General features: G+C 68.9%; 95 protein-coding genes, 3 tRNA genes and 14 pseudogenes (1 of these 112 cut by a window edge). 47 read left to right on the forward strand and 65 right to left on the reverse strand.

What is annotated here, in order from left to right; all coding sequences use genetic code 11:
- Positions 1-22 precede the first annotated feature (22 nt).
- On the forward strand, positions 23-1,537 hold the full coding sequence (gene putP, locus ACRRRO_RS21125; RefSeq protein WP_424797299.1) for a sodium/proline symporter PutP: 1,515 nt from the start codon (positions 23-25) through the stop codon (positions 1,535-1,537).
- Positions 1,538-1,610: 73 nt separating this feature from the next.
- On the opposite strand, the gene ndk is transcribed toward putP, so the two are convergent.
- The 5 genes and pseudogenes from ndk to dhaK all read right to left on the reverse strand — a co-directional run bounded on the left by ndk (position 1,611) and on the right by dhaK (position 4,992).
- On the reverse strand, positions 1,611-2,048 hold the full coding sequence (gene ndk / locus ACRRRO_RS21130; protein ID WP_424797300.1) for a nucleoside-diphosphate kinase: 438 nt from the start codon (positions 2,046-2,048) through the stop codon (positions 1,611-1,613).
- Between the two features lie 38 nt (positions 2,049-2,086).
- Positions 2,087-2,538, reverse strand: a pseudogene (locus tag ACRRRO_RS21135) (DUF4233 domain-containing protein).
- 74 nt (positions 2,539-2,612) lie between these two features.
- A complete protein-coding gene (gene dhaM, locus ACRRRO_RS21140; RefSeq protein WP_424788423.1) occupies positions 2,613-3,338 on the reverse strand; it encodes a dihydroxyacetone kinase phosphoryl donor subunit DhaM in 726 nt (241 codons plus the stop codon).
- Complete coding sequence (gene dhaL / locus ACRRRO_RS21145; protein WP_424797302.1) at positions 3,331-3,987, reverse strand: dihydroxyacetone kinase subunit DhaL; 657 nt, start codon at positions 3,985-3,987, stop codon at positions 3,331-3,333. Before dhaL ends, dhaM begins: the two co-directional genes overlap by 8 nt.
- Positions 3,987-4,992, reverse strand: a pseudogene (dhaK, locus tag ACRRRO_RS21150) (dihydroxyacetone kinase subunit DhaK). Before dhaK ends, dhaL begins: the two are co-directional and overlap by 1 nt.
- Positions 4,993-5,153: 161 nt before the next feature.
- Here dhaK and ACRRRO_RS21155 point away from each other — a divergent pair.
- Positions 5,154-6,392 (forward strand): DUF418 domain-containing protein, encoded by a 1,239-nt coding sequence (locus tag ACRRRO_RS21155; protein WP_424797304.1) that lies wholly within the window; start codon positions 5,154-5,156, stop codon positions 6,390-6,392.
- A gap of 12 nt (positions 6,393-6,404) precedes the next feature.
- On the opposite strand, the gene ACRRRO_RS21160 is transcribed toward ACRRRO_RS21155, so the two are convergent.
- The gene (locus tag ACRRRO_RS21160; RefSeq protein WP_424797305.1) at positions 6,405-8,084 is read right to left on the reverse strand and encodes a gamma-glutamyltransferase; all 1,680 of its coding nucleotides are present in this window, start codon (positions 8,082-8,084) and stop codon (positions 6,405-6,407) included.
- A 137-nt stretch (positions 8,085-8,221) separates the two neighbouring features.
- Between ACRRRO_RS21160 and ACRRRO_RS21165 the strand changes: the two genes are divergently transcribed.
- The 3 genes and pseudogenes from ACRRRO_RS21165 to pflA all read left to right on the forward strand — a co-directional run bounded on the left by ACRRRO_RS21165 (position 8,222) and on the right by pflA (position 12,586).
- Complete coding sequence (locus ACRRRO_RS21165) at positions 8,222-9,334, forward strand: DUF418 domain-containing protein (RefSeq protein ID WP_424797306.1); 1,113 nt, start codon at positions 8,222-8,224, stop codon at positions 9,332-9,334.
- 105 nt (positions 9,335-9,439) lie between these two features.
- Positions 9,440-11,702: pseudogene (gene pflB / locus ACRRRO_RS21170) on the forward strand (formate C-acetyltransferase).
- A gap of 8 nt (positions 11,703-11,710) precedes the next feature.
- Entirely contained in the window at positions 11,711-12,586 is an 876-nt protein-coding gene (gene pflA, locus ACRRRO_RS21175; protein WP_424797308.1) for a pyruvate formate-lyase-activating protein, read from the forward strand.
- Between the two features lie 21 nt (positions 12,587-12,607).
- Here the strand turns inward: pflA and ACRRRO_RS21180 are convergent, their stop codons facing one another.
- From ACRRRO_RS21180 to ACRRRO_RS21210, 7 genes are all read right to left on the reverse strand, one after another.
- Positions 12,608-14,032 (reverse strand): bifunctional folylpolyglutamate synthase/dihydrofolate synthase, encoded by a 1,425-nt coding sequence (locus ACRRRO_RS21180; protein WP_424797309.1) that lies wholly within the window; start codon positions 14,030-14,032, stop codon positions 12,608-12,610.
- Positions 14,029-17,364, reverse strand: coding sequence for an isoleucine--tRNA ligase (ileS, locus tag ACRRRO_RS21185; RefSeq protein ID WP_424797310.1), 3,336 nt, complete (start codon positions 17,362-17,364; stop codon positions 14,029-14,031). Before ileS ends, ACRRRO_RS21180 begins: the two co-directional genes overlap by 4 nt.
- A gap of 381 nt (positions 17,365-17,745) precedes the next feature.
- Positions 17,746-18,297: a hypothetical protein gene (locus ACRRRO_RS21190; RefSeq protein WP_434080809.1), complete on the reverse strand. Its 552-nt coding sequence runs from the start codon at positions 18,295-18,297 to the stop codon at positions 17,746-17,748.
- A gap of 2 nt (positions 18,298-18,299) precedes the next feature.
- A complete protein-coding gene (locus ACRRRO_RS21195; protein WP_434080810.1) occupies positions 18,300-18,653 on the reverse strand; it encodes a hypothetical protein in 354 nt (117 codons plus the stop codon).
- 19 nt (positions 18,654-18,672) lie between these two features.
- Positions 18,673-20,460: an FAD-dependent oxidoreductase gene (locus ACRRRO_RS21200; protein ID WP_434080811.1), complete on the reverse strand. Its 1,788-nt coding sequence runs from the start codon at positions 20,458-20,460 to the stop codon at positions 18,673-18,675.
- Between the two features lie 219 nt (positions 20,461-20,679).
- Complete coding sequence (locus ACRRRO_RS21205) at positions 20,680-21,261, reverse strand: type I restriction-modification enzyme R subunit C-terminal domain-containing protein (protein WP_434080812.1); 582 nt, start codon at positions 21,259-21,261, stop codon at positions 20,680-20,682.
- Complete coding sequence (locus ACRRRO_RS21210; RefSeq protein ID WP_434080813.1) at positions 21,168-24,050, reverse strand: DEAD/DEAH box helicase family protein; 2,883 nt, start codon at positions 24,048-24,050, stop codon at positions 21,168-21,170. The genes ACRRRO_RS21205 and ACRRRO_RS21210 overlap by 94 nt, the downstream gene beginning before the upstream one ends.
- A gap of 220 nt (positions 24,051-24,270) precedes the next feature.
- Here ACRRRO_RS21210 and ACRRRO_RS21215 point away from each other — a divergent pair, with 220 nt between their 5' ends.
- The gene (locus tag ACRRRO_RS21215; RefSeq protein WP_424797314.1) at positions 24,271-24,528 is read left to right on the forward strand and encodes a type II toxin-antitoxin system Phd/YefM family antitoxin; all 258 of its coding nucleotides are present in this window, start codon (positions 24,271-24,273) and stop codon (positions 24,526-24,528) included.
- Between the two features lie 2 nt (positions 24,529-24,530).
- A complete protein-coding gene (locus ACRRRO_RS21220; RefSeq protein ID WP_424797315.1) occupies positions 24,531-24,791 on the forward strand; it encodes a Txe/YoeB family addiction module toxin in 261 nt (86 codons plus the stop codon).
- A 30-nt stretch (positions 24,792-24,821) separates the two neighbouring features.
- Here the strand turns inward: ACRRRO_RS21220 and ACRRRO_RS21225 are convergent, their stop codons facing one another.
- Genes ACRRRO_RS21225 through ACRRRO_RS21240 form a run of 4 tightly spaced genes read right to left on the reverse strand, consistent with a single transcriptional unit; the run spans position 24,822 to position 28,355 of the window.
- The gene (locus ACRRRO_RS21225; protein WP_424797316.1) at positions 24,822-25,739 is read right to left on the reverse strand and encodes a restriction endonuclease; all 918 of its coding nucleotides are present in this window, start codon (positions 25,737-25,739) and stop codon (positions 24,822-24,824) included.
- On the reverse strand, positions 25,740-26,888 hold the full coding sequence (locus ACRRRO_RS21230; RefSeq protein ID WP_424797317.1) for a restriction endonuclease subunit S: 1,149 nt from the start codon (positions 26,886-26,888) through the stop codon (positions 25,740-25,742).
- On the reverse strand, positions 26,885-27,766 hold the full coding sequence (locus tag ACRRRO_RS21235; protein WP_434080814.1) for an HsdM family class I SAM-dependent methyltransferase: 882 nt from the start codon (positions 27,764-27,766) through the stop codon (positions 26,885-26,887). The genes ACRRRO_RS21230 and ACRRRO_RS21235 overlap by 4 nt, the downstream gene beginning before the upstream one ends.
- A gap of 40 nt (positions 27,767-27,806) precedes the next feature.
- Positions 27,807-28,355, reverse strand: a complete 549-nt coding sequence (locus ACRRRO_RS21240; RefSeq protein ID WP_434080815.1) for a type I restriction-modification system subunit M N-terminal domain-containing protein — start codon at positions 28,353-28,355, stop codon at positions 27,807-27,809.
- 231 nt (positions 28,356-28,586) lie between these two features.
- Between ACRRRO_RS21240 and ACRRRO_RS21245 the strand changes: the two genes are divergently transcribed.
- From ACRRRO_RS21245 to ACRRRO_RS21265, 5 genes are all read left to right on the forward strand, one after another.
- Positions 28,587-28,964, forward strand: a complete 378-nt coding sequence (locus ACRRRO_RS21245; RefSeq protein WP_424797319.1) for a YciI family protein — start codon at positions 28,587-28,589, stop codon at positions 28,962-28,964.
- Between the two features lie 5 nt (positions 28,965-28,969).
- Positions 28,970-29,356 carry a YciI family protein gene (locus ACRRRO_RS21250; protein WP_424797320.1) on the forward strand — a complete coding sequence of 129 codons (387 nt, stop codon included), beginning with the start codon at positions 28,970-28,972 and terminating at the stop codon, positions 29,354-29,356.
- Positions 29,357-29,399: 43 nt separating this feature from the next.
- Positions 29,400-30,617 carry an RNA polymerase sigma factor gene (locus ACRRRO_RS21255; protein WP_424797343.1) on the forward strand — a complete coding sequence of 406 codons (1,218 nt, stop codon included), beginning with the start codon at positions 29,400-29,402 and terminating at the stop codon, positions 30,615-30,617.
- Positions 30,618-30,712: 95 nt separating this feature from the next.
- Positions 30,713-31,063 (forward strand): ArsR/SmtB family transcription factor, encoded by a 351-nt coding sequence (locus ACRRRO_RS21260; protein WP_424797321.1) that lies wholly within the window; start codon positions 30,713-30,715, stop codon positions 31,061-31,063.
- 2 nt (positions 31,064-31,065) lie between these two features.
- Entirely contained in the window at positions 31,066-31,719 is a 654-nt protein-coding gene (locus ACRRRO_RS21265) for an SRPBCC family protein (RefSeq protein ID WP_424797322.1), read from the forward strand.
- A gap of 94 nt (positions 31,720-31,813) precedes the next feature.
- On the opposite strand, the gene ACRRRO_RS21270 is transcribed toward ACRRRO_RS21265, so the two are convergent.
- Positions 31,814-32,917, reverse strand: coding sequence for an NYN domain-containing protein (locus tag ACRRRO_RS21270; RefSeq protein ID WP_424797323.1), 1,104 nt, complete (start codon positions 32,915-32,917; stop codon positions 31,814-31,816).
- Between the two features lie 58 nt (positions 32,918-32,975).
- Positions 32,976-36,389, reverse strand: a complete 3,414-nt coding sequence (locus ACRRRO_RS21275; RefSeq protein ID WP_424797324.1) for an efflux RND transporter permease subunit — start codon at positions 36,387-36,389, stop codon at positions 32,976-32,978.
- A 239-nt stretch (positions 36,390-36,628) separates the two neighbouring features.
- Between ACRRRO_RS21275 and ACRRRO_RS21280 the strand changes: the two genes are divergently transcribed.
- The gene (locus ACRRRO_RS21280; RefSeq protein ID WP_424797325.1) at positions 36,629-37,453 is read left to right on the forward strand and encodes a hypothetical protein; all 825 of its coding nucleotides are present in this window, start codon (positions 36,629-36,631) and stop codon (positions 37,451-37,453) included.
- A 30-nt stretch (positions 37,454-37,483) separates the two neighbouring features.
- Entirely contained in the window at positions 37,484-38,296 is an 813-nt protein-coding gene (locus ACRRRO_RS21285; protein ID WP_424797326.1) for a hypothetical protein, read from the forward strand.
- A gap of 63 nt (positions 38,297-38,359) precedes the next feature.
- Here the strand turns inward: ACRRRO_RS21285 and ACRRRO_RS21290 are convergent.
- Positions 38,360-39,108, reverse strand: a pseudogene (locus ACRRRO_RS21290) (SDR family oxidoreductase).
- A gap of 150 nt (positions 39,109-39,258) precedes the next feature.
- Here ACRRRO_RS21290 and ACRRRO_RS21295 point away from each other — a divergent pair.
- The 6 genes from ACRRRO_RS21295 to ACRRRO_RS21320 are packed head-to-tail and all read left to right on the forward strand — an operon-like array spanning position 39,259 to position 44,331.
- Positions 39,259-40,269 carry a putative F420-0 ABC transporter substrate-binding protein gene (locus ACRRRO_RS21295; protein ID WP_424797328.1) on the forward strand — a complete coding sequence of 337 codons (1,011 nt, stop codon included), beginning with the start codon at positions 39,259-39,261 and terminating at the stop codon, positions 40,267-40,269.
- On the forward strand, positions 40,266-41,366 hold the full coding sequence (locus ACRRRO_RS21300) for a putative F420-0 ABC transporter permease subunit (RefSeq protein WP_424797329.1): 1,101 nt from the start codon (positions 40,266-40,268) through the stop codon (positions 41,364-41,366). The genes ACRRRO_RS21295 and ACRRRO_RS21300 overlap by 4 nt, the downstream gene beginning before the upstream one ends.
- Positions 41,363-42,157, forward strand: coding sequence for an ABC transporter ATP-binding protein (locus ACRRRO_RS21305; RefSeq protein ID WP_424797330.1), 795 nt, complete (start codon positions 41,363-41,365; stop codon positions 42,155-42,157). Before ACRRRO_RS21300 ends, ACRRRO_RS21305 begins: the two co-directional genes overlap by 4 nt.
- A gap of 9 nt (positions 42,158-42,166) precedes the next feature.
- Complete coding sequence (locus ACRRRO_RS21310; RefSeq protein ID WP_434080816.1) at positions 42,167-43,090, forward strand: phospholipase D-like domain-containing protein; 924 nt, start codon at positions 42,167-42,169, stop codon at positions 43,088-43,090.
- Positions 42,976-43,449, forward strand: coding sequence for a phospholipase D-like domain-containing protein (locus ACRRRO_RS21315; RefSeq protein WP_434081614.1), 474 nt, complete (start codon positions 42,976-42,978; stop codon positions 43,447-43,449). The genes ACRRRO_RS21310 and ACRRRO_RS21315 overlap by 115 nt, the downstream gene beginning before the upstream one ends.
- 18 nt (positions 43,450-43,467) lie before the next feature.
- Entirely contained in the window at positions 43,468-44,331 is an 864-nt protein-coding gene (locus tag ACRRRO_RS21320) for a PHP domain-containing protein (protein WP_424797331.1), read from the forward strand.
- 100 nt (positions 44,332-44,431) lie between these two features.
- Here the strand turns inward: ACRRRO_RS21320 and cofE are convergent, their stop codons facing one another.
- Together cofE and ACRRRO_RS21330 are read right to left on the reverse strand one after the other, a co-directional pair.
- A complete protein-coding gene (cofE, locus tag ACRRRO_RS21325) occupies positions 44,432-45,163 on the reverse strand; it encodes a coenzyme F420-0:L-glutamate ligase (protein ID WP_424797332.1) in 732 nt (243 codons plus the stop codon).
- Complete coding sequence (locus tag ACRRRO_RS21330; protein WP_424797333.1) at positions 45,163-46,167, reverse strand: TIGR03557 family F420-dependent LLM class oxidoreductase; 1,005 nt, start codon at positions 46,165-46,167, stop codon at positions 45,163-45,165. The genes cofE and ACRRRO_RS21330 overlap by 1 nt, the downstream gene beginning before the upstream one ends.
- Positions 46,168-46,336: 169 nt before the next feature.
- Here ACRRRO_RS21330 and lipB point away from each other — a divergent pair, with 169 nt between their 5' ends.
- Positions 46,337-47,008 (forward strand): lipoyl(octanoyl) transferase LipB, encoded by a 672-nt coding sequence (lipB, locus tag ACRRRO_RS21335; protein ID WP_424797334.1) that lies wholly within the window; start codon positions 46,337-46,339, stop codon positions 47,006-47,008.
- Complete coding sequence (gene lipA / locus ACRRRO_RS21340; protein ID WP_424797335.1) at positions 47,005-47,988, forward strand: lipoyl synthase; 984 nt, start codon at positions 47,005-47,007, stop codon at positions 47,986-47,988. Before lipB ends, lipA begins: the two co-directional genes overlap by 4 nt.
- Before the next feature lie 28 nt (positions 47,989-48,016).
- On the opposite strand, the gene ACRRRO_RS21345 is transcribed toward lipA, so the two are convergent.
- Positions 48,017-49,240, reverse strand: coding sequence for a 6-phospho-beta-glucosidase (locus ACRRRO_RS21345; protein ID WP_434080817.1), 1,224 nt, complete (start codon positions 49,238-49,240; stop codon positions 48,017-48,019).
- 147 nt (positions 49,241-49,387) lie between these two features.
- Here ACRRRO_RS21345 and ACRRRO_RS21350 point away from each other — a divergent pair, with 147 nt between their 5' ends.
- The 3 genes and pseudogenes from ACRRRO_RS21350 (at position 49,388) to ACRRRO_RS21360 (ending at position 54,288) form a co-directional block, all read left to right on the forward strand.
- The gene (locus ACRRRO_RS21350; protein ID WP_424797337.1) at positions 49,388-50,608 is read left to right on the forward strand and encodes a carbohydrate kinase family protein; all 1,221 of its coding nucleotides are present in this window, start codon (positions 49,388-49,390) and stop codon (positions 50,606-50,608) included.
- Between the two features lie 72 nt (positions 50,609-50,680).
- A pseudogene (valS, locus tag ACRRRO_RS21355) lies at positions 50,681-53,340 on the forward strand (valine--tRNA ligase).
- A gap of 87 nt (positions 53,341-53,427) precedes the next feature.
- Entirely contained in the window at positions 53,428-54,288 is an 861-nt protein-coding gene (locus tag ACRRRO_RS21360) for an SRPBCC domain-containing protein (RefSeq protein WP_424797339.1), read from the forward strand.
- Positions 54,289-54,298: 10 nt separating this feature from the next.
- On the opposite strand, the pseudogene ACRRRO_RS21365 reads toward ACRRRO_RS21360, so the two are convergent.
- Together ACRRRO_RS21365 and ACRRRO_RS21370 are read right to left on the reverse strand one after the other, a co-directional pair.
- Positions 54,299-55,209: pseudogene (locus ACRRRO_RS21365) on the reverse strand (IS5 family transposase).
- Positions 55,210-55,300: 91 nt separating this feature from the next.
- Positions 55,301-55,687, reverse strand: a complete 387-nt coding sequence (locus tag ACRRRO_RS21370) for a MerR family transcriptional regulator (RefSeq protein ID WP_424797677.1) — start codon at positions 55,685-55,687, stop codon at positions 55,301-55,303.
- Positions 55,688-55,806: 119 nt separating this feature from the next.
- Between ACRRRO_RS21370 and ACRRRO_RS21375 the strand changes: the two genes are divergently transcribed.
- The gene (locus ACRRRO_RS21375; RefSeq protein WP_424797678.1) at positions 55,807-56,736 is read left to right on the forward strand and encodes an alpha/beta fold hydrolase; all 930 of its coding nucleotides are present in this window, start codon (positions 55,807-55,809) and stop codon (positions 56,734-56,736) included.
- A gap of 135 nt (positions 56,737-56,871) precedes the next feature.
- On the opposite strand, the pseudogene ACRRRO_RS21380 reads toward ACRRRO_RS21375, so the two are convergent.
- The 3 genes and pseudogenes from ACRRRO_RS21380 to ACRRRO_RS21390 form a co-directional block, all read right to left on the reverse strand.
- Positions 56,872-57,417: pseudogene (locus ACRRRO_RS21380) on the reverse strand (DsbA family oxidoreductase); the annotation flags it as partial.
- A gap of 51 nt (positions 57,418-57,468) precedes the next feature.
- Positions 57,469-58,495 (reverse strand): annotated as a pseudogene (gene fgd, locus ACRRRO_RS21385) (glucose-6-phosphate dehydrogenase (coenzyme-F420)).
- 48 nt (positions 58,496-58,543) lie between these two features.
- Entirely contained in the window at positions 58,544-58,858 is a 315-nt protein-coding gene (locus ACRRRO_RS21390) for a chorismate mutase (RefSeq protein ID WP_424788465.1), read from the reverse strand.
- Between the two features lie 72 nt (positions 58,859-58,930).
- Here ACRRRO_RS21390 and ACRRRO_RS21395 point away from each other — a divergent pair.
- Positions 58,931-60,000 (forward strand): annotated as a pseudogene (locus ACRRRO_RS21395) (C45 family autoproteolytic acyltransferase/hydolase).
- Here ACRRRO_RS21395 and ACRRRO_RS21400 read toward each other — a convergent pair.
- The 7 genes from ACRRRO_RS21400 to ACRRRO_RS21430 form a co-directional block, all read right to left on the reverse strand.
- Entirely contained in the window at positions 59,990-61,213 is a 1,224-nt protein-coding gene (locus tag ACRRRO_RS21400) for a Vms1/Ankzf1 family peptidyl-tRNA hydrolase (RefSeq protein ID WP_424797681.1), read from the reverse strand. The pseudogene ACRRRO_RS21395 and the gene ACRRRO_RS21400 sit on opposite strands and share 11 nt — an antisense overlap.
- 88 nt (positions 61,214-61,301) lie before the next feature.
- The gene (locus ACRRRO_RS21405; protein WP_424797682.1) at positions 61,302-61,646 is read right to left on the reverse strand and encodes a UBP-type zinc finger domain-containing protein; all 345 of its coding nucleotides are present in this window, start codon (positions 61,644-61,646) and stop codon (positions 61,302-61,304) included.
- 63 nt (positions 61,647-61,709) lie between these two features.
- On the reverse strand, positions 61,710-62,984 hold the full coding sequence (clpX, locus tag ACRRRO_RS21410; protein ID WP_424791839.1) for an ATP-dependent Clp protease ATP-binding subunit ClpX: 1,275 nt from the start codon (positions 62,982-62,984) through the stop codon (positions 61,710-61,712).
- A 332-nt stretch (positions 62,985-63,316) separates the two neighbouring features.
- On the reverse strand, positions 63,317-63,994 hold the full coding sequence (locus ACRRRO_RS21415) for an ATP-dependent Clp protease proteolytic subunit (protein WP_424788469.1): 678 nt from the start codon (positions 63,992-63,994) through the stop codon (positions 63,317-63,319).
- Positions 63,995-64,024: 30 nt separating this feature from the next.
- On the reverse strand, positions 64,025-64,615 hold the full coding sequence (locus ACRRRO_RS21420) for an ATP-dependent Clp protease proteolytic subunit (RefSeq protein ID WP_424797771.1): 591 nt from the start codon (positions 64,613-64,615) through the stop codon (positions 64,025-64,027).
- A gap of 130 nt (positions 64,616-64,745) precedes the next feature.
- Positions 64,746-65,798, reverse strand: coding sequence for a trigger factor (tig, locus tag ACRRRO_RS21425; RefSeq protein WP_434080818.1), 1,053 nt, complete (start codon positions 65,796-65,798; stop codon positions 64,746-64,748).
- Complete coding sequence (locus tag ACRRRO_RS21430; RefSeq protein ID WP_434080819.1) at positions 65,782-66,198, reverse strand: trigger factor; 417 nt, start codon at positions 66,196-66,198, stop codon at positions 65,782-65,784. Before ACRRRO_RS21430 ends, tig begins: the two co-directional genes overlap by 17 nt.
- A 284-nt stretch (positions 66,199-66,482) precedes the next feature.
- Between ACRRRO_RS21430 and ACRRRO_RS21435 the strand changes: the two genes are divergently transcribed.
- Together ACRRRO_RS21435 and ACRRRO_RS21440 are read left to right on the forward strand one after the other, a co-directional pair.
- Positions 66,483-67,679 (forward strand): MFS transporter, encoded by a 1,197-nt coding sequence (locus ACRRRO_RS21435; protein WP_424797684.1) that lies wholly within the window; start codon positions 66,483-66,485, stop codon positions 67,677-67,679.
- A gap of 207 nt (positions 67,680-67,886) precedes the next feature.
- Complete coding sequence (locus ACRRRO_RS21440; RefSeq protein ID WP_424797685.1) at positions 67,887-69,431, forward strand: SulP family inorganic anion transporter; 1,545 nt, start codon at positions 67,887-67,889, stop codon at positions 69,429-69,431.
- A gap of 2 nt (positions 69,432-69,433) precedes the next feature.
- Here the strand turns inward: ACRRRO_RS21440 and ACRRRO_RS21445 are convergent, their stop codons facing one another.
- Together ACRRRO_RS21445 and ACRRRO_RS21450 are read right to left on the reverse strand one after the other, a co-directional pair.
- Positions 69,434-69,724, reverse strand: coding sequence for a DUF1905 domain-containing protein (locus ACRRRO_RS21445; RefSeq protein WP_424797686.1), 291 nt, complete (start codon positions 69,722-69,724; stop codon positions 69,434-69,436).
- A 56-nt stretch (positions 69,725-69,780) separates the two neighbouring features.
- A complete protein-coding gene (locus ACRRRO_RS21450; RefSeq protein WP_424797687.1) occupies positions 69,781-70,428 on the reverse strand; it encodes a maleylpyruvate isomerase family mycothiol-dependent enzyme in 648 nt (215 codons plus the stop codon).
- Positions 70,429-70,567: 139 nt separating this feature from the next.
- On the opposite strand from ACRRRO_RS21450, the gene ACRRRO_RS21455 reads away from it, so the two are divergent.
- Positions 70,568-71,275, forward strand: coding sequence for a winged helix-turn-helix transcriptional regulator (locus tag ACRRRO_RS21455; protein ID WP_424797688.1), 708 nt, complete (start codon positions 70,568-70,570; stop codon positions 71,273-71,275).
- Positions 71,276-71,287: 12 nt separating this feature from the next.
- Here the strand turns inward: ACRRRO_RS21455 and ACRRRO_RS21460 are convergent.
- Positions 71,288-71,364, reverse strand: a tRNA-Pro gene (locus ACRRRO_RS21460).
- A gap of 112 nt (positions 71,365-71,476) precedes the next feature.
- Here ACRRRO_RS21460 and ACRRRO_RS21465 point away from each other — a divergent pair.
- A tRNA-Gly gene (locus ACRRRO_RS21465) sits at positions 71,477-71,550 on the forward strand.
- A gap of 204 nt (positions 71,551-71,754) precedes the next feature.
- On the opposite strand, the gene rpmF is transcribed toward ACRRRO_RS21465, so the two are convergent.
- The 4 genes from rpmF to ACRRRO_RS21485 form a co-directional block, all read right to left on the reverse strand.
- Positions 71,755-71,925 carry a 50S ribosomal protein L32 gene (gene rpmF / locus ACRRRO_RS21470; RefSeq protein WP_434080820.1) on the reverse strand — a complete coding sequence of 57 codons (171 nt, stop codon included), beginning with the start codon at positions 71,923-71,925 and terminating at the stop codon, positions 71,755-71,757.
- A 91-nt stretch (positions 71,926-72,016) separates the two neighbouring features.
- Positions 72,017-72,271 carry a type B 50S ribosomal protein L31 gene (locus ACRRRO_RS21475; protein ID WP_424788478.1) on the reverse strand — a complete coding sequence of 85 codons (255 nt, stop codon included), beginning with the start codon at positions 72,269-72,271 and terminating at the stop codon, positions 72,017-72,019.
- Positions 72,272-72,541: 270 nt separating this feature from the next.
- On the reverse strand, positions 72,542-73,564 hold the full coding sequence (locus ACRRRO_RS21480; RefSeq protein ID WP_424797689.1) for a DUF1648 domain-containing protein: 1,023 nt from the start codon (positions 73,562-73,564) through the stop codon (positions 72,542-72,544).
- Positions 73,554-73,910, reverse strand: a complete 357-nt coding sequence (locus ACRRRO_RS21485) for a GntR family transcriptional regulator (protein WP_424797772.1) — start codon at positions 73,908-73,910, stop codon at positions 73,554-73,556. Before ACRRRO_RS21485 ends, ACRRRO_RS21480 begins: the two co-directional genes overlap by 11 nt.
- Before the next feature lie 249 nt (positions 73,911-74,159).
- On the opposite strand from ACRRRO_RS21485, the gene cysK reads away from it, so the two are divergent.
- Positions 74,160-75,095, forward strand: a complete 936-nt coding sequence (gene cysK, locus ACRRRO_RS21490; protein ID WP_424788481.1) for a cysteine synthase A — start codon at positions 74,160-74,162, stop codon at positions 75,093-75,095.
- Positions 75,096-75,124: 29 nt separating this feature from the next.
- Entirely contained in the window at positions 75,125-75,727 is a 603-nt protein-coding gene (gene cysE, locus ACRRRO_RS21495) for a serine O-acetyltransferase (protein ID WP_424797773.1), read from the forward strand.
- A gap of 1 nt (position 75,728) precedes the next feature.
- On the opposite strand, the gene ACRRRO_RS21500 is transcribed toward cysE, so the two are convergent.
- Positions 75,729-76,070, reverse strand: a complete 342-nt coding sequence (locus ACRRRO_RS21500) for an MGMT family protein (RefSeq protein ID WP_424797690.1) — start codon at positions 76,068-76,070, stop codon at positions 75,729-75,731.
- 20 nt (positions 76,071-76,090) lie between these two features.
- Between ACRRRO_RS21500 and ACRRRO_RS21505 the strand changes: the two genes are divergently transcribed.
- Entirely contained in the window at positions 76,091-76,372 is a 282-nt protein-coding gene (locus ACRRRO_RS21505; protein WP_434080821.1) for a hypothetical protein, read from the forward strand.
- Positions 76,372-76,797, forward strand: a complete 426-nt coding sequence (locus ACRRRO_RS21510) for a hypothetical protein (RefSeq protein ID WP_434080822.1) — start codon at positions 76,372-76,374, stop codon at positions 76,795-76,797. Before ACRRRO_RS21505 ends, ACRRRO_RS21510 begins: the two co-directional genes overlap by 1 nt.
- Here ACRRRO_RS21510 and ACRRRO_RS21515 read toward each other — a convergent pair.
- The 3 genes from ACRRRO_RS21515 to ACRRRO_RS21525 all read right to left on the reverse strand — a co-directional run bounded on the left by ACRRRO_RS21515 (position 76,779) and on the right by ACRRRO_RS21525 (position 79,358).
- Positions 76,779-77,228, reverse strand: coding sequence for a ribose-5-phosphate isomerase (locus ACRRRO_RS21515; protein WP_424797692.1), 450 nt, complete (start codon positions 77,226-77,228; stop codon positions 76,779-76,781). The two genes, ACRRRO_RS21510 and ACRRRO_RS21515, sit on opposite strands and share 19 nt — an antisense overlap.
- Positions 77,229-77,295: 67 nt before the next feature.
- Complete coding sequence (locus ACRRRO_RS21520; RefSeq protein ID WP_424797693.1) at positions 77,296-77,802, reverse strand: rhodanese-like domain-containing protein; 507 nt, start codon at positions 77,800-77,802, stop codon at positions 77,296-77,298.
- 290 nt (positions 77,803-78,092) lie between these two features.
- Complete coding sequence (locus tag ACRRRO_RS21525; protein ID WP_434080823.1) at positions 78,093-79,358, reverse strand: mycothiol-dependent nitroreductase Rv2466c family protein; 1,266 nt, start codon at positions 79,356-79,358, stop codon at positions 78,093-78,095.
- A 114-nt stretch (positions 79,359-79,472) separates the two neighbouring features.
- On the opposite strand from ACRRRO_RS21525, the gene pepN reads away from it, so the two are divergent.
- Positions 79,473-82,049: an aminopeptidase N gene (pepN, locus tag ACRRRO_RS21530; protein ID WP_434080824.1), complete on the forward strand. Its 2,577-nt coding sequence runs from the start codon at positions 79,473-79,475 to the stop codon at positions 82,047-82,049.
- Between the two features lie 24 nt (positions 82,050-82,073).
- On the opposite strand, the gene ACRRRO_RS21535 is transcribed toward pepN, so the two are convergent.
- The 4 genes and pseudogenes from ACRRRO_RS21535 to ACRRRO_RS21550 all read right to left on the reverse strand — a co-directional run.
- On the reverse strand, positions 82,074-82,577 hold the full coding sequence (locus tag ACRRRO_RS21535) for a PTS sugar transporter subunit IIA (protein WP_434081615.1): 504 nt from the start codon (positions 82,575-82,577) through the stop codon (positions 82,074-82,076).
- The gene (gene malQ / locus ACRRRO_RS21540; RefSeq protein WP_434080825.1) at positions 82,577-84,739 is read right to left on the reverse strand and encodes a 4-alpha-glucanotransferase; all 2,163 of its coding nucleotides are present in this window, start codon (positions 84,737-84,739) and stop codon (positions 82,577-82,579) included. The genes ACRRRO_RS21535 and malQ overlap by 1 nt, the downstream gene beginning before the upstream one ends.
- A 108-nt stretch (positions 84,740-84,847) precedes the next feature.
- On the reverse strand, positions 84,848-85,753 hold the full coding sequence (locus tag ACRRRO_RS21545; protein ID WP_424797699.1) for an acyltransferase domain-containing protein: 906 nt from the start codon (positions 85,751-85,753) through the stop codon (positions 84,848-84,850).
- A 34-nt stretch (positions 85,754-85,787) separates the two neighbouring features.
- A pseudogene (locus ACRRRO_RS21550) lies at positions 85,788-86,063 on the reverse strand (glucose PTS transporter subunit EIIB); the annotation flags it as partial.
- Between the two features lie 256 nt (positions 86,064-86,319).
- Here ACRRRO_RS21550 and ptsP point away from each other — a divergent pair.
- From ptsP to ACRRRO_RS21565, 3 genes are all read left to right on the forward strand, one after another.
- A complete protein-coding gene (gene ptsP / locus ACRRRO_RS21555; RefSeq protein ID WP_434080826.1) occupies positions 86,320-87,852 on the forward strand; it encodes a phosphoenolpyruvate--protein phosphotransferase in 1,533 nt (510 codons plus the stop codon).
- A gap of 87 nt (positions 87,853-87,939) precedes the next feature.
- Positions 87,940-88,356 (forward strand): globin, encoded by a 417-nt coding sequence (locus ACRRRO_RS21560; protein WP_424788529.1) that lies wholly within the window; start codon positions 87,940-87,942, stop codon positions 88,354-88,356.
- On the forward strand, positions 88,356-89,249 hold the full coding sequence (locus ACRRRO_RS21565) for an acyl-CoA thioesterase (RefSeq protein ID WP_424797701.1): 894 nt from the start codon (positions 88,356-88,358) through the stop codon (positions 89,247-89,249). The genes ACRRRO_RS21560 and ACRRRO_RS21565 overlap by 1 nt, the downstream gene beginning before the upstream one ends.
- A gap of 23 nt (positions 89,250-89,272) precedes the next feature.
- On the opposite strand, the gene ACRRRO_RS21570 is transcribed toward ACRRRO_RS21565, so the two are convergent.
- From ACRRRO_RS21570 to ACRRRO_RS21600, 7 genes and pseudogenes are all read right to left on the reverse strand, one after another.
- Entirely contained in the window at positions 89,273-90,751 is a 1,479-nt protein-coding gene (locus ACRRRO_RS21570) for a glycoside hydrolase family 3 N-terminal domain-containing protein (protein WP_424797702.1), read from the reverse strand.
- A gap of 167 nt (positions 90,752-90,918) precedes the next feature.
- On the reverse strand, positions 90,919-91,440 hold the full coding sequence (locus tag ACRRRO_RS21575; RefSeq protein ID WP_424797703.1) for an acyl-CoA thioesterase: 522 nt from the start codon (positions 91,438-91,440) through the stop codon (positions 90,919-90,921).
- A gap of 18 nt (positions 91,441-91,458) precedes the next feature.
- Positions 91,459-93,140, reverse strand: a pseudogene (gene ettA / locus ACRRRO_RS21580) (energy-dependent translational throttle protein EttA).
- Between the two features lie 159 nt (positions 93,141-93,299).
- A complete protein-coding gene (locus ACRRRO_RS21585; protein ID WP_424797705.1) occupies positions 93,300-93,881 on the reverse strand; it encodes a single-stranded DNA-binding protein in 582 nt (193 codons plus the stop codon).
- Positions 93,882-94,186: 305 nt separating this feature from the next.
- Positions 94,187-95,641, reverse strand: a complete 1,455-nt coding sequence (locus ACRRRO_RS21590) for a GTPase (protein WP_434080827.1) — start codon at positions 95,639-95,641, stop codon at positions 94,187-94,189.
- Positions 95,638-96,804, reverse strand: a complete 1,167-nt coding sequence (locus ACRRRO_RS21595) for a hypothetical protein (protein WP_434080828.1) — start codon at positions 96,802-96,804, stop codon at positions 95,638-95,640. Before ACRRRO_RS21595 ends, ACRRRO_RS21590 begins: the two co-directional genes overlap by 4 nt.
- Entirely contained in the window at positions 96,768-97,274 is a 507-nt protein-coding gene (locus ACRRRO_RS21600; protein ID WP_434080829.1) for a dynamin family protein, read from the reverse strand. Before ACRRRO_RS21600 ends, ACRRRO_RS21595 begins: the two co-directional genes overlap by 37 nt.
- Positions 97,275-97,438: 164 nt before the next feature.
- Here ACRRRO_RS21600 and ACRRRO_RS21605 point away from each other — a divergent pair.
- Positions 97,439-98,225: pseudogene (locus ACRRRO_RS21605) on the forward strand (P1 family peptidase); the annotation flags it as partial.
- A gap of 94 nt (positions 98,226-98,319) precedes the next feature.
- Complete coding sequence (locus tag ACRRRO_RS21610) at positions 98,320-98,439, forward strand: P1 family peptidase (protein WP_434081616.1); 120 nt, start codon at positions 98,320-98,322, stop codon at positions 98,437-98,439.
- Positions 98,440-98,487: 48 nt separating this feature from the next.
- Here ACRRRO_RS21610 and ACRRRO_RS21615 read toward each other — a convergent pair.
- From ACRRRO_RS21615 to ACRRRO_RS21630, 4 genes and pseudogenes are all read right to left on the reverse strand, one after another.
- A pseudogene (locus ACRRRO_RS21615) lies at positions 98,488-99,773 on the reverse strand (ABC transporter ATP-binding protein).
- 40 nt (positions 99,774-99,813) lie between these two features.
- Entirely contained in the window at positions 99,814-100,653 is an 840-nt protein-coding gene (locus ACRRRO_RS21620) for a carbohydrate ABC transporter permease (RefSeq protein ID WP_424797710.1), read from the reverse strand.
- A 5-nt stretch (positions 100,654-100,658) separates the two neighbouring features.
- Entirely contained in the window at positions 100,659-101,621 is a 963-nt protein-coding gene (locus ACRRRO_RS21625; protein ID WP_424797711.1) for a carbohydrate ABC transporter permease, read from the reverse strand.
- On the reverse strand, positions 101,618-102,832 hold the full coding sequence (locus ACRRRO_RS21630) for an extracellular solute-binding protein (RefSeq protein ID WP_424797774.1): 1,215 nt from the start codon (positions 102,830-102,832) through the stop codon (positions 101,618-101,620). The genes ACRRRO_RS21625 and ACRRRO_RS21630 overlap by 4 nt, the downstream gene beginning before the upstream one ends.
- A gap of 178 nt (positions 102,833-103,010) precedes the next feature.
- On the opposite strand from ACRRRO_RS21630, the gene ACRRRO_RS21635 reads away from it, so the two are divergent.
- Positions 103,011-103,083, forward strand: a tRNA-Arg gene (locus ACRRRO_RS21635).
- A 520-nt stretch (positions 103,084-103,603) separates the two neighbouring features.
- On the opposite strand, the gene ACRRRO_RS21640 is transcribed toward ACRRRO_RS21635, so the two are convergent.
- Positions 103,604-104,584 carry an LLM class flavin-dependent oxidoreductase gene (locus ACRRRO_RS21640; RefSeq protein ID WP_424797712.1) on the reverse strand — a complete coding sequence of 327 codons (981 nt, stop codon included), beginning with the start codon at positions 104,582-104,584 and terminating at the stop codon, positions 103,604-103,606.
- A gap of 111 nt (positions 104,585-104,695) precedes the next feature.
- On the reverse strand, positions 104,696-106,159 hold the full coding sequence (locus tag ACRRRO_RS21645; RefSeq protein ID WP_424797713.1) for a helix-turn-helix domain-containing protein: 1,464 nt from the start codon (positions 106,157-106,159) through the stop codon (positions 104,696-104,698).
- Positions 106,160-106,297: 138 nt separating this feature from the next.
- Here ACRRRO_RS21645 and aceA point away from each other — a divergent pair.
- Both aceA and aceB read left to right on the forward strand, forming a co-directional pair.
- A pseudogene (aceA, locus tag ACRRRO_RS21650) lies at positions 106,298-107,632 on the forward strand (isocitrate lyase).
- Positions 107,632-109,299, forward strand: coding sequence for a malate synthase A (aceB, locus tag ACRRRO_RS21655; protein WP_424797714.1), 1,668 nt, complete (start codon positions 107,632-107,634; stop codon positions 109,297-109,299). Before aceA ends, aceB begins: the two are co-directional and overlap by 1 nt.
- 113 nt (positions 109,300-109,412) lie before the next feature.
- On the opposite strand, the gene ACRRRO_RS21660 is transcribed toward aceB, so the two are convergent.
- The gene (locus tag ACRRRO_RS21660) at positions 109,413-109,967 is read right to left on the reverse strand and encodes a DUF1697 domain-containing protein (RefSeq protein ID WP_424797715.1); all 555 of its coding nucleotides are present in this window, start codon (positions 109,965-109,967) and stop codon (positions 109,413-109,415) included.
- A gap of 103 nt (positions 109,968-110,070) precedes the next feature.
- On the opposite strand from ACRRRO_RS21660, the gene ACRRRO_RS21665 reads away from it, so the two are divergent.
- The 3 genes from ACRRRO_RS21665 (at position 110,071) to ACRRRO_RS21675 (ending at position 112,940) form a co-directional block, all read left to right on the forward strand.
- Positions 110,071-110,292, forward strand: coding sequence for a helix-turn-helix domain-containing protein (locus ACRRRO_RS21665; RefSeq protein WP_424797716.1), 222 nt, complete (start codon positions 110,071-110,073; stop codon positions 110,290-110,292).
- A gap of 132 nt (positions 110,293-110,424) precedes the next feature.
- Complete coding sequence (locus ACRRRO_RS21670; RefSeq protein ID WP_424797717.1) at positions 110,425-111,627, forward strand: sulfurtransferase; 1,203 nt, start codon at positions 110,425-110,427, stop codon at positions 111,625-111,627.
- Complete coding sequence (locus ACRRRO_RS21675) at positions 111,624-112,940, forward strand: YeeE/YedE family protein (RefSeq protein WP_424797718.1); 1,317 nt, start codon at positions 111,624-111,626, stop codon at positions 112,938-112,940. The genes ACRRRO_RS21670 and ACRRRO_RS21675 overlap by 4 nt, the downstream gene beginning before the upstream one ends.
- A gap of 6 nt (positions 112,941-112,946) precedes the next feature.
- Here the strand turns inward: ACRRRO_RS21675 and ACRRRO_RS21680 are convergent, their stop codons facing one another.
- On the reverse strand, positions 112,947-113,318 hold the 3' end of the coding sequence (locus ACRRRO_RS21680) for an SDR family NAD(P)-dependent oxidoreductase (RefSeq protein ID WP_424797719.1). The gene runs 414 nt beyond the window's last position; only the last 372 of its 786 coding nucleotides appear in the window; the start codon falls outside the window, past its right edge; its stop codon occupies positions 112,947-112,949.

A 113,318-nucleotide genomic window follows, 5' to 3' on the forward strand; every position in this document is an offset into this window, starting at 1 on the left:
CAATTGGCAAAGGGGCCACGAAGTGTCTGATCAAACATTCCAAATCATCGCCCTGCTCCTCTACTTCGCAGCAATGATCGGGATCGGCGTCTACGCCTTCCGGCAGACGGCCGATCACGAGGATTACATGATCGCCGGGCGCAAGTTGAGTCCGACGACGGCAGCGCTGAGCGCCGGTGCCTCCGATATGTCGGGCTGGCTCATGATGGGCCTGCCCGGCGCAATTTACGTTGCCGGGCTGATCGAGTCCTGGATTGCGATCGGTTTGACCATCGGCGCCTATCTGAACTGGAAGTTCGTGGCCCCCCGGCTGCGTTCCTATACCGAAGTGGCGAAGAACTCGATCACTATTCCGAGTTTTTTCGAGAACAGGCTGCATGACACATCCCGCGCGCTGAGGATCGCCTCGGGTGTCATTGTGCTCATCTTCTTCACCTTCTACGTGTCTTCCATGATGGTGGCGGGTGGCGAATTCTTCATCGTCTCCTTCGACACCTCCTACATGACCGGGATGCTGATCGTTGCCGCGGTGACCCTCGCCTACACCCTCATCGGCGGCTTCCTCGCCGCCTCCCTGACCGATGTGGTGCAGGGCACCCTGATGATGCTGGCTCTGTTGATCGTCCCGGTGCTCACCATCTTCGCCGTCGGTGGCTTCGGGAACACCCTGGACGCCATCCGCGCGGCCGAGCCGGGCGCCCTGTCCTTCACCGCCGGGCAGGCCGTCACCGGTGGGGCGACGGTTGCCATCATCTCAGCACTGGCGTGGGGACTGGGGTACTTCGGTCAGCCGCACATCATCGTGCGGTTCATGGCGATGCGCGAGGCCGCCTCCGCCGGTTCCGCGCGCCGGATCGGGATCGGCTGGATGGTGATCTCCCTGTTCGGTGCGACCGTCACGGCGTTGGCCGGCATCGCCTACTTCCAGGTCAGTGACCTCACGTTGGACAACGCCGAGCACGTGGTGCTGGCCCTGTCGCAGATCCTGATGCACCCCTTCCTGGTCGGCCTCGTGTTCGCCGCGGTGCTCGCGGCGATCATGTCCACGGTGTCCTCCCAGTTGATCGTCAGTTCCTCGGCGTTCGTCGAGGACCTCTACCGGGTGTTCAAGAAGGACTCCTCCCCCAGGCACCTGATGATCCTGGGACGGGTAGTCGTGTTCGCGGTGGCCATCATCGCGATCATCCTGGCGATCGATCCCGGTGACACCATCCTGGGCCTGGTCGCCTTCGCCTGGGCCGGGTTCGGTGCCTCCTTCGGACCGGCCATCCTGCTGTCGCTGTTCTGGCGCAAGTTGACCAACTGGGGCGCGCTGGCCGGGATGGTGACCGGTGCGGTGACGGTATTCCTGTGGAGTTCCTTCGGACCGGAGATCTTCGGCGCTTCCCTGTACGAGATCGTGCCCGGGTTCCTCCTCAACGTCCTGGTCTCCGTTGTGGTCAGCAAGTTGACCTACAAGGCCAACCCCAACCTGGAGCAAGAGTTCGACCAGGCCGTGGAGTTGGCCAAGCGCAAGATGAAGGCGCCCACCGCCTGATGCTTCACAGATCACCATGAGGCGGGCCGCCTGCCCCGATACGGGTAGGCGGCCCGGTGGACTGGCGGTTGGTTCAGGCGCTGGCGCCGTCAGGGAACCACAGGGCGATCTCCCGAGCCGCCGACTCCGGTGAGTCCGAGCCGTGCACCAGGTTCTGCTGCACGTTCAGGCCCCAGTCCCGGGCCAGGTCACCGCGGATCGAGCCGGGTGCGGCGGCCGTGGGATCGGTCGCCCCGCACAGGGCGCGGAACCCCTCGATCACGCGCTGGCCCTCGACTACCGCGGCCAACAGCGGGCCCGAACTCATGAAGTCCATCAGCGGGCCGTAGAAGGGCTTACCCTCGTGCTCGGCGTAGTGTTCGGCGAGCAGGCGCACGTCGGCGGTGCGCAACTCCGCGGCGGCCAGGGTGTATCCCTTGGCCTCGATCCGCCGGAGGATCTCACCCACCAGGCCACGCCGCACGCCGTCGGGCTTGATGATGACCAGGGTGCGCTCGGTGTTCAGGCTCATGGATGCACACACTACTGGCCAGGGCGCAGTGTGCCGACTCAGCCGGCGTCGGTTCCCCCGGCGGGTTGGTCCTGCGCCGGTGCGGCGCCGGCCCGCTCGGCTTCGTCGCGCTCGGCGCGCTCGACGTCGATCCGCCGGCCCAGCTGCAGCGCCACCACCCATATCACGGCGAAGATGATGCCGACCACGACCATCATCGGGATGATCAGACCGGAGGCGATCAACAGTCCCTGCATCACCGACCCCAGGATGCGTCCGATGCGGTGCGCGCCAGTCCGGCGAGCACCAGGCAGGCCAGCGCGCTCACCCCGCCCACGCTCCAGACCAGCACCGGCTCGCCCAGGTCCAGGCCGATACCCACCAGGGTGGCGAACAGCACCACGAACGCCTCCAGGGTGAGCACGGTTGTGCAGAAGATCGCCCGGGCGGACCGTCTGGGTCGCTCGCCCGGTGCGGTCTGGCCGGCCTGGGTGGCGCCGGAACTGTTCATCCCCCCAAGATACTGCCGGTGCCGGCATGCCCACGCCTGCCCGCGAGCGCCACGAGAGTTCTGCGGCCGGTGCCTCACTCCTCCCCGAAGCCGGCCTCCACGTCTGCTGTGATGGTCTCCACCGCCTGCTCGGCCTGTGCGCCACTGGCGACCAGGTCGATTCTGGCCCCCCCGGTCAGGCCCAAGCCCATCAACGCGAGCACGCTGGTGGCGTCGACGCCGTTGATACTGACCCGGGCATCGAACTCAGCGACCTGTCGGGCCAGCATCGCCGCCGGGCGCGCGTGCAGACCGAGGCGATTGCGCACCGTCAGGGTGCGCTCGATCGTCACCCCGGTGTCGTCCTCGCCGACGGCTGCCTCGTCATCTGCTGCGTTCCCGGGTGCGGACCCGGGCCCCTGCACCTCCGGTGGGCCGAATGTGTCGATGGCGTCGTGGGCTGCCGCACGCACCTGTTCCCCGTCGGCGCCGGACTGGGCCGAGACCGCCGCTGCGACTGCGCCCTCCACGAACGGGGCGTGGGCGATGAGTACGCGCTCGTCCGCGAGCATCTCCTGCACCGACTCCGCCGTCAGCAGCGCCGAGCCGAGGTCGGCCAGCAGCACGACGTACCCGGCGCCATCGGCGAGCGCGCGCCGGACACTGGACTCCACCAGGTCGTAACTGGTGCCGATACCCTCCTCGCTGGTGCCTCCTGCCGCCAGGATGGTCACATCCGGCGCCATCTGCGCGGCGACCTGGGCACAACCACGGGCCAGTTGCCCCGAATGCGAGACCAACACCAGTGCGGTCTCAACCATCGGTGGCCTCCGTTGCTCCGGCCAGGCTCGCCGGTACGGCCGCGGCCAGCATCAGGGCGCTGGATTGGGCCCCGGGATCCCGGTGCCCCCTAGCCCGCTCGCCGAGGTAACTGGCCCGGCCCTTGCGCGCGACCCAGGGCTCGGTATCCCTGGCCCCCTGCGCAGCGGCAGCGGCGGCCGCGTCGAGGACCTGGGTCACGTCTGCACCCTCCTCGGCCACCGCGCGGGCGGCATTCGCGGCCGGCAACCAGGCGTCCACCATGGTCTTGTCGCCCGGTTCGGCCTTTCCGCGGTCAATGATTCCCTGTACGGCGGCGGCGAGCACCCGGGCCAGCCCGGTGGCGTCCAGGTTTCCGGCCCCGGCGGCCTTGGCAGCACGCAGGAATGCGGTCCCGTACAGCGGGCCGGCCGCCCCGCCCACCGCGGACATCAACCCCGAGGCCACCAGGCGAAACACCTCCCCGGGAGTGTCGGTGGTGGTCTGCGCCAACGTGGCCGTCACCGCACTCAGTCCCCGGTCCAGGTTCTGCCCGTGGTCACCGTCCCCGATCGCCCGGTCCAACTCGTTCAGCGCCACCCGGTGGTTCGCCACGTCCTCGGCGCAGGCGCGGATCCAGGCCCTGGCCCAGGTCACATCCAACGTGCTCATCAGGCACCCCACCGTAGGGCCGGAGTGATGACCGGCGCGTCGAAGAGGCCGGTCAGTTCCTCGTCCAGGCGCAGCACCGTGACCGAGGCGCCCTGCATCTCCAGGGAGGTCACGTAGTTGCCGACCAGGGACCGGTGCACCGTGATCCCGGCTGCCTCCAGCCGTTCCCGGGCGTGCCCGTAGACGATGTAGAGCTCACTCAGGGGCGTCCCGCCCATCCCGTTCACGAGCAGCAACACCTGCTCCCCGGCCTGGAGGTCCATGTCGGCCAGCACCGCGTCCAGCAGCAGGTCGGTCACCTCATCGGCACCGGCCATCGGGACGCTCGCGCCCCGGTTCACCGTGGATGCCGATCCCGATCTCGATCTCACCACCGCCCAGGTCGAAGGAGGGCCGGCCCGCGTGCGGGACCGTGCACGCGCTCAGCGCCACCCCCATCGTGCGCACGTTCCCCACGACCCGCTCAGCGATCGCGACCACCGATGCCAGGTTCTCACCGCGCTCGGCGGCGGCGCCGGCGATCTTCTCCACCAGCACCGTACCGGCGACCCCGCGACGCCCGGCGGTGTACAGCGAGTCCTGCACCGCCACGTCGTCATCGACAGTGACCGAGGCCACCTCGAGTCCCTCCATCTCGGCCAGTTCGGCCGCGGTCTCGAAGTTCAGCACGTCCCCGGTGTAGTTCTTCACGATGTGCAGAACCCCGGCGCCGCCGTCGGCGGCCCTGGTGGCAGCCAGGACGGGGTCCGGGGTGGGTGAGGTGAACATGGCCCCGGGCACGGCGGCGTCGAGCATGCCTACCCCCACGAAACCCCCGTGCAACGGTTCGTGACCGGAACCACCTCCGCTGACCAGCCCGACCTTGCCGGTCACGGCACCACCGCGCCGGTGGATGAAGAGCGCGTCCTGCCCACCACCAGCGCTGACCAGGTCGGCATGAGCGCGCACGAACCCGGTGACACTCTCGGCGACGATGTCGTCGGCGTGATTGATCAGCTTCTTCATCAGGGCTCCTTGGATGCGCCGTGGAGTGTTACGTCCCACTGTGGACCGGATGGACCGGCTTGGCCAGATCGCACCCCTATCCTCCCAGCCGAACCGCCCACGCGTGCATTGGTGACAGGCGTCAGATGTGCTGATCCGGGCCGTCTGCCACGATCTCGTGCATGAGCCGTACACCGCGAACCAGTATCCCCGCGCCACGGGGCCCGGTCAGTTCCGGCGAACGTGCCCTGGCCCCGGACCTGGCCCGGGGGGCGATGCTGCTGCTGATCGCCCTGGCGAACGTCCCCTGGTTCCTGTACGGGTCCACCCAAGGCACCACCACGATGCACCCGGTGGAGGGGTCCGGCCTGGACCGGGCCGTGCAAGCGGTGATGATCGTGGCCGTGGACGGGCGCATCTACCCGCTGTTCGCGTTCCTGTTCGGCTACGGCATCGTCCAGCTCTACCGCCGGCAGCGCGAAGCCGGAGCCGATGACGGCGCGGCGCGGCGACTGTTGCGGCGACGGCACCTGTGGATGATCGCCTTCGGCTTCCTCCACGCCGCCCTGCTGTGGGTCGGTGATGTGGTCAGCGCCTACGGCCTGGCCGGGCTGGTGCTGGTGGCGCTGTTCTTCCGCCGCAGGGACAGGACCCTGATCGTCTGGGCTGCTGTGATCACCGGGCTGCTGGCGCTGACGGCGGTGGTGTCGCTGATCAGTCTGCCGTTCGTGCCCACCGACATGGCTGCCGAGGAGACCTTCGGCGCGGAGTTCTACGGGATGGGGGTGGCCGTCAGCGCGGAGTCGAACTACGTGACATCGGTACTGATGCGAGCCGCCGGCTGGCCGGTGACGTTGCTGACCCAGGCGTTCGTCAACGTGGTGGTGCCGGTGATGATCCTGCTGGCCCTCTGGGCCGCTCGGCGGGGGATCCTGGAGAACCCCGGGGCGCACCTGCCCTTGTTGCGCCGTACCGCGGTGATCGGCCTGGGGGTGGCCTTCGGTGGTGGCATTCCGCACGCGCTGTATCACGTGGGCGCGCTGCAGGTAGGTGATCACGTCTCGTGGATCTTCGGCAGCGTGGAGATGCTCACCAACGTCTTCGGTGGCCTGGGTTACGTGGCTCTGTTCACCCTGATCGCCTACCGGATCCAGAATCGCCCGGTGGCCTCGAGCCTGCCGGTGGTGGCGGTGGCCGCGGTGGGCAAGCGGTCCCTGTCCAGCTATCTGGGCCAGTCGGTGCTGCTGGCTCCGGTACTGACGGCCTGGGGCCTGGGTCTGGGCGCCACGATCGGTTCGGCTGCGGCGGCGGGCCTGGCCATCGCGACCTGGGCCGTACTGGCTGCGCTGGCCTACCTGTGGGAGCGGCGGCAGTACCGCGGACCGGCCGAGACCCTCCTGCGTCGGCTGGTCTACCGATGAGCGGTGGGCCGGTCAAGGCGCTCCGATAACCACGGCCGCCTCCCGTCGCTCGTCGACCGGTCCGGTGACCTCCCCGGTGTCATAGTCGACCTCCAGAGCCTGCAGGGAACCGAAGTAGGCCCACTCCGGCGGGACCACCTCGTAGGACCCGCTCACCCCCTGGGCGAACCCGGCGGAGGGTTCGGCCTCGAGCAGCAACTGACCGTCCTCGTAGGAGAACCGCGGGGCCTCGGTGGCCTCCGTCAGGGTCTGGTCATGCACCGCCCAGCGGCTGATCACCTGGGCCAGGACCTGCGGGATCCGTTCGGCGCCGGGAGTGCCGATTCCCAGGACCGCTCTGCCCTCGGCGTCGACGACGACGGCGGGCAGGGACCAACTCACGGAGCGTCTGCCCGCTTCGGGCTGGTTGGCCGCGGTGGTGCCGATGGCGTCGAACCGGGTGAGTTGGTTGTTCAGGAAGTACCCGCCGACGTGCTGCTGGGAGCCCCAGAAACTCGTGATCGTGTTCGTCATGGAGATCAGCAGCCCGTCGGGGTCCACGGCGGTCAGGTGGGTGGTGTTGCCGGCGGTTCCCGGATCGGGAGGCCCGAAGGTGGGCGGCTGAACGGTGCCACCGGCCAGTCCGGCGTTGGCCTGGGCGTTGGTGAGTTCGTCCACCGGCACGTCCACGAACGCCGGATCGCCCAGCACCGTGGTGGTGGTCTCGTAGCCGGACTCCCAGCCCCGGCCGATCAGTTCGATGAACGCAGCCGACCCCGGTTCGGTGCCGTCCAGCCCCCCGGCCTCGGCGATCTGCAGCATCTGGATCAGCGACACCCCGGGCAGCGGAGGCGCCGGACCGAGCACCTCGTACCCGGCGAACTCCCCGCGCACCGGTGAGGAGGTCATCACCTCATAGTCGGCGAGCGACTGTGCGTCCAGGCCGTCGACGACGCTGAGATCCTGCGCCAGGGAGCCGGTGTAGTAGGCATCCGGGCCCTCCTGGGCGATGGTTGACATGGTGGTAGCCAGGTCGGCCTGCACCAACAGGTCGCCCTGGTCGAGAGGCTGCCCGCCGGGGGCGTAGTGCTCCAGGCCGCTGATCGCCTCCGGCCCGTAGTCCGAGCGCATCCGCAACGCCAGGAACGGGCTGACCTCGAAACCGTCCCGGGCGAGGTCGATGGCCGGAGCCAGTACCTGGTCCCACTCCAGCTCGCCGTACTCCTCGTGCAGATGACCTAGGCCCGCCACGAATCCCGGAACTCCGGCTCCACCGGCGCCGATCGTCCCCGAGTTCGGGACGACCTCGCGATAGTCGTAGGCCTGCGCCTCCCCCTCGGCGGGCACCACGATGGCCGAACCGCCGCCACCGATCCCGGAAGCGAACGGTTCCACCACCGACACCGCGAAGGCAGCCGCCACGATCGCATCGGCGGCGTTGCCGCCGGCATCGAAGATCTCCTCCCCCGCGGCCGCTGCCAGTGGGTGAGCGGCACTGATGCCGTACTGGGCCAATGGACTCTCCGGCTCCGGCTCCGGCTCCGGCTCGGGCTCCTGCGTGGGCTCGGACGGTTCGTCGGTCGGCTCGTCGGTGTCGGTGGGGGCGGGCTGCTCCGTGGTCGGGGTCGGTTGGACGTCGTCTTCCGGCGCCGCCGAACAGCCGGCCAGCAGCAGGGCCGCGGCCGCCACGGTGATGGTGAGTTGTCGGGACATGGCCAGGTCCTTCCCGTCGATCGGCTGCCACCGTACCCGCCCGGTCACGTCCTCGCGTGTCGGGCCGGGTCAGCAGCCCCTGCGGCAACGGCGTGCCTGAACGGGCAGCGCCAGGGGGCCACGGCTACATTGAATCGGTGGACTCGGCACCGGATTCGCACCTGGGGAAGCCCGGCGGGAGCGCGCACTCTCCCACCGCGGAATCCTCCGGGCGCCGGGTCGAGGGCCTGGATGCCGCCCGTGCGTTGGCGATTCTGGGCATGCTCGCGGTGAACGTGGGCCCGCTGGACGGTTCCGGGATCACGGGCAAGTTGCTGGTGCTCCCGCACGGACGGGCCTCATTGCTGTTCGTGCTGCTGGCCGGAATCGGCTACACCCTGCTCACCCGCCGGGCCCGCCAGGGTGGTCCGGTGCCGTGGCAGCAGGTGCTGTGGCGGGCGGTTCTGCTGGGCTTGATCGGACTCAGCACCCAACTGCTCGACCACGAGATCGACGTCATCCTGACCACCTACGCTGCGCTGTTCGTCGTGGCACTGTTGTTCGTGCGCGCTCCCAGTTGGCTCCTTCTGGCAGGCACCGGTGGCGTCACGTTGGCGGGGCCGGTGTTGTGGCTCGTGATGCAGTCCGGTGGCGCCGAGTTCGACCGGGAGCCGGCCACTGTGCTGGATCCGCCCCTTCAGATCCTCGTGTCCACGGTGGCCTCCGGGCCTTACCCGATGCTGACGTGGCTGGCCCCGTTCCTGTTCGGGATGTGGCTGGGGCGCCTGCGCCTGGGTGATCGAGACGTGCAGTTGCGCCTGCTCACCCTCGGCGGCGTGGTGGCCGTGGCCGCCGAGGTGCTCACGCGGGTGCTGGAGGCGGCCGTGGGCCCTGCGGGTGAGGCCCTGGGCGCCGAACGGCTAATCTCCGGGGGTGCCCACTCGCAGATGCCGCTGTGGCTGGTGGCCGGCACGGCAGCAGGAGTGTTCGTGCTGGGGTTGGCGCTCCTGGTGCAACCCGCCTTGGGTGGGGCGTCGTGGCCGCTGGTGGCCACCGGGCAGATGGCCCTCACCGTGTACGTGGCGCACATGGTGCTCCTGGCGGTGTTCGTACGCCCCGGCCCGCACACCCTGATCGGTGGTGCGCTGACGACGGTGGCGCTCGCCCTGGTCCTGGTCGTTGCGGCCACGCTGTGGCGCCACTTCGTGGGCCGTGGCCCCCTGGAGGCACTACTGCGCTGGGGACCGCGCAGATCACACACGGCCCCCTGAACCACCCCGTGCGCCCGCCCCCTCCTGGGCGGGCCGTTGGTCCCAGGGATGCGGCCATCGCTCGCCGTAGCCTGGCCGTGCGGCACTCAACCTGGGATGTGAACTATGACCACGACCACGGTCCGGTCCGGACTCCAACCCGCGTGGCGCGGGTTCTACGAGGGGCCATGGACGCACACGATCAACGTGCGCGACTTCCTCACCCGCAACCACCGGCCCTACCACGGCGATCCCGGGTTCCTGACCGGCTCCACCGACAAGACCCGCAGGCTGTGGGCCACCCTGGAACGGGACTACCTGTCGGTGGAGCGCAGCCGGCGGGTCTACGACGTGGACACCAGCACCCCGGCGGACATCGACGCCTTCGGCCCCGGCTACATCAGCGGCGACGACGACGTCGTCGTCGGGTTGCAGACCGATGTGCCCCTGAAGCGGGCGATGATGCCGGCCGGCGGCTGGCGGATGGTGCAGACCGCGATCGAGGAAGCGGGCGGTGAGGTCGATGAACGGATCAAGGAGATCTTCACCCGGTACCGCAGGACCCACAACGACGCCGTGTTCGACATGTACACCCCGCGCGTCCGGTCGGCACGCTCGGTGCACCTGATCACGGGGTTGCCGGACTCCTACGGGCGGGGCCGGATCATCGGTGACTACCGGCGGGTGGCGCTGTACGGCATCGATGCGTTGATCGCGCACAAGCAGCAGGCGCTGGCCGATCAGGCCGGGCAGGGATTCTCCGAGGAGTGGGCACGGTCCCGCGAGGAGCACGCCGAGCAGATCAGGGCACTGCGCAAACTCATCACGCTGGGCCACCAGTACGGGTTCGACCTGACCCGGCCGGCCGCCGATGCCCGGGAGGCGGTGCAGTGGACGTACCTGGCCTACCTGGGGGCGATCAAGTCCCAGGACGGTGCCGCGATGAGTTTCGGTCGGCTCTCCGGGTTCTTCGACATCTACATCGAACGTGACCTCGCCGAAGGGGGTGCTGACCGAGACCGAGGCACAGGAACTCATCGATGCGCTGGTGATCAAGTTACGGATCGTGCGCTTCCTGCGCACCGAGGCCTACGATCAGGTCTTCTCCGGGGACCCCTACTGGGCCACCTGGACCGACGGTGGCTTCGGTGAGGATGGGCGAACAACGGTCACCCGGACCTCGTTCCGGCTGCTGCAGACGCTGCGCAACCTGGGCCCGGCACCGGAGCCGAACATCACGGTGCTGTGGGACGAGGAACTGCCCGGACCGTACCAGGAGTTCGCCGCGGCGATCAGCGTGGAGACATCCTCCCTGCAGTACATCTGCGATGACCACGTGCGAGAGCATTTCGGTGACGACGCGGCGATCGCGTGCTGTGTCTCGGCGATGCGCATCGGCAAGCAGATGCAATTCTTCGGCGCCCGGATGAACATCGCCAAGACGTTGCTGTACGCCCTCAACGGCGGCCGGGACGAAGTGTCCGGTCAGCCGGTGGTGCCCGGATTCGAGCCGACCCGGGGGTCGGCGCCGCTGGACTTCGAGCAGGTGTGGGACGCGTTCGAGGCCATGCTCGGCTGGGTCGCCGAGACGTATGTGGAAGCGTTGAACATCATTCACTACAGCCACGACAAGTACGCCTATGAGGCGATCGAGATGGCACTGCACGACACCGAGGTGGTGCGGACCCTGGGCTGCGGGATCGCCGGACTGTCGATCGTGGCGGACAGCCTCGCAGCGATCAAGTACGCCAGCGTCACCCCGGTCCGCGATGAGTCCGGGCTGATCGTGGACTACCGGACCGAGGGTGAGTTCCCCCGGTACGGCAACGACGACGACCGCGCCGACGATCTCGCCCGGTTGGTGGTCACGACGGTGATGAACAAGATCCGTGCTCTGCCCCGGTACCGCGATGCGGTGCCCACGCAGTCGGTGCTGACGATCACCTCCAACGTCGTCTACGGCAAGGCCACCGGCTCGTTCCCGTGCGGGCACCGAGCGGGCACCCCGTTCTCCCCCGGCGCCAACCCGGGCAACGGCCGGGACACCCACGGAATGGTCGCCTCGATGCTGTCGGTGGCGAAACTGCCCTACGCCGATGCGCTGGATGGAATCTCGCTGACCAACACCATCACTCCCGCCGGACTCGGGCACACGAAGGCCGAGCAGGTCGCGAACCTGGTCGGGATTCTGGACGCCGGCTTCGGCTCAGGGTTGTTCCACGCGAACGTCAACGTGCTGAACAAGGCCACCCTCCAGGACGCGATGGACAACCCCCAGGACTATCCCAACCTGACCGTGCGGGTTTCGGGCTACGCGGTGAACTTCGTCAAACTCACCCGTGAGCAGCAGATGGATGTGCTGTCCCGGACCTTCCACACATCCTCGTGAGGTGAACGATGACGCCCGCGCTGGTCCCGCAGACTCCCGCCCCGGTGGGCCCGCCGTACCCGGACGCCCCGCGCGAGCGGCTGGCCGGCGCCGGTCTGAACGGACTTCCGACCAGAGACCTGACGGGCGGTGACCTGGAGGCCGGCATGCGCTCCGGCGAGTTGGGTACGGTGCATTCCTGGGAGTTGTCCACCGCGGTGGACGGGCCGGGTACCCGGCTGGTCGTCTTCCTGTCCGGTTGCCCACTGCGTTGCCTGTACTGCCACAATCCGGACATGCTGCGGATGCGCGAGGAACAAGCGGTCCGGGCCGACGACGTGCTGGCGCTGGTGCGCCGGTACCGCGCCGTGTTCGCCGCGACCGGCGGCGGACTCACCCTCTCCGGTGGGGAGGTGCTGATGCAGCCGGCCTTCGCCGCCCGGATCCTGGCGGGGGCGCGGCAGATGGGCGTGCACACCGCTATCGACACCTCGGGGTTCCTCGGTTCTGTGTGCGGCGAGGAGATGCTGGGCGATATCGACCTGGTGCTGCTGGATGTGAAGTCCGGCAACGAGCAGACCTACAGACGGGTCACCGGAGGATCACTGGCGCCCACGCTGCGGTTCGGTGCCCGGCTGGACGCTGCCGGGGTACAGATGTGGGTGCGGTTCGTGCTGGTCCCGGGCCTGACCGACGACGCGCAGAACGTTGATCAGGTTGCGGCTCAGGTCGCGCCGTGGTCGTCCGTGGCCCGGGTGGAGGTGCTGCCGTTCCACCAGATGGGCAGGGACAAGTGGGTCTCGCTGGGCCTGCCGTATGAATTGGCCGATACCTGCCCGCCGTCCCCGGAACTGATCGAGCGAGTGCGCGGGCAGTTCCGGGCACGCGGGCTCAGGACGTACTGATCACACGACCGGCGCGGCCTCTCACCCGTGGCCGAGAATCGCGCGCGCGTCCGCGGCCAGCATCACCGATCCGGTCACCAGCACACCGGTGCCGGAAGCAATCTGGTCCACCTGGCCCTGCTCGGCCAGGTCCGCGGCGAGGGCGATCGCATCCCCCACGAACGGGGCCACGTGCACCTGATCGGGGTCGAAGATGTCGCGGGCGATCTCGGCCAGGTCCTCGGCATCCATCGACCGCATCGAGGTGGACTGGGTGATCACCACCTCATCGAGCGCCGGTTCCAGTTCGACCAGGATCCCGTCCACGTCCTTGTCCGCCATGATGCCCACCACCCCGACCAGGCGGGTGAAGGAGAAGGCCTCCTGCAGGGCCTCGACCAGCGCCTTCGCCCCGGCCGGGTTGTGTGCGGCGTCGAGCAGCACCGCCGGGCTTGATCGAGCCAGTTCCAGCCGTCCCGGTGACGTCACCGCGGCGAAGGCTGCCTCGACCAGGCTGCCGTCCAGCGCCCCGCCGCCGAAGAAGGATTCCACCGCAGCCAGCGCCAGCAGCGCGTTCTGTGCCTGGTGTGCGCCGTGCAGCGGCAGGAAGATCTCGGTGTACAGGGCCCCGGCGCTGCTCAGGTCGAGCAACTGGCCACCCACCGCCACAGCCCGGTTGGCGATCCCCAGGTCGAAACCCTGGGCCAACACCCGGGCCCGGCGCCGGACGGCGGTGCGGGCGATGATCGAGGCGACCTCCTCGGTCTGCTCGGCGCTGATCACCACCACTTCGGGGTCGCGCTCCTTGATGATGCCGGCCTTGACCTCGGCGATCTCCTCCAAGGTCTCCCCCAGCCAGCGCTGGTGGTCCCGGGCGATCGGGGTGAAGACCGCCACCTCGGCGTCGGCAACGTTGGTGGAGTCCCAGAGGCCGCCCAGACCCACCTCCACCACCGCAACCTCAACCGGGGCGTCGGCGAAGGCGGCATAGCCCATCGAGGTGAGGACTTCGAAGAAACTCAGCCGGGACTCCCCCCGCTCGGCGAGTTGTGCATCGACCATCTGCACATACGGCTCCACGTCCTCCCACACGGCCACGAACGCCTCCACCGAGATCGGCTCGCCGTCGATGCTGATCCGCTCGCGCACCGTGTGCAGGTGCGGGGAGGTGAACCGTCCGGTACGCAGACCTGCTTCCCGCAGGAGCTGCTCGATCATCCGAGCGGTGGAGGTCTTGCCGTTGGTGCCGGTCACCTGGATCACCCGGAAGGCATCCTGCGGGCGTCCGAGCAGGTCGGTGAGCATCTGGACCCGCTCGATGGTGGGCTCGATGTCGTGCTCGGGCCTGCGTTGGACGATCTGTTGATAGATCTCCTCGGCGCGGGCGGCGAGTGCGGGATCCACCGGTGCGGCATCTTCTCCGGTCCCGGGTCGATCCGGGCCGGGAACTGCTGGCGATCGGCTCATGCGCCCCACTCCTCATCCCGGGCCAGGTCCACCCCGAGGTCCGCGCCGTTGCCGGAGTGGACCTGCACCGAGGTGGCCAGCGTCTCGGCGGCGATGAAGTCGGCGTGAGCCTGCACCGCTGCCGACCATTGCGCGGGCGGGGTCAGCGTCAGCGTGATCCGGTCGGCCACGTGTAGCCCCGCACTCTTGCGGGCGTCCTGGACCTGGCGCACCACGTCCCGGGCGTAACCCTCGGCACGCAACTGATCGTCCAGTGCCAGTTCCAGCACCGCGAATCCGCCGCCGGGCAGTATCGCCACCGCTTGCCGGCCGTCGGCGTCCTCGGCTACCTGGGTGACCAACTCGTACTCGTCGTCGTGCAGTTCGATACCGCCGGCCACGACGGTGCCGTCCTGCTCGGCCCAGTCCCCGGCACGGGCGCCCTTGATCGCCGTCTGCACGTCCTTGCCCAGGCGCGGTCCGGCTACCCGGGCGTTCACACTCAACCGGGTCGTCACCCCGAACCGGTGTGCCGCCTCATCTCCGGCAAGCAGCAGTTCGACCTCCTTGACGTTGAGCTCCTCGGCGATCAAGCCGCTGAAGGGCTGGACAGCCTCGGGCTCCTGCACCGCGATGTAGACCCGCCGCAGGGGCTGGCGGACACGTAGTTGGTGGGCCTTGCGCATGCCGTGGGCGGCCGAGACCGCAGTCCTGGCCTGGTCCATCGCCGCGACCAGGTCCGCATTGGGAACCAGGCCGTCCTCCACCACGGCACCGCCGACCGATCCGGTGATGCCGCTACCGTCGCGCACCGGCCAGTCGGTCAGGTGCACCGACCGCGCACCGGTCAGGCCGCGCCAGATCTCCTCGGTCACCAGCGGGGCCAGCGGTGCCATCAGCCGGCACAGCACCTCCAGTGCGGTCCACAGGGTGTCGTAGGCGTCGGCGTCCTCGGCCCAGAACCGGTCGCGTTGGGTGCGCACGTACCAGTTCGTCAGCACATCGAGGTGGTCGCGGATCGACTCCGCCGCCCCGGCGATGTCGTAGACGTCCAGCGCCTTGGTGACCTCCAGCGCCAGGTCGTGGGTGCGGGCCAGCAGGTACTGGTCCATCTCCCCCAGTTGCGCCACCCGCTCGGTGGTGACGGGCTTGGCCTGGTATCCCGCGCCGTCATTGGTGGTGTTGGCGTACAGGCTGAAGAAGTACCAGGTGCTCCACAACGGCAGCAGGATGGTGCGCACCGCGTCACGGATGCCGTCCTCGGTGACCACCAGGTTGCCGCCGCGCAGGATCGGGGAGGCCATCAGGAACCAGCGCATCGCATCGGAGCCGTTGCGATCGAAGACCTCGCGAACGTCCGGGTAGTTGCGCAGCGACTTGGACATCTTCTGCCCGTCGTTGCCCAGCACGATGCCGTGGCTGACGCACGCGGAGAACGCCGGCCGGTCGAACAGCGCGGTTGCCAGGATGTGCAGGGTGTAGAACCAACCGCGGGTCTGGCCGATGTACTCCACGATGAAGTCGGCCGGGAAGTGGCGGGCGAACCATTCGGCGTTCTCGAACGGGTAGTGCACCTGGGCGAAGCTCATCGACCCGGAGTCGAACCACACATCGAGCACGTCCTCGATCCGGCGCATGGTGGAGGAGCCCGTGGGGTCGTCCGGGTTGGGCCGGGTGAGTTCGTCGACGAACGGACGGTGCAGGTCCACCTCGCCTTCGGCATTGCGGGGCAGGCGCCCGAAGTCGCGCTCGATCTCCTCGAACGAGCCGTACACGTCGGTGCGGGGGTAGTCGGGGTTGTCGCTGCGCCACACCGGGATCGGGCTGCCCCAGAACCGGTTACGCGAGATCGACCAGTCCCGTGCGTTGGAGAGCCACTTGCCGAACTGGCCGTCCTTGACGTGCTCGGGCACCCAGGTGATCTGCTGGTTCAGTTCGACCATCCGGTCCTTGAACTTCGTCACCTCCACGAACCAGGACGAGACGCCCATGTAGATCAGCGGCTGACGGCAGCGCCAGCAGTGTGGGTAGGAGTGGTCGTAGGTCTCCCGGCGCAGCAGCACCGTACCGGGGGTGACCGACCCGGCGTCACCGTGCCCGGTGGTGGCGGCCTTGAGGTGCTCGATGATGGGCAGGTTGGCGTCGAATACGAGCATCCCGGCGTACTCGTCCACCGGGGGCGTGAAGGCACCGTCGGTGCCCACCGGGCGCACCGGTTCGATGCCCTCGCGGTCGGTGGTCTGCTTGTCCTCCTCACCGAAGGCGCCGGCGTTGTGCACCAGCCCGGTGCCGTCGGTGGTGGTGACGTAGTCATCGGCCACGATGCGGTGGGCCCCCTCGTGGCCCTGGAAGTAGGTGAACGGCGGGGTGTAGGACCGCCCGACCAGGTCGGCGCCCTTGAGCCGGTCCACGATCCGCGAGCGGGCCAGGTCGGCGTCGCCGCCGGCCAGCTCCCGGGCGTAGGCCTCCAGGCGCTCCTCGGCCAGGATGTAGCGCTCGGTGCGCGAGTCATCGCCCGGGTGCGGGGCTTCGACGACGATGTAGTCGATGTCCTCCCCGACGACGACCAACAGGTTGGAAGGCATCGTCCAGGGGGTGGTGGTCCAGACCAGCGCGAGTTCGCCGGTCTCCAGGCGGTAGCCGACGGTGACCGAGGGGTCCTGGCGGGACTGGTAGACGTCCTCGTCCATGCGCAACTCGTGGTTGGACAGCGGTGTCTGGTCGTTCCAGCAGTAGGGCAGCACCCGGAAGCCCTCGTACACCAGGCCCTTGTCCCAGAGTTGCTTGAACGCCCACAGCACCGACTCCATGTAGTCGGGGTTGAGCGTCTTGTAGTCATTGTCGAAGTCCACCCACCGGGCCTGGCGGGTCACATAGTCGCGCCACTCGTCGGTGTACTTCAGCACCGAGGCCCTCGAGGCGGCGTTGAACGCCTCGAGCCCCATGTCCAGGATCTCGTCCTTGGTCTTGATCCCGAGCTGGTCCATCGCCTCCAGTTCGGCGGGCAGGCCGTGGGTGTCCCATCCGAAGCGCCGCTCCACCCGCTTGCCCCGCATGGTCTGGTACCGGGGCACCACGTCCTTGACGTAGCCGGTGAGCAGGTGGCCGTAGTGGGGCAGGCCGTTCGCGAACGGCGGGCCGTCGTAGAAGACGTACTCGTTGGCGCCGTCGGTGCCTGCCTCGCGCTGGTCGATCGAGGCGGTGAAGGTGTCGTCGTCCTCCCAGTAGGCCAGCACCTGTCGTTCCAGGGCGGGCAGGTCCGGGGAGGCGGGCACACCAGAGGTATCGCTGTGCCGGGGGTAGTGGTTGGCCTGGTGCTGGTTGGCCTGGTGCTCGCCTGCCTGCTGCGCCATCGGGGTCCTTCTCCTCGTCGCCTTCGTGCGAGGACGATGCCACCCGGATTCGGGAAGCCCCGCGGTACCACCTCGATTGCCGCCGGCCCGCGCCTGCGACCACTCGTTCCCGGCTGTGACGGGCCGTCCCGTCCGGGTCTAATGAGGCTCCGCACCCGCGGGGCCCGTTCTTCCGGATGGCTCACCGGTGATAGCCGGGTCAATGCCAGGTTTCAGTCTAACGTGGCTGCAGCCCTGGCACCTAACGGCTTGGCGTGGCTCGTATCACCGGCAGCGGCCCGCAGCGGTCCATCCTGATCAGGATCTGCTCATTGTGCGCCCGGTCCTGATGAACCAGCTCGTGCCGACATCGATTACGTCGTGGTATCCGCGTCGCCAACGTCAGATTCTGCCGTGCTTGGGCCGCTGGTGCACCGGCCGGTTCGGTCGACCCGCTCGTGCCGTACCGGACAGGGCGAGCAGCCAGATCCCGGTGACTCCCAGCACCGCCAGCACCAGGATGATTCCGGCAGCGGGCAGGCCGGTCCAGCGCAGGTCATCGCCGTGCCGGATCAGGGCAATCAACTGGAGGGCCACGAAACTGACCGCAGTCGCCCCCACCGCCCCCACCGTGTTACGCCGGCCCCGTAGCCGGGTGTAGGCGGCCGTCGAGCCCAGGCCCACCAGCCACGCCCCCACGGCACGCCCGGTGAGGGCAGTCAGGTCCCAGGGCCACCACGCCGCGGCCCACAGTGGGGCCACGAGGAGCGCCGCGCCAACGGTGAGCATGATCAGCGCCAGCACCTCCAGCAGGTGCCGCACCGGGGCCGGCAACGCCGGGCGCGGGCCGGCACCGTCGGGCGTGCTGTTGGTGGCCGGCGGGACGCCACCGCCAGGCGCGCTGTTGGTGGGGAGCCGGCCCGCCCGGGCCTGCAGGACGCCGATGAGGACCATTGCTATCGGCACCACCACACGTAGATAGCCAGCCAAGCCCAGGTGACCACCCGGGCACCGAGCGGATGGGCCGGGCCCAGGTGGAAGCGGTCCAGGTGCACCAGCGTGACCACCAGCGTCAGGGTGGTGAAGAGGAACACCGGCCACACCGACAACCGCGCCCGCTGCCAGGTCACCGATCTTGCCCCGCCGACCTCCAGCACGGCACTGGACCAGTAGGCCGCGCCCAGGAACACCGCCGTCATTGGCGGGTCAATGGTCCAGGCGAACCAGGAGTCGGTCCGTTCCGGGAAGAGGAACAACTGCAGCCCGGCCAGGAACACCAGGAAGGCAGCCACGTACAGCAACACTCGCATCGCGGGGAGGACGGGGGATTCAGTGCGCGGGGACATCGGCGGGCTGTGGGATGGGATGGCTCGCCAGATAGGTGTGCAGGTGAGCGACCACAGCCGCACCGTCCCCCACGGCGGTCGCGACGCGCTTGATGGACCCGGACCGCACATCGCCTACCGCGTACACCCCGGGCATGGTCGTCTCCAATGACGACGGCGCGGGCCCGGGTGAGGGTGATGGCGCGGGTGAGGGTGATGGCTCTGGTGCCGGTGCTGCCGAGCGTTGCGGTGTGAGGCTTCCGGTGAGCACGAACCCTGCGCCATCGCGGGCCACGTCCGGCGGCAGCCAGGAGGTGCGTGGCGTTGATCCGATGAGCACGAACAACCCCACGGCTTCGATCTCTTGCTCGGAGGGCTCAGGGAGCCCCGCAGCAGGCTCCGCGCGCGCGACGGTGAGTGCCGCCAGGCAGCCGTCCACCACCCGGGCACCGACCACCTCGCTGCGATAGCGGATGGTCACGTTCGGCGTCGCGGTGAGTTGGTCGATGAGGTAATGGGACATGCTGGCGGCCAGGCTCGGGCCGCGGACCAGCAGGTCCACCTGCCGGGCGTACCGGGCAAGGTGCAAGGCCGCTTGCCCCGCGGAGTTCCCGCCGCCGACCACCACGACCCGCTCGCCGGTCATGGGGGGTGCTTCGGCGACCGCCGCGCCGTAGAACACTCCCCTACCGACCAGTGCCTCCAGTTCGGGCACCGGCAGGAGGCGATAGTCCACGCCAGTGGCCACGATCACGCTGCGGGCCCGGATGTGGGTGCCGTCCGAGAGCCTGACCGAGTGCACGTGTTCCTCCGTTTTCAGGCCGGTGACCTGGCGCATGAACAGGTATTCAGTGCCGAAACTCCAGGCCTGTTTGAAGGAGCGGTAGGCCAGGTGCGCACCGCTCACCCCGCTGGAGAAGCCCGGATAGTTGCGGATGAGTGAACTGGTTCCGGCTTGGCCGCCGACGGCTTGTTGTTCCACGACCAAGGTGCTCAGCCCTTCGGATGAGGCGTAGACCGCGGCGGCCAGCCCGGAAGGTCCGGCACCGACGATGGCCACGTCGAACACCTTGTTCACCGGGGGCGCGCCGGTCAGGCCGAAGGCGTCGGCGATCTGCAGGTCGCTGGGGTTGGTCAGCACCGTGGGCGGGGAGGTGAACTGCAGCACCACGATCGGCAACTCCGCACCCTGCAGGTTCAGGCCTGCCACTAACCGCTCGGTGGCAGCGGACTCCACCGCATAGAAGCCCACCGGGATGTGGTTGCGCCCGAACATATCCCGCAGTGTGTGGGTGCGCCGATCTTGTTGCCTGCCGATCAGCCGGACCGCCTCGAAACCGACTCCGTGGGCCAGGTACCAGTCGTCCAGGGCGTCGGTGATCGCGCCATGGAACTCCTCATCGCGCGGGCGCTCGGGGCGCACGACAACCAGGTCCGCGTGCCCCTGGCCCACGGCCTGGAACACCGTGGCGGCACTGGCGAAGTCGCCCCAGATCACCACCACCACGCGTTTGGCCGCTGGATGGGTGGCGTAGGTGCGCCCGAGGAAGCCCAGGCCCTGGCGGTCCGCCGGACCGTAGCAGCCGGCGATGAGTACCACTCCCCGACCCAAGCGTGCCAACTCCTGCAACACCGTTTCGGCGTGGTCGTAGTGGTCGCACACCACCACCTCGTAATCCACCCCGTAGCGACGGTGGAACTCCTCAGCCAGGATCGTACGCGTGACCGGATCGGTTGTGACGACCAGCATGACCGGCACCTGCGCACCATCGGTCTGGGCCGAATCCTCCATGGTCGCCACCTCCGGGTGGGTGCCTGGCCCCGAGAGGACTGACGCTACTCCTGGCACCAGGGCGCGACAAGAGCCACAATGCCGATCGCCGCGCCAAACCTGCACGCATAGAAGGACCCGAGACGACGTGACCAGGAGCGAGTTGATACCCGAGTACAGGATCGCCCGCCTCGAACGCTTCCGCGGAAGCGCCGCTGGCAGCGGAGGCTGTGAAGACGGCTACGCGACACTCTCCGGGATGGCTCTCGCTTTGATGTCGCGAAGGGTCGCCACGATGGCATCGACCTGGGAGTCGGTGAATAGTAGGTCCGCGCGGCCGTGGTCGGTGTAGGGCGACTCGAACAGCCGGCCTGGTTCCATCATCCCGTTGGCGGTGAGTTCCTCGACCACCAACTCCACGAAGCGCACTTGGTTGACGGTGAACGTGGCGGCGTCCAGGTAGTCGGCGAATGCCTCGGTGGCGGCCTGCCGGTCCAGGCCCACCAGGGAGCGGATGAAGAGCCCCAGGCCGCCGGTCTGCTCGGCGGCAGCGGCAATGTCCTGCGGCTCACCGGTTCCGCTGGCCAGCAGCATCTGTTCCAACGCAGCCAGATCCTCCGGAGTCAGTTGCCGGTTCCTGCGCAAGCGCTGCAATGCCACATGATCCTGGTGCCGGACCAGGTATGCGGCCGCCTTCTGCCGGAAGCGGTCCAGGTCGGTGCCCGGGGTCACCATCGCCAACTCGATCGCGCTGGCCTCGCCGAGTTCGTCGACGAAGTCGGTGTAGACGGGATTGCGCCGCGCCGAGTCGGCAAGGCGCACCAGGGAGCGCATCCGCTTCCGGACCGACTCCAGCATCGGCAGGGTGACGTCCACCACCAGCCATCGGATGCCACGGCCTCCAGCAACGTCGCTTGCTCGGCGACCATCGGAATCGTGGTCTTGCCCAGGAGGGCGCCGGCGATCGCCTGAATGGTCTTTCGCAACCGATCGGCCGTAGCGGTATCGCCTTCGAGGTCGGCCAGTTGACGACGCAGGATCAGCAGGTCGAATCGCTTGGCGTGCTCGTCCTCATCGCGCACCGATGAGGGAAGACCGGCGAGTTCGAGAACGTCCTCGGCATCCGCGCTGCTGAGCGATACCCATGACGAGGGTTCTGAGAAACGTTCGACGGCGCGGCGGTGCGGCCGCACCAGGACGTTGCCCGGGTGCATGCCCGCCACGGTCTGCTGCAACGCAGCCGTGATACTTCTCCGCAAGTCCGGTTCGACCCGAACGTGCTGCAGCCCACGAGCCAGGGCAACCCGGGCTTCAAACAAGTGCTGGGTGAGGGATTTCTGTATCGACCCTTCGCTGCCTGGCAGGTCCTGGTTGAAGTACTCCAGGTTGCCGCAGAAGTCGAAGACGAGGAAGTCGGTCTTGTCTGCGCCGGGGCCGAACAGGTCGGGGCGCAGGCGGGTGCCCCGGCCGATCATCTGCCAGTACTTCGACTTGGACCACACAGTCTTGAAGAAGACGAGGTTGACCACCTCGGGGATGTCGATGCCGGTGTCGAGCATGTCCACGCTGATCGCGATGTGCGGGGCCTTGGTGGGTGTGGCGAAGTCCTCGATCAGTTGCTGGGCGTACGGGCTGGCGTGGGTGATCGTGCGGGCGAAGTGTCCGGCGTACCCGGGCCAATTGATGTCGAAACGTTCTGCGATGAACTCCGCGTGGCGCTGGTTCTTGGCGAAGATGATGGTCTTGCCGATCCGGTCGCCACCGGCGACCTTGTACCCACGCGTCATGAGCGTCTCGAGCACCTTGTCCACGGTGTCGGTGTTGAACAGGAACCGGTTGAGTTCCTCGGCGCCCACCTCATCGGGCGCCTCGCCCTCGCCCCAGTCCAGAACGTCCCACTGGTCCTTCTCATCTTCGCTGAGTTCGTCGTAGCGGATGCCCCGGCGTAGGAATTTCGTACCCACGGACACGCCCTTGGGCGGCACCAGATATCCGTCGGCTACCGCGTCCTCCAGGCTGTAGGCGTCGGTGGGGACGCCTTCCTCAAGGTCGAAGAGACGGTACGTGTTGTAATCAACCTCATCCTTCGGAGTGGCGGTCAAACCCACCAGTATCGCGTCGAAGTAGTCGAAGATCACGCCGTACTTGGCATAGACCGACCGGTGCGCCTCATCGATGATGACCAGGTCGAAGTGTCCGGGCCCGAACCGCTGCGCCTGGGTAGCGTCATCGTCGGCTTCGTTGATGAGGTTCATGATGGTCGGGTAGGTCGACACGTATACCCTGCCCTCGCCGTCTCGTTCGGTGACCAGGTTGACCGTTGTGGCGGCGGGCAAGTGCTCCTTGAACGCCCCGACCGCCTGGCGCACCAGGGCGTTACGGTCAGCCAGGAACAGGACCCGCTTGACCCAACCGGCTTTCATAAGTTGGTCCACCAGGGCGATGACGGTGCGGGTTTTCCCGGATCCGGTGGCCATCACCAGCAGGGCTCGGCGTTCCCTGCTATCGAGCACCTCACCGATGGCCTTGATCGCCCGCACCTGGTAGGGCCTCCCGGCGATGTCGGTGTCCACCGTGGCTGTGGCCAGGGGCATGCGGGTGTGACGGCGCTGGACCATCAGTTCCAGTTCGTCGCGGGTGCAGAAACCCTGCACCTTCCGGGGCGGATAGCCGGCGGCGTCGTCCCAGAGCCAATGCTCGTACCCGTTGGTGTAGAAGATCACCGGTCGGCGGCCGAACTGGGCTTCCAGCCGGTCGGCGTAAAGTTCGGCCTGCTGTCGGCCGACCTGGACGCTGCTGCCGGCGCGTTTGGCCTCCACCACTGCCAGCGGTAGGCCGTCGGAGCCCCACAGCACGTAGTCGATGTAGCCGCGGCCTCCGCCGGGCATCCCGGCCACCGGGTACTCCCGGTCATGGTCCTGGTCCAGGAGCCACCCGGCTGCGCGTAAGTCGACATCGATATAGGCCTCGCGGGTCTGGGCCTCGCTGTAGTCGCGGGTGTCTTCGATACCGGCAGCCGCTTTGGCGTCCTGAGCCGAAGCGATCTGTGCCTGGAGTTGGGCGATCCGTTCCTCGTGGGCGGCCAGGAGTTCGTCCCGTTGGGCGAGTTCCCGGGCGTGTGCTTCGTCCTGCTCTTGGAACTTCTTGGCCAGGCGCACCAGTTCGTCACGTGAGAGCGGCGCCGCCTTGGCTGCCAGTGTCGGGTCGAACGGAGTTCGTACCGGGACGGCCGCGGGGTCGGCGGAGTGGTGGAAGGCCGCCCACACCACCACATGGTGCAGTTCGCGTAGCGCGGCGAGCCCGTGGTCGGAAGCCAAAGACCTTGCCTCGTGCACGGCGGTATTGCCGAGCCGGCGGATGAGGTTGAGTTTCTGGTTGATGCTGTTGCCGGTGCGGGTCTTGAACCTGCTGTCGTTGATCCGAGCGGCCAGGTCGTCCCGGTACGGCTCGGTCAGATTGAGAACCTCGTAGAGGTAAGCGACCAGGTGCTCGATCGCGCGCCGGCTATAGAAACACGCCGCGCGCGGGTCGGAACTCAGGTAGGACTCGGCCTTGACGCAGTCGGGGTGAACTGTGGGCAACGCAGCCTTGACGAAGGCGAAGTTGCTCACGACGCTCCTTTCCCCCGAGCGTTGCATGTGGACTCGGCGTACCCGCTGATCGCAAGCCATGCGGGCCGAGGCAACGCATGGTCAAGACAACGACGGGAACACAACTGTTTGAGTCAACTCTAGTTTGTTGACGCCGTGCGGGAGTGCGGATTCGTCGCGACGGGGTTTGATCCACCTCCGGCCAGGGCGTACAATTTCCTGTACAGGAGTTGGAGGTCCGATGCGCACGATGAGTTACAGCGAGTCCCGCCGTCGCTATGCCGAGGTTCTGGACTCGGTCGTGCAGGACCGTGAGGAGATCGTGATCACCAGGGCAGGCCACGAGCCCGTCGTCATCATGTCCCTGGACGACTTCGAGTCACTGCGCGAGACTGCATACCTGATGCGCTCCCCCGCTAATGCTCGACGACTGCTCGATGCGATGGAACGGCTCGAGGTGGGCGAAGGTGAATCGCACGACCTCATCGATGCCGACTGATCATGCGGCTGGTCTGGGACCATCACGCCTGGGAAGACTATCTCTGGTGGCAGGCACAGGACCGAAGGATCCTCAAACGCATCAACAATCTCATTGAGGACGTCGTCCGTAACGGTAACCAGGGCATCGGCAAGCCCGAGCCGCTCAAGCATGACTTCGCTGGGTACTGGTCCCGGCGCATCACCGAGGAGCATCGGTTGGTCTACAAGGTGACCGAGACCGAGGTGCGCATCGCCGCGTGCCGGTACCACTACGGCCGCTAGCGCCGGGGCAAACCGATCCGACGTCGGCGGCTACTCGAAGAAGTCCTCGTCGATCTCGACGATCTGGACCGTGCGCTTGGCTTGCACGCCAACGCCGTAGTGGATCATGAGCGAGGCCAGGCGTTCGCCGTCGACCAGCACGACGCGTGTGGCGACCGACTCAGCATATTCGCGGGCGCCGCGGCTGAAGCGGGCAGTGGTGATGAAGACACCCTGGCTGGCCTGGTTGCCGTGTAGCGCACCGACGAAACCCTGGATCTCGGGACGGCCGATCGGGGTGTCCAGGGCGTAACGCTTGGCCTGCACGTACACCCGGCTTAACCCCAGGGCGTCCTGGTCGATAATGCCGTCGATGCCGCCGTCGCCGGAGAGTTGTGTGCGGGTGGCTTTGCCGCCTGCTCCCCCGTAACCCATCGCTATGAGCAAGTCGAGCACGGCGTCTTCGAAGAATGACGGGGCCTGAGCGTGCAGACGGCTGAGGAGGTCGGCTGCGACGGTGGCGTGGATTCGGGCGATGCCTTCCTCGACCTGTTCCTCCGGGTCCAAAGTGCTCTCAGTGGTGGGTTCGGCGACTGATTTGCTTTCGCGACCGGACGGTGCTTTGGGTATCCACCATTCGTCACCTTCGCGTGCCATGGACCGCAGAACGGCCTCGCTTATGCCTTCGGGGTAATCCGCCAGCAGTTTCCGGCCGACGTCGGTAATGAGGTATTGCCCGCGCGCTGGGCGCTCCAACGCACCGACTCGGTTGAGGTAGGACGCAGCCCAGCCGATGCGGTTCTCCACCTTGGGCTGACCGGAAGGGAGCAACTCGGCTCGCTGATCCTCGGGGATCTGTTCAGCCGCCATCACCGCCTCGCGCAGTTCTCGAAGCCGCAGCGTACGACCGTCGATCAGTGCCCGCAGCACCGGCGCCATGAACTCATCCCACGTTGGCATCGTTGCCATTTATAGCCCTCCTGAGAATGCTCGGGACTGGAGTGACGCGAAGAGTTCGTCTTCGGCGGCCAGGACCCGCTCCACAGCGCTGCGTTCGGCACGGATCTGGGAGACCCTTCGCGCGAACTCAGCCTGGGCTGACCGCGAAACCTCAGGAATGGGGATCGACTCCAGGACCGCGGTCTCCAATCTTTTCGTGCCGTGAGCCGCAGTCGCAGTACGTGCCAGGATCCACTGCGTCCGTGCGCGAAGTGCACTCGCCAGGAAATCAACCTGGATGTCGTCACGCGGCAAGACCGCCTTAAGGTCCTGATTGATCGTCGCGGGAACGCGAATAACGGAGATTGGAACCGAGTGGGCGAGAATCATCCCGCGAACAACAACAGCGATGGTCTCGGCAGGCAATAGGCGCAGGCTCGTCACTTCAGGGACGCTTGCCGCGATGTGGTCCTGCGAATCCCAGAGTTCGTTCGCTTTCAGATCCTTTGCACTAAACCATGGGAGTTCGCCGGCCCAGAGTTCCGGCTTCTTCTTCGATGGCGTCCCGCCGCTGTAGAACCGGCAGAGGTCGCCTAGGGGGACAGTATCAGCGGTCGCGCCGAACATGGCGTGGAAGATGGACTGGGTGAGGTCGTCGAGGTGGGCGAGGGACTGGCGGCGCTTGGTGCGCAGCGCGTCGGCCTGGTCGAGAATCGCGGCGATGCGGCGCTGCTCCTCAATGGGAGGATGCGGGATCTCGATCTGCGTTGCCGTCCTCTTCGACAGTTCCTTGAACGTCGCGCCATTGCCAAGTGACTGCAAGTACTCCGTCTTGGAGTTGAGCCAGTGGTAGAGGAATTTCGCCTCGAGACCAGGTCTCGGAACGAGGCTCTTGAACCCTTGATTCGTTGCCATCGGCACGGTGTTGATCGCAACATGTCCGATTGGTGCACGAGAACTGAGTAGCACCGACCCAACTGGCAGGACATTGGTACTGCAACTGCGAACGCCCTCCTCAGTGAGTGTCCGAGGAGTCGCCGATATGTAAGGACCTTCGAGTTTGCTCAGGTCGGCGGGGGTCACCCATGCGATGTCACCGTCCCAGAAATCGGCCACACCCGACTTCGGCGTCGCTCCTGAAACGATCTCCGCGACATCGCCCAGACGGACTGTCTTCACGCCAACATCGCCTTCAACTCAGCGCGGCCCTGGGCAATCTCATCTTCGATCTGCTCGATATCGGCGATGATCTCCAGCGGGTCGCGGTGCTCGACGTCGTCGTAGACGATCTCCTTGTAGCGGTTGATCGACAGGTCGTAGCCCTGCTCGGCGATCTCCGCCTTGGGGACCGAGAACGAACTGTCGGTGCGCGCTCGGTCGCGTTCCGTCGTCGCCCGCTGTTGCCACCGGGTGAGCACATCGGGCAGGTCGTTGGCTTCGATCGGGTTGCGCTTGTCGTCCAGGGAGAAACCATCGGCAGTCACGTCGTAGAACCACACGTCATCGGTGCCGCCGGAGTCGGTCTTGGTGAAGCACAGGATCGCGGTGGACACCCCGGCGTAGGGCTTGAAAACACCGGAGGGCAGTTTCACCACCGCGTCCAGCTTCTGCTCCTCCACGAGTGTCCGGCGCAGATCCTTGTGCGCGTTCGACGACCCGAACAGCACGCCGTCGGGCACGATCACCGCCGCGCGGCCGCCGGGCTTGAGTAGCCGCAGGAACAGGGCGAGAAACAGCAACTCGGTCTTCTTGGTCTTCACCACCCGCAGGAGGTCCTTCGACGTCGACTCGTAGTCCAGCGACCCGGCGAACGGCGGATTTGCCAGGACCAGGGAGTACTGCTGGGCGTCAGCGGCGGCGCCCTCGGACAGGGAGTCGCGGTAGCGGATGTCCGGCGATTCGATGCCGTGCAGGAGCATGTTCATGCTGCCAATCCGAAGCATCGTGGAGTCGAAGTCGTAACCGTGGAACATGCTGCGGTGGAAGTGTTCGCGCTGCTTGGCGTTGGTCAGCGCGCTCGGGTGATGTTCGCGGATGTGTTCCGAAGCGCTGACCAAGAAGCCGGCGGTGCCGCAGGCGGGGTCGCAGATCTCATCCTCAGGGGGTCGGCGCCATCATCGCGACCATCAGGTTGATGATGTGCCGCGGCGTGCGGAACTGGCCGTTGGTGCCGGCGCTGGCGATCTTGGAGAGCAAATACTCGTACAGGTCCCCGTTGGTGTCCCGGTCCTCCATCGGGATGTCACCGAGCATGTCCACCACGCGGCTGAGCAGCGCCGGGGTGGGGATGGTGAACCGGGCGTCCTTCATGTGCACTGAGTAGGTGGAGTCATCGCCGCCGACCTGCTGGCCCAGGCCGCGCAAGTACGGGAACACCTCATCGGAGACCAGTGCGTGCATCTCAACCGGGTCGCGGTTGGCGAACCTGCTCCAGCGCAGGTGGTGCTGGTCGGGCAAGAACACCGGGTCCTCGATCTCACCGGTGATGCGGGCCTTCTTTTCCGCGATGGTCTGCAGGTCATCCAGCCGGCGCAGGAACAGCAGGTAGGTGATCTGCTCGATCACCTCCAACGGGTTGGAGATGCCGCCGGACCAGAAGGCGTCCCAGACGCGATCGACCTTGCTCTTCAGTTCACCTGTGATCACACGCTCCACTGTAGTTCGCAGGTCAGACAGCGGGGCGCGGGTCAGCCTGCCAACTCTGTACACCTGGGGGGTGATCTCCGACCCTCAGGCACCGGCACGAACGGCACCGAGGTGAGCACCTCCGGGAAACTGTCGTATCGGAACAGCCCCGTTCGTGGAAGGTATGTGGGACGCCACCGGTGGCCCGTGCAACAAACCGATGTCCTTCGGACTACTCGAGAGGAGAGGATCATGCCCGAGTACCTGATCGCGTTCAACGACGAGTGGGTGCCCGACCACACGCCACAAGAGGTGCAGCAGAAGGCCGAGGCCAGCATGGTGGTGGTCGAGGAGATGAGGAATGAAGGAGTCTTCGTCTTCGGGAACGGGGGGATCGATGCCTCCTCCGTTGTCTGCAGCGTCGAAGCCAGGGAGGGAGAGCCTGTCTTCACTGACGGACCCTACGTGGAGACCAAGGAGCATCTCGGCGGCTTCTGCGTCGTGCGGGTGCCCGATGACGCCGCTGCGCGGTACTGGGCCGGCCGCCTCGCGGTCGCGCTCGACTGGCCCCAGGAAGTGCACCGCTTCCCGGGTCGACCACCACAGGCCGCCGACCTCGATAGGGACTGATCACCATGCCCAGGTATCTCCTGTCCGTCTACGGACCCGCCGAACCCACCGACTACGGCCCCTACCCCTCCAAGGAGGCGATGCTGGCGTCCTTCGCCGACACCGGCGCCTTCAATGACAAGCTCCAGCGCGAAGGCTACTTCGTCTTCGCCGACGGTCTGGAGCCCGCCACGACCGCCACGACCGTGGACGGTCAGGGCGAGAGCCCGGTGATCCTGGACGGGCCCTATCTGGAGACCAAGGAGTGCATCGGCGGCTTCTGGGTGATCGAGGCCCCCGATCTGGACGTGGCCCTGAAACTCGCCGCCGAGGCGTCGAAGGCATGCCGCGGCAAGGTGGAGGTGCGCCCCTTCCAGACCGCGGAGTCCGTGCAGAGGCTGCTGCACTCGTAAGGCTCCTGCTGCAATAGTGAGCAAGGTGCGCCTCGAGGAAGCGATGACCCGCATCCACAAACAGGAGTGGGCGCGGGTCGTCGCCAGCCTTGCGCGCCGGTTCGGTGACCTCGATATCGCGGAGGACGCCGCTGCCGAGGCGTTCGTCACGGCGGTGCAGCGGTGGCCGCGCGACGGGGTGCCCGCTCATCCCGGCGGGTGGCTCACCACGACCGCGAACCGCAAGGCGATCGATCGGATCCGGCGCGAGTCCCTGCGCGAGACCAAGCACCAGGCGGCCCGGATGCTGCACGATGACACACCCGCCGAGCCGACCGGTCCGATCGAGGACGACCGGCTCCGACTGATCTTCACCTGCTGCCACCCGGCGCTGGCGATGGAAGCCCGGGTTGCCCTGACCCTGCGCCTGCTCGGCGGGTTGACCGTCGCCGAGATCGCCCGGGCATTCCTGGTGCAGGAGACCACGATGGCCCAACGAATCACCCGCGCGAAGAGAAAGATCAAGGCCGCTCACATCCCTTACCGGGTGCCCTCCTCCGAGGACATCCGCGAGCGGCTCGCCGGGGTGCTCACGGTGGTCTACCTGATCTTCAACGAGGGCTATCTCGCCGGCGAGGGTGTTGAGCCGCTCCGCACCGATCTCATCGATGAGGCGATCGTGCTGGGCCGGCTGCTGCTCGACCTCCTACCCGAGGACGGCGAAGTGGCCGGCCTCCTTGCCCTGATGCTCCTCATCGACGCTCGCCGGCCCGCGCGTGTCTCGCGCACCGGAGAGTTGGTGACGCTCGAGGAGCAGGACCGCAGCGCGTGGGACCGGTCTCTCCTCGACGAGGGCCACGCACTGGTCCGCGGCCGACTCGCAGCGGTGGCCGGCGGCGATGAGCAACCCGGGCGCTACCAACTGCTGGCGGCGATCAACGCTGTGCACACCTACCACCTCTCGGCGCGGGACACCGACTGGTCCCAGATCCTCACCCTCTACGACCGTCTGGTGCTGACGGATCCCTCCCCGATCGTGCGGCTGAACCGGGCGGTCGCAGTCGCCGAGGTGGACGGCCCCGATGTCGCACTGGCCGAGATCGACCGGTTGGCCGGACCTCTTGACGGTTACCACGCGTTGCATGCCGCACGCGCCGATCTGCTACGTCGGCTCGGCCGCGGTGGCGATGCGCTCGGTGCCTATGACCGGGCCATCGAACTGACCGGAAATCCCGCCGAGCGGACCTACCTCACCCGCCGGCGCGACCAACTCGCGACCTGAGGCGAACCCCTCGGCCGGCACGGCGAGGGCGAAGCCCGCACCTCCAGCTCAATTCACCATTGCCTTATATAAGTCAGGACTGATAGTGTCGTTCCATGCACGCGCTCGACGTCCTCGGTGACCCGGTTCGACGCCGCTTGCTGGAGTTGCTCGCCGACGGTGAGCAACCAGCCGGTGAACTCGCCACCCGGATCGGTGCGGAGTTCGGCATCAGCCAACCGGCGGTGTCCCAGCACCTGCGGGTGCTGCGCACGCAGGGCTTCACCACGGTGCGCCCCGACGGCTCCCGGCGGCTGTACGCCGTCGACCCCGAGCCGTTGCGTCAGGCCGATGACTGGCTCGCACCGTTCCGCGCGTTCTGGGCGCCCCGCCTGGCTGCCCTCGAGACCGAGATCGCGCGCGGCAAGCGCGAGCGACGCCACCACCCCAGTAACGAGAAGGAGTGACCATGACCGAGAACGTCACCACCATCAGCGCCGGACAGGCCGACCAGGTCACGCGTGGCCTGGCCGTGACCGAACACGGCGACACCGCGACGGTCGTCGCCACGATCAGCCAGGCCTACGCCACCACCGTCGAGGACCTCTGGAACGCCTGCACCTCCGCCGAACGGCTCCCCCGGTGGTTCGGGCCCGTCTCCGGCGACCTCGAACTCGGCGGTCGATACCGGATCGAAGGAAACGCCGATGGCACGATCGAGGCGTGCGAGCCTCCGTCGCGTGTCAAGGCCACCTGGGAGTTCGCCGGGAACATCTCCTGGGTCACCCTCCGCATCACCGAGGACGACGACGGCGCCCGCCTCACCCTTGAGCACGAGACGACCGAGGACTTCCCGAGCGACTTCTGGACCACCTACGGGCCGGGCGCGACCGGGGTGGGCTGGGACCTGGCCTTCCTGGGACTGGCCCTGCACATCGCCACCGGGGCCTCGAAGCCGCCGGAGGGCTCGGAGTGGGAGCGCAGCGACGCAGCGCGCGAGTTCATCGCGGATAGCAGCCGCCGCTGGGCCGAGGCCTCGATCGCCGCGGGCACGCCCGAGGACGCCGCCCGCGCCGCCGAACGGAGGACGACCGCCTTCTACACCGGCCAGGAGGTCGAGTAGCGTCGCGCGGACTCGGGCGATCGCACCGCCGGTGCCGACAAGGCCGGCGGGTCAGAAGGCCGGCGGGTCAGGCCGCACCGGTGGTGCGTGATGCTCAGGGCGCCGGCGTGAGGAGGTAGTCCTCCGCGTCCGCGTCCCAGCGCAGGTCCACGAAGCCGCCGGCATTGGCGGCGCGCACGAACTGCAGGAAGTTGCGGTACCCGAGGGTCTTCTCGGAGAAGCCGGGGCGCTGCTTGCGCATTCGGTCCTTGAATCCGGACAACGGCACCGCCTCACCGGCACCACCGACCAGGTCGGCGACCGCGGCGAACGCCAGTTCACGTTCGCCGCGCTCGGGCAGGGACACCTCCGGGTCCCCGGCCGCGGGGCCGGAACTGATCTCCACCACCCCGCGCTCGGCCAGGTGGCGCAGGCACTCTCCGAAGGAACGGAACCCGTAGTCGGACTCGCTGAAGGTGGGATCCTTGCGCAGCAGGGTGCGTTTGAGCACCGAGGCGGTCACCGCCCCGGAGGACGAACTCAGGTCCGCCAGGGTCTGGGCCACCAGCACCGCCAATGACGGCGAGCGCTCCTCCGCGTTCGCCTGCTCGGTACCGGTGGCATCGTCGTCGGCCTGCTCGGTCGGGTCCGGGCGCTCGGGCTGCTCCGGCTGCTCGGCCGCGGCCTCCGGGGGCTTGGGCGCCCCGGGGCGGCGACGCCGCCCGGAGCGTTCGGAACCGCTGGGTAGGTCCACGCCCTCCAGGCGGTCGTAGAAGAGGAACTCATCGCAGGCCGAGGGCAGGAGCTTCGAGGTGGAGTTGGCCACCCCGATCCCGATCACCTGCTTGTTCATCTCGCGCAGTTTGTGCACCAGCGGGGAGAAGTCGCTGTCGCCGGTGCAGAGCACGAAGGTGGAGATGTAGTCGCGCTCGAAGGCCATCTCCACCGCGTCGACCACCATCTTGATGTCCGCGGCGTTCTTGCGTGAGGCCCCCTGGTGCTGGGGCATCTCGATCAGTTCCACGTGTTCGCTGGCCAGGTCGTGCCGGTCGGAGGCGAAGAACGACCAGTCCGCATACGCCCGTCGCACCACCACGCGCCCGCGAGCGGCGAGGGCATCGGCGATCGAGCGGAACTGGAACGTGGTGCCCAGATCACGCACCCCCAGCGCGAGGTTCTCGTAGTCCAGGAACACGGCCAGACGCTCATCAGATTCCATGCCGCCACCCTAGCCCTGGGGTCTGTGCGGCGCTGACCGCGACAGCGCCGCGCACTCCTCAGCGTTTGCGGGCCCGTCGCCAGCGGCGCCGGGGCTTGGACTTCTTGGCCGTGGCACCGCGCTGCTCGGTATCGGGCGCCGGGGCCTCCTGCACGGCCGACGGCGTCGCCGCCCCCGCCGTAGCACCGGCACCATGTCGCACCTGGGGCGGCTCGTCGAAGGCGTCCACGTCGGTGAACTCCACGCCACGCCGCTGCTTCCGTGCCTCGACGAGCCGGTAGAGCACCGGCACCAGCACCAGGGTGAGGATCGTGGAGGTGAACAACCCACCGATCACCACCAGCGCCAGGGGCCGGGAGATGAAGGCTCCCCCACCGGTGATTCCCAGCGCCATCGGGACCAGGGCACCCATCGTGGCGAAGGCCGTCATAAGGATCGGGCGCAGTCGGTGCCGGGCGCCGTCCTCGATCGCCTCGGCCAGTCCCATCCCGGCTCGGCGGTACTGGTTGATCAGGTCGATCAGCACGATGGCGTTGGTGACCACCACACCCACCAGCATCAGAGCACCCACCAAGCCGGCCACGCCCAGCGGGGTGCCGGTGATCAGCAGCAGCCCGATCGAGCCCGTGGCCGCGAACGGCACCGAGATCATCAGGATCAGCGGCTGCACCAGCGACCGGAAGGTGCCCACCATCACCAAGTAGACGATGGCCAGGGACAGCAGCAGGGCCACGCCCAGGTTGGCGAAGGCCTCGTCCTGGTCGGCCATCACGCCCCCGACCTGAACGCTCGCGCCGTCAGGCAGGTCGAGGTCGTCCAGGGCTTCCTGGAGTGCCGCACCCTGGGCGCCCAGGTCGGTGGCGGTGGAGGACGCGGTGATCGTGGCGGACTGGATACCTCCACTACGGGTGACCGAGGTGGGCAGGTCGACTTCCTCGACCTCGGCGATATCTGCCAGCAACACCGGGTCGGGTTCACCGACCTGCGCCGGATCGGGCTGGTCGAGGTCGGTCGGGTCGGGCCCTTCGGGAAGTTCGCCGGGGGCCATGCCCTCGGGTGCGTCCGTCGGTGCATCGCCGGGCATCTGCCCCGGGACATCCCCTGGTGCCGGGGAACCGGCGGGTTCGGCGGGCACCGTACCCACCGGCAGTTCTTCCAACTCGGTCATCGACAGCGGAGCCTCGCCGATCTGCATGACCACGTCGATCTCACCGGTGTCGGTGACGATCTGGCCCAGCGGGATGCCGTTCAGGGCGGCCGCCACCGACTGCCCCACCTGAGCCTCGCTCAGGCCCACCTCGGCGGCCGCTTCGCGGTCCACGCTCACCGTCACCGTCGCCAGGTCCTCGGCCAGGTTGCTGGCCACGTCGGTGGTGTCGGGCACCTCGGCGACGGCGTCGCGCACCTGCTGTGCGGCATCGGCCAGATCCTCGGAATCGGCGGCGGTGACCACCACTTCCACGCCACCTGCCAGTGCCGCCTGTCCCGGGCTCACGGTCAGTTCCCCCGCATCGGAGCCCAGGTCCGCCAACTCCTCGCGCAGCCGCCGTTCCACCTGCGCCGCATCGGCTTCCAGGTCCAGGCTCACCATGAACGTCGCGTCCTGGCCCGCGCCGACGAACGCCATCACGCCCTCGGCCTCACCGCCGGTCACCTGATAGGTCTGGACCTCCTCGATGTCCTCCAGGATCGCCTCGACCTGGGCAGCCGCCTCATCGCGGGCCCGCAGCGAGGTGCCGCTGGGCAGCGTCTGGGCGATGCTGACGGTGTTGTCCCCGGAATCCCCGATGAACTCGGTCTCCAACTGGGGCACCAGCGCGACGGTCCCGCCGAGCAGGCCGGCGGCGATCAGCAGAGTGATCACCGGGTGGGCCAGGGCCGGGCGCAACGTCGCCAGATAACCGCGCTGCAGCGGGCCCCGGCGCTCCTGGGCCTGCTCGTCCACCCTCACGTGCCCGCGCTGCCCGGTACCGGCCGTGGGTTCGGCTGCGGACGGGGCACCCTTGGCAACCGGTAGGAACCACCACGCGAGCACCGGCACGATCGTCAACGCGACCAACAGCGAGACGAGCAACGCGGCGGCAGCGGTGAAGGCGAACGGGCGGAAGAGTTCGCCCACCAACCCCCCGACCAGACCGATCGGCACGAACACCGCTGCGGTGGCCACGGTGGCCGAGGTGATCGCACCGCCCACCTCCCGCACGCCCGTCAGCACCGCCTGGTGCTTGGGACCGCCGTAGGACAGGTGCCGTTCGATGTTCTCGATCACCACGATGGAGTCATCGACCACCCGGCCGATGGAGACCGTCAACGCCGCCAGGGTGAGCAGATTCAGGGTGTACCCCACCACGTTCACGCCGATGATCGTGATCAGCAGGGACAGCGGGATGGACACCGCCGTCACCCCGGTGGGCCGCCAGGCGCGCATGAAGATGAGGATGACGATCACGGCGAAGATCAGACCGAGCATGCCCTCGACCGCCAGATCCTCCACGGACTGGGTGATGAACGGGGCTTGGTCGATGATGACCGAGATCTCCGCGCCCTCGCCCAGGAACTGCTCCAACTCCGGCAGCAGGTCGGCGACCTGGTCGGAGATCTCTACCGTGTTCCCCTCCGGGGTGGCCGTGACCGCCAGTCCGAAGGAGGTCTGGCCGTTGGTGCGGGCGAAGGAGGTGGCCTCCTCCTGTTCCACCGACACCTCGGCCACCTCATCCAGGCGCAGCACCTCGCCCTCGGCATTGCGTAGGGGTAGGGCGGCCACGTCGTCGACACCCTCGAGTGCCTCACCCACCTGAACGTTGAGCGCGCGCGGATCATCGCGCAGGGTGCCCGCCGGGATCACCATGCCGTGGGAGTCCAGGGTGCTGACGATCACGTCCGGGGACAGTCCGGCCATAGCCAGAGCGCCCGCGTCCACATCGATGGTGACCACCTCATCGACCGCACCGCTCAGGGCCACATCCCGCACGCCGTCGAGCGCCTCCAGTTCCGGCACCACCACGTCACGCAGCGTCTGCACCGTCTGCTCCGGATCCTCGGGCGCGGTCACCGCCAGTTGCACCACCGGCAGATCGTCGAAACTACCCACCATCACCTGCGGGTCGGCCGCCTCGGGCAAAGACATCCGGGACAACGCCATCTGCATCTGCTGCTGTGCCGTACCGGCCTCGGTGCCGTACGCCAGTTCCAGCAACACCGTGGACACGTTCGCGTTCGACGTCGCCGTGGTGGACTCCAGGCCCTCCACAGCCGTGGCCGCCTGGCTGATCGGCACGCTGACCTGGTCATCGACCACATCCGGGGAGGCTCCCGGGTACGGGGTGATCACCACCACGATGGGCAACTCGAAATCCGGGATGAGTTCTTGTTTCAACGTCGCCGCCGACCAGAGGCCCCCGAGGACGGCGATGATCGCGGCCAGGGCCACCAGGGCGCGGTTGCGAAGGCTGAAGCGAGCGAAAGCGATCACGGCGTGGTGTCTCCGGTGCAGGTACGGGCGCAGAGGTGCGGCCTCGCGCGGGAGGAGGGACTCGGGCGGGCCGCGCCTGGTGGCGTTGCCGTAGCCACCTCAGATTACCTGCGTACCCGGTCGGCCGGCATCGGCGCCAGCGCGCCTGGAACAACGGTGTACCTCGCCGTGAAACACTCGGGACACTCACAACACAGACCATGTGCACCGGCGTTAACCCATCAGCAGGGAGGCTGACGATGCTCCGCACCCGCGTCTGCGCCGCCGTCCTGGCCGCGGGCCTGGCCCTGGGGCTGGGTGCGTGCACCGACGATGAATCCGAACCGGACGGCGAGACCGGAGCGGACCAATCCCCCACCGCCGACGACGGGGACAGGGCCGACGGTGACGTCGAGGACAGCGAGGACGGCGCGACCGAGGACGGCGAGGACGGCGAGCCGGAGGCTGACGAGGGCGGCTCCGGCGGCGACAGCGACGACCTGCCCGGTGAGGTCATCGAGATCTTCCCCTGGGAGGGCGATGAACTCGCCGTGGTCGTGGTCGATCATGACGACGTCCTGAACGTGCGCGAACTCCCCGACCCGGGCGCCACCGTGGTCACCGAACTTGATCCGCTCACCCGGTCCGTGGTGGCTACCGGGCACAACCGCAGCGTGGACGACTGGGGTATCTGGGCCCAGGTCCAGGCCGAGGGCGTGACCGGGTGGGCGAACGTGACGTTCCTGGGCTACCTGGGCCGGACCGCCGACGCCGATGAGGACTTCGCCGATGTGGACCCGGCCGACTCCGTCGAGGACCTGGCCCTGGCCGTGGGCGCCCGGGCCGCCGAACTCAACGGTGCCGCCGAGATCGACAACGCCCGGATCGCCGTCTCCGACATCTCCGGCCCGGTCAACTCCCCCGACGTCACCGTTGATGTGACCGGCATCCCGGACGACGCCCAGAAGGGTGAACGACTCCTGATGCGCGCCGGGACGACCGCATCGGGGACGATCCAGGTCGAGTTCATCGAACGCACCATCATCTGCACGCGCGGGGTCTCCGAGGATGGCCTTTGCCTCTGACCCGCAGGACCACGAGCCCAGGAGGCTGACATGCTCCGCACCCGTATCACCACCACCGCTGCCGCGGCTCTGGCCGCCGCACTCCTCCTGAGTGCCTGCACCGGCGACGGCGAGGAACCACCGCCGCAGGAGACCGCCACCGAGGCCGAACAGGACGAGACCGGACCAGACCCGGACGAGACCGACCCGGACGAGACCGAACCGGGCGAGGACGAGCAGACCGATGAGGTGGAGAACGGCGGCGGCCCGGGGACCGAGCCCGCCGACCAGGCAGATCTCCCGGGCCAGGCGGTGGACTTGTACACCGAGGGCGAAACCGTCGACGTGGTCGGGGTGGCGCACGACGACGTGCTGTACGTGCGCGAGTTGCCCGACCCGACCTCCCCGGAGGTGACCGCCCTGGCCCCGCTGACCTCCGACGTCGTCCTGACCGGGCGCGCCCGGCAGTTGGACGACATGGCGGTCTGGCTGGAACTGGACGTCGAGGACCGGGTGGGCTGGGCGAACCTGCGCTATCTGGCCTACCTGGGCATGGTGACCGACGAGACCTCGCAGATCAGCGACCCCGGGCCCCAGGACTCGATGGCGGACCTGGCCGCCGCCGTGGTCGAGGACCTGCAGGAGGACGGCGCTCCCGACTTGGACATGACGGTGGCCGAGGACGTCCAGGAAGGGGACCTGACCACCATCGTGGTCGACGTCCAGGGCTACGCCGACGACTCCATCAACGGCCACCGGCTGCACATCTTCGCCAGCGACGAAGGTGGTGACGGCTACCGGCTGGTCAGCGTGGAAGCCACCCAGATCTGTACGCGGGGGGCCACCGAGCAGGGCTGCCTGTAAACGGAGTTGCCCGGGGGCTGCTCGGGGCTGCCGGTCAGCCGCGGCCGGCGGCCAGGGGCCCGCTCAGCGACGGGCGACCACGGTGTTGGAGGCCTGGGCGACCGGGCGGATCGTCAGCGAGTCGATGTTGACGTGTCGGGGCCGGCTCAGGGTCCAGGCGATCGCCTCGGCGACATCGTCGGCCACCAGCGGCTGGTCCACTCCGGCGTAGACCTGTTCGGCCGCCGCGACGTCCCCGAGCCGGCGCAGTGCGAACTCCTCGGTCTTGACCATCCCGGGGGCGATCTCGATCACCCGGATCGGCTCGCCGACGAGTTCCAGGCGCAAGTTGTTGGCGATCACGCGTTCGGCGTGCTTGGCCGCGACGTACCCCGCGCCACCGGGGTAGGTGTCGTGGGCGGCGGTGGAGGTGACGACGACGACGTCCCCGCCTTCGCCTTCTCGTAGCGCCGGCAGCAGGGCCTTGGTGGTGCGCAAGGTGGTCAGCACGTTGATCCGGTACATCTCCTCCCACACTGGTCCACGTCAGCGTGTTCCACCGGGTCGGCGCCACGAGCCCCACCGGCATTGTTCACCAGGGCGTCCAGACCCCCGCCCGCGGTGACGGCCGCAGCCAACTGCGCCACGCCGTCGTCACTGGACAGGTCCGCCACCACATACTCGGCGCCGGACTCCTCGGCCACCGCGGCCAGTCGCTCGGCCCGCCGTGCCACCGCGATCACCTGGGCACCTTGGCTGCTGAGCAGCCTGACTGTTGCCGCCCCGATGCCGCTGGAGGCTCCCGTCACCACAATGCGCTTACCGCTGTTCATGCCACCATCCTGCCAGCCTGTCCCGGACCTGCGTAGGATGGTCGGTGGACACCGGGTCCTCTCTGCCCCGGCCAACCCCGGACCGACTCTGTCCGGACGTCCGGGCCCGGCTCTGGCCCACCAGATCACCGATCCATCCGGAGAGCCCCCGTGAACCCTCGTGTCCGTCACGCTGTGCCGCTGACCCTTGCCGCGCTCGTCCTGGTCGGATGCAGCACCGCCTCACCCACCGGACCGCAGTCCGTCCCGGAGGCGGCCGACGACGACGCGGCCGGTCATTACCCGGTCACGGTGGACAACTGTGGCACCGAGGTGAGCTTCTCCCACTCCCCGGAGCGGATCGTGACCATCAAGTCCACCACCTTCGAACTGGTGCTGGCTCTGGGGATGGGTGAGGCCGTGGTCGGGCACGCCTTCCTGGATGGTCCGGTACCCCCCGAACTGACCGGCGCGGCAGCGCAGGTGCCCGAACTGGCCGAACGGGACCCCTCCACCGAGGTGGTCCTGGCCGCCGACCCGGACCTGATCTTCGCCGGCTGGGAGTCCACGTTCACCGATGAGGGCCTGGGGTCGCGGGAGTCCCTGCACGAATTGGGCATCGCCACCTACGTCTCCCCACCGGCCTGCCAGGGGGAGGACTACATGCCCGACCCGCTGACCTTCGCCGAGATCGCAGACCAGATCCACCAGGCCGGGGAGATCTTCGGCGTGCCAGAAGCCGCCGCCCGGCTCGTCACCGAGCAGCAGGCCCGCCTCGAGGAGGTGACGGCGTCCGAGGCCGGGCTCAGCGCCCTGTGGTACTCCTCCGGCTCCGACACCCCGTTCGTGGGGGCGGGTATCGGCGCACCACAGTTGCTGATGGAGACCGTGGGGCTGCAGAACATCGCCGGCGGAATCGAGGACAGTTGGGCGTCGATGTCCTGGGAGGCGGTGGCCGATGCCGAACCGGACGTGATCGTGCTGGTGGACTCGGACTGGAACACCGCCGAGCACAAGATCTCCGTGCTGGAGTCGGTGCCGGCCATGGCCGCGCTGCCCGCGGTGAGCGAGGGGCGGTACCTGATCCTGGACTTCCCCACCACCGAGGCGGGGATCCGGTCCGCGGACGCCGCCGTCGACCTCGGTGAGCAGTTGGCGCAGGTAGAGGCCGGGTTGTCGTGACCGCCACCGTCACCCCACGCCGGGGCCTGCAGGCCCCCACCGGGCCCGCGCTGCCACAGCGGCCGCGACTGGCTCCCTGGTTGGTGCTGGGCGTGGTCGGGCTGATCGTCTCTGGCGTGGTGGCGATGGGGATCGGGCCGGCGGGAGTCAGCGCCGCGGAGATCCTCGGTTCCGGCTGGCACCACCTCAGCGGGGTGCTACCGGGGATGGAGCAGGCCGCGAACCCGCTGAGCCCGGCCCGGGATGCGATCGTGTGGCAGGGCCGGGCGCCCAGGGTGCTGACCGCCATGGCGGTGGGAGCCGGGCTGGCGCTGTGCGGAGTCGTGATGCAGGGCCTGACGCGCAACCCGCTGGCCGATCCCTACCTGCTCGGGGTCTCCTCCGGAGCGGCGCTGGGTGCGGTGGCGGTGCTGCTGCTCGGGGTGGGACTGTGGTTGCCGGTCGCGGCGTTCGCCGGTGCTCTGCTGGCCCTGGCGGCCACGCTCGCGCTCGCCGGAGTCGGGGGGGCCCTCACACCGGCGCGCACCATCCTGGCCGGGATCGCGGTGGCGCAGGCCTGCTCCGCGCTGGTCTCCTTCGCGATCTTCGCCACCACCCGCGGGGACTCCTACCGGGAGATCCTGGGCTGGCTGCTGGGGTCGCTGGCACGGGCCGGCTGGGCCTCGGTGCTGATCGCCGGGGTCTGTCTGGCCGTGATCGGGGTGGTGCTGATCGGGGCGGGCCGGTCCCTGGACGCCTTCGCCTTCGGGGACACCTCCGCGGCGTCCCTCGGCGTGAACGTGCGGGGGATGCGCTGGATGCTGCTGACCATGAGCGCGCTCCTGACCGGGGCGATGGTGGCCGTCAGCGGCGCGATCGGGTTCGTCGGGCTGGTGATCCCGCACATCATCCGGCTTTCCCTGACCCGCCGCCACCGTTGGTTGCTGCCGCTGTCGGCCTGCGCCGGGGCGCTGTTCCTGCTCTGGGCCGACACCGCGGCCAGGGTGGTGTTCGCACCGATGGAGGTGCCGGTCGGGGTGTTCACAGCCGGGATCGGGGCGCCGGTGTTCGCGTGGTTGCTGATGCGCAACCGCAAGGCCACGGCAGGTGGCACATGACGGTCCCGGTGCTGACCGCCCGCGGGCTGACGTACCGCGTGGCACCGCACGTCACGTTGCTGGACGGGGTGGATGTGAGCGTGCGCGCCGGAGGGATCACCGGCGTACTCGGTCCCAACGGGGCGGGGAAGTCCACCTTGCTGCGCCTGGTCGTGGGGGCGCTGTCACCGGAGGCCGGCCGGTTGCGCCTGCACGGAACGGACGTGGCCACGATGAGCCGGCGCGAGCGGGCCCGCACGGTGGCGTTCGTGGCCCAGGACTCCCCCACCGAGGTGTCCATGGACGTCCTCGACGTGGTGTTGCTGGGCCGCACCCCCCACCTGGGGGCATTCGCAGCGGACTCCCCGGCCGACGTGGAACTGGCCATGGACGCCCTGGAGCGCACCGGCGCGGCCCATCTGGCCCAGCGGGACATCGCCACCCTCTCCGGTGGCGAGCGCCAGCGGGTTCACCTGGCCCGGGCGCTGGCGCAGGAACCTCAGGTGCTGGTGCTGGACGAGCCGACCAATCACCTGGACGTGGCGGCGCAGTTGCAGGTGCTGGACCTGATCCACGCCGTGGCCGCCGCCGGCACCGGGGTGCTGGTGGCGATGCACGATCTGGACCAGGCCGCCCGGACCTGCGATGACCTGCTGGTACTCCAGGACGGCCGCACCGCCGGCTCCGGAACGGCCGCGGAGGTCCTGACCGCCGACCTGATCGGCGCGGTCTGGGGAGTGGGGGTGGAGTGGGTGTCGACATCCGGTGGGCGCGCGCTAATCCTGTCCCGTCTCGGGGTGCCGATCACCTAGATTGGACCTATGACGAATCGGGGGCCGCGGCTGCAGTTCGACCTCCCGCGCCCGAGTTGGACGTCCCTGGGCCGGGCCGCCCAATGGTGGATCCGGATCGTCGCGGCGGTGCACCTGGCTGCGCTGGTGGGCGTGGTGGTGGCCGAGCACCTGCGGAAGTTGCGCGACCCCTACCGCGGGGTCTTCCCGCGCATGGCGCCCTGGTCCACCGAGATCGCCGGCACCAAAGCCACCACCTTCACCTTCGGTGAGGACCTGTATGCGGCAATGCTGGACTCCATCCGCAGTGCCGAGCACTCCATCTACTTCGAGACCTTCATCTGGAAGGGTGATGAGGTCGGTGCGGCGTTCAAGCAGGCATTGATCGCCGCCGCCCGGCGTGGTGTGCAGGTGTACGTGGTGATGGACACCTGGGGCAACCTGGTGGTCGATCCACGGTTCAAGAGATTCCCGAAGTTGCCCACGTTGCACCTGCTGCACTTCCCGCTCTTCCGTCCGGGGCTGCTCACCTTCAACCTCCGCAAGACCGGCCGGGATCACCGCAAGATCCTGGTGGTCGACGACGAGGTCGGGTACGTCGGCGGGTACAACATCGGATCGCTGTACGCTTCCACCTGGCGCGACACCCACCTGCGGCTGGAGGGGCCGGCCACCTGGAGTTGGCCAACGCGTTCGTCGACTTCTGGAACGACCACCGAACGGCGCGCCACCCCGAACTTCCCGACCAGGGCGTCAAACTGTGGGAGCCGCGGATCCGGGCGGCGCAGAACGCCCCGAGCCGGATGCTGTTCCCGGTGCGCGGTGTCTACCTGGACGCGATGGACCGGGCCGAGCATCACATCTACATCACCCAGGCCTACTTCATCCCGGACCGGGAGATCCTGCGCGGCCTCATTGCCGCCGCCCGGCGGGGTGTGGACGTGCGGGTGGTGATCCCGGAGATCTCCAACCACATCGTCACCGACTGGGCTGCGCGCTCCCACTACACCCAGCTGCTCGATGCCGGGGTCACGTTGTGGCTGTTCCAGGACGCCATGATGCACGCCAAGACGATGACGGTGGACGGACGCTGGTCCACCATCGGAACCGCGAACATCGACCGGCTGTCCTTGATCGGCAACTTCGAGATCAACCTCGAACTCTTCGATGCCGCACTGGCGCAGCACATGGAAGACATCTTCGCGGTGGACCTGACCAACTGCCGCCAACTGACCGCCGAGGAATGGAACGCCCGCAGCCTGGGCCACCGGGTCCTGGAACGGCTGATCCGCCCCTTCTCCCCCCTGCTGTAGTACCCCGCGGAGTTCGTCATGACGCTTCCCGCTGACAGTCATGTTCATAGTGAGTGGTCCTGGGATACAGGAGGACCTGGATCGCACGCTGCTGGTCGGATGCGCGCCACGTGCGCGCAGGCGGTCCGGATCGGACTGCCGGCGATCTTCTTCACCGAACACCTGGACATCCCGGACACCTGGCACGCGGAGCCCGATGACCTCATGCCGCACCAACGGAACTTCCTGAACGACGCAGGCAGGGTCGAGTTCGCTCCGTTCGATGCGAACGGCTACTTCGATGCCATCGACCGCATGCGTCATCAGTTCCCCGACCTGCGCATCCACACGGGCGTCGAGTTCGGCCAACCACACCTCTACGCCACCGCGGCCCGCCAGATGGTCGACCTCAGCCGGGTCGACCGCGTGCTCGGCTCGCTGCACACCCTTGACCTCGGCGAGGGCGCCGCCGAGCCGAACACCCTCTTCCGCGACCATGATCCAGCCGAGGTCATGAACGAGTATCTCGAGCAGATACCGGTCATGGTCTCAGGCTCGGAGTCCTTTGAGGTGGTCACCCACATCGACTACGCGGTACGCCAGTGGCCAATCGAGCAGTCCGGACCGTTCGACCCGCGGCGATTCGAGGAGCAGTTCCGGGGCGCGATGCGCGCAATCGCCGAGAGCGGGCGGGCCCTGGAGATGAACACGAAGCGCCTCTGGCCATGGATCCCGCAGTGGTGGGCGCAAGCGGGCGGAACCATGGTCAGTTTCGGCAGCGACGCCCACACCCCCGATGCCATCGCACGCGACTTTCCCGAAGCGACGGCGATGCTCGAGTATTTCGGGTTCCGACCAGGGCGTAGCCCGGAACAGCTCTGGGCACGCCCGGCCACCGGCTAGCAGCGCACGTCCAGTCGCGCGAGCGATCGGGAGTTCGGCGGTTCACCGTCGCCTTCGGAAACGAACTGCCGAACTGGGCAGTGGGTTCCTGACCGAGGCCTCAGGTGCCGGTGCGGAACATGTCCTCCTCCGGGGGTCGGATCGCCGCCTGGGCGCCGGGGCCATCCTCGGTCCGGGTCACGCTCAGCCCGCGCACCACCGCCACCGGGCGCCCCCCGGTCTTGCCGCGGACCAGGTCCGCCGCAGCGGCGATCTCGTCGGCCTGGGCGATGATCGTGGCCTGCAACGGCACCCCCTGCGCGTCATGCTGCCCGCGCAGATCGGCCAGCACCTCGATACCGGCGGCGCCGATGGCGATGTCGGCGACACCGCGGCGCCAGGGCCTGCCCACGGTGTCAGTGATCAGCACCGCCGGGCGTGCCCCGAGCCGGGCGTGCAGGCCGCGCCGGATAGCCCGGGCAGAGGCGTCGGGGTCCTTGGGCAGCAGCAGCACCATTCCCGGGGGCACGTTCGAGGTGTCCACCCCGGCGGCGGCCAGCACCAGGCCGTGATGGGTCTGCACGATGCGCAGCGGTGGCCCGTCCTCCCGATCCCGCCGGGCGACCTCCCGCACGCTCTCGGCGTCGATAGCCTCCTCCCGGCTGGCCGCGGCCATCAACCGACCCTCGGACTTGGCGACGATCTTCGAGGCGATCACCACCACGTCGTCATCGACGATGCCGGGTTCTGCGTCCGGCCAGGTCAAGCGCCCCAGCACCGGGGTGAGTACGGCGGCCAGGTCCGTGCCGGAGGTGATCTCCGGCAGGCCCTCGGGGGCCTGGGCGAGAAGCATCAGGTGCGTCCTTTCAATGCGGGCAGTACCTCGGCGCCGAAGATCTCGATCCACTCGGCCTGGTTGCGACCCACGTTGTGCAGGTAGATCCGGTCGAATCCCAGGTCGATGTAGCGCTGCAGCGCCGAGCGGTGCACGTCGAGGTCGGAGGAGATCCCCAGCTGCCCCTCGAAGTCCTCCGGACGGAGCATCCTGGCCATCTGGGCGACCGTGAACGGGGAGCGGATATCGGCGGTGGAGAACCGCATCGCCCCGGTGGGCCATTGCGTCATGGCATTGTCCAGCGCCTCGCCGTCGGTGGGCGCCCAGGACAGGTGCACCTGCAACACCTTGGGCATCGCAGCCGGGTCCTTACCCGCTTCCCTGGCCCCCTCGGCGAACCGGGCCAACAGCATCGCCAGGCGCTCCGGTGGCGCCTCCTGGGTGATCAGCCCGTCGGCACGGGCCCCGGCGCGGCGCGCCGTCACCGGGCCGGAGGCCGCTACCAGGATGGGCGGGGGCTGCTCCGGCATGGTCCACAACCGGGAGGACTCCAACTGGAAGTACTCCCCGGAGAACTTGGCGTCCTTACCGGCGGCGGAGGCGGTGAAGAGTCGGCGGATGATCTCGATCGCCTCGAACAGTCGGGCGATCCGGCTGGGTGCCTCGGGCCAGTACTGCCCGGTGACGTGTTCGTTCAGGGCCTCCCCCGAACCCAGTCCGAGCCAGTGCCGCCCGGGGTACATCGCCGCCAGGGTGGCGCTGGCCTGGGCCACCACCGCCGGGTGATAACGGAAGGTCGGCGCGGTGACGCCGGGGCCGATGTCACCGCTGGTGCGTTCGGCGATCGCGGTCAGGACGTTCCAGACGAACGGGGCCTGGCCCTGCGCCGGCACCCAGGGTTGGAAGTGGTCGGCCGCCATGGTGCCGGTGAAGCCGTGCTCCTGTGCCAGCGCGCTCAGGGCGACCGCAGCGGCCGGCGGGAACTGCGCCAGCATCGCCGAGTACCCGATCGCGCAGCCCATGGAGGTCTAGCCTACCGGCGGCCGGCGGCCGGCGGGGCCGAGGGCCCTGGCGGCACTCGTGCGGCCGCACCGCTCCCGCAGCGCCCTGCGCGGCCAGGACAGAACGTGCCAACGAACGAGACCTCACCCGCATTTTTGGACCGCGCCCAATAACCCGTACGCTAGGTCCATGCTCACCGTCAGGACCGCCGGTCTCGCGCCCGCCTACCTCGACTACCAGCGCGGACTCGACCTGCAACGCGAGGAACGGGAACGGGTGCGCACCGGCGCCTCCGCCGGCACGCTGTTCCTGCTGGAGCACACCAGCGTCTACACCGCCGGCCGGCGCACCACGGCCGAGGAACTCCCCACCGACGGCTCGGCCGTCGTCGAGGTCGACCGTGGCGGGAAGGTGACCTGGCACGGCCCTGGTCAGTTGGTGGGCTACCCGATCCTGGCCCTGCGCCGCCCCCGCGACGTGGTGGGATACCTACGCCGGGTGGAGTCCCTGGTTATCGACGTGCTCGCCGATCACCAGGTGACCGGGTTCCGGGTACCGGATCGGTCCGGGGTGTGGGTGGACGTCGGAGATGCTGTTCCGGCGAAGGTCGCCCAGGTCGGGATCCGGGTGGCCCGGGGCCTGACCGGTCACGGCTTCGCGATCAACTGCTCCAACAGCCTCGAGCCCTTCGCCGCGATCGTCCCGTGCGGCATCACCGACGCCGGCGTCACCACCCTCAGCGCCGTGCGGGGCGCCCGGATCGACCCTGAAGACCTGATCGGGGCGATCCATGCCCATGTCCCCGAGTTCAGCCGAGAGGTGGCGATGGAACCGATGACGCACACGCTGGTGGCCCGGTGAGCGCCCCACGGGAGGGCCGCAAGCTACTCCGGCTCGAGGTCCGCAACTCCCGGACCCCGATCGAGAAGAAGCCGGAGTGGATCAAGACCCGGGCGCGGATGGGACCCGAGTACCGACGGTTGCGATCCCTGGTCGGCCAGCAGAACCTCAATACCGTCTGCCAGGAGGCCGGCTGCCCAAACATCTACGAGTGCTGGGAGGATCGCGAGGCCACGTTCCTCATCGGCGGCTCCCAGTGCACCCGGCGCTGCGACTTCTGCCAGATCGACACCGGCAAACCGGCCGCCTACGACACCGACGAACCGCGCCGGGTCGCCGAATCCGTCCGGGAGATGGGACTGCGCTACGCCACCGTCACCGGGGTGGCTCGTGATGACCTGCCCGACGAGGGCGCATGGTTGCACGCCGAGACCGTACGGCAGATCCACCGGCTCAATCCGGGCACCGGTGTGGAGCTGCTCGCCACCGACTTCTCCGGCAAGGCGGCCCTCCTGCGCGAGGTGTTCGATGCCGGCCCCCAGGTATTCGCGCACAACGTCGAGACCGTGCCGCGGATCTTCAAACGGATCCGCCCGGCGTTCCGGTACGAGCGCTCCCTCGCGGTGATCAGCCAGGCCCGTGACTACGGCTTGATCACCAAGTCGAACCTGATCCTGGGGATGGGCGAGGAGCCCGAGGAGATCGTGGCCGCACTGCGGGACCTGCAGGAGGCCGGCTGCGACCTGATCACGCTGACCCAGTACCTGCGTCCGAGCCCGAGGCATCTGCCCGTCCAGCGCTGGGTGCCGCCGGCGGAGTTCGTCGAGCTCAAGGAGGTCGCCGAGCGGATCGGCTTCCTCGGGGTGCTCGCGGGGCCGCTGGTGCGTTCCTCCTACCGGGCCGGACGGCTGTGGGCGACGTCGATGCTCGCCAAGGGGCGTCCGGTGCCCGAGCAGTTGCAGCACCTGGCCGACAGCGTGGAGTTCGCACAGGGCGTCTGAGCCGGTCCCGCGGCCGCCGGACCAGGAGTCAGGGGTTGATCAGCACCTCGGCGATGCGGGAGTGCGCTCGGGTGTAGGCCCGCACCAGGGCCTCGGCCCGCGCCCGTCCACCGACCAGTGGGTGCGCGGCGAAGGCCTGCACGGCCAGTTCGCGAGACCCTGCGCCGACCGCTGCGACCAGGCTGGTCTCGGCACCGATGACCGAGCGCATCAGGGCCGCCTGCTCCTGTCCCAGTTCGGTGCGGGGTGCGATCGGGTGAGCCCCGTCGTCGTCGACTGTGCACGACACCTCCACGACTGCCTCGTCCGGCAGGGCGGCGATGGTGCCGGCGTTGCGTACGCCCAGGATCATCCGGGCCGGGCGCCCGGTCCGCAGCGCTGCCATCAGATCCACGGCGACGTCGTGGTAGCCACCGACGGCGACGTCGTCACTGTGGCGATCCTGCGAGCGCGCCTCCGCCATGTACGTGGACTCCCGCTCGTCGAGCACCGCCTGCCAGCGTCCGTAGGCGGCGCCGTCGGGTCCGGCGTCGTAGAAGGCGGCCTGCTGGGCGGCCAGGAACTCCCCGCGGGTGGTGGGCGGCGCCTCGGGCGCCGCGATGTAGTAGTACAGGTACTCGTTCGGGATCGCCCCGGCCCGCTGGATCCGTTCGGCACCGAGGATTCGTGCCTCCTCCAGCCGGCCCAGCCGCTCCGGATCGGCGAGCAGGGCCGGCAGCAGATCCTGGCCCTCGTGGAAGAAGCCGGTGAGGAAGCCCAGGTGGTTGATGCCCTGATAGTCCGGGCGGGACTGCTCGGCCGGTACCCCCAGCAGCCGGGCCACCCGGGCCACCAGGGCCAGAGGGGTGTCGCAGATGCCGAACACCCGATCCCCCAGGTGGGCGCGCATCCCCGCGGTGATCATCCCGGCGGGGTTGGTGAAGTTGATCGTCCAGGCCTCCGGGGCCAGCCGGCCGATGCGAGTGGCGATCCCGGTGGCGACGGGCAGGGTGCGAAGGGCGAAGGCCAGTCCGCCGGCGCCGATCGTCTCCTGGCCCAGCAGCCCGGCCTCGATCGCGATGCGTTCGTCGACGACCCGCCCGGCGGTGCCACCGACGCGGATGGCGTTGAAGATGACGTCGGCACCGCGCAGCGCCGTGTCAAGGTCCGAGGTGGTACGCACAGGTGGGGCACCCGGGACCGCGGCAGCGATCGTGGTGCAGACCTGCGCGATCACCTTCAGGCGGTGCGGGTCGACGTCGTAGAGCACCACCGACGTCGGTCTCGCCTGCTGGTGAGCCCGGGTGAGCGCGCGATAGACCAGCGGAACCCGGAAGCCCCCACCCCGAGGATGGTCAGTTGCATACCGGTCACAGTATCGCCGTGACGCTGACGTAGGGCGAGTGGCACACTCAGGGCGATGGCTGCCACCGACCCGACCGGCCCCGAGGGTGGGGCCGAGACCGCTGAGCAGGTTGATGCTGAGCGGGAGGGCGCTGCCCCGGTTGACGCTGAGCCGACCGGCACGGAGCGGGCCGGCGGCGACGCCGAACCTGTGGTCGACGTGATGCTCTCCGGGTTGGTCTTCTTCGACATCGTGTTCACCGGCTTTCCCCATCCACCCGCCCCCGGCACCGAGGTGTGGACCGGAGGTATGGGCTCCAGTCCCGGCGGCATCGCGAACCTGGCCGTGGCCACCGCCCGACTCGGTCTGCGCACCGCTCTGGCGGCCGCGTTCAGCGACGACCTGTACGGGGACTGGATGTGGCAGGTGCTCAGCGAGCAGGAACACATCGACCTGTCCGCGTCCCGGCGCCAGTCCGGCTGGCACACCCCGGTGACCGTGTCGTTGGCGGTCGAAGCCGACCGGGCGATGGTCACCCACGGCCATCCGCCGCCGCACTCGGTGACCGCTGCGCTGCACCGCCCGCCGAGCGCTGCGAGCGTGCTGGTGGACCTGGGCGATCCGGCCACCAGGGAACAGCACTGGTGGCGCCGCGCCGCCGCCGAGGGTGCGCTGGTGTTCGCTGACGCCGGCTGGGATCCGGAGCAGACGTGGGACCCCGCGGTGCTGCGCGCCCTGGATGGATGCCACGCCTTCATCCCCAACGCGGCGGAGGCGATGGGCTACACCCGCACCGACACCCCGGACCGGGCGCTGGCCGCACTGGCCGAACTGGTGCCTCTGGCCGTGGTGACCGATGGTGCCGCCGGGGTGGCCGCGATCGACCACTCCACGGGTGAACGCGAGCAGATCCCGGCACTGGCGGTGGAGTTGACCGATGCCACCGGGGCAGGGGACGTCTTCGCCGCGTCATTGGTGGCGGGGACCCTGCGGGGCTGGCCGCTCCGCCAGCGCCTACGGTTCGCGGCCTTGTGTTCGGCGCTGGCGGTGCAACAGTTCGGTGGTTCCCTGGCCGCCCCGGGCTGGGGTGACCTGGCCGACTGGTGGCACCTGGTGCAGGCCCGGGCCAGCACCGGCGATCCCGTCGCCGAACGGACCCGCGCCGAACACGCCTTCATGGGGGACGCCCTCGCCGGCGCCGACACCCGGCGGGTGCGCCGGGCCGAGGCCACCATCGCCCGGTTCTCCGACGCCGATACGCCCGCGACGTGCCCGCAGCGCCCACCGGGCGGGTGAGGTCTCGGGCGTGGGCCCGGGACCGTGGGCACGATTTCCGGCCACCCCACCGAGTCTGGGAAGATACCGCTCATGACTACCTCCAGCCCCGCAGGTCCCCCGCCCGTGCCGACCGAGCCCATCCGCCCGGTCGCGCAGGTACCGGACAAACCGGGCGTGGACGGACTCGAGGATCGTTGGGCTCAATCGTGGGCGGCGCAGAACACTACGCCTTCGACCGCAGCGCCACCCGCGAGCAGGTCTTCTCCATCGACACCCCACCGCCGACGGTGTCCGGGTCGCTGCACATCGGGCACTGCTTCTCCTACACCCACACCGACCTGGTGGCCCGCTACCAGCGCATGCGCGGCCGGGAGGTCTTCTACCCGATGGGGTGGGACGACAACGGCCTGCCCACCGAGCGTCGGGTGCAGAACTACTACGGCGTGCGCTGCGACCCGACCCTGCCCTACGAGGAGGACTTCACCCCTCCCGGTGATGGCTCCAAGACCATCAAGCCGGCCGACCAGGTGCCGGTCTCGCGTCGCAAGTTCGTGGAGTTGTGCCTGGAGTTGACCGCGCAGGACGAACAGGCCTACGCGCACCTGTGGCGACACCTGGGGCTGAGCGTGGACTGGTCGTACCAGTACCAGACCATCGATGCCCGCGCCCAGAAAGTCGCCCAGACGGCGTTCCTGCGCAACCTCGCCCGGGGGGAGGCCTACCAGGCGCAGGCACCGGGATTGTGGGACACCACGTTCCAGACCGCAGTCGCGCAGGCCGAGTTGGAAGCCCGGGACTATCCCGGGCACATGCACAAGGTCGCCTTCCACTCCGACAACCCGGCCGGCGGCGAGCAGGTGGTCATCGAGACCACCCGCCCGGAGTTGCTGGTCTCCTGTGTGGCACTGATCGCTCATCCCGACGACGAGCGCTACGCCCCGCTGTTCGGCACCACGGTGCGCACGCCGCTGTTCGGCGTGGAGGTGCCGGTGCTGGCCCACCCGGGCGCGGAGATGGACAAGGGCACCGGAATCGCGATGTGCTGCACCTTCGGTGACCTGACCGATGTGGGCTGGTGGCGGGACCTGCAGTTGCCGACCCGGTCGGTGATCGGTCGTAACGGCAGGCTGCAGGGCGAGACCCCAGCATGGGTCAGTGGGGCGGGCGCGGCGCTGTACGAATCCACATTGGCGGGCAGGACCACCTTCTCCGCCCGGGCCGCCACGGTGGAAGCATTGCGGGACAGCGGTGACCTCCTCGCCGAACCCGAAGCGGTGCAGCGCATGGCCAACTTCTTCGAGAAGGGCGACCGGCCCCTGGAGATCGTCACCTCCCGGCAGTGGTACATCCGCAACGGCGGCCGCGATGAGCCCCTGCGCAGCGAGTTGACCGCGCGCGGAAAGGAACTGCAGTTCCACCCCGACTTCATGCGGGTGCGCTACCAGAACTGGGTCGATGGCCTCTCCGGTGACTGGTTGATCTCCCGGCAGCGTTTCTTCGGTGTGCCCTTCCCGGTCTGGTACCCGGTGCACACCGACGGCGAGGCCGACTTCACCGCCCCGATCCTCCCGGATGAGGCAGCCCTTCCGGTGGACCCCTCAGCACAGCCGGCCCCGGGCTACACCGAGGACCAGCGCGGGCTGCCCGGCGGGTTCGTCGGAGATCCGGACATCATGGACACCTGGGCGACCTCCTCCCTGACCCCGCAGATCACCGGCGGGTGGCTGGACGATGAGGACCTGTTCGCCCGGGTCTACCCGATGGACGTGCGCCCGCAGGGCCAGGACATCATCCGCACCTGGCTGTTCTCCACCCTGCTGCGCTCCCACCTCGAGCACGACCGGTTGCCCTGGAAGCACACCGCGATCTCGGGCTGGATCGTGGACCCGGACCGCAAGAAGATGTCGAAGTCCAAGGGCAACGTGGTCACCCCGATGGGCCTACTGGAACAGCACGGGGCCGACGCGGTGCGGTACTGGGCAGCCTCGGCCCGGCTGGGCGCCGATGCCGCGTTCGACCCGCAACGGCCCACCCAGATGAAGATCGGGCGGCGCCTGGCCATCAAGATGCTGAATGCCTCGAAGTTCGCGCTGTCCTTCGCCGGGGATGAACCGGTGCGGTTGGACCCGGCGTCGGTGACCGAGCCGCTGGACCGCTCGGTGCTGGCGAACCTGGCCCGGGTGGTCGAGCAGGCCACCGCGGCGATGGAGGCCTACGACCACACCCGCGCCCTGGAGGTGACGGAGAGCTTCTTCTGGACCTTCTGCGACGACTACCTGGAACTGGTGAAGGAACGCGCCTACGGCGGCGGGGACGCCCCGGCGGCCGCGGTGGCCTCGGCCAGGGCCACGCTGTATCTGGGCCTGGACGTGCTGCTGCGGTTGTTCGCCCCCGTGCTGCCGTTCGCCACCGAGGAGGTCTGGTCCTGGTGGCGGGAAGGCTCTGTGCACCGGGCGGCGTGGCCCTCCGCGGAGCCGCTGCGTGCCGCCGGCGGCGACGCCGACCTGGACCTGCTCGACGCCTCCGGGGCTGCGCTCAGCGCACTGCGTAAGGTCAAGTCGACCGCGAAGGTCTCCCAGCGCACCCCGTTCGGCGATGTCGAGTTGACCGCACCGGACCCGGCGTTGCTGGAGCAGGTGCGGGGCGATCTGCGGGCCACGGGCGTGGTCGGGGGCGAGCTGACTTTCGCCGTCGGGGATGAAGTCGCGGTGCGCGGGGACCTGCAGATCGAGGACACCCCGACGCGCTGACCCGTACCTGCCTGCCGCGCGGGGCCTCGACGCCCACCGCGGACCGTGCCAGTATGTGCGCTAGAGCGCACACATTGGGAGGCGCCGGTGGTTGATGTCGATGCGGTCTGGTCGGCGCTTGCGCATCCGGCCCGGCGCCACGTGATGCAGGTGCTCCGCGAGGGCCCGCAGCCCACAGGCGTGCTGCACGCCGCGCTCGAGGACCACGGGCAGTCGCCCAGCCGCTTCGCCACCCAACGACACTTGCGGGTGTTGCGCGAGGCTGACCTGGTCCTGGTGACCCAGCGTGGCCGGGAACGGATCAACGCACTCAACGGCTCCGCGCTGCACCAGGCCACCATCGGCTGGCTGCCCGGACCGGACCGGGCGATGGCCACCTCCTTGGACCGATTGCGATTCAGTGCCGAACGGATTGACCGAACCCGACGAGAGGACCCTCCCATGACCGCTGTCAACAGCCTGCATGTGGTGCAGGCCATCACGATCGCCGCACCAGCACAGCGGGTCTGGTCGGCGCTGGTCGATGAACCCAGCCAGTGGTGGGGCAGCCCGTATCTGCTCATCGAGGACCCCAAGCCCCACTTGTCCATCGACGCCCGGCTCGGCGGACAGGTCCAGGAAGTGGCCGGTGAGCACCAGGCCTCCTGGGGCACCATCTCCGAACTCGAACCCGCTCACCTCCTGGCCTGGACCGGCGCGATGGGCATGGGCGGGGCGACCACCGGCAAGGTGGAGTACCGCCTGGCACGCGGGGGCGAGGGCACCCGCGTCACCGTGACCCACGACGCGATCGGCACGTTCGGTCAGGGCGCCATCGACAGCTATGACTACGGGTGGGCGGACTTGCAGGCACGGCTGGCGATGTGGGTCCAGGACGGAACCGCGTTCGGCGTGGCTGGGTCGAACACCACTCCGGCCTTCACCTTCGAGCCGACAGCGCGGGACTAGGGCGTGTCTGCTAATGCTTGGCTCGGTAGGTCAGGATGGTCATCCCGAGTAGCACGCCGCCGAGGTAGGTCACGGCGTACTTGTCGTATCTGGTGGCCAGTGCTCGCCACTGTTTGAGCCGGTTGAAGGCTCTCTCGATGGTGTTGCGCAGGCCGTAGAGTTCGGCGTCGAATCCTGGGGGCCGTCCGCCCTTGGTGCCCTTGGTCTTGCGGCGGGTGATCTGGTCGGAGCGCTCGGGGATGATGTGCTTGATCCGTTTGCCTCGCAGAAACTCCCGGGTGCTGGGGTGGGAGTAGGCCTTGTCGGCCAGCAGATGCCCATTCATCTGCCCGCCAGCCTGGCCCAGGGCCTCAATCAGCGGGGCCAGCATCGGGTTGTCTCCGGCCTGTCCGGCGCTGAGCATGGCCAGCACCGGGGTGCAGCTGGCATCGGCCAGGGCGTGGATCTTGGTGGTCAGCCCACCGCGGGAGCGTCCCAGGGCGTGATCAGGCGGCTCCCCGGGCACGAGGCGAGAATTCTTGTGTGTTCGAATCTGCCCCCTGTGTGTGATCCACCCTCCTCGGCAACCGAGTCCCGGCGGGCGCCAGCGGCGTGCTGATGGGCCCGCACACTGGTGGCATCGATGGACAAGACTTGGGCGACCTGCTCGGCATCCAGCCCGGTGTGGGCACCGACGGCGGCCAGCATCCGCTCATAGGTGCCATCGACCGACCAGAGCCGGTGGCGTTGCCACACCGACTGGAACGGCCCGAAGCATGCCGGCAGATCCCGCCACGGCGAACCGGCACGAAACCGCCAGATGATCCCTTCCAACATCAGGCGGTGATCGTTCCACGGCCGGCCCCTGCGGCCGGCATCCTGGGGCATCACCGTGGCCAGGATCTCCCACAATTCATCACTGATCTCACCATCACGAACCATGACTCCCACCATGGTTCACTCACACCGCGAATCTTTGGCAGACACGCCCTAGACGCACCCGGGTTGAGCAAGCCCGCAGTTGCGGCGGATCTCAGGGTGCGGAACCGGGCGACGCCGCACCGGCGTAGGTGGAGCAGGACGGGCAGCGGGTCACCAGGTCATGCCGGCAGGCAAGGACATGGGCAAGGAAACGTTCCGCACCGGCCAGGCGAGACCGTTGGGCCTGGATCGCGCGCACCTGCTGCGCGATCACGGCGTTCCGGCCAGGCTCGTCACGGTGCAGGACCAGGCGGATGTCCGCCAGGGACATACCCACGCCTTGACAGGCTTGCAGGATGCGGAGCCGGTGCAGATGCTCCTCGCTGTAGTCGCGGTGGCCGGTACCGGTGCGGTCCGGTACCACCACGCCGGCGTCCTCCCAGTGCCGGAGCACATGTGTGGCCACACCGAGGCGTCGCGCGGCCTGCCCGATCCTCATAGACACCAGTATGACAGTTGACTTCAGGTCAACCTGAGCTTCTAGCGTTCCTGTCTATGGACTCGACCCGCGACGCACTCCCGCATCCACACCCCCTCGTGATAGGTGGCGAGACGGTGATGACGTACACGATGGGGGCCGACCGCGACGACGCGCGCGGGGACGTCGTCTTCTGTCACGGGACGCCGTGGTCGGCACAGGTATGGGCGAGCACCGCCCACCACCTGAGCGCGGGGTACCGGGTCTTCCTGTGGGACATGCCCGGCTACGGAGCCTCGCCGAAGGTCGGTGACGTCCCTGTCGACCTGCCCGAACAGACATCCCGGTTCGCGCAGTTGCTGGATGCCTGGCGCGTGGAGCGGCCATATGTCGTCGCGCATGACATCGGGGGCGCGGTCGCCCTGGGCGCGCATCTGCTGCACCAACGGGAGTTCAGCGGCTTGTACCTGTGGGACGTCGTCGTGCTCGACCCGTGGGGGTCGCCGTTCTTCGAACTGGTCGCGGGGCATCCGGACGTCTTCGCTGCGCTGCCGGCGGACCTGCATTCGGCGTTGTTGAAGGCGTACATCACCGGAGCCACTCACCACCTGGACTCCACCTGGCTGGCCACGCTGAGCGATCCGTGGCTCGGTACCGAGGGGCAGCGAGCCTTCTATCGACAGATCGCCGCGCTACGCACCGAGCACACCTTCCCGATCGTCGAACGTCTGGACCGGGTGCGCTGCCCCGTGGCGATCGGCTGGGGGCAGCAGGATCCGTGGATCGCCGTCGAGCACGCCACCCGATTGCAGGAGTTGCTACCGGGCACCCCGCCCCTTGCCCTGGTGGACGGGGTCGGTCACCTCACCCCGGTGGAGGCGCCGGCGACGGTCAACTCGGCCCTAGCCGCCTGGCTCGCCACGGTTCCTCACTCCGACTCGGGTACTGCGCAGACTCCGTCGACGCAAACCCCGGCCTCGGGATCCCCGACATTGATCAGTCCGGAACGTGGGGCCGTGAGGTCTACGGCGGGCCGGGCAGCGGTGCCCGCGGTTGGCGAGGGGGCCTGATCGTCGCGGCGGGTTCCGGTCATGCCGGAGTTCCGGCACGCTCGGAGCGCACCTGCTCCAGCGCCTGGGTGAAGACTCGGGCTTCTGGGCTCCCGAGATGCCGTAGCGCCCGTCGACGACGAAGAAGGGCACGCCTTGAATGCCGTAGGCGCGGGCCTGGGCGATGTCGGCGTCCACGGCCCCGGTATAGGTGCCCGCCTCCAGGGCCGCGAGCATCTCCTCACGGTCCAGTCCGACGTCGGCGCCGAGGTCCGCCAGTTCGTCGGCACGGCCCACGTGCCGGCCCTGCTCGAAGTAGGCGGCGAACAACCGCTCGACCAGATCCAGTTGCCTGCCGTGGGCCTTGGCGTAGTGCAACGCCTGGTGGGCCAGCAGCGTCTTGGTGTGCTGGACCGAGTCGAAGTCGTAGTCCAGGCCGACGTCGGCCGCGACGGCGGTGACCTGCCGGAGCATCTGCTCGACCTGGGTGACGTCCATACCCTTGTGCGAGGCGAGGAAGTCGGCCTCGCTGCCCTCGAAGTCCACCGGGGTATCGGGGGCGAGTTCGAAGGAGTGGTAAGTGATCTCGACGTCGTCGGCGCCGTCGAAGGCGGCCAGTCCTGCCTCGAACTTGCGCTTGCCGATGAAGCACCACGGGCAGGCGATGTCGGACCAGATGTTCACAGCGATCGGAGTACTCACACGTGAGGTAACCGCCTGCCGTCAGGTTCCATTCCCCCGGGTCGGCATGCCTCAGCCCGTCACGGCACGCAGGCGCGGGGCCAGGTCACGTTCGAACAACTCCAGGAATCGGCGTTGGTCGTGCCCCGGTGCGTGGAAGACGAGGTGGTTGAAGCCCATTCGGTGGTACTCCAGCACCTTGCTCGCCGCCTCGTCGGGGTCGGAGGCCACGATCCAGCGCTCGGCGATCTGCTCGATCGGCAGGGCGTCGGCTGCCCGCTCCATCTCGATCGGATCGTTGATTGAGTGCTTCTGTTCCGCACTCAGCGACAACGGTGACCAGAACCGGCAGTTCTCCAGCGCGGCGTCGTGATCGGTGTCGTAGGAGACCTTGATCTCGATCATCCGGTCGATACCCTCCCGCGTCACGCTCCGCCTTGGCTGCCCCTTCGTCGACCGCCGGCAGCAGCTTCTCGGTGTACAGCTCTGCACCCTTACCGGAGGTGCAGATGAACCCGTCACCGGCCCGCCCCCCGTACCGGGCCACCATCGGCCCGCCCGCGGCGATGTAGACCGGCACGCCGCCCTCGGGGACGTCGTAGATGCTGGCGTCGTGGGTGGAGTAGTAGTCCCCGTTGAAACTCACTCGCTCACCGGTCCACAACTCGCGCATCAACCGGACCGCCTCGCGCAGCCGGGCAAAACGTTCCTTGAACTCGGGCCAGTGCTGGTCCCCGGGACCGTCCCACCCGGTGGCGATCTCGTTCAGCGCCTCGCCGGTACCCACTCCCAGGATCACCCGGCCCGGGTAGAGGCACCCCACCGTGGCGAATGACTGGGCGATCACGGCAGGGTTATACCGGAACGTCGGGGTCATCACCGAGGTGCCGATCTGCACCGAGGAGGTCCGCTCCCCCACCGCGGCCATCCAGGCCAGCGAGGCCGGCGCGTGTCCACCCTCATGGCGCCAGGGCTGGAAGTGATCGGAGACGAACACCGACTCCATGCCGTGTCCCTCGGCGGCGACGGCGATCTCCACCAACTCGCGCGGATCGAATTGTTCGGCAGAAGCCTTGTAACCGAGTTTCAGGGGCAGCATCACGGGGTCCTTCGGGTCGGGAGTGTGCGGGTGCGGGTATCGCGTCGGTCAGGGCCGCGCGCCGGCGATGTCCTCGTGGTGGCGGATCACCTCGGCCACGATGAAATTGAGGAACTTCTCGGCGAACACCGGGTCCAGCCCGGCATCCTCGGCGAGCGCGCGCAAGCGGGCGATCTGGCGTTCCTCCCGCGCCGGATCCGAGGGCGGCAGTCCCAGCTCGGCCTTGAGTCGGCCCACGCTCTGGGTGCACTTGAACCGTTCGGCGAGCAGGTGCACCAGTGCGGCGTCGATGTTGTCGATGCTGCCCCGCAGGCTGAGGAGTTCGGAAGGAATGCCGGCTCCGCCGTCAGGTGAGGAACTCATCGTCTCATCGTATGCGCACCGGCCCCCTCGGTCGCACCGGCGGACGTGGCAGAGTCAGGTGTCATGACGGCGATGACGATCCACACCCACCGCACCGCGACCATCAATCCGGCCGAGCGCGGCCGGGAGTACGGAAGCACATGGTCGAGGCAGATCCGCGCTGCGGTGGGCGAGTACCGCCAGCACTTCAGGACCGTCGGTATCGATGCCGACACGGTCCGCCGGGTCAGTGAGTCGGCGGGCGAGGGTATCCGGGCCGGGATGCCGGATCTGTCGGAGGAGATCGAGCAGATCGCCGCCGGCGCCGACCTGCCGCCCTGGCAGGTCATGATGCTCAATGCGCGCACCGAGATCCTGGCCCTGGCCCCACCTGCGCAGGAGTGCTCGGCCACCGTGTTCTGGCCCAGCGGCGGTATCCCGCACACCATGCAGACATGGGACTGGCGGCCGGGTCTGCGACGGAGTCGTTGGTGTCGGCCTTTCCGACCGCCGAGGCGAGTTCCCAGGTGGTGACCTTCGCCGAGTTCGGGCAGGTCGGCAAGATCGGAGTGAACAGTCACGGCCTGGGACTACATTTCAACATCCTGCGCCACCGCAGCGACGGGTCCCGGATCGGGACCCCGGTGCACGTGGCGGCACGGCACATCCTGGAGGTCGCGACCACCGTCTCCGAGGCCGTCGAGGTAGCCCGCTCGTTGACCTTCGGCGCCTCCAGCGTGTTCACCCTTGCGTCCCGCAGCGGGCACCTGCGAGCGGCCTGTGTGGAGGTGACACCGGTGGGAGTCGGGGTCGTCGAGGGCGGCGAAGGGGCGGCGTTGAACCACACCAACCACTTCCTGGACCCCGAACTGGCGTCCGGAGCGCAGCCCGCTGCATCCGGGAGCACCTCCGGGCGCCGGCTGGAGTACCTGGACGGGCAGTCGCAAGCACTCTCGATCGCCGATCCGTTACAGCGGATCGCGGCACTGCGCCGCGCGCCGGAGGTGGCCATCTGTGTGCGCCGCAGCCCGGGGGTGCCCGCACATGAGGACAGCGTCACCAAGGCGACGATCGCCCTGGATCTGGTCACCCCAGCCCTGGGTATCCACAGCGGGGGCCCCCGAGACGTTCAGCCCGACACCTGGCGGACCATCACCGTGTGAGGCCACTGTGGGCCCCGGCGCCATCCCGCGAGCCGCTGGTCGCCCCGGCGTCCCGGCTCATCGTGTAGGTCGACTGGCCAGGTGTGGAGTCATCGTCCCAACGCAGCAGGGCTGCGACGTCGTCAGGCACGTCCAGGGCGGCCTCATCCACCAGGGTGATCCCGGCATCGGTGGCCGCGACCAGTCGGCCCAGGGCCACCGAGGCGGTGACCTGTTGGGGCTGGTCCGCGCCGAGTCCGCGAACCTCCTCCTCGTTCATCCCGGCCTGGACCGCCTCGGGCCCGATCCACGCCGTGGTGGTGCGCAGCGCCGAATCAGTGTGCAGCACCGTCTCGGCCAGCAGGACCTCCTCGACCTGGCCTCGGCGCAGCGCATCGAGCACGTCGTCCACACCGGCCACGGCGGCACCGTCCCGGCCTGCCTGTTCCTTGAAGCGCTCCAGGACCTGCTCCCTGCGCCGCATCCGGTACTGGTGGAAGACTCCGGCGATCTCCTCGGTGAATGCGCCCTCGTGCACCCCGTCTGCTCTGGAACCGGATTCGAGCACGTGCGTGATTCCGGCGACCTGTTCGGTGGCGGCCTCACGCAGGAGCGCCACCATCCGGAGTTCACCGGTCAGCAGCACCAGTTCGGGCTGTTTGCTGCGCACGTAGCGCTCGATCTCCTCCGCGATCTGCGTGGCATTGCGCTCGAAGGAGTCCTCCGCGCGGGAGTGGATGCGGCGATGTGCCAGGCCGCCTTCGCGGTTCTTGGTCAGCTCGTCCTGGTCCCCGGTAACGGTGCGCTCGGCGGAGCGGTCCGCGGCCGTGGAGGTGTCCAGGGTGCTCAGGTCGGCGCCGGAGCGGTCCACCTCCACCAGGACCGCCCGCACGGTGTCATCGGCCTGCCACGCCAGCGAGAGCACATCCACACCGCGGCCCAGTACCGCTGAGTCCGTTGCGGGCGGCTCGGAGAGCAGGCGGTCGATCTGCACGCCCTCGGTGGTGGCGACCAGGATGCGCCCATGGGTCCCGGAGGCGCCGGTGTTCTCCCGGACTCGCTCGGCCAGGACCTCCAGCAACTCCGCACTCGCACCCTGCTCGGACAACTGCGAGGACAGCGAGCGCCAGCGGGCGTCCATCTCCTCCTGCGCCTTCGGTCCGGTGCGGGTGGCGTCGAACACCACGGTCACCACGGCGGTATCGGTGGGCAGGTCCGGAAGTTGCAGTCGCATCGGTAACCTCCTGCGTCTCGGGATAGGTCCGGTGCCAGTCAAACAACGCCTGCGCCGGCTCGCGACTCGAGAGGCCGCCGGTCTTCGATCAGCGCACGTGGTCGCGCCAGTCCGGCGGTACGGCACCGCGCGGACCGGGGGCGGGCTGCTCCGGTGGGCGATGCTGCGGCGGGGCCAGGTCCGGCCCGGTGATCCGCTGCTCGGTGCGATAGTCCCAGTACCAGGATTGGTGCGGCTCGAAGGACCGGATATAGCGATGCCCGGTCGACTCATAATGGGCGGTGGCGTGCCGGCTGGGTGAACTGTCGCAACAACCGATATGGCCGCACTGGGCGCACCGGCGCAGGTGCATCCACCACCCGCCGTCGGCGAGACACTCCGCGCAGGCGGTTCCGCTCGGGGGAACCGTCACATCGATCCCGGACTGGTCCACGGGGACACCTCCACTCCCCCAACCGCCCTGCCGAGCGGGACCGAGCCGCGAGTAGGGTTACGGTCAGGCGCTCTTCTCGCGCGGTTCTTCCTTGGTGTCCCGGTCCCGCGGGACAAGGGTCGGGTTGACGTTCTCCAGCACCACCTCACGGGTGATCACCACCCGGGCGATGTCCTCCCGGGAGGGGATGTCGAACATCACCGGCTGGAGCACTTCCTCCATGATCGAGCGCAGCGCCCGGGCGCCGGTGCCACGCAACTCGGCCTGTTCGGCCACCGCCTCGATGGCGTCGTCGGTGAACTCCAGTTCCACGCCGTCGAGTTCGAAGATTCGCTTGTACTGCTTCACGAGGGCGTTGCGCGGTTCGGTGATGATCTGCTTCAGCGCCGCCACGTCGAGCGGGCTCACGGTGGCCACCACCGGCAGGCGCCCGATGAACTCCGGGATCAGCCCGTACTTGAGCAGGTCCTCGGGCATGACGTCCTCGATCATCCCCATGGTGTCGGCGCTCTTGAGCGGGGAGCCGAAACCGATCCCGCGCTTACCCGCCCGGGAGGAGATGATGTCGTCCAGTCCGGCGAAGGCCCCGGCCACGATGAACAGCACGTTGGTGGTGTCGATGGTCAGGAACTCCTGGTGCGGGTGCTTGCGACCACCCTGCGGCGGCACCGAAGCCTGGGTGCCCTCCAGGATCTTCAGCAGTGCCTGTTGCACGCCCTCTCCGGAGACGTCGCGGGTGATGGAGGGGTTCTCGGACTTGCGGGCGATCTTGTCGATCTCGTCGATGTAGATGATCCCGGTCTCGGCCTTCTTCACATCGAAGTCGGCGGCCTGGATCAGTTTGAGAAGGATGTTCTCCACGTCCTCGCCCACGTACCCGGCCTCAGTGAGGGCGGTGGCGTCGGCGATCGCGAACGGCACGTTCAGCATCTTCGCGAGCGTGCGGGCCAGTTCGGTCTTACCGCACCCGGTGGGACCGACCATGAGGATGTTGGACTTGCTCAACTCCACACCGTCGTCGTCGGCGCCGCCGGGGGCCTCACCGGATTGGACGCGCTTGTAGTGGTTGTACACCGCCACCGCCAGTGCCTTCTTGGCACTGTCCTGGCCCACGATGTACTCCTCCAGGAAGGTGTAGATCTCCTTGGGCTTGGGCAGGTCCACCAGGCCGAGTTCCCCGGCTTCGGCCAGTTCCTCCTCGATGATCTCGTTGCACAACTCGATGCACTCATCGCAGATGTAGACACCGGGGCCGGCGATCAGTTTGACCACCTGCTTCTGGCTCTTCCCGCAGAAGGAGCACTTGAGCAGGTCAGCGCCCTCTCCGACTCGTGCCATGGGTGCCGCCTTCCTGACGTGGAGTTTGGGTCCGCACCAGCGGGTGCTGCGGATCGTGCGCTCGATCAATTCTAAGCCGCCCCTCCCACATCGCGCTGTGTTCACGAGGTGGGAAGCGCCTCTTGCACTCTACGGCGCGGTCGGGATGGGCGGGCGCAGGCTCAGCGCGTGTCTGGTGCGTCCATGTCCCCGCCGGCGCTGCGGGCCGGCGCCCGGCACGGCAGCGGACGACGACGCGGGGCGCCGATGCGGAGCGCCCCGCCGGCGGTAGTCGCGGGCGGGGCGCTCGGCGGTCGGACGGGACCGGAGGGAGGCGGTGGGAACAGACCCGGTCAGGCGTCGTCTCCGGGGCCCAGTTCCGGCAACGGGGCCTTGCGGCTCTCCAGGACCTGGTCGACCAGACCGTAATCCAGCGCCTCGGCGGCAGAGAGGATCTTGTCCCGCTCGATGTCCTGGGTGATCTGTTCCTGGGGCGTGCTGGAGTGCTTGGCCAGGGTGGCCTCGAGCCACTCGCGCATACGCAGCATCTCGTTCGCGTGGATCTCGATGTCGGAAGCCTGGGCGTAGCCGCCCTCCATCGCAGGCTGGTGGATGAGCACGCGAGCGTTCGGCAACGCCAGCCGCTTGCCCGGCGTCCCGGCCGCCAGCAGCACCGCGGCGGCGGAGGCGGCCTGGCCCAGCACCACCGTCTGCACCTGCGGCTTGATGTACTGCATGGTGTCGTAGATCGCCGTCATCGCGGTGAAGGAACCACCGGGTGAGTTGATGTAGATGATGATGTCGCTGTCCGGGTCCTGGGCCTCCAGGACCAGCAACTGGGCCATCACGTCGTCGGCCGAGGCGTCATCGACCTGCACCCCGAGGAAGATGATTCGATCCTCGAACAGTTTGGTGTAGGGGTCCTGGCGCTTGAAGCCGTAGGCGGTGCGCTCCTCGAACTGGGGCAGCACATAGCGGGAAGAGGGGCTGGCGGCCCGGCCACCGAAGCCCTGGATGTGGGGGATGTTCACGTGTGCATCTCCTGGTCTTGGGTGGACTGATCAGTTGCCGACGGACTTGGCGGAGGAGACCACCTCGTCGATGAAGCCGTACTCCAGGGCCTCCTCGGCGGTGAACCAGCGGTCCCGGTCGGAGTCGCGGTTGATCTGCTCAACGCTCTTGCCGGTCTGCTCGGCGATCAACTCCGCCATGACCTTCTTCATGTGCAGGATCAATTCGGCGTGGATCTTGATGTCGGTGGCCGTGCCACCGATCCCACCGGAGGGCTGGTGCATCATCACCCGTGCGTGCGGGGTGGCGAACCGCTTCCCCGGAGTTCCCGAGGACAGCAGGAACTGACCCATCGAGGCTGCCATACCCATGGCCACGGTGGCCACGTCGGGCTTGATGAACTGCATGGTGTCGTAGATGGCCATGCCGGCGGTGATCGAACCGCCGGGTGAATTGATGTACAGCCAGATGTCCTTGTCCGGGTCCTCTGCGGCGAGCAGCATCATCTGCGCAGAGATCTGGTTGGCGTTGTCATCACGCACGTCCGAACCGAGCCAGATGATGCGCTCGGACATGAGACGGCTGTAGATGTGGTCACCAAGGGCGAAGTTCTTGGAATCGGCCGAGGCAGCCTTAGGCATCTCGCTCACGTACCTTCTCCTGATCGTCGACGGGCTGGAAAACTCCTGCTGTTGACACTAACGCCGCCGCCGGCAAAGCCATGCCGGCGGCGGGTCGGTTTCGCTGTCGGCGCAGCAGCCGACGAGCGGATCAGTCCTTGCTCGGTTCGGCTTCCTCGGTCTGGTCCCCGGCGTCGGTGCCCTCGACCGCCTCGGCGGCCGCGTCGTCGTCGCCCTCGTCCAGGTCCACGTCCACCAACTCGGTGGCCGGGCCTGCGGCGGCCTGGACAGCCGCGGCTTGCGCCTCGGCCTCCATCTGGGCGTCCTCCTCATCGGAACCGATGTAGTCGGTCAGGTCCACCTCGGCCCCGGTGGAGTCCACCACCTTGACCTGCCGCAGCGCGGTGGCGACCGACTTGTTCCGGGTGACCTCGGCGATGAAGGAAGGCATCTGCCCGTTCTCGGAGGCGTTCTTGATGAGTTCGTTGGGGTCCATCTGGTACTGACGGGCGGTGTTCAGCATGAACTCCAGCACCTCGTTCTGACCGATCTTGACGTCGACCTGCTCAGCCAGGACATCCAGCAGCAACTGCCGGCGCAGCCCCTCGGTGGTCTCCACCCGCACTTCCTCGCCGTGCTCGGTGTCGTCCTCGCGACCCTCGGCGGCCAGGTGTCGGGTGACCTCGTCCTCCACCACACCGGTGGGGATCGGGAAGTCGGCGGCCTCCTGCAGGTGCTCGATCAGTTTGTCGCGGGCCTGGATCGCCTGCTCGTTGCGCTTGGCGTCGGCGGCCTGGGTGCGCAGCGACTCCTTGAGCTCCTCGACGGTGTCGTGCTCGGAAGCCATCTGGGCGAAGTCGTCATCGACCTCGGGCAGCTCCTGCTCCTTGATCACGCTGGCGGTCACGGTGACCTCGGCGTCCTCACCGGCATGGTCCCCGCCCACCAGCGCGGAGGAGAACGTGGTGGTCTCCCCGGCGGAGAGCCCGGTCAGCGCCTCGTCGAGTCCCTCGAGCATGTTGCCGGCGCCGATCTGGTAGGAGACACCGGAGACCGAGTCGATCTCCTCCTCCTCGATGGTGGCGGTCAGGTCCAGCGTGACGAAGTCCCCGTCCGCAGCCGGCCGCTCCACACCGACCAGAGTGGCGTACCGCTCGCGCAGGGTCGTCAGTTCGGTCTCCACGTCCTCATCGGTGACCTCCACGTCGTCGACGGTGAGGGGTGATCTCGGACAGGTCCGGCAGGGTGATCTCCGGGCGCACATCCACCTCGGCGGTGAAGACCAGGTCCTCGGACTCAGCGACCCCCGGCAGTCCGGTGACCTCGACGGAGGGCTGGCCGATCGGCTTGATCCCGGCCTCCACCACCGCGTCGCGGTAGAGCCCCGGCAGCGCCTCGTTCACCGCCTGCTCCATCACCACAGCCTTACCGACGCGCTGGTCGATGATGCGCGGGGGCACCTTGCCCTTGCGGAAGCCGGGGATGCTGACCTGCTGGGCGACCTCCTTGTACGCCCGGTCCAGGCTGGGTTGCAGGTCGGTGAGCGGGACCTCCACGGTCAGCTTCACGCGGGTCTGGTCGAGGTTCTCGACTGCGCTCTTCACTTTGATTGGCTCCATGTCTCACTTGGGGTCTTCAGGGCCGGCGTCGGTGGCCTGCACCCGCCGTGGGCCCGCTCTCGGTCCTGACGCCACCCATGTCAAGACAGCGGACGGCACAGAAACCTGGGCATGGCAGGGCTCACCGACACGCGCAGCGGATCCATCCTACCCGCCCACTACCAGTGCCCGCGTGGCCGGGTAGCACGTCTCACAGCAGGCCCGTGCCCCTTCAACTAGGTGGGGTGACGATTTGGCCCGCACGAGGCGCTGATGCAAGGCTGCCGAGCGTGCCCACCGACGTCCGCCGCGCCCGGGTCGCGGTCACCATCGCCTTCGCCACCAACGGCGCACTCCCGGCGACGCTGCTGGCCCGGTACGCCGAGGTCAAGGGTCTGCTCGCCCTCTCCGATGCCACCTTCGGGCTGCTCGTGGCCGGATACGCCGTCGGCGCCGCGGCGGCATTGAACCTGCCCGGGATCGTGCTGCGCCGGATCGGCACGCGGGCCACCACGACCGCCGGCACCGCCTGGGTCGCCGTCTGCCTGTTCCTGGCCACCCTCGGGGTGAGTGCGGGCAACGTCTGGCTGGTGCTGGCCGGGTTGGCCCTGGCCGGGTGGGCCGATGCCATCGTGGACGTGGCCCAGAACGCCCAGGGCCTGGCCGTGCAGGCCGCTCGGGGCTCCTCGGTGCTGAACTCGATGCACGCCGGGTGGAGCGTGGGGGCGGCAGCCGGCGGCGTGGTCGGCACCCTCGCGGCCACCGCAGCGGTGCCGTTGCCGATTCACCTTGGTGGCTGGGGGCTGGCCTGCGTGGCCGCGATGACGGTGGCCGGCCGGGCGTTCCTCCCGGATCGCAGCACCGCAGTCACTGACGGCACCGGTAGAGGCGAAGGATCAGGTGACGCACCGATGCGGGCCTCGCGGCGTCCGAACTGGTTCTCGCTCCGGCTGCTGTTGCCCCTGGGGCTGCTGGCACTGGCCGGGATGTCGGTGGAGGACGTGGGCAACAACTGGTCCGCCGTGCTCCTGGCCACCGAACGAGGAGTGGCGCTTGGTTCCGCCGGGATCGGGCTGAGCGCGCTGCTCATCGCGCAGTTCATCGGACGGATGCTCGGAGACCGGTTCGTGGACCGGGTCGGGGAGCACACCGCGCTGATGACCAGCCTGATCGGCATGATCGCCGGCCTGCTGCTGCTGGCCTGGGTGCCGTCGGCAACCCTGACGGTCGCCGGGCTGGCACTGGCCGGGTTGAGCAGCGCCATCACCATCCCGTTGGCTTTCGCCCGCGCCGATCAGGTTCCGGGTCTTCGCCCGCATAGCGGGGTGACCTGGATCGCACTGTCCATTCGCGTGACCGCGATCGGTCTGAGCCCGGCGATCGGCGCGATGAGCTCGGCCAGTTCGCTCCCCCTGGCTATCACCGTCGTGACGGCCGCCTCGGTGCTGGCGCTGGTGGCGCAGACATCCCGCAGACCCCGGCCGTAGGGCACTGTTCGCCGGCCAGGGCGCTGCCGGCCCGTGACGCCGTTCCTCACCAGAGGTCCCCACCCACGGCCCGTGGGCGCTCCGGCGAATCGGGTGGGTAGGGTTGAGCGCTGGGCCGGGCCTCGTCCCGGTGCGCCCCGTCCCGCCCGGCCCGTGTCCGGCGATCCGCCCAGGACGTCGGGCATCCACCACGAGCACGGAGTTGTCATGACCTCATCCTCTGCTGCGCCGCGTCCACCGCGGCGCACCCCGATGCAGCGGCGTCAGGCCCGTACGGAGGACGTCACCTCCGTGCTCGGGGCGCTTCGGAACCCGCGGAGGTTGCGCACCGAGGTGCTGGCCGGGCTGGTGGTGGCCCTGGCACTGATTCCGGAGGCGATCAGTTTCTCCATCATCGCCGGGGTGGACCCGCGGGTGGGGCTGTTCGCCTCCTTCACGATGGCGGTCTCGATCGCCTTCGTGGGAGGCCGGCCGGCGATGATCTCGGCGGCCACCGGCGCGGTCGCGCTGGTGATCGCCCCGGTGATGCGCGAGCACGGGATGGACTACCTGATCGCCACGGTGATCCTGGCCGGGATCATCCAGGTGCTCTTCGGTGTGCTCGGGGTGGCCCGGTTGATGCGGTTCATACCGCGCAGCGTGATGGTCGGGTTCGTCAACGCCCTGGCGATCCTGATCTTCCTCGCCCAGGTGCCCTATCTGACCGGGGTCTCCTGGATGGTGTACCTGATGGTCGCCGTCGGCATCGGAGTCCTGGTGTTCCTGCCCAAACTCACCACCGTGGTGCCCGCCCCGTTGGTGGCGATCGTGGTGCTCACGGCGGTGACGCTGGCGTTCTCCCTGCGGGTGCCCGATGTGGCCGACGAGGGGGAACTGCCCGACTCCTTGCCGACGCTGTTCCTGCCCGATGTGCCCATGACGCTGGAGACGTTGCGGATCATCGCCCCGTTCGCCATCGGGATGGCCCTGGTGGGGCTGATGGAGTCGCTGATGACGGCCAAGCTGGTCGATGACATCACCGACACCCACTCCAACAAGACCCGCGAGTCCTGGGGGCAGGGCGTGGCGAACATCATCACCGGCTTCTTCGGTGGCATGGGCGGATGCGCGATGATCGGCCAGACCATGATCAACGTCAAGGAATCCCGCGCCCGCACCCGCATCTCCACCTTCCTGGCCGGGGTCTTCCTGCTCATCCTGGTGGTGGGCTTCGGCGATGTCATCGGGCAGATCCCGATGGCTGCCCTGGTGGCCGTGATGATCATGGTCTCGGTAGGAACCTTCGATTGGCACTCGGTGCGACTGCGCACGCTGCGCCGGATGCCCAAGAGCGAGACCGCGGTCATGGTCACCACCGTGGTGATCACGGTGGCCACCGGGAACCTCGCCTACGGGGTGCTCGCCGGTGTCGTGGTCGCAGCCGTCATGTTCGTCAACCGGGTGGCCCACCTGACCCACGTGGTCGAACTGGACCGCCCGGATGAGAACACCCGCGTGTACGGCGTGGTCGGTGAATTGCTGTGGGCCTCCTCCAACGACCTGATCTACCAGTTCGACTACACCGGTGACCCCGCGAACGTCGTCATCGACCTGTCCAGATCCCACATCTGGGACGCTTCGACCGTCGCGACCCTGGATGCCATCACGCAGAAGTACCGGGACAAGGGCAAGAGTGTGACCATCACCGGCCTGAACGAAGCCAGTGCCGAGCGCCATACCCGCCTGGCGGGATACCTGAACGGGCAGGCTTGAGCTCAGCGGAGACGGCGTTGCAGGTGAACGACGACGTCGTCGCCCAGGCTCTTGCCGAGCCGCTTACGCATCGCGGCACTGAGTGAGAGCATGTGTCCGCCACGACCGGTGACCATCAGTCCGACGTCGGGCATCGGGATCTCGTCCACGCTGGCGTCTACCCGCACGCTCTTCCTGGTCCCGAAGAACCCGGCTGAGCCCGGCATCTCGACGCACGACCAGACTTCTCCTTTGACGTCGACGCCGATCGGAGCGGTGAAGGTGTGGTCGAGGTTCTGCGGGAAGTCGGTCATTGCGCCCTTTCGTGAGGTGATGGGTTCGCGCGGATGGTGAGCCCTGCGACGGTGGTTCAGGCTGTGCTGCCGTCCAGGCGTGCCTGCAGGATCGGCACTCCTGGCCCGTGGAGCTGGTCGAGGTACGGTGCGCGGCCGGCCATGCTCATCACCAAGGCGAGGGTAGAACCGGTGACCAGCGGTCCGGAGCCAGTGGCGAACGGCCCATCGTCCGCCCGCAGGTGCAGACCGGCCGCCCGCGTGTGGCTGGCGACGGCGAAGTCCCGTCGGGCGAAGAAGTCGGCCACGGGCGTCAGCGCCTCGATGCTGGGCCTCCTGGGCAGCCCCAACGGCCAGCGGACGTCCTGGCAGTGCACGACGACCTCACCGAGATAGGCCGCGGTGTGGCCGGACGGTGCCGTGGTGCTACCGATCACAGCACGGAACCGGTCGAGCGTTGCGGCGGGAGTGTCGCCGCGGTACTCGGTGAGCCGCCGCTCGTTGTGGACGTCGGGACGAAAACGTGCGCCACACATGCTCCGTAGCCACTGCCACTGGTTCAGGCTGGCGGCCGCCGTGAGGTGCGCGACGACCTGCTCGACGTCCCACTGCCCGCACAAGGTGTCGTGTCGCCACTGGTCCGCACTGAGGGTCGACAGGTCCTCCGCCAGCGCGGCCCGCTCGGCCCGCATCAGCGCCCACAGGCCGCCGTCGCTTCTCCCCATGGTGTTAGTTTCCCTCCTCGCGACGCCGGAGCCGCCGCCAATGCCCCCATGCTGGCTCCTCCTCGGGTGTGGGTGCCACCTACCGGTGTCACTACGGATAGCATAGTGCACGCTACAGGATCAGTAGTAACATGTGTCAATGGCATCCCGAAGGTCATACGGCTCGTACAACGACGGCTGCGCCGCCGCCCACGCACTCGACCTCATCGGCGAACGGTGGACGATGATCGTCGTTCGGGAACTCCTACTGGGGCCCAAGCGCTTCTCCGACATCCAGCGAGACGTCATCGGTATCGGGCCCACCGTCCTGACCCAGCGCCTGCATCACCTGGAGGCCAGCGGCATCGCGCAACGACGCCGCTGGCCCGGACCAGGGCGCATCGACGTCTACGAACTGACCGAATGGGGCTACCGACTGGAAGCCGTCAACACGGCTCTGTCCCGGTGGGCCGTGACATCGCCCGCACTGCCCCGCGAGGCGGATATGAGCCCCGACACCGTGACCCTCGCGATGCGCGCCCACGCACGGCCGGCCTCCAGGGGCCGAGGTGAGCGATGTGTCGCGTTGGTGCTCACCGACTCCAGGCGGCCGGACGCCCAACCGGTCACCTATACGGCGCGGATGACCGCGCGAGCCACGACCATCGAGCGGTCGCCGGAACCGCAACGGACCGATGCGCAGGCCTCAGCCACCACCCGGGACTGGAGGGCGTGCGTGATCGGGGATGTCCCACTCGAGGAACTGCCGGATGTGCGCGTGTCCGGCGACGAGGGCGCGGTGCGCGACCTCATCGTCGCGACATCGCTCAGCGGCGCTTCGGCCTCACCTCTCGATGCGAAGGGCTGAGACCTGTCCTGCTGGTCGGGATGACAGGATTTGAACCTGCGACCTTCCGCTCCCAAAGCGGACGCGCTACCAACCTGCGCCACATCCCGAGGCAACCACACGGCGCCAATCAGGGATTCTATCCCTGCCAACCCCCTACCCGGCACCACCGAAGGGGGCTGCTCGATCGGCCGCGCGAAGGATGTAGAATTGCTGCCGCACGCGGGTGTAGCTCAATGGTAGAGCCTCTGCCTTCCAAGCAGATGGTGCGAGTTCGATTCTCGTCACCCGCTCCATGAGGTCGGAGCAGGCCGTGCCCACATCGACGTGGGCCGGGCCCCGACGGTCTCCGACGCGGTGCGCGTGGGGCGCGCCGTCTGCGGGCACGCTGCTGCTGCCGCAAGGATGGCGCAGCCCCACGTGCAAGCCCCGGGAGGTAGGGACGACTCAGGGCCGCCACCCGCTGGGGTGACGGCCCTGGAATCCGTGCGGTGGCCGACTCAGTCGTCGGTATCGACCAGGCCACGCTCGACGGCGCGGGCCAGGCGCCGCGGCACCCTGACCTCACGCCCGCCGGCGCGGACGGGTACGAGGTCCGCGGCCTTGGTCTTCCACTGCGAGCGGCGCGAGCGGGTGTTGCTGCGCGAGAGCTTGCGCTTGGGAACTGCCATGAGCCCTACCTCCCCTTCCGTCGAGAGTTGTCTGTGTGATGGTCGCCCCGGCCACGAAGGGCCGACGGCGTGGGTCACCGAGCGGGGACGCCTACTTGCCCTCGGGCTTGGCGTAGCGGCGGCGGAACTTCTCCACCCGGCCCGCGGTGTCCATGATCTTCTGCTTGCCCGTGTAGAACGGGTGCGAAGCGGCGGAGATGTCGACGTCGACCACCGGGTAGGTGTTGCCGTCCTCCCACTCCACGGTGTTCTCCGAGGTGATGGTGGACTTCGTCAGGATCGAGAAGTCGGCGGAGATGTCGCGGAACACCACCTGGTGGTACTCCGGGTGAATGTCCTTCTTCATGTCTGCTTCCTACGTAGTTCGACGGCGCGGGCTCTGGTTGCCAGCGGGCTGGTGGCTCCGGACAAGGCCCAGACAACGAGTCAGGCGCGTGCGCTGGTCCGTTCGGACCGGATTGCACGCCGCAGCAAGGATTGCCAGTCACGCTGCGCCCGGGACATCATACCCACATCCCGACCCCGACAGCGATGCGTCGCCGATGTGGCACCGCGCACACCCGGACCGCCGCCCCCGCATCCTGCCGGCCCGTGCACGCGACGTCCGGTCGGCTCCTCACCCATTCTCCCGGGTGTCCGCGCGGCTGCGCACCCGATAGGCCGCCAACACCGCCACGGCGGTAGCGGCGTCGTCGACCGTCACCACGAACTGGCGCCCGTTGCGGCGGGTGACCTGGATGGCCTCTCCGGTGCGCAGCACCACTCCGAACCGTCCCGGCACGAACCGCAGACCCACTCCCCCGAACTCCCCGGCCGGATTGACATCCACCACACCGACGGAGTCGATGTCCGCCAGCGGCACCCGCAACCGGGGCAATCCCACCAGCGAGGTCACGGTGAGCCCATCCCGGCCCGCGCGGACCCGGAATGCCCCGGTTACGGCGGCGGCCACCATCAGGATCGCCAGCGTGCCGGTGAGGATCCACGGCATCGTCGGGTCGGTGGGGATCAACCAGGCCGCGATGGTGCCCAGCAGCAGCGCGACCAGGCTGACCGCGAGGATGCCCATGCCCGATCCGCCCAAGGTCGTGACGCGTAGCCAGGCCACGTCCTCTCCCTCAGCAAGATCGAGGGGTTCGGAGGAGCGTTCCGGCTTGGTGACCGCAGGCATGTGCGGTTGGGCGAACCAGCCACCGGCCCCGGCGGCCAGTCCCACCAGCGAACTGATCAGCACCGCCGGGGTGATCGTGGCGACCTGTGTCGCATCGTCCAGGCCCCGCTGGACCATCAGCGACCAGGTGCTCAGCACCGTGAGCATCGCCGACAGTCCGGCTGCGGTGGCGCCCAGGAACCGGTAGGTCACGCCCTGATCACCCAGTTTGAGCCCCGGCAGGGCGCTCAGGCCCATGAGCGCGGGCACACCGAAGCCGGTCAGCACGGTCACCGCAATCACGGTCCATAGCGGAGCGAACCCATCGGGCGCGCCGGCGGCGTCCCAATGGATGGCCACCGGGTTCGGTAGTGCGGGGGCAATGGCCACCTGGACGATCACGGCCGCGGCCGTCAGCATCGCCGGGATCAGGATGGTGACGAGGCCGAACCTGCTGACCGTGCCGTTGCTGGTGGGTTCAGCGGTCATCGGAGAGCTCCTTCACGATCGAGGCAAGTGTTTCGGTGGACAAACCCAGGGCCCGGGCCCGTTCGACGAGGTCGAGAACGTCGCGATGGATCTGGGCCAGTTGGCCCGCGGCTTCTGTCAGCACTGCGCCCCTGCCACGGCGCATCGTCACCAGACCCTCATCGCGCAGGTCCTGGTAGGCCTTCAGCACGGTGTGCAGGTTGACATCCAGTGCGGCGGCCACCTCCCTGGCCGAGGGCAGCCGTTCGCCGGGCCGGATCCGGCCTGCGGCCGCGCCGGCCCGTACCGAGGCCGCCACCTGCTCGAACAGGGGCGTCTCGCTCGACTGGTCGACCCGGATCAACATCTGACTGTTATATAAGAACTGTAACAGTTGAAGCAAGGTGGTCAAGGAATAAACCCGTGCCCTCCCTGGCTGTAGCGGGTGGCAGCCGTCGCCCGGGATGAGTTGCGGCTCGCGTTCGCAGGAACTGCGGCTCGCGTTCGTGATTCGAGACGATCCGGGCTGGCGACGACATCGGGCGCCGAGCATGGCAGGCTGGCAGCGGAATCTCGTCCGGGCGCAGAACGGTGCCCGCCGAACAGGAGGAAACCTATGGCTCGCATCTACGACAACGCCACCGACCTGGTCGGTAACACGCCGCTGGTGCGGTTGAACAAACTCACCGAGGGACTTGGGGCCACCGTGCTGGCCAAGCTCGAGTTCTATAACCCCGCCTCCAGCGTGAAGGACCGGATCGGGGTGTCGATCGTCGACGCGGCCGAAGCCTCCGGTGAACTCCCCCCGGGTGGCACCATCGTGGAGGCCACCAGTGGGAACACCGGTATCGCGCTGGCCTTCGTCGGTGCTGCCCGTGGCTACAACGTCGTGCTGACCATGCCCGAGACCATGTCCAACGAGCGCAAGATGCTGCTCAAGGCCTACGGCGCCGAGCTCATCCTCACCCCCGGCTCGGAGGGCATGAAGGGGGCTGTGGCCAAGGCGGAGCAGGTGGCGGCCGAGCGTGAGGGCGCCGTTCTGGCCCGCCAGTTCGCCAACGAAGCCAATCCCGCCATCCACCGCAAGACCACCGCCGAGGAGGTCTGGAACGACACCGACGGCGAGATCGACATTTTCGTCTCCGGGATCGGCACCGGTGGCACGATCACCGGAGTCGGCCAGGTACTCAAGGAGCGCAAGCCGCAGGTGCAGATCATCGCGGTGGAGCCGGCCGAGTCCCCGATCCTCAACGGCGGAGACCCCGGGCCGCACAAGATCCAGGGCCTGGGCGCCAACTTCGTCCCGGAGATCCTGGACACCTCCGTCTACGACGAGGTGATCGACGTCGACGCCCAGACCGCGGTCAAGCAGGCCCGGCGCGCGGCGACCGAGGAAGGTTTGCTGGTCGGCATCTCCTCCGGTGCCGCGATCGACGCCGCGCTGCAGGTGGCCGCGCGTCCGGAGAACGAGGGCAAGACCATCGTGGTGGTGATCCCCTCCTTCGGTGAGCGGTACCTGTCCACCATCCTGTACGCCGACCTCGCCGAATGAGTTACCCCTACATCACCCACACCGCAGCGATGCACCCCGCAGCCTCCGGCACCACCTGGTCCGGGGTGCGCGCGCGGGTGCGCGAGGACCTCGAGACGGCCAAGCAGCGCGACCCGGCCGCCCGGACTTCTGTCGAAGTTGCGCTGACCTACCCGGGCGTGCACGCCCTGTGGATCTACAGGCTGGCCCACCATCTGTGGAACCTGGGTGGCCCGGCCAAGTTGCCCGCGCGGCTCATCTCCCACTTCGCCCGGATATTCACCGGGGTGGAGATCCACCCCGGTGCGGCGATCGGACGGCGCTTCTTCATCGACCACGGGATGGGTGTCGTGGTCGGGGAGACCGCGGTGGTCGGTGATGACGTCCTCATGTTTCACACCTCCACCCTGGGTGGGCGCTCGATGTCCAAGGGCAAGCGTCACCCCACCGTCGGCGACCGGGTGATGATCGGTGCCGGAGCGAAGGTCCTCGGCCCGATCACCCTCGGTGATGACGTCCAGGTCGGCGCCAACGCGGTCGTGGTGCGGGACGTACCGGCGAACTCGGTGGTGGTGGGGGTCCCCGGGCAGGTGCGCAACCGGCCGACGACGTCGGCGTTCGGGGACCTGGAGGACCCGGCCCTGTACATCTGAGTCAGAGCCCGGGCTGCCAGCCCGCCCCCCGTAGATCCACCCGGAGGGGATCCGCGCTGCGAAGCGCGGTCCCTTCGTTGCGGTAGTGCACCGCGGCCCGCTCGCGCAAGTGCTCCGGTACCAACCCAGTGGCCGGAACCACCCGCCACCAGGGCACCTGGTGGCCATGGATGGACATGATCCGGCCCACAGTTCGCGCCGAGCCGCGTCCGGTCAGGACCCGGGCGGCGTCGGCGATCGCGCCGTAACTGCTGGCCCGGCCCGGGGGGATCTGGGCCACCAGGTCCAACACCAGGTCGGCGTACTCCTCCCCCGCGCTGGGCGGGTCTTCCGCGGCGTCCATCCCGGCCTACCCTAGAGGGGATGAGTCACAGCACCGCCTGCGTCCACTGCGGCGACACCGATGATCACGTCCATCTGGACAGTGCCGAGCACGCTCGGTCCCGGCGTCGTGCGCTGCTGTACGCCGTCGCCGCACGCGCGGTGATGGTGGTCGCGGCGATACTGACGATCCTGTTGGCCCTGCCGACCCCCGCGGCGGCGGCCGGTCTCGCTGCCGGCATCGCCCTGTGGGCGCTGAGTACCGGGCAGGGGTGCTCACCTCGGCGCTTCTGGCAAGCCGGCTGGGGCGGACCCGGGCGCTGATGCTCGGGGCACTCCTCGCGGCGGCGCTGACGCCCGCGTTGGCCGCGATCGCCGCGCGGATGGATCCGATGGTTTGGACGTTTGCCGCCGCGATCGCGGTGGGCTACCTGACCGGTGCCTTCGCCGCCGAGGCCGTACGCCTGTGGCGGCTGCGGGCGCTGCTGGCCCAGGACACCCGGGAGGGTGAGGTGGCGCGCGATTCCGCGACGATCACCCGTCACCAGGACCGGGACCTGGCCGACCTGGCCGCGACCGCAGCATTGGCGGTGCTGGTGGGCGGCTACGTATGGGCGACCGGGGTGCTCCCACTGCTGGTGCTCGTGCTGGTGCCCCTGCACGTGGCGATCGTGGCGCTATTGCGGCGCACCGCAGTTCGCCAACCCCACCATCGCCGGGTGGAACTGCGTCAGCGCGACGACTCGTAGTCGCCGACCAGGTCGATGCGGCGCTGGTGGCGCTCGGCGCCGCTGAACGGCTCGGCCAGGAACGCCTCAACGATCTCGATCGCCTCGGCCTCGGTGTGCTGGCGGGCACCGATGCCGGCGACGTTGGCGTCGTTGTGGGCGCGGGCGAGGGTGGCCGTTTCCACGCCCCAGACCAGGGCCGCCCGCGCGCCGTCGACCTTGTTCGCCGCGATCTGTTCGCCATTGCCGCTGCCGCCGATCACCAATCCCAGCGAGCCCGGCTCCGCGACCGTGGCCTCGGCGGCAGCGAAGCAGTACGCCGGGTAGTCGTCCTCGGCGTCATAGGAATGGGCACCGTGGTCGACGACGTCGTGGCCGGCGGTGCGCAGGTGCTGCAGGAGGACGGTCTTCAGTTCGTAGCCGGCGTGATCCGCCGCGATGTGGATGCGCATGGCTTCCATTGTGCCGCGTGCTGGGCGCACCCGCGTCCAGCACGCCCGCGACTCACCCGCCGGCTGCTCAACCGGTGGCCAGGCCGGCTGCGCGCCACTCCTCGAAGCCCCCGGCCAGGAACGCCGGACGAGCCAGGTCCACCTCGCCCAGCGCCTGGGCGAGCGCGGCGGCCTCCACGCCGTCCGTGCTGACCAGGATCGCGCCGCCACCCTCGCGGTGGCGCACCAACCAGGTGATGAGCAGGTGCGCCTCGATCTGCACCACCTCGGGTGTGACGCCGCCCGGTGCGCTGCCGGTCAACTGGCCATCACGGGCCCGGTGCCACGCCGGCCGGATGTCCACCAGAACGGCCCTGCCGTGCAACGCGTCCTGGTAGGCGGCTCTGGGCGTGATCGCCTCCGGGGCCGCCTGAGCTCCGCGGGCGGGGCCGGTCCGAGCCGCGAACAGACGGGGTGCGCGCGTGCGGAGCGCCGTGGGTGCGCGCGATCCGGAGGAGGAGGGGGTGCGGGCCCGGGCCGGGTAGGCGCTCTGGTCCAGGGCCAGATCCCAGGGGGTGCCGGTGACGACGGCCATGTGCGGTGTCCTTCTTCGATCAGGGGTGCGGGGCGCGGGGCGGGATGGGCATTCGCATCCCGCCGGTACACCTCGGTGCAGCCCATGACGACGCTCCGGGCACGGCGGCCCGGTCCGTGGCGCAGTCGATCGAAGGCATGCCAGCAGTGGATCACTCTCGTGGTGGAATCGGAACCGCCGGCCCGGCCCTCTCGGATACTGAGATGGCGCCGCGGTCCGGGTCGGGCTGGGCGAGGCCGCTGCCCGCACCGACCCGGAGTCGCCGCCGGGCACTCCCCGGAGCGGACCCGTCAGAAGGTGGTGTAGTTGGCCCGAGCCACGGAGAAGCCGCGACCGCTCATCACCGAGTAGCAGGTCACCCCGCTCTCCTCGCTGGTGCACCAGAAGTCGTTCACGACGGTGGACTCGCCGTAGTCGAGTTCGGCCAGGCCGTCCGGGGCGGAGGTGGCCGGCTCCTCGCTCAGGCACGGCAGCGTCGCCTCGTCCTCGGACACCTGCAGCACCCGGCCGTACGGGCCGTCACAGGGCTGATCCGGAACGCTGTAGGAGTGCGAGCCGATCGTGCAAGTGGCGGAGTCGGCGCCGAGTTCGCACCAGATGTTGCCCGACGGGGTGACGAATGCGGCCTCGCTGACTGCGTCTTCCGGGGGTTGCAGGGCGGGCTCGTCTTCCTCGTCTTCCTCGTCTTCCTCGGGTTCCTCGGCCTCTGGCTCCTCCCGCCCGGGTTCCTCGTCGGCGGTAGCAGCCGGCTCGGTGGCGGCTGGGGTCGGCTCACCCTCCGGTCTGGGGTGGCTGATCAGCAGTGCGATCAGCACGACCACCAGGATCGAGTCCACCACGATCAACGCCATCACGCCGCGGCTCAGACCACGCGCCGCCATAGTCAGCACCTCCTTCACCGGTTGGCGGTCGGCCGGGCACTTCCGGCCACCCGCCGCCGGTACCTCAGTCGAAGATCGGGCCCCGGGTACGAGTGCGCTTGAGTTCGAAGAAGCCCTCGAAGCGGCGGCCTGCACTACCGCGTCCCAGAGCTTACCGGCTTCCTCACCCTTGGGTGCCGGCGTGACCACCGGGCCGAAGAAGGCAATGCCGTTGAACGCCACGACCGGGGTCCCCACGTCCTGACCCACCAGTCCGATGCCCCGGTCGTGCGACGCCCGCAGGGACTCGTCGTGGGCCCCCGAGTCGGCCAGGTCGATCGCTTCCGCCGGCAGACCCACCTCCGCCACCGACTCGATCAGCACCTGACGCTGGTCGTCCCGGCGGCCCTGCGGGTGGTACCGGGTGCCGATCGCGTCGTAGAGCGGCTTGACGTACTCCTGTCCATGGACTTCCCGGATGCCGTTGATCAGGCGGACCGGGGCCATCGCGGTGGCAAGGGAGGCGCGGTAGGACTCGGAGATGTCGTCCTTGTCCTCGTTCAGCACCGTCAGGGACATCACGTGCCAGTTCACCGTGATGTTACGGACCTTGGCCACCTCGTCCATCCAGCGGGACGTCATCCAAGCCCACGGGCAAGCGGGGTCGAACCAGAAGTCGGCAACGTCGTCGGTCATGAACACGCACTCCTTCGCAGAACGGGAATCAACTCGGTCTGCCCCGCTGTTCGTGACAGGATCGCTGGTGGCAGACCGCCGCCCATCCTATGCGACGTCGAGGAGACGCCCCCCGTGCCTGGAGAGAACCTCACCCGAGCCGAAGCCATCACACGCGCCGAACGGGTGCAGGTGTCCAGTTATCAGGTCGAGTTGGACCTGACCGGAACGGGTGCCACGTTCGCCTCCCACACCACCGTCACCTTCACCGCGAAGCCGGGGTCGGACACGTTCATCGACCTGATCGCCCCGGCGGTGCACAAGGTGGTGCTGAACGGGCGCGAACTCGACCCTGCCCAGGTCTTCGCCGGCTCCCGGATCGCCCTGGCGGACCTGGCCGAGCAGAACGAACTGGTGGTGCACGCCGACTGCGCCTACATGAACACCGGTGAGGGCCTGCACCGGTTCGTCGACCCGGTGGACTCCGAGACCTACTTGTACTCCCAGTTCGAGGTGGCCGACACCCGCCGGGTCTTCGCCGTATTCGAACAGCCCGACCTCAAGGCCACCTTCACCTTCACCGTCCGGGCCCCGAAGCACTGGCAGGTGGTGTCCAACTCCCCCACTCCCACTCCGACCACGGACGACGACGGTACGGCCACCTGGGCGTTCGAGCCCACCGAGGTGCTGCCGTGCTACGTGACGGCGATCATCGCCGGCCCCTATCACCGGGTCACCGACGAGTTCACCAGTTCCGACGGGCGCACGATCGATCTGAGTCTGTTCTGCCGCACCTCGCTGGCGCAGTATCTCGACGCCGATGACCTGATGGAACTCACCAGGGCGGGCTTCGCCTTCTTCGAGGAGGCCTTCGACTACCCCTACCCCTACGCCAAGTACGACCAGTTGTTCGTACCGGAGTTCAACGCCGGGGCGATGGAGAACGCCGGCGCGGTGACGTTCCTGGAGAATTACGTGTTCCGCTCTGCGGTCCCCGAGGCGATGGTGGAGCGGCGCGCGGTGACGGTGCTGCACGAGATGGCGCACATGTGGTTCGGGGACCTGGTCACCATGAGATGGTGGAACGATCTGTGGCTGAACGAGTCCTTCGCCGAGTATGCCTCCACGCTGGCCACCGCCGAGGCCACCCAGTGGACCCAGGCCTGGACCACGTTCGCGTCACTGGAGAAGTCCTGGGCCTACCGACAGGACCAGTTGCCCTCCACCCACCCGATCGTGGCCGAGATCAACGACCTGCAGGACGTGCTGGTCAACTTCGACGGGATCACCTACGCCAAGGGGGCCTCGGTACTGAAGCAGCTCGTGGCCTGGGTGGGCCGGGACGCCTTCGTCGCCGGTGTGCGCGCCTACTTCCGCAAGCACGCCTGGGGCAGCACCGAGTTGCGCGATCTGCTGGCCGAGTTGGAGGCCACCTCCGGGCGGGACCTGACCGCGTGGTCGAAGGTGTGGCTGGAAGAAGCGGGCGTGACCCTGCTTCGTCCACAGGTCGAGACCGACTCCCAGGGCCGGATCACGTCCTTCGCGATCACCCAGGAGGCACCGGAGGAGCACCCGGTGCTGCGCCCGCACCGCATCGCGGTGGGCTGCTACACCCTGACCGACGCCGGCACGCTGGAGCGGGTGCACCGGGTGGAACTGGACATCGACGGTGCGGCCACCCCGGTGCCGGACCTGGTCGGGCTGGACTCACCCACCCTCATCCTGATCAACGATGACGACCTGGCCTACGCCAAGGTGCGCCTGGATGAGCGGTCGCTGGCCAACGCGGTGGAGCACCTGAAGGACTTCCGCCTCTCACTTCCCCGCACCCTGGTGTGGAACGCGGCCTGGGACATGACCCGCGACGGGGAGTGGCCGGCTGCGAAGTTCATCGACCTGGTCACCACGAACATCGCCGCCGAGACCGACTCCTCGGTGGTGCTGGTGCTGTTGCGCCAACTGGCCACCGCGGTCTCGGCCTACGTGGACCCGGCCCACCGCGAGGAGACCGAGGTCGCCGTGGCGGACCGGCTGTGGGAGTTGGGCGGTGCCGCCGACCCGGGCTCGGACGCCCAACTCCAGTTCGTCAGGGCCTTCGCCACCCACGCGGTCGCGCCGGCACACGTCCAGACCCTCAGCGGTCTGCTCGATGGGTCGGAGTCACTGCCGGGGCTCGCGGTGGACACCGACCTGCGCTGGGAGTTGCTCACCGCACTCGTGGCCGCGGGCGGGGCCGATGAGGCCCGGATCGATGCGGAGTTGGAACTCGACCCCACCGCCACCGGTCAGCGCGCCGCGGCCGGGGCCCGAGCCGGCGTCCCCACCCCCGAAGCGAAGGAGCGGGTCTGGGCCGATGCAGTGCGTGTCGACGGGTTGCCGAACGCGTTGCAGCGGGCGGTGATCGCCGGGTTCAGCCGGGTGCGGGACCGCAGCCTGCTGGCCCCGTTCGCGCACCGCTACTTCGACGTGATCGAGGAGGAGGTGTGGAACACCCACACCCACGAGATGGCGCAGAACATCGTGGTGGGCCTGTTCCCGAACGTCCTGGCCGACATCGATACCTCCACCGGGGTGGATGTGCCGGGGATGGCGCAGGAGTTCCTCGACGCCCTGGGCGATCGCGCCCCGGCGCTGCGCCGCCTGGTCACCGAGTCGGCGGACGGTGTCCGCAGGGCCCTGCACGCCCAACGAGTGGACCGCGCCGCCCGCTGAACTGCTCGCCCCGTGGACGCCGGTTCAGGCCTGCGCCGGGGCGGTCCAGGACAACAGGGCCTGCCCGGCGCGCACCGAGGCGCCCGGGCGGGCCAGGACCGTCAGCTGCCCACTCGTGGCGCCCAGCACGATCACGGGGCTGATCAGGTCGAGCCCGGCGGCCAGCGCCGGCGCCGGATCCCAGTCGATCAGGTGGGCGCCACGGTGCACCTGCGCCCCGGCGCCGGTGTGCAGGGTGAACCCGGCGCCGTTCAGGCCCACGGTGTCCAGGCCCAGGTGCACCAGGACCCCTGCTCCTTCACCGGCGGCCGGCACTGCCACGGCCACGGCGTGCGGGTGCGCCTTCAGCAGTACTCCGGTCACCGGCGCCAGCACCTGCATGGTGTGCTGCCCGTCGGGCTCGATTGCCAACCCGGGTCCGACCATCTCCTGGGCGAACACCGGGTCGGGTACCTGTGCGAGGTCGCGCACCACCCCGCTGATCGGGGCCACCACGACCTCCCGGTTGTTCCCGGCGCCCACGCCCATCACGCCGGCCCGGTCGGCTCGCGCAACTGCTCGTCCAGGGCTGAGACCAGCGAGGCGAATCGGGCGTTGCCGGGCAGGTCCTCCACCAGCACGCACCGCCCCGCCCCATCGGCCAGGGGGATCTTCCAGTTCGGGTACTCGGTGTCGGTGCCCGGCTGGTTCTGTGCTCGCCGCTCCCCCACCGCGTCGGCCAGGGACACCCCGACCAGCATCGCCGGACTCGAGGCGACGTAGCGGTGCAGGGCTTCCACGCGTTCGCGTTCGGTGGGGTAATCGGGCAGCAGCCCGCGTTCGACGAGAGCCTGGTCCATCTGTGCCCGCTCGGCCCGGGCGGCCAGACGCACCTGCTCGACCGGTTCGGTGAGCAGGTCAAGGGACTCCCGCAGATCCACGTGCTCCTCGGCCAGATAGCCGGCGGTGGGTGGCAGATCGTGGGTGGTCACCGTGCCCAGCACGAGTCGGCGGTACCGCTCCGGGGCCAGCGGGGCGCCGTCGGCTTCCCGCTCGAACCACAGCACCGAGGTCCCCAGGATCCCCCGTTCGGTCAGGTAGGTCCGCACCCAGGGCTCCACCGTGCCCAGGTCCTCCCCGATCACCAACGCACCGGCCCGGTGGGCCTCCAGCGCCAGCACCCCCACCATCGCCTCGTGGTCGTAGGTGACGTAGGTGCCGGCCCCGGGGGGCTGGCCGGCCGGAATCCACCACAGCCGGAACATCCCGATGATGTGGTCCACCCCTAGGGCACCGGCGTGGCGCAGCACGGTACGGATCATGTCCCGTACCGGGGCGTAGCCTTGCTGTGCCAGGCGGTCCGGGCGCAGCGGGGGCTGGGACCAGTCCTGGCCCTGCTGGTTGTACATGTCCGGGGGTGCACCCACGCTGATCCCGGAGGCCAGCGCTCCGCGCAGCGACCAGGAATCGGCGCCCTCGGGGTGCACGCCCACCGCGAGGTCATGCATGATGCCGATGCTCATCCCGCGTGCCTTGGCCACCGCCTGGGCCCGGGACAGCTGGGCGTCGGCCACCCACTGCAACCAGACGTGGAAATCGATCCGCTCGGCCAGTTCCCGGCGCAGCCGGGCTAACCCGGCACGGGTGATGGCATCGTCCAGGGGCCAGTCCGCACCGGTGTAGGACTCCTTGACCGCGGACCACAGGGCGAAGTCCTCCAGGCCCTGTCCCTGCTCCCTGCGGAACGCCTCCAGGTCCCGCTGGCGCGAACGCGAGCGCCCGGCGGCGTAGATCGTCTCCAGCGCCGGCTTCTTCGCTTGCCACATCGCGTCGCGGTCGATCGGGCCGGGGTCGGTGTTCTGCTCCGACACTGCCTCCAGACCCCATTCCAGCAGGGTGCGCTGGGCGTTGGGCAGGTAGGCGGCCTCTCGGATGTCCTCGGGCCGGATGTAGATGGGATTGATGAACCGCCTGGTCGTGGGCAGGTAGGGCGAGGGTGTCAGCGGCGTCGATGGTTCGGCTGCGTGCAGGGGGTTGACCAGCACGAAGTCCGCGCCCAGTTCGGCGCCCAGGGATCCCAGTTCGGCAAGGTCGGCGAAGTCCCCCACACCCCAGGAGCGTTCCGATCGGACCGAGTACAGCTGGGCCATCAGCCCCCAGGCGCGGTCCGCGAACGCCGGCCGCAGCGGCGGGGACTGGAGCCGGGCCGGACTTACGGCCAGCACGCACTCCGCGCGAGTGCCGTCGTCGACCTCGGCCACGATCCGGTGCCAGCCCAGCGGCAGATCACCGGGCAGGACGAACGTGGCCTGACCGGTGAGGACCCCGTCCACATGCTCGGGCTCCACCCACTTGTCGATCTGTGCCAACTCCCGGTTTCCGCCGTCATCCTCCAGGTCCACATGCACGGCCACGGCGGCGCCGTGGCGCACGTGCACCGCGAACTCGCGCTCCTGGCCGGCCGCTGTCACGATGCTGGGCGGCAAGACCTGGCGCCACGGGGCCAGCCGGTGGGCCTCGAGCGCCTGCTGCACCTGTTCGGGAGTTTCGGCCGCCACGTCCAGGGCGGTCAGCACCTCGCGGATGGTCGCAGCCGTCACGTCGCGCCGGTTGCCGTGGAAGTCCCAGAACTGCACCGCCACGCCGTGCGCCTGCGCCAGTGCGCGCAGGGACTCATCGGGGGCGGTGGGATCCACCTGTGCTTCGTCCACGGTGCTCTTGGGTCTCCCGGCGTCTGGTCGGTCTACGGACAACTGATCGGCGGCCCAGGGCCGCCCACCTGCGATCTTGCCAGACGCGGCGGGGCGCGGTCAGATCGATCAGGCCGGCCGCTCGTCCAGATCGATCAGGCCGGTCCGGGCATACCAGTGCCCGCCGGCGTCCAGATGGTCCAGTACCGCCCGTTCCAGGCTGGTACGCCGGGGTAGCCCGCTCCGGTCGGGCTCCTGACCCGGGCGGGGCCGGTAGCCGAACACGAAGTACAGCACGGCCGCATCGGACTCACGGGCCTCCCCCACCAGGCGCCACCGCCGCCCGAAGTCGACGATGTTGGAGCCGGCGTCAAGCACCTCGGCAAGGTGGGGGTCGAGCAGCCAGGAGTCACAGTGCAGAGCGCGGGCGGGGGCGTCGGGAAAGTGGGTGGCGAAGAAGTCCCGGGCCCGGGCGAAGGAGTCATCCACCTCCTCCGCACGCAGCGGTCCGGTCTGTGGGATGTGGGTGGAGATGACGTGCCCGCCGCCATAGGGCAACAGGTTCACCTGCAACCGCCCGAGCCAGAACAGCGCCCCGGACCACGCAGCGGTCAGCCACTCCTGGTTGTCCAGGCCGAACTCGCCGAAGACCTGCCGGAACACCCAGATCTGCTGACCCAGATCGGCCAGTGCGGCGTAGGTGTACTCCGCGGCGATACCACGGTCTGCGTGGTACTGCCGCACCACCGGGACCCCGACCAACAGGGCCAGCATCGGGATCAGCCCGCGGGGCCGCCCCTGCAGGTCCGGCCAGGGAGCGAACACCCGATCCTCGGTGTACCCCCACTGGCCCAGCGTGCCACCGAGGGCGGTCGCGGCCTCGGCCACGGCCTGCAGATCGTCCTCGCCCAACGCCGCGACGTGCTGGACCACGGCGGCATGGTCCTCGGCCCGCAACCGCAGGCGGGTCAGCAGCGCGTCCAGAGGGCCCGCGCTCAGCGCAGCGCGCACCTGATCGGCCGTGAAAGTGGTCACGGTTGCAGACTTGGGTCGACGGATCCGGGGGTCTTCAGGTGCGCAGTTCGTCGATACTGCCGGCCAGGTCGTCCGCCTCGGGCCCGACCACCACCTGCACCACCCGCCCCGAACGCACCACACCGAAGGCCCCGCTCGTGCGAAGGTCCTCTTCCAGCACCAGTTCGGGGTCCTTGACTTCCACCCGCAGTCGGGTGATGCACGGTTCGAGATCCACGACGTTCTCGGTACCGCCCAGTGCCGCGAGGATGTCATCGGCCTTGCTCACGTTCGCTCCCAGGCTCAGTCGGTATGTGACGGGGGCGCTCGCGCGCTGTCTCCCGTGTGATGCATCCCACTCTACATGTGCTCATCCACTCGTGCCGCCGTGGACAATGGGACCACCGGCCGCTGTCCGCTGCGAAGGGTGCTGTGATGAACACCGATTCGGCCACCGCGAAACTGCGCGGTGTCGGGGTCAGTCCCGGGCGGGTGCACGCGCCCGTTGCGCGGATGGTCACCGGCCGTGAGGAGCCCTCCGCACTGCCGGTGCGGGTGGATGTGGACAAGGCCGCCGAGCGATCGCCGTGGCGGCCGCCGAGGTGGCCGAGGACCTGCGCGTTCGGGCCGACTCCTGCGAGCAGGCCCCGGCGCAGGAGTTGCTGCGCACCACCGCCCAGATCGCCCAGGATCCCACCCTGGTCAAAGAGGCCCAACGCTTGACTCGGCAGCAGCGGCTGACCCCCGAGCGCGCGGTCTGGGACTCCGCCGGCGCGGTCACCGAGCAGTTCGCCTCGCTGGGCGGGTACTTCGCCGAGCGGGTACCCGATGTATGCGATGTGCGTGACCGCATCATCGCCAAACTCACCGGCGATCCGATGCCGGGGGTGCCGCGCCGCCGGGAGCCGTTCGTGCTGGTGGCCACCGATCTGTCCCCGGCCGACACCGCCGCACTGGACCCCGCTAGCGTGCACGCGTTGCTCACCGCCGAGGGTGGGCCCACCTCCCACACCGCGATCCTGGCACGGGCGCTGGGCATCCCGGCCGTGGTGGGCCTGGACGAGCAGCTGGACCGCCTCACCGACGGTGACATGGTGCTGGTCGATGGCGGTTCCGGCCTGGTGTGCATCGACCCGGATGAGCAGACGGTCGCCCAGGCGTTGCGCCCGGTCACCCAGCGCCGGTACGAGGGCCACTGCGTAACAACGGACGGGCAGCGCATCGAGTTGCTGGCCAATATCGGCGACCCCGCCGCCGCCGCGGAGGCCGCCGAGGCCGGGGCCGAGGGGGTGGGCCTGTTCCGGACCGAGTTCTGCTTCCTGGAGCGCCAGGACGAACCGGACCACGACGAACAGGTGAGCGCCTACCGGCAGGTACTTGCCTCCTTCGCCGGCAAGAAGGTGGTGGTGCGCACCTTGGACGCCGGGGCGGACAAGTCGATGTTGTTCCTGAACCCCGAGGTGGAGACCAACCCCGCCCTGGGCGTGCGCGGGTACCGCACCGCCGCGGCCCACCCCGAGGTGCTCGACCGCCAGTTGGCCGCGATCGCCGAGGCGGCGCGGGCCGAGGACGCCCGGGTGTGGGTGATGGCGCCGATGATCTCGACCGTGGCCGAGGCCGAGGAGTTCGTGGCACGGGCCTCCGGCCACGGGCTGGAGACCGCCGGGGTGATGGTGGAGGTGCCCAGCGCCGCGCTGTTGGCCGGCCGGATCCTGGCCCGGGCGCACTTCGCCTCGATCGGCACCAACGATCTGACCCAGTACACCCTCGCCGCTGACCGGTTGTTGGGATCGCTGTCGAAGATGGCCAGCACGTGGGACCCGGCGGTGCTGGCGCTGGTGCACGCCACCTGCACCGGCGCCCAGGCGCAGGACCGGCCGGTGACCGTGTGCGGGGAGGCCGCGGCGGACCCGGCACTGGCCGCCGTGCTCGTGGGGCTGGGGGTGCGTAGCCTGTCGATGACGCCGCGGGCCCTGGGTGATGTGGCGGCGGTGCTGGGCGAGTTGTCGATGACGCAGTGCGCGCAGGTGGCCGCCCTGGCACTGGCGGCCGAGAGTGCCCAGGACGCGCGCCTGCGCATCCGCGAGCAACTGCCGGTGCTGGACGAACTGGGCCTGTGAGCCGATTACGCTGGTGCCGTGTCCGCCTCATCCCAGCCTTCCGATAAGCCCACACAACCGACGCCCGGTCAGCATCGGCAACTCGGTCTGACCCGCCGCGTGCGCGGTGCCGAGCGCGCCGACTCATTCTGGGCGGCGGTGGGCGGGGAGCCCACGTTCCGGGCGATCGTGAGCCGTTTCTACGAACTGGTCGCCACCGACGATCTGCTCCGTCCGATGTACCCCGAGGAGGATCTGGGTCCGGCCGAGGACCGGCTGCGTACCTTCCTGGAGCAGTACTGGGGAGGTCCGACGACGTACCAGCAGCAGCGCGGTCATCCTCGCCTGCGGATGCGCCACGCGGCCTTCCGGGTCACCCCCGCCGCCCGGGACCGGTGGTTGGCGCACATGCGGGTGGCCGTGCGGGAGGCGGACCTGAGCCCGATCCATGAGGCCACCCTGTGGGACTACCTGGAACGGGCCGCACACTTCATGATCAACAGCGCCGACGAGGACGAGGTCTGATGGGCGCAACGGGTCCGGGGCCAGCCTTCGCGGACGACGAGCCGGATCCCCTGGGCGCGCTGCTGACCTACCTGGAACTCTCCCCGGGTGCGCAGGCCGACACCTACACGGCTCGCTCGGTTCCGCAGGTGCACGGCAGGGTCTATGGCGGGCAGGTGCTGGCGCAGTCGATGATCGCGGCCGCGGCCACGACGGCCCCGGGCCGGCTACCGCATTCGGTGCACGGGTACTTCCTCCGCCCCGGGGACCTGGAGGAGCCGATCACCTTCACCGTGGAGCGGCTGCGTGATGGGCGTTCCTTCAGCGCCCGCCGGGTGCACGCGCTGCAGTTCGGTAAACCGATCCTGACCATGATGTCCTCCTTCCAGGAGGACCAGGAGGGCGTTGAGCACGCCGACCGGCCGCCGCGGGTGCCCGAACCGGAGGAGTTGCCCAGTTCGGTGGAGATGTTCCGCACCATCGAACATCCACTCGCCCAGTACTTCTATCGCAATTTCGCCTTCGACGTCCGCCACGTCGAGGGAGGGCTGTTCCTGGGAGAACCCACGCGCCCCGAGCCGGCCCAGCACCTGTGGATGCGCACTCGCGGCCCGGTGCCCGGGGACCAGATGCACCACCGGGCGGTGCTGGCCTACGCCTGTGACCAGATCATGCTCGAGCCGGTCCTACGCGCCCACAGCCTGCACTGGCGGGCCCGCGGGATCGCGGTGGCCAGCCTGGACCACGCGATGTGGTGGCACCGGGATGTCGACATGAACGACTGGCTGCTCTACGTCCAGGACTCCCCCTCCGCCCAGGGCGGCCGGGGCCTGGGAACTGCGCGGGTGTACAACCGGAACGGCCTGTTGGTGGCCACCATCGCTCAGGAGGGCATGGTCCGCGGCGGCGACTGAGCCCGCCGCCATGGGCTCGCGACTCAGCCGGCGGTCCGAGCCAGGATCTCGCGACCGTTCGCCACCGCCGATCCGTGGGCCAGCACCAGGTTGGGCGCCCGCGGTGCGGAGCCGGGTACCCCCAGGTGGATGACGACGGCGTGCGGCGCCCGCGCCAGGACCGGCGCCACCGCGTCGGCGGGCCCACGCGTGAGCAGCGCGACCCCCTTTCCCGGGTGGTCCGACAGCCAGGAGGGCAGCTCCGCCGCAGCCACCGGTACCAGGCCGGCTCGGGCGGTGAGCAGGTCCACGACCGCGCCCGCGCGCGGCCCGGCTGCGATATTGACCCCCGCACGCAAATCCACCAGCGCGTCATCGCGCGCCAGTCGCACCCGCCCGGTGGTACGCACCGCAGCGGCGGCCACCCGGGCCCCCACGTGTTCCAGGTCGGTCAGGGCGGTGAGCAGGTCCGGGGCCTCGGTCCGGGCCTGGCGGCTGCGGATGCCGGCGGCCAGGGCGCGGTTACGGGCCGCGCTACGCGCCAGTGCGGCGGCGTCCAGGCGGCCTTCCTGCACCGCGCGGCGGATCCCCGCGTACACCGTCTGGAACAACGCCGCGTCGTCACGATCCGGGGTTGACCCCAGGCAGAGCAGATCCGCGCCCCCCGCCAGCGCGCGAACAGCGGCGATGCCGACCAGTTCCGCCGCGGTGGTGCCGGGGCCGGCCCCGTCATCGGCGTGCAGGGCGGCCATGTCCAGGGCGTCGGTGACGATCGGGCCGTTGTGCCCGAGCCGGCGCAGCAGGGCGGCCACCTTCGGCTCCAGGGAGGCGGGCAGCTCACCCAGGGCCGGCACCACCAGGTGGCCGGTCATCACGGTGTCCAGTCCCGCGCTGATCGCTTCGGTGAACGGGGGCAGGTCCCGACCGCGCAGCAACTCCTCGCCCACCTCCAGCCTGGGTAGGGCGAGGTGGGAGTCGACGTCGGTGTCGCCGTGGCCGGGGAAGTGCTTGGCGCACGCCGCCACCCCGGCCTCCTGCAGACCGCGCACCGTGGCCACGCCGTGCCGGGCCACCAGGTACGGGTCGGGCCCGAACGAGCGCACTCCGATCACGGGGTTGGCCGGCTGCGAGGCCACATCGAGGACCGGCGTGAGCGGCAGGTCCACGCCCACGGCCCGCATCAGGTGGCCCTGAGCCACGGCCGCGCGGCGGGTCAGGGCGACGTCGTCGACTTCGCCGAGGGCACATGCCCCGGGCAGGAAGGACCCGGTGCCCATCTGCACGCGGGTGACATCCCCGCCCTCCTCATCGGAACTGATGATCAAGTCCGGGGCGCGATGGTGCAACTGGGCGGTGATCTCCGCGGTGTGCTCCGGGGAACCGGTGTTGTGTCCGAACAACAGCACGCCGGCCAGCCCCTGTTCGGCGGCTGCCCACAACCACGGCGGCGGTGTAGCGCCGTTGAACCCTGGCAGGAGCACCCCGTGGATGTCCCGGCACAACTTGTCACCCTCGGGGCTCACCGGAACGCGCTCACATGGGCACAGAAAACACAGGTCAAGATGAACCCCCCTGGGATCGACATTGATCCACCGAAGATACACCGGATCGCCCTCGCTGCCACCGAAGCGGCTGGGCCTGCTTCGAAGCGGCGGGCACCCCCGGCGTCAGGTCGGCAGTCGCGCCGGGTTCAGCGGCGCCGGAACGTCAGCGGCTCCTCCACCAGGATCTGTAGCGCGGAGCGTTCGTGCTCGGTAAGCCGGCGCGGGCGTCCGGTGGCGGCCTCGACCATCACCATCGAACTGGCGGCCCGGGCGCACAGCCCTCCGTTGGGTGCGTACACCTCATAGCAGACCTCCAGGCTGGCGCCCCCGATCCTGCCGATCCATAACTGCACGCTCACCGGCTCCTGGGAGTAGGTGAGCGGTGCCAGGTACTCGATCTCCTGGCGGGCCACCAGGGTGTGGCTGTCGGCGTGCACGCCTCCGGCCAGCACCTGCGCCGCTTTGCGGACGTCGCCCTCGGACTGCTCCGGACCCGCGGCACCGGAGGGGCCGGCGCCACCCGTCCCGGCCGCGGTGCCGGCACCACCGGAGCCGGTGCCGGTGTCCCAGAACGTGGCGACCCGGGCCTCCTCCAGCAAGGTCAGGATGGCGGCGTTGTTCACATGGCCGTACCCATCGATATCGCTCCAGCGAATCGGGACGGGCACCGTGATGCGTCCCACGGGTCAGTCGCGGGTGAGCTTGCGGTAGGTGACCCGGTGCGGGCGCGCGGCATCGGCTCCCAGGCGCTCGACCTTGTTCTCCTCGTAAGCGGCGAAGTTGCCCTCGAACCAGTACCAGTTCGCCGGGTTCTCCTCCGTGCCCTCCCAAGCGAGCATGTGGGTGGCCACCCGGTCCAGGAACCACCGATCGTGGGACACCACCACCGCGCAACCGGGGAAGTTCAGCAGCGCGTTCTCCAGGCTGCCGAGGGTTTCCACGTCCAGGTCGTTGGTCGGTTCGTCCAGCAGCAGCAGGTTGCCACCCTGCTTGAGCGTCAGGGCGAGGTTCAGCCGGTTGCGTTCGCCACCGGAGAGCACCCCGGCCGGCTTCTGCTGGTCGGCGCCCTTGAACCCGAACTGGGAGACGTAGGCCCGGGAGGGGATCTCCACCTTGCCGACCTCGATGAAGTCCAGGCCGTCGGAGACCACCTCCCACAGGGTCTTGTCCGGGTCGATCCCGCCGCGGGTCTGGTCGACGTAGGAGATCTTCACGCTGTCGCCGATCTTCAGGTCGCCACCATCGAGCGGTTCCATTCCCACGATCGTCTTGAACAGCGTCGTCTTACCCACACCGTTGGGACCGATCACACCCACGATGCCGTTCGGGGGCAGGTTGAAACTCAAGCCGTCGATGAGCACCCGGTCCCCGAAGCCCTTACGCAGGTTCTCCGCCTCGATCACCTGGGAGCCCAACCGCGGGCCGGGCGGGATCTGGATCTCCTCGAAGTCGAGCTTCCGGGTGCGCTCGGCCTCAGCGGCCATCTCCTCGTACCGGGCCAGCCGGGCCTTGGACTTGGCCTGGCGTCCCTTGGTGCCCTGGCGCACCCACTCCAGTTCACTGGCCAGGCGCTTGGCGAGTTTGGCGTCCTTCCTACCCTGGATGTTCAGCCGTTCCTGCTTCTTCTCCAGGTAGGTGGAGTAGTTGCCCTCGTACGGGTACAGCCGGCCGCGGTCGACCTCGGCGATCCACTCGGCCACGTGGTCCAGGAAGTACCGGTCGTGGGTGACGGCGATCACCGCGCCGGGATACTTGGCCAGGTGCTGCTCCATCCACAACACGCTCTCGGCGTCCAGGTGGTTGGTGGGCTCATCGAGCAGCAGCAGATCGGGCTTCTCCAGCAGCAACTTCGCCAGTGCGACCCGGCGCCGTTCACCACCGGAGAGGTTGGACACCGGCGCATCGCCCGGTGGGGTGCGCAAGGCGTCCATGGCCTGCTCGAGCTGGGAGTCCAGATCCCATGCGTCGGCGGCGTCGATGTCTCCCTGCAGGGTGCCCATCTCCGCCATCAGGGCATCGAAGTCGGCATCGGGTTCGGCCACAGTTCACCGATCTCGTTGAACCGATCCACCTTGCCCTTGATCCCGGCCACACCCTCCTCGACGTTGCCGAGCACGGTCTTGTCCTCGTTCAGGGGCGGCTCCTGCTCCAGGATGCCCACGGTGTAGCCGGGGCTCAGCCGGGCCTCCCCGTTGGACGGCGTGTCCAGACCGGCCATGATCTTCAGGATGGTGGACTTACCTGCGCCGTTGGGCCCGAGCATGCCGATCTTGGCCCCGGGCAGGAACGACATCGTCACGTCATCGAGGATGACCTTGTCCCCGTGCGCCTTGCGCGCGCGGACCATCGAGTAGATGTATTCGGCCACAGGTGAAGAACCTTTCGCAGAAGCGGCCCCCGGGCCTGCGCGGCAGGTGCGGGCCTGTTACCTGGTCTGATGCCGGGCAACGCACACTCTCGGCACGGCCCGGGCCAGCCCCAACTATAGGCGCCGTGACCACCAGTGCCTACCGGGGCCGCCCCTGCGTCACAGGCCGGCCACCATCCTGCCGGCGATCGAGGAGGTATCGGCCGGGTCCTGCGGGTCGCCGTCGGCGTCGGCATCGGGATCGAGGGCGGGGAGGGGGTTGCCGTCCTCGTCCACCTCGGCATACCCGGTCACGTCCGGAATCTGGTCCGAACCGTTGCCATCATGTTCCGTACCTGGTCCGGAGTCCTGGGCCGCACCGTCACCGGCTGCTTCCACCAGGCGTACCCGGGAGATGGTCACCGGGAACTTGTTCAGGTCCGGGCCGAACGCACGGGCGTTGATGACCGCCTTGCGGCCGGACTTCTCCCCGTCCTCCCAGCGCACGAACTCCACGGACCCGGTCACCACCACCGCATCGCCCTTGCTGATGCTGTCCTTGGCGTTCAGGGCCATCCTCCCGTGCATCCACACGTCGTACCAGGAGGTACGACCGTCCCGCCATTCGCCGGAGCCGCGGTCCCGGAACCGCGGGGTGGTGGCCACACTCAGCCGCAGCCGCGGGTCCCCGTTCGCCTCGGCCTCGAAGAAGGTCGGGGCGCCCCCGACGTTGCCGGTCACGGTGATCATCGTCTCTCGCATGATTGGTCCTTCCCTGCGGTCTGCGCCGCCGGTGTCGAGCTGCCGGGACTTCCGGCACCGACGACGATGCCGGTGACCACCGAAGGCCGCCGGGAAGAGCGGGCGGCCTGTGGACGGCGGCAACGTCACGCCCGCCCTGTGGATGGCCGGCACCGATGCGTGCGCGGCGCCGCTGCGGCCATGCCACCGCCCAGGCGCACGTGCGGCGCCGAGCCTCGCCACCGCGCGGGCGGGCTCCGGCTACAACGTGGTCAGTGCCCGGCGGACCTGATCGTGCTCGGCCAGGGGCCCGGCCGTGGGCTCGATCAGATCGGCGGCGACCACCTGACGGATCTCGTGGGTGGCCCTGGACAAGTAGCTGCTCGCGCGCTCTGCGGCCGCGGCCCGCCGGCGTCGTCTGGCCCAGAGCCGCAGCGCCAGCCCGGCCACGATCGCGCGGCCGCACCCGCACCGACGCCGACCCACGCCGCCACGGACAGACCCGTGAGCACACCGGCGATCCCGAGTACCCAGAGCGCCACCCCGGTGATCAGGGCAAGGACGCCAAGCCCCAGCAACCCCTGGGCGAAGGCACGCATCCGACGTGAACGGTGCTCGGTGGTGGCAGACAGTTCCACCTTGCTCAGCGCCCGCCACAGGTGGTCGTAGAACGTCTGCGGCGATGCCACGTGCCGCGTCACCGACTCCTGCCACGCCCGGGGCAGGCCCACGGTGGCCTTGGCCAGCCATCGCTCCCGGATGGCGTCGATCCGGGAGCGAGCAGGCCGCCGGAGGGGGTCGAGCAGCACCTGTCGCGGGCTGGCCACGGCCTCGCGGATGGCCTCGGACGTCGAGGCCACCCCCGATGCGGTGGCCAGGTTCTCCGCGACCGTCTCGGCGTCGTCGGGTTCGGGCTGCGCTGGGCCCAGGTGCTCCATCAGCGTCCGAGCGGTGGCCTCCAACTGGGCGCGGGCCGTGCGGGCCGAGACCGAAGCGGAGGCGCTCACCTGGGCGATCCGCTCGCGCAGCTGGCCCAGCCCGGTGCCCTCGCGCACCGAGGTGAGCAGTATCTGCACCTGATCCAGGCCCCCCTCGCTGAGGAGCCGGCCCACGTCGTCGCGAATCTGCCCCTCGGTGTGCGCGGGGATGGTGTCGACCTGGTTCACCACCACCAGCATCGCTCCCTGCCGTTCGGACAGGGTACGCAGGTAACGCTCGTGCAGCACGTTGTCGGCGTACTTCTGCGGGTCCACCACCCAGATCAGCAGGTCCACCAACGGCAGCAGCCGGTCCACCTGGCGGGCATGCCCCTGCTCCACCGAATCGTGATCGGGCAGGTCCATCAGCACCAGGCCGTGCAGGCCGGTGTGCTCATCGTGATCGAGTACCGAGTCGCGCTGGATGCGCCGTCCGGGTGCCACCCCGAGGAAGTCCAACAGTTCCTCGGCTCTGCTGCCCCACGTACAGGCCGCCGCCTGAGCGGTTGTGGGCCGGATGACGCCCACATCGGCGAAGTCCAGGCCCGAGAGCGCGTTGAAGAGCGAGGACTTACCCGAGCCGGTCCCGCCCACCAGGGCCACCACGGTGTGCCCCACGCCCAACTGCAAGCGCTGATCCACCCGATCCAGATTCACCTGCGCCTGCTCGCGCGCCGGAGCGGGGATCCGATCGCCGGCCACATCCAGGGCCTCGGTTATCTGCGCCCGCAGACGGATCAGGGCATCGGCATCGAAGCCCTGGTCCGCACCGTCGGCGACCCTGTCTTCGATCGTGGTGCTCACACGTACCCCCTGAGTTCACTGGCGCGTAGCCGCAGGCTCCGGGCCGGTGCGTCATCGATACTGAGTTCATCGAGCGCATCCAGGTACGGCGTCGTCTCGGCGCCCACCGCGGCCCCGGCCCACTCGGCCAGCATCTTTCGCATCTCGGCGACCATCGTCTCACCCCTGGTGCCGAACAGCCGCCCCACCGCCCGCTCGGCTCCGTCCACGCCCACCGCGGCCACCTCCACCAGGGACGCGGCCCCCTGATCGTCCAGGCCCACCTGCTCCGCGCTCAGACCCAGTTCGCCGCCGCGCCGCTCGGCCTCGGTGCCCCATTCGCTGATCAGGGTCTCCACCCGTTGCTCCCGGGCCCGGGCTGCCTCGTCGACGTCCACCAGCTCGGCGATCTGACGCCCGGCGGCGGATTCGGCGAGCATCCGACGCACCGACAACTCGGCCGCGGTGCCGGCCTCACGAACCATCGATCCGGCCGCACCGACGGCGGTGTCACGCAGGGACCGCACCGATTCCACCCGGGCGGCGGTGGAGCGCTTGGCGCGCCAGCGTTGCCGCGGGCCGGCAGGTTCGTCGACCAGCGGTGCCAGGACACCACCGGAACCCGCACTGGAGAGCCACGCGGTGCTCGGGGCCCCGATCGCGGCCGCCCCCGAGCCGAGGTCGGCGTGGATCTGTTCAGCGGTTGGACGTACCGCGGCCACGACCTGCCCGCGCAGGGACCGGGAGGTGCGCCGCTGGATCTCCACCGCCGCGGCCACCTCCTGGACGTCGCGGCGCAGCGACGGCCAGGCGCCGCGCACGGTCCGGGCGATCACGGCTCGCGACTGGCTCTGGGCGCCCAGGATCTTCAACCACGCCACCAACTCCCCCACCAGCTTCGGCTCCAGCAGGCCCTGGTGCGGACCGACATCCGGCACCACGAACAAGGGCAGCGCACCGAAGCCCTGCGCCTGCAGTCGCTGGAACAGGTCGCGACGCACCTCGATCAGGGCATCGGGTTCGATCCGGTTCAGCACCACCGCCAGGGACAGCCCCCGTTCGATGGCCTCACGCAGCCTCGACCACGGCACCGCGTCCCCGTACCGGGAGCCGGTGGTCACGAACACCCACAGGTCGGCCAGTTCGATCAGTTCCAGGGCCAGGTTCCGGTTGGCCGCACGCACCGAGTCCAGTCGGGGGCATCCAGCAGCCCGAGCCCGCGCGGCACCTGCTCGTGGGTGACCACGTCGGCCAGGTCGAGTACCGGGTGGCCCTCCAGGTAATGGGCGTCGGCGGGATGGGTCGCCAGCACGGGTTGGCGGGTGGTCGGCCGCAGCACCCCGGCCGGGCTGACCTCCTCGCCGAGGACCGAGTTCAGCAGCGTGGACTTGCCCGCCCCGGTGGAGCCACCGATCACTACCAGCACCGGTGCGGCCACCTCCCGCAACCGGGGGATCAAGTGGTTGCGCACCTGGGCCACCAGGCGGGCGCGCAGTTCCCGGGCCTGGGCGACGTCGTCGGCATCCAGCAGCAGCGGCGCGGCCTCGAGGTTGGCGAGCAGGTCCTCGATCACCTCGACCATGGGCAATCGTTCACCGGTACCGCTCTCGCCCGGGCCGTCGTCTGCGGGGCGGGGGGCGGGATCGGTGCTCACCCTCCTAGCCTGCCTGGTTTGGGCCTGAACTTCCATGCGTCGCGCCGGTGTCCTCGATCTTGGTGTGGTGCATCGCTGCACCGGAGCGTCCGGTTACCGCTGTGCCGCCCCGGACGGCGTGGCGGAACCCCGACTGAGTTGCGTTGTGGGCAGGATCGGGGGCGATGGCAGCACCGCAGGCCCACCCGGCCCGGGCCCGTGACCTGGGCCTCTACCCCGCTACCGGGCGCACCGGTGCCCACAACGCGATCACCGACGTCCCCGGCGTGCGGGTGGGCCACACCACGATCATCCGGGCGCCGAGCATACGCACCGGGGTGAGCGCGATCCGGTTCGGCGACGGGGTGAGCCCGGGGCGAGCGCTTCCGGCCGGGCTGAGCGTGGGCAACGGGTTCGGCAAACTCATCGGCGCCACCCAGCTGGCCGAACTGGGGCACCTGGAGACCCCGATCGTGCTGACGTCGACGCTGTCGGCGTTCCGGGCCGCCGATGCCCTGCTGACCTGGGTGCTGGACCAGCCCGGCAATGAGCAGTGTGCGCACGCTGAACCCCGTGGTGGGCGAGTGTAACGACTCGGTGCTCTCCGACATCCGGGCCCGGCCGGTGCGCCCGGAGCACGTGCATGCCGCCCTGGATGAGGCCGACGACGGCGCGGTTCCCGAGGGCAGCGTGGGTGCGGGCACCGGCCTGGTCGCCCTGGGTTTCAAAGCCGGCATCGGTACCGCCTCCCGGATCATCGAGGTCGACGACGAGCACACCCTGGGTGTGCTGGTGCAGGCGAACTTCGCCGGGGTACTGCGGGTGCACGGCCGGCAGGTACGTCCACCGACACCTTCTGCACCCCAACCCGATCTGGGCTCGTGCATGGTGGTGCTGGCCACCAGCGCCCCACTGGACGGGCGCCAGCTCTCCCGCCTGGCCGCGCGGGCGGTCTTCGCCCTGGGCCGCCTGGGTGCGGCCTACACCCACGGCTCCGGGGACTACGCGATCGCGGTCTCCACCTCCGCCGGGCGTCTACCACCACCGGATCGGGGCGCTGAGCCCGGTGTTCGAGGCCGGACTGGACGCAACCGAGGAAGCGGTCCTGAACGCTTTGGTCGCCGCCGACCCGGTCACCGGCCCAGGCGGGAACGTGGTGCCGGCGCTCCGGGACGCCCTGGGCTGAGACGCTCCGGCCACCCGCCCGGGCGGGGAGGGTGCCACGGCCGGTGACTCACGCCGCGGAGCCGCGCGCACCGTCGTCGGCCGCTGTTGCTTTCTGCTGGCGCTTCTTGGCACGCTCCAGGGCACGGGCGCGCTGGTCACGCGCCTCGGCCTCCAGTTTCTCGGCCCGCTCACTCTCCCGGGTCAGGTTCTCCCCGGACTCCGGATCGAACACGTACAGAGAGTCCGGGTCCAGCCACAACTCCGCCACGTCGCCGGCACGTACCCCGCTCACCGAATCCAGCGCCACCACCACCTGAGGGCGCAGGTTCTCCCCGTCCAGGTCCCGGTCCAGTTCCTCCAACTTGTCGGCCAGGTCGGCATGAGCCTCGAAGGGATGTAGGCATAGAGCACCTCCCCGAGCCACTCGGTCACATCCACCTCGGCCTCGAACGTCACGCCCTCGCGCTCGGTGGGTTGCATGACGTCGACATCCTCGAAGGCATCGGGCCGGATCCCCACGATGAGCACCTCCCGGTCCCCCACCGCCTTGCGCAGCCGCTCGTCCAGCGGCACCTCCAGCAACGGCAGCCGCAGGGTGTCCCCCTCGACGGTGGCGGGCAGGAAGTTCATCGGCGGGGAACCGATGAAGCCGGCCACGAACAGGTTCATCGGCTCCTCGTACAGCCCGCGGGGGCTGGCCACCTGCTGCAACTCCCCCCGGCGCAGCACCGCCACCCGGTCCCCCAGCGTCATCGCCTCGGTCTGGTCATGGGTGACGTAGACGGTGGTGGTGCCCAGGTTGCGCTGCAACCGCGCGATCTCGGTGCGCATCTGCCCACGCAACTTCGAGTCCAGGTTCGACAGCGGTTCATCGAACAGGAAGGCCTGGGCGTCCCGCACGATCGCCCGGCCCATCGCCACCCGCTGGCGCTGACCACCGGAGAGGTTCGCGGGCTTACGCTCCAGGTGCTCATCGAGCTCCAGCAGCGACGAGGCACGCCGGACCTGCTCATCGATCTCGGTGTCGGTGTGCTCGCCCTTGGTCAGGCGCAGCGGGAAAGCGATGTTCTCGTACACGCTCAGGTGGGGGTAGAGGGCGTAGTTCTGGAACACCATCGCCAGGTCCCGGTCCCGGGGGGCCTTGTCGTTGACCACCTCGTCCCCGATGCGCAACTCCCCGTCGGTGATGTCCTCCAGGCCCACGATCATGCGCAGCAGGGTGGACTTGCCGCAGCCGGAGGGCCCGACCAGGATGACGAACTCGCCGTCGGCGATGTCCAGGTCGATACCGCGCACGGCGGTGAACCCATCGGGGTAGGTCTTGACGACATTGTCGAGGGTGATCGACGCCATCGGAACTCCTCCTCTTGTGTGGCTGGTGTGGCCGCGGGACTCAGCCCTTGACGGCGCCTTGGGTCAGGCCGGAGACGATCCGGCGTTGGAAGATCAGCACCACGACCACCACCGGCACCGTCACCACGATCGCCGCGGCCGAGATCGCCCCGGTGGGCTCCTCGAACTGGGAGGCCCCGGTGAAGAAGGACAGCGCCGCCGGCACCGGGCGTGCGGCGGTTGTGGAGGTCAGCGAGATGCCGTAGACGAAATCGTTCCAGGCGATGAAGAAGGCGATGATCGCGGTGGTGAAGACCCCGGGTGCGGCCAGCGGAACCACCGCTTTACGGAACGCCTGGAAAGGGGTGGCGCCGTCGACCTGGGCGGCCTGCTCCAACTCCCAGGGGATCTGCCGGAAGAACGCCGACAGCGTCCAGATCGAGATCGGCAGCGTCAACGACAGGTAGGGAATGACCAGCCCGGCCCAGGTGTCGTACAGGCCCACCACGCGCCAGAGGTTGAACAGCGGGGTGACGATGGACACGACCGGGAACACCGAGACGGCCAGCGCCGAGGTCAGGATGATCTTCTTACCGCGGAAGTCCAGCCGGGCGATGGCGTATGCGCACAGGGTGGCCAGCACCACCGCGATCACGGTGGCGATGAGCGAGATGCCGATGGAGTTGCGCAGGGCAGGCAGGAACAGGTCCTGGGCGCTGCCCCCGGGGGCCAGGATCTCGGCGTAGTTCTCCCAAGTCCACTCCCGAGGCAGCAGCGTGCCGGAGAACAGCCCGGCCTGGGTCTTGAACGAGGTCATCAGGATGGAGAAGACCGGGAACAGCGACCAGACCAGCACCAGCACGGTGGCGACGGCCCAGCCGACCTTGCCCTTCGTCGTCATACCCATCAGTCGTCCCCCTTCCCGCCGGACAGATCCACGCGGAACCCCTTGATCGCGATGAAACTGATCAAGAGCACGCTGAGGAACAGCAGCACCGAGATCGCCGAACCCATCCCGATCTCCAGGCGTCCGATCGAGGTGTTGTAGGCCAACAGGGACAGCGCCTCGGTGTTGTTGGCGCCGCCGGTCATGATGAAGATGTTGTCGAAGATCCGGAACGCCTCCAGCGCCCGGAACAGCACCGCGACCATGATTGCGGCCTTCATGTTCGGCAGGGTCACCTTGCGCAGCACCTGCCTGGACCGGGCCCCGTCGACCTTGGCGGCCTCCTCCAGTTCCCCGGGCACCTGGGCCAGACCGGCCAGCAGCAGCAGGGAGATGAACGGGGTGGTCTTCCACACCTCCGACAGCACGATCACGAACAGTGAAGGCCCTTGGGAGGCGAACCAGTTGAAGCCATCGTCGATGCCGGGCACCCAACTGAACCAGTTGTTGATGTACCCGGAGTTGATGTCGAAGGCATAGAAGAATGCGAACGCCGAGACCACGGTGATGATCCCGTAGGGCACCAGGATCGCGGTCCTGACGATCCCGCGCAGGCGCTTGATCGCCCGGTGCATGATCATCGCCAGGGCGAAGCCGAGCACCAACTCGATCGCCACCGTGGTGACCGTGATGAACAGGGTCACCAGCATCGAACGCCAGAAGGCCCAATCGGTCAGGATCATCGCGTAGTTGTTCAGCCCGATGAACTCCCGTTCGTCCGGGGCGGTCAACCGCAGCGAGAACAGCGAGTCGAAGGTGGCCTGACCGATCGGATAGAGCGTCACGAGCAGCATCAGGCCGAAGGCAGGGCCGGCCAGCCACCAGCCCAGCCGCGCCTCGGAGCGGGTCCGGTCGGAGGCACGTTTCTTGCGGGGCCGGTCCTGGCTATGGTCCCTCGGACGGGTCGTGGCCGAGGCGCTCACAGCAACCGCTCCCCTCGCAGCACCTCGGTGATGAACTGCTGGGAACTGCCCGGGGTGTTCTCCGGGTCGACCCCGGAGACCGGGTGCCAGGTGGTCTGCAGCCCGATCGAGATCTCGTTGTAGAACGGGGTCTGCGGGCGCGGGGCAGCCTGTTCCAGGGAGTCCCGGATCACATCTGCCATCGGGAACTCCTCCTGCACCCGTTCGTCGTCGTAGGCCTCGATCGCCGAGGGCGGGTTGCCGTTGGTGACGAAGTACTCGGCCTGGTGTTCGGGCTGCACGATGCAGGCCACCGCCTCCCAGGCCTCCTCGATGTTGCTGGAGAAGGCACCGACGCCGAGGTTGATGCCCCCGACCGGTGGGGCTGATTCGGTATCGGCGTCCATGCGCGGGTAAGCGGTCCAGGCGAGGTCGTCGATGACGTCGGACTCCGCGTCCATCATCGCGGGGTATACGAACGGCCAGTTCACCATGAACGAGCCACCGTCTCCCTGGAACAGGTTCATCGAGGCGTTCTCATCGGCGGTGGGCAGCCCCGGGCCGCCCAGGCCCTCCGAACCGATCCGGCTGACCACCTCGGCGGCCTGCCGGCCCGCCTCGGAGTCCAGGTCCAGTTCCAACTCGTCCGAGGTGGCCTCGGGGTTGGTCAGGATCTCTCCCCCGGCGGAGGCCACCAACGCGTTGATCCACACGGTCAGGGACTCCGCACGGGCCCCCTGCACCCCTAGGTACAGGTCGTTCTCGGCGGCAGCCTCGATCAACTGCTCCCAGGTGACCGGTTCGCTCATGTCCAACCCGGCCTCCTCGGCGACGGATTCGCGGTACCAGAGCAACTGGGTGTTGGCCCAGAAGGGGACGGTGACCAGTTCGTCCTCCCAGGTCGCCGAGTCGATCGCGCCCTGAACCACGCCGTCGGTGTCCTGCAGTTCCTCGGGCACTTCGGCCAGGAAGCCCGGTTCGGCCATCTCGGGGATGAACGGGGGGTCCAGGCTCATGATGTCGATGGAGGCGTCCTGGGCGGCCAGGCGGCGGGCCAGTTGTTCGCGCTGATCGGAGGCCTCCCGGGGCAGCAGGGCGGTCTGGATCACGTAGGCGCCGTCGGATTCCTCGGTGCAGGTCTGGGCGATCTCGGCCTGGCCCCCGTCGTCGGGGTTGATGTACCAGGTCAGCGTCGGTGGCCCGGAGTCGTCGGCGCAGGCCGCCAGCGACATCACCACGGCAACGGCCAGCAGCGGCCCCACCACACGAACTCGGGACACGTGGCCTCCTTGCGCTCCCTCGTACGACGACGTCTGCTCACCCAACAACCAGACGTGCGTGCCTGCAACTCGAACGAGCCGGGTCCCTGGTGGGGGTTGGGATCCGGCGCGGCGGTATTCTGCTCGGTGCGCCCCCGTAGCTCAATGGATAGAGCAACGGCCTTCTAATCCGTAGGTTGCAGGTTCGAGTCCTGCCGGGGGCACCCAAGCGTCGTTGTTCAGGCCTGTGACGTTCCGGGCTTGATCGGCCCCGTTCTCGCCTCGCTCCTAGCGGACGGGTGCGGGGTTCGGACTGCCGGGTTGCATAGGGCATCCCACGGGTCGACCTGTCAAATGAGATGTGCCCCGTCAGGTCCGTCCAGAGCGTCCAGCACACCTGTGAGATCTCAGCGTGGGTAAGCCACCTTGAGACGCCAGGCTCGTTAACGAATCCGAGCACGATGTTGCGGATCGCCGCGGCCGGGCATGTGGTCCCCGGTGCGACGATCGAGTGCGGAGGTCCTTCCCCACACGCGCACGGCCACAGCGTCCGGAGCGGCGAGACGCCCCACCTCGTTCATCAACGGCTCTCGATACGCGGACCCAGATGATCAGAGGTGTCGCGCGATGCCCGCTCGTCGCGGCCTCGACCGCGTCGACCAGGCTCGCACCTGGTTCTCCCTTCGATGTGAGTCGATGAAGGTCGCTACAGAACACTGCTCGCCGCGGGTGAACCCGATCAATTCAGGCGAGGTACGCCTCGGCCAGCAGTTGGACCGAACGCAGCCGATCGTCCACTCGAGGTCCCTGGTGGGCGATCATCAGTTCGTCCGCGCCGGTCTGCTCGGCGAACTCCGTCACCTGCCGGCCCACCACGTCCGGAGTCCCGACGGCGCTGTAGGTCATCATCTGGTGCAGATGCTGGGCCTTCGGTGACTTCAGCAGCGCGTCGGCCTGCTCGTCGGTGAACTCGGCCCCCGGACGCAGCAGGAGCGCCACCCGGCTGCGCATGACTTCCTGCAACTGACGCTCGGCGTCGGCCTGGTCATCAGCGGCGATGACGTTGTAGGCGGCGATGACATAGGGCTCGGCGAGTTGCTCCGATGCCGTGAACTTGCTGCGGTACAGCGCGATCGCCTCGTGCAGTGCCGCCGGGGCGAAGTGCGAGGCGAAGGCGTAGGGCAGTCCGAGGACGGCGGCCAGTTCCGCGCCGAACAGCGAGGATCCCAGGATGTACAGGGGCACGTCGGTGCCCTTGCCGGGGTAGGCGTCCACGTCGGCGATGCGGCTCTCGCCCCGCAGGTAGGCCTGCAGTTCCAGGACGTCCTGGGGGAAGGACTCCGCCGAGGCGGGGTTGCGGCGAAGCGCACGCAGGGTGTTCTGGTCGGTGCCCGGGGCGCGGCCCAGGCCGAGGTCGATCCGGCCGGGGTGGAGGGTCTCCAGGGTGCCGAACTGCTCAGCGATCAGCAGCGGCGCGTGGTTGGGCAGCATGATGCCGCCCGAGCCCAGCCGGATGGAGTTGGTGTGGGCGGCGACGTGCGCGATGAGCACCGAGGTCGCCGAGGACGCGATCGAGGCCATGTTGTGGTGCTCGGCGTACCAGACCCGCTGGTAACCGGTCTCCTCCGCCTTCTGGGCCAGCGCCACGGTTCCAGCCAGTGACTCGGCAACAGTCTGACCACGGGCAACGGTGGCAAGGTCGAGGATAGAGAGCGGAAGCGGCATCGGGCACCTTTCACAGACGGGACGGTGCCGACTGGCACCGCCAATGGGGACAACCGATCGAGCTCCGGCTTTCATCCCACCGCGCCCCCGGGCTCGTGCGGACGGGTCCGATCACTCCTGATCGGGAGCGTGTGTCTGCAGGAAGGCGTAGACCTCGGAGTCATCCACACCCGGGAACGTCCCGCCCGGCAGGGCCTGCATGATGTGGGTGTGCAGTTTGGCACTCGGCCAGGACGAGGCCCGCCACCGCCTGGCCAGAGCAGGCTCGGGCTCACGACAGCAACTCAGGTCCGGACAGCGCGAGAGCGACCTGGAGGTGGCATCCCTGCCCCGGAACCATTTCGCGTCGGCGAAGGGCACACCGATGGTGATGGAGAAGTCACCGCCGGCGCCGGTACCGATCTGGGCGGTGCACCAGAACGTCCCGGAGGGAGTGTCGGTGTACTGATGGAACTCCCCCGGCCGGTCGGCGTGATCGAACACGGTCCGGGAGGTCCAGTACCGGCACACCAGTTGCCCCTCGATCGCACCGGTCACGTCGGTGGGGAAGGTGACGTCATCGTTCTCATATCCCTTGTACAACGTCCCGTCCCGCCCCACCCGGGCGAAGTGCACCCGGATCCCCAACTGAGAGGTAGCCAGGTTCGTGAACCGGTGCGCCGCACCCTCGTGGGTCACCCCGAACGCATCGCGCAGGTCCTCGATGGACAACTCCCGGTCCTTCTTGGCGGAGGCGAGGAATTGCACCGCTTGGTGGCGGGGCATCAGCACCGCGGCGGCGAAGTAGGTGATCTCCTGACGCTGGCGTAGGAAGTGCGCATACGTACGCGGCTGGGTGTGTTCCAGCACCCGGTGCGCCAGCGCCTGCAGTGCCAGGGAGCGCAGCCCGTGCCCGCCGGGGATGGACTGCGGCGGCAGGTAGATCCGGCGGTTCTCCAGGTCCGTGACGCTACGAGTCGACGACGGTAGGTCCCTGGCGTAGTGCAACGTGAACCCGAGGTGGTCGGCCATCCGCTCCACGGTGCGGTGCGTGACCGGGCCGGCGGTGTAACCGACCGCGGAGAGCAGACTCTCGGCGGCCTCCTCGATCTCGACCAGGTAGTTGTCCCGCGCGCGCATGTCCCGGCGCAGTTCGGTGTTGGCGCGACGGGCTTCCTCCGGGGTGGCACTGGCCTCGTTGGAGCGGCGGGCCAGTTCGCCGTGCAAACCCACCAGCGCCTCCAGGGCCTCCATCGGGAGTTTGCGCCCGGGACGCACGGTGGGTAGCGCCAGTGCCCGGTACAGCGAGCCGCGCTGGGCAGCGTCCAGTTCGATCTCCAGGGCGTCGCGCCGGCTCGGCGGTGACTCATCGAGCAGGTCGGCCACCGTGGTGCCCAGGGCCTCGGCCAAGGTGCGCAGCAGGGTCAGGCGGGGCTCCCGGTGGCCGTTCTCGATCAGCGACAACTGGCTGGCGGCCACGCCGACCTGGGCGGCCACCTGATCCAGCGTCATGCCGGCCGCGGTGCGGAAGTGCCGGATGCGGCGCCCGACGGTCAGGACGGTGTTTCCCGCTCTGGTCGCGGATGTGAGGGACATTTCCTCACCATAGCGAAAGAAGCGCCGTTCTTTCACGAACTTTGGCGTAGAAGTACGGCACAACGTTGTCCAGGCTCGGGTCATGGCCAGTCCGGCCGATAAGGCATCCCGCACCGATCCAAGGAGACGACGATGACCATGACCGCGAGCGATCACCGCACCGGAACCGACCTGACGGACACCAACGGCGCCCCGCAGCCGGACGGGGCAGGAGCGGACCCCGCCCAGGAGTTACGCCATCGGTGGGCCACCGAGCCCCGCTGGGCCGGGGTGCGCCGCGAGCACACCGCCGAGGACGTCATCGCCCTGCGCGGGCCGGTGGTCGAAGAGCACACCCTGGCCCGCCTCGGGGCGGAGCGGCTGTGGGGCCTGCTGCACACCACCGACTACGTCAACGCACTGGGCGCGCTGACCGGCAACCAGGCGGTGCAGATGGTCAAGGCGGGCCTGCAGGCGATCTACCTGTCCGGCTGGCAGGTCGCCGCCGATGCCAACCTGGCCGGGCAGACCTACCCCGACCAGTCGCTCTACCCGGTCAACTCGGTGCCGGCGGTGGTGCGCCGCATCAACAACGCCCTGCTGCGGGCCGGGCAGATCGCCCACGCCGAGGGCGGCGAGAGCCAGCACTTCCTCGCCCCGATCGTCGCCGATGCCGGCGGGCTTCGGCGGCCCCCTGAACGCCTTCGAGTTGATGAAGTCCATGATCGCCGCCGGTGCGGCCGGAGTGCACTTCGAGGACCAACTGGCCAGTGAGAAGAAGTGCGGCCACCTGGGCGGGAAGGTGCTGGTGCCCACCGCACAGCACATCCGCACCCTCGGTGCCGCCCGGCTGGCCGCGGACATCAGCGACGTGCCCACCCTGGTCGTCGCCCGAACCGACGCCCTGGCCGCGACCCTGATCACCTCCGACGTGGACGAGCGCGATCAGCCCTTCCTCACCGGCGAGCGCACCGCCGAGGGCTTCTTCCACACCCGTGCCGGTGAGGAGACGGCGATTGCTCGCGGACTGGCCTACGCCCCCTATGCGGACCTGCTGTGGGTGGAGACCGGAACCCCGGACCTGGGCTTCGCGCGCCGGTACGCCGAGGCCATCCAGGCCGAGCATCCGGGCACCATGCTGGCCTACAACTGCTCGCCGTCGTTCAACTGGAGGCCGCGTTGGATGAGAACCAGATCGCCCGGTTCCAACGCGAACTGGGCGCGATGGGTTACTCCTTCCAGTTCATCACCCTGGCCGGGTTCCACGCCCTGAACCACTCCATGTTCGAACTCGCCCACGGTTACGCCCGCACCGGGATGAGCGCCTACGCCGCGCTTCAGCAGGCCGAGTTCGCCGCCGCCGAGCGCGGCTACACCGGCGTCAAGCACCAGGCAGAGGTCGGCACCGGGTACTTCGACCGGGTGGCCACCGCACTCAACCCCACCTCCCAGACGCTGGCGCTGGCCGGCTCGACCGAAGAGGAGCAGTTCTGATGAGCACCCCCACGATGTCGCCAACGACCCAGACGCCGCCGGCCGCACACCCCGGCGCCAGCCCGGCCACGCCGTCGGTGCGGATCAGCGGACCGCCGGTGCCCGAGGCCGGGACCGTTCTCACCCCCGGGGCCCAGGACACGGTGGCGCAGTTGCACCGCCGGTTCGGCCGTCGTCGTCATACCTTGCTGAAGGCCAGGGTGGCGCGCCAGGAGCGCATCGCGGCCGGTGAGGCCCTGGGCCTGCTGGACCAGACCCGCACGGTGCGCGAGGACCCCACCTGGCAGGTTGCCCCGCCGGGACCGGGGTTGGCACGCCGCACGGTGGAGATCACCGGGCCGGTGAGCCGTTCCATGGCGATCAACGCCCTGAACTCCGGGGCCGATGTGTGGATGGCCGACCTGGAGGATGCCACCTCCCCCACCTGGGCGAACCTGATGGCCGCCCAACTCAACCTGATCCGGTTCACCACCGGGCAACTGGACTTCACCTCCACGGCCGGCAAGGCCTACCGGGTGGGGCCGAACCGGCCCACCGTGATGATGCGCCCGCGCGGATGGCACCTGCCCGAGAAGAACCTACTCGTCGACGGCGAGCACCCCGCAGCGGCACTGGTCGACATCGGGCTGTACTTCCACCACTGCGCCCAGGCTCTGATCGAGCGCGGCCAGGGCCCCTACTTCTACCTGCCGAAACTGGAGTCACACCTGGAGGCACGCCTGTGGAACGAGGTCTTCTGTTTCCTCCAGGACCGTTACGGCATCCCGCGTGGCACAGTGCGGGCCACCGTGCTGGTGGAGACCCTGCCGGCGGCCCTGGAGATGGAGGAGATCCTGTATGAACTGCGCGAGCACTCCGCCGGGCTGAACGCCGGGCGGTGGGACTACATCTTCTCCATCATCAAAACCCTGCGCAGCAGGGGCCGCGAGGCCGTCCTGCCCGACCGTGCAGCGGTCACGATGACCACGCCGTTCATGCGTGCCTACTGCGAACGCATGATCGCTCTCTGTCACAAGCGTGGCGCCCACGCGATCGGGGGCATGAGCGCCTACCTGCCCAGCCGCACCGATCGGCCCGCGGCGCTCAGGGCGCTGCAGCGGGTCCGGGCGGACAAGGCCCGGGACGCCGAGGACGGTTTCGACGGCGGCTGGGTGGCCCACCCGGGGCTGGTTGACACCGCACGCGACGCCTTCGGCCCGGCGCTGCGCGGCCGGGACCACCAGCTCGAGCGGCAGCGCGAGGACTTCCTCGACCCGGGCGACCTGCTGGAGCTGCACACCGCCGGCAGCGGCGTGACCTACGAAGGGTTGCGCTCCAACATCGCCGTGTCGCTGCGGTACCTGCAGGCCTGGCTGCAGGGCCAGGGCGCGGTCGCGATCGACCACCTGATGGAGGATGCCGCCACCGTGGAGGTCGCCCGCACCCAGGTGTGGCAATGGGTGAACCAGGCCGTGCGTCTGGAGGAGGGCCTGGATGTCACCACCGAGTTGGTGGAGCGCCTCATCGGCAACGAGGCTGCCCGGATCTCCCGCGAGATCGCCGACGAGGGTGGCGGTGACGGATCGTCCAATCGTCTCGACGATGCCATCGAACTCTTCCGGGAGGTGGCACTGGGCGAGGAGTTCGAGGAGTTCTTCACCCTGCGCGGCTACGCCCGCTACCTGTGAGCACCGGGCTCGCCCGGGCGAGCCACGCCGTCGGCCCCCCGCCGAGGACCCACTCTCCCCTGACTCCCCAGCGCCCCGCTAGTCACCGCGCGGAGGGCCCACACCCGCAGGCCTCAGTCCTCCTGCGGCAGTTTATTCAGGATCCGGGTGACCGTCAGCCAGGTGCGCGTGGTGATGCCGGTGCCCAGGCGGCGCTGTAGCCAACTCATCAGGTCCGGCGTCTTCACCCCGGTGGTGTCGGTGATGGCCAGGACCGCCCGGGCATCGGCGTCGTAACCGAGCACGCGCGCGCCGGGCAGGTCTGGCTCGGGGAAGCGCTCGGGCACCGGATCCAGTGGGTGCTTACAGAAGGTGACCGTCAGGTAGGTGGACTTGCCGTGGGTGAATCCGGCGAACGGGTCCAGGTCCACCAGGGCCTGCAGTTCGGCGCGGGTGCGCAGAATCGTTCCCCCCTCGATGCCCAGGTCCTGCTGCAGCGCGGCTTGGATACGGTCCTCCAGCAGAGCGGCAGCGTGGGCTTCCTTGGTGCGGAAGAGGATGTTGCCGCTGGAGATCACCGAGGCCACGTCCGCGTAGCCCAGCCGCGTGAACACGGCGCGGAGCCGGTCATTGCGCATGTCCGGATTGCTCGGGCTGATCCCACGCAACAGCGCGCAGTAAGACGTCACCGGGCCAATCTACGCACCCCCTGCCGGCGTGGGAATACCCGGACCCTGCCCGCCGCGTCAACGCACATTGACACCCGGTCGGCACCCGGCCCATGCTGACCCCATGGCATCCCTCGTCGATCTCGCTGCCCAGGTTTCCGCAGGCGCCCCCTTGACCGATCTGGCCACCCTGCAATCCCTGCGCACCGAAGCCAATCGCCTCGAGGCCGTGCTGGTGCGTCGCGCCCGGAACGACGGCGCGTCCTGGGCCCAGATCGCTGCCTCACTGGGGATCTCCAAGCAGGCGGTGCACAAGAGGTACGGGGGTTCTCGACTCTCTCGCTGAGTCTTCCGTCTCACGATGCGAACGGATCGGGGTGACCAAGACGCCACCATCCGCGGCCTCCCTAGGGTTCCTCGACAGGCGGTCCGGGCAGATCCGGTGTCGCTGCCCCGAACCCACACCGAGAGGTCTTCCATGAGCACTCCCGACGCACCCGAGCCCACCCCGTCCGAGCCGACCGAGCAGGGCCGGGGCTCGAGCCGAAAGAGCCTGACCACCGGCATCGCGTTCGTGGCCGTGGCCGCATTGGCCGCCACCGCCGGCGCCCTGATCGCCGGCGGCGGCTCCGAGGCCGACGCCAGCAGCGAGACCGCCGAGCAAACCGCGTCGGCCGCGAGCGATTCCGTCGCCGACGCAGAGGTGGCCTCGACCACCATCACGAGTTTCGCCGTCGGGGAGCACCGCGGCTTCGACGATGTCCACCAGGGCGGTGATGAGGACCTGGAGAACGTTCTGGTCTCCACCGACTGGCTGGCCGAGCGCATCGATGAGGGCCTGGCAGAGAACGACATCGTGCTCATCGACGTCAGCGAGAATCTGCCCACGTCCGAGCTCACCGCCTACGTCGACGGGCACATCCCCGGTGCGCAGTACGTGGACTGGACCGGAGAGTTCGTCCAGCCCAACACCCGCGAGTTCCTCGACGCCGGCGAAATCACCGACCTGCTGCAGGGCCTGGGCCTGAACACCGACTCCTCCCTGGTCATCTACGGGGACAACAACAACTGGTTCGCCGCCTACGCCGCCTGGGTGTTCAACCTCTACGGCGTACCCGATGTGCGGCTGGTCGACGGCGGGCTGAAGAAGTGGGAGCAGGTCGAAGGGCGCGAACTGGTCCAGGAGGTCCCCGAGCGCGAACGTGGCGACTTCGTGGCCAAACCGCAGAACTTCGACATCCGCGCCTTCCAGCCCGACGTGCTCGACATCGTCGAGGGTGAGGCCAACGCCACCCTGATCGACATCCGCTCCGAAGGTGAGTACAACGGCGAGATCGGCGTTGACCCGGCGATCTTCGACGGTGAGGGCGCCGCGGTGTGGGGTCACATCCCCGGGGCGGTGAACGTGGCTTGGGGCGACATCGTGAACGAGGACGGCACCTACAAGAGCGCCGATGAGATCCGGTCCATCTACACCGAGGCCGGGGTGGATTTCTCCGAGCCGATCATCACCTACTGCCGCATCGGTGAACGCGCCAGCCACACCTGGTTCGCACTCAGCCAGATCCTGGGCGCCGAGGTGGCCGTGTACGACGGCTCCTGGTCCGAGTGGGGCAACTCCGTCGGCGTGCCGGTGACGAACAACACCGGTGAGCGCGGCGGTTTGTGGGGCCAGAGTTGAGCACGTCTCAACCACAAGCACCGTCGTCGGCTGCCACGCAGGTGGCCGACGACGGCGCTGCGGCGTCGGTCCTGACCGCGCCTGAGAACGGGGTGTCCCAGGCGATCGTGCCGAGCCCGCCCCGATGGACACGGGCCGACACCGTGCGCACCACGATCGCGGTGGCGATCGCGCTGACGCTGCTGGGTACCGCCTGGTGGCTGGGCGCCACCCGGGGCGCGGGCGTCGGTGGCTCCAGCGCCTCGTTCGCGCTCTTGGCCGGGGCAGGACTGGGCATCCTGTTCGAACGCGGCCGGTTCTGTTTCTATTGCATCTTCCGCGACGCCTTCGAGGAGAAGAACACTCGCGGGATGTACTCGATCCTCACCGCCATCGCGGTGGGCACGGTCGGTTACGTGCTGGTCTTCTCCATCCGCCTACCCGATCCGACCGCCGGGAACCTGCCCGGGCAGGCCCATATCGGCCCGGTGAGCCTGGCTCTGGTGGCCGCCGGGCTGGCCTTCGGGCTGGGGGTGGTGATCTCCGGTGGGTGCATCGCCGGGCACCTGTACCGCCTGGGCGAGGGCAGCCTGCGAGCGCTGCCGGCCCTGGGCGGGGCAATCGTAGGGTTCGGGGTGGGCTTTGCCACCTGGAACCCGATCTACACCCATGCCATCGCCGGTGCGCCGGTTCCGTGGCTGCCCTCCGGTGGCGGCTACGGAATCGCGACGGTGCTGCAACTGGGCGTGCTGGTGTTGATCGGCGTGTGGTTGCTGCGCTGGAACCCGCAAACGCCGGCCCGCCCGGCCGCGCGGGTCACCGCGCAGAGCGTGCACGGGTCGGTGTTCGTCAACCGCTGGCCTGCGCTGGCCACCGGTGCCGGTGTGGGCGTGATCGGGTTCCTGGCGTTCCTGCGCGATCAACCGCTTGGAGTCACCTCCCAACTCTCCGGCCTGACCCGTACCGGTCTGGATTCTGCCGGGCTACTCCCCCATACCCTGCTCGGCCTGGACCAGACCCTGCGCGGCTGCGTGGCCCTGGTGGTGGATGCGATCACCTCCAACGGCTGGCTGGTGGCGGGCATCGTCGCCGGTTCCCTGGCAGCGGCCCTGCCCGGACGCAGGTTCAGCATCGAACCCCTGACCCTGCGCGGCACCGGAACCGCCGTGGTCGGCGGGGTGTTCCTGGGTTGGGGCGCGATCATCGGCCTGGGCTGCACGGTGGGGGTGTTCCTGTCCGGTACCCAAGCCCTGGCGGCCTCCGGCTGGGTGTTCGCCGCCGCCGTGGTGGCCGCACTCGGGATCGGCTTCCGGCTCGGCCTGCACCGGCTCTGAGAGCCGTCAGGCGATGTGTGAGCCGCCGTTGACGTCGTAGGTGACGCCGGTGAGGTACCCGGCCTCGGGGCCGAGCAGGAACGCGATGACGTGGGCGACGTCGTCCACGGTGCCCACCCTGCCCACGGGCAGGTCCTTGAGCATCACTTCCTTACGATCATCGGTCAGGCGCCCACCCATGATGTCGGTGTCGATGGCGCCGGGTGAGACCGTGTTGGCGGTAATGCCCAGGGGGCCGAGTTCGCGCGCCAGTGTCTTCGCCAGCCCGATCACACCCGCCTTGGATGCGGCGTAGGCGGCCAGGCTGTAGACCGCGCCACCCCGCTGGGCAGAGGTGGAGGAGATGTTGACGATGCGCCCGAGCCGATGCTGCGCCAT

This window comes from Sanguibacter sp. Z1732 (assembly GCF_051020515.1).
GTDB lineage: Bacteria > Actinomycetota > Actinomycetes > Actinomycetales > Beutenbergiaceae > CALKWS01.

Bases quoted from the DNA above. Each gene is read 5' to 3' on its own strand.
- ndk (WP_424797300.1), bottom strand. From the start codon at position 2,048: ATGAGCCTGAACACCGAGCGCACCCTGGTCATCATCAAGCCCGACGGC.
- dhaM (WP_424788423.1), bottom strand. From the start codon at position 3,338: ATGGTTGAGACCGCACTGGTGTTGGTCTCGCATTCGGGGCAACTGGCC.
- dhaL (WP_424797302.1), bottom strand. From the start codon at position 3,987: ATGAGCACGTTGGATGTGACCTGGGCCAGGGCCTGGATCCGCGCCTGC.
- ACRRRO_RS21155 (WP_424797304.1), top strand. From the start codon at position 5,154: ATGAGCCGTACACCGCGAACCAGTATCCCCGCGCCACGGGGCCCGGTC.
- ACRRRO_RS21160 (WP_424797305.1), bottom strand. From the start codon at position 8,084: ATGTCCCGACAACTCACCATCACCGTGGCGGCCGCGGCCCTGCTGCTG.
- pflA (WP_424797308.1), top strand. From the start codon at position 11,711: ATGACGCCCGCGCTGGTCCCGCAGACTCCCGCCCCGGTGGGCCCGCCG.
- ACRRRO_RS21180 (WP_424797309.1), bottom strand. From the start codon at position 14,032: ATGAGCCGATCGCCAGCAGTTCCCGGCCCGGATCGACCCGGGACCGGA.
- ileS (WP_424797310.1), bottom strand. From the start codon at position 17,364: ATGGCGCAGCAGGCAGGCGAGCACCAGGCCAACCAGCACCAGGCCAAC.
- ACRRRO_RS21190 (WP_434080809.1), bottom strand. From the start codon at position 18,297: ATGGTCCTCATCGGCGTCCTGCAGGCCCGGGCGGGCCGGCTCCCCACC.
- ACRRRO_RS21195 (WP_434080810.1), bottom strand. From the start codon at position 18,653: ATGCGAGTGTTGCTGTACGTGGCTGCCTTCCTGGTGTTCCTGGCCGGG.
- ACRRRO_RS21200 (WP_434080811.1), bottom strand. From the start codon at position 20,460: ATGGAGGATTCGGCCCAGACCGATGGTGCGCAGGTGCCGGTCATGCTG.
- ACRRRO_RS21215 (WP_424797314.1), top strand. From the start codon at position 24,271: ATGCGCACGATGAGTTACAGCGAGTCCCGCCGTCGCTATGCCGAGGTT.
- ACRRRO_RS21220 (WP_424797315.1), top strand. From the start codon at position 24,531: ATGCGGCTGGTCTGGGACCATCACGCCTGGGAAGACTATCTCTGGTGG.
- ACRRRO_RS21225 (WP_424797316.1), bottom strand. From the start codon at position 25,739: ATGGCAACGATGCCAACGTGGGATGAGTTCATGGCGCCGGTGCTGCGG.
- ACRRRO_RS21245 (WP_424797319.1), top strand. From the start codon at position 28,587: ATGCCCGAGTACCTGATCGCGTTCAACGACGAGTGGGTGCCCGACCAC.
- ACRRRO_RS21250 (WP_424797320.1), top strand. From the start codon at position 28,970: ATGCCCAGGTATCTCCTGTCCGTCTACGGACCCGCCGAACCCACCGAC.
- ACRRRO_RS21255 (WP_424797343.1), top strand. From the start codon at position 29,400: ATGACCCGCATCCACAAACAGGAGTGGGCGCGGGTCGTCGCCAGCCTT.
- ACRRRO_RS21260 (WP_424797321.1), top strand. From the start codon at position 30,713: ATGCACGCGCTCGACGTCCTCGGTGACCCGGTTCGACGCCGCTTGCTG.
- ACRRRO_RS21265 (WP_424797322.1), top strand. From the start codon at position 31,066: ATGACCGAGAACGTCACCACCATCAGCGCCGGACAGGCCGACCAGGTC.
- ACRRRO_RS21270 (WP_424797323.1), bottom strand. From the start codon at position 32,917: ATGGAATCTGATGAGCGTCTGGCCGTGTTCCTGGACTACGAGAACCTC.
- ACRRRO_RS21280 (WP_424797325.1), top strand. From the start codon at position 36,629: ATGCTCCGCACCCGCGTCTGCGCCGCCGTCCTGGCCGCGGGCCTGGCC.
- ACRRRO_RS21285 (WP_424797326.1), top strand. From the start codon at position 37,484: ATGCTCCGCACCCGTATCACCACCACCGCTGCCGCGGCTCTGGCCGCC.
- ACRRRO_RS21305 (WP_424797330.1), top strand. From the start codon at position 41,363: ATGACGGTCCCGGTGCTGACCGCCCGCGGGCTGACGTACCGCGTGGCA.
- ACRRRO_RS21310 (WP_434080816.1), top strand. From the start codon at position 42,167: ATGACGAATCGGGGGCCGCGGCTGCAGTTCGACCTCCCGCGCCCGAGT.
- ACRRRO_RS21315 (WP_434081614.1), top strand. From the start codon at position 42,976: ATGGACCGGGCCGAGCATCACATCTACATCACCCAGGCCTACTTCATC.
- ACRRRO_RS21320 (WP_424797331.1), top strand. From the start codon at position 43,468: ATGACGCTTCCCGCTGACAGTCATGTTCATAGTGAGTGGTCCTGGGAT.
- cofE (WP_424797332.1), bottom strand. From the start codon at position 45,163: ATGCTTCTCGCCCAGGCCCCCGAGGGCCTGCCGGAGATCACCTCCGGC.
- ACRRRO_RS21330 (WP_424797333.1), bottom strand. From the start codon at position 46,167: ATGGGCTGCGCGATCGGGTACTCGGCGATGCTGGCGCAGTTCCCGCCG.
- lipB (WP_424797334.1), top strand. From the start codon at position 46,337: ATGCTCACCGTCAGGACCGCCGGTCTCGCGCCCGCCTACCTCGACTAC.
- ACRRRO_RS21350 (WP_424797337.1), top strand. From the start codon at position 49,388: ATGGCTGCCACCGACCCGACCGGCCCCGAGGGTGGGGCCGAGACCGCT.
- ACRRRO_RS21370 (WP_424797677.1), bottom strand. From the start codon at position 55,687: ATGAGGATCGGGCAGGCCGCGCGACGCCTCGGTGTGGCCACACATGTG.
- ACRRRO_RS21375 (WP_424797678.1), top strand. From the start codon at position 55,807: ATGACGTACACGATGGGGGCCGACCGCGACGACGCGCGCGGGGACGTC.
- ACRRRO_RS21390 (WP_424788465.1), bottom strand. From the start codon at position 58,858: ATGAGTTCCTCACCTGACGGCGGAGCCGGCATTCCTTCCGAACTCCTC.
- ACRRRO_RS21400 (WP_424797681.1), bottom strand. From the start codon at position 61,213: ATGCGACTGCAACTTCCGGACCTGCCCACCGATACCGCCGTGGTGACC.
- clpX (WP_424791839.1), bottom strand. From the start codon at position 62,984: ATGGCACGAGTCGGAGAGGGCGCTGACCTGCTCAAGTGCTCCTTCTGC.
- ACRRRO_RS21420 (WP_424797771.1), bottom strand. From the start codon at position 64,615: ATGCCTAAGGCTGCCTCGGCCGATTCCAAGAACTTCGCCCTTGGTGAC.
- ACRRRO_RS21440 (WP_424797685.1), top strand. From the start codon at position 67,887: ATGACCTCATCCTCTGCTGCGCCGCGTCCACCGCGGCGCACCCCGATG.
- ACRRRO_RS21445 (WP_424797686.1), bottom strand. From the start codon at position 69,724: ATGACCGACTTCCCGCAGAACCTCGACCACACCTTCACCGCTCCGATC.
- ACRRRO_RS21450 (WP_424797687.1), bottom strand. From the start codon at position 70,428: ATGGGGAGAAGCGACGGCGGCCTGTGGGCGCTGATGCGGGCCGAGCGG.
- ACRRRO_RS21455 (WP_424797688.1), top strand. From the start codon at position 70,568: ATGGCATCCCGAAGGTCATACGGCTCGTACAACGACGGCTGCGCCGCC.
- rpmF (WP_434080820.1), bottom strand. From the start codon at position 71,925: ATGGCAGTTCCCAAGCGCAAGCTCTCGCGCAGCAACACCCGCTCGCGC.
- ACRRRO_RS21475 (WP_424788478.1), bottom strand. From the start codon at position 72,271: ATGAAGAAGGACATTCACCCGGAGTACCACCAGGTGGTGTTCCGCGAC.
- ACRRRO_RS21480 (WP_424797689.1), bottom strand. From the start codon at position 73,564: ATGACCGCTGAACCCACCAGCAACGGCACGGTCAGCAGGTTCGGCCTC.
- ACRRRO_RS21485 (WP_424797772.1), bottom strand. From the start codon at position 73,910: ATGTTGATCCGGGTCGACCAGTCGAGCGAGACGCCCCTGTTCGAGCAG.
- cysK (WP_424788481.1), top strand. From the start codon at position 74,160: ATGGCTCGCATCTACGACAACGCCACCGACCTGGTCGGTAACACGCCG.
- cysE (WP_424797773.1), top strand. From the start codon at position 75,125: ATGCACCCCGCAGCCTCCGGCACCACCTGGTCCGGGGTGCGCGCGCGG.
- ACRRRO_RS21500 (WP_424797690.1), bottom strand. From the start codon at position 76,070: ATGGACGCCGCGGAAGACCCGCCCAGCGCGGGGGAGGAGTACGCCGAC.
- ACRRRO_RS21505 (WP_434080821.1), top strand. From the start codon at position 76,091: ATGAGTCACAGCACCGCCTGCGTCCACTGCGGCGACACCGATGATCAC.
- ACRRRO_RS21510 (WP_434080822.1), top strand. From the start codon at position 76,372: ATGCTCGGGGCACTCCTCGCGGCGGCGCTGACGCCCGCGTTGGCCGCG.
- ACRRRO_RS21515 (WP_424797692.1), bottom strand. From the start codon at position 77,228: ATGCGCATCCACATCGCGGCGGATCACGCCGGCTACGAACTGAAGACC.
- ACRRRO_RS21520 (WP_424797693.1), bottom strand. From the start codon at position 77,802: ATGGCCGTCGTCACCGGCACCCCCTGGGATCTGGCCCTGGACCAGAGC.
- ACRRRO_RS21525 (WP_434080823.1), bottom strand. From the start codon at position 79,358: ATGACCGACGACGTTGCCGACTTCTGGTTCGACCCCGCTTGCCCGTGG.
- ACRRRO_RS21535 (WP_434081615.1), bottom strand. From the start codon at position 82,577: ATGGGCGTGGGCGCCGGGAACAACCGGGAGGTCGTGGTGGCCCCGATC.
- ACRRRO_RS21565 (WP_424797701.1), top strand. From the start codon at position 88,356: ATGGGCGCAACGGGTCCGGGGCCAGCCTTCGCGGACGACGAGCCGGAT.
- ACRRRO_RS21585 (WP_424797705.1), bottom strand. From the start codon at position 93,881: ATGCGAGAGACGATGATCACCGTGACCGGCAACGTCGGGGGCGCCCCG.
- ACRRRO_RS21620 (WP_424797710.1), bottom strand. From the start codon at position 100,653: ATGACGACGAAGGGCAAGGTCGGCTGGGCCGTCGCCACCGTGCTGGTG.
- ACRRRO_RS21630 (WP_424797774.1), bottom strand. From the start codon at position 102,832: ATGTCGCTGGCGGCCTGCGCCGACGACTCCGGGCCACCGACGCTGACC.
- ACRRRO_RS21640 (WP_424797712.1), bottom strand. From the start codon at position 104,584: ATGCCGCTTCCGCTCTCTATCCTCGACCTTGCCACCGTTGCCCGTGGT.
- ACRRRO_RS21645 (WP_424797713.1), bottom strand. From the start codon at position 106,159: ATGTCCCTCACATCCGCGACCAGAGCGGGAAACACCGTCCTGACCGTC.
- aceB (WP_424797714.1), top strand. From the start codon at position 107,632: ATGAGCACCCCCACGATGTCGCCAACGACCCAGACGCCGCCGGCCGCA.
- ACRRRO_RS21665 (WP_424797716.1), top strand. From the start codon at position 110,071: ATGGCATCCCTCGTCGATCTCGCTGCCCAGGTTTCCGCAGGCGCCCCC.
- ACRRRO_RS21670 (WP_424797717.1), top strand. From the start codon at position 110,425: ATGAGCACTCCCGACGCACCCGAGCCCACCCCGTCCGAGCCGACCGAG.